Origin of the sequence: Terriglobus sp. RCC_193, from assembly GCF_041355105.1 — a bacterium.
Lineage (GTDB): Bacteria > Acidobacteriota > Terriglobia > Terriglobales > Acidobacteriaceae > Terriglobus.
This window is the reverse complement of sequence record NZ_JBFUPK010000002.1, coordinates 459,582-574,924: the sequence shown is the minus strand read 5'-3', so window position 1 is coordinate 574,924 and position 115,343 is coordinate 459,582. Positions and strand designations below refer to the sequence as shown.

The following is a 115,343-nucleotide window of genomic DNA, read 5'->3' as shown; positions in this document are numbered from 1 at the left end:
TGTCCCACGTAAACGATCATGAACGACACGTCCATGCCGCCTTCGATCATCTTGGGAATGTTCACCTGCGTGGTCAGGCGCATGGTGTAGTTGCAGTCTGCCGTGAAGTTTGAGGGCTCAATATCGTTGTGCGTGTCGAGCGTGATCACGCGGTCATGAATCTTGTGCGCTTTGGCAATCAGGGCAGCGTCGTTGGACTGCGCAAGGCTGGCCTGCGGTGTGATCAGCAGGGCCGCACTCAGGGAAAGAGCTATCAGGTGTTTCAAAGCGAACTCCCAGCAAACGTGGATGAAACAACAAACAGACTGAAGCGGAATTCCCCAAATACGGGGAAAGCCGGTGGAAAACTGTGCGAGGTAGCGCTCATTGTAACCCGGCATTTACGGGCTTAGAACGCCAAACGCTGGCAAATTTGTAGATAAAGAAGAAGACGTAACAACAGGTTCGTAAGACGCGCGTGTTCTCGTTCGGAAACGCTTGCGGGAACCTTGTTACACTCCTCCTGCCTTGTGCCACAGGCATTCCGTCGTTACGAATCTCATTTTTCTGGGAGCAATTCCTGATGCGTCGTCTGCTGCTTTCCGCTTCGCTTGTACTGTGCAGCCTTCCCGTGGCTGCTGAAGTTCGCCTGCCACATGTATTCAGTGATCACGCCGTCATTCAGCGTGACCGTCCGGTGCGGGTGTGGGGATGGGCGCGGGCCGGGGAGAACGTTTCCGTCAGCTTTCATCAGCAGAAGTTGAGCGTTACAGCGAACGCCCGGGGCCAGTGGGAGACGTGGCTTACGCCGGAGTCTGCAGGTGGCCCGTACACACTGAACGTCAGTGGCGATGCCACCGCCGCGCCCATCACGCGCAGCGACATTCTTGTAGGTGACGTCTGGATTGCCAGCGGCCAGTCGAATATGGAGATGCCGCTGAAGGGCTTCAACCCGGACACGCAGATCAAGGACCATGAGAAGGAAATTGCGGCGGCTAATCATCCGAAGATTCGCCTGCTGCTGCAGCACAGACGCCCCGCTGCAGTGCCCTTGTCCGATACCGACGACACATGGACCGTCTGCACTCCTGACACCGCGACGAACTTCTCTGCTGTGGCCTACTTCTTTGGCCGCGACGTTCAGGAGCATGAGAAGGGCGTGCCGATCGGACTCATTGATACCAGTTGGGGTGGTACGCCGGCTATGGCATGGATGAGTGCGGAGGGTGCGGGTTTCCTGGGTCAGAGCAGCTTGTTCACCAATGGTGCGAGCATGATCACCGACCAGGGCGTAACTGAAGAGATCAAGGCAAACTTTGCGGCGCAGGACGAGGCAGATAAAGCAGCCGGAAGAACGCCGGTGCCGCACGCGAAGCTTAACGACCGCAACAGTTCATGGACCCCCGCCGCGCTGTACAACGGCATGTTGGCGCCGTACACAAAGTACGCCATCCGCGGCGCCATCTGGTATCAGGGCGAAGCGGATCAGGGAGCGACGTACGCGCCGTATTACGGTCGCATCTTTGGCGGCATGATTCAGGATTGGCGTCGGCAGTGGGCGCAGGGCGACTTCCCCTTCCTGTTTGTGCAGCTCTCCAGCTGGGGCAGCAACACGCCGGACGGATGGAGCACGGTGCGGGATGCGCAGCGCAAGACGCTGTCGCTGGTGAACACAGGCATGGCCGTCACGCTGGACGTGGGACATCCCACCAACATTCATCCCGGCGATAAGCAGACCGTGGGCGCGCGACTGGCTGCGATTGCGTTCGACATCAGCTACGGGGCCAAGGCAGAAGGCTTCTCGCCCTTGTTTGAGCAGGCCACCACGGAACCCAACGGCATGCGCGCCTGGTTCACCCATGCGGGAGGGCTTGCGCCAAAGGCGGGTGCGGTCGGCGGATTTGAAATTGCCGGTGCCGACCACAAGTTTGTGCCAGCAGAGGCACGCGTGGAGAAGGTCGGCGATCACGTAACGGTGGTGGCGACCTCGTCCACGGTGAAGGAGCCGAAGTACATCCGCTACGGCTGGGCCGCCGTGGTGACGGATTATGTGTACAACAGCGCAGGTCTGCCGCTGGGCACGTTTACGTCGGAGCCATAGGCCTTCCGGCGTAAACTTGAGAAATGCTCAGGTTTGGTTGCGCGGCGATGTCGGACGGGGATTTTCTGCGTGCCTTTCAGGATCGCGACATCGCCCCCAGCCAGTTTCACCACGGCGACCATCTGCGCATGGCGTGGCTGCTGCTGGAGCGTCTGCCGTTTGACGATGCTCTGGACAGCATTCGCAAGGGGCTGCAGAACTTCGCGCTGCGCACCGGCAATGCCGCGCATTACAACGAGACCGTGACGCAGGGCTGGATGCGTCTGCTGGCCGCGCAGGACGCAAAGACCTTTGCCGAAGCGATGGCGGATTATCCCGAAGAGGAAGGCAATCCGCTGCACGGCTTCTGGCAGCCGGAGACGCTGGCTTCTGAGGCTGCGCGGACGGGCTGGGTGGCGCCGGATGTGGCTCCGCTGCCGCCCGTCAGCGACCGCTGGAAGCTGCGCGCCACGGCTCCGCGCACACGCCGGACCATACCGCTGGCGGTGGATGCACTGTCCGAATCCGCGGCTTCCCAGACGCTTCCCCTGCCCTTTGAAGAGGAGGCGGACCCGGAAAATCCGCGCGAGGCGCTGGCTGCTGCCGTCCGCGACACGTTTCGACTACCCGCGCGCCGCCCCGAACGGGCTACACTGGAAGAGGATACGCACGAAGGCATGAGCTCTCGATTCACCTGGACCAGCGCGTTTGGCAAGGGCAGCGGATGGCTGCTGCAGAAGATCGTCAACGGATTGGCGCTGTCGAAAATTTCGCCGAACACGCTGACCTTCATCGGCCTCATCATCAACATTGTGGCCGCGTTCTTCTTTGGTTACGCGCGCGGCCAAAACGCGCACCGCATGTTCCTGTATGCGGGCCTGATCCTGATTGGCGCCGGTCTGTTCGACATGGTCGATGGCCGTGTGGCACGCCAGACGAACCAGGTCAGCGTCTTCGGCGCATTCTTTGATTCCGTGATTGACCGTTACAGCGATGTGGCCATCTTCTTCGGCCTGCTGGTCTATTACGCGCGCGCCAACCGCTTTGTGTACGTGGTGCTGGTGGCGTTCGTCATGACGGCATCGCTCATGGTCAGTTACACTCGCGCCCGCGCGGAAGCCCTGATCGGCTCGTGCAAGGTGGGCTTCATGGAGCGGCCGGAACGCATCGTTCTGGTCATTCTTGGCGCGCTGTGCGACACATGGGGCGTGATGGCTCCGGCGCTGTGGGTGCTGGCGTTCCTCAGCACGGTCACGGTGATCCATCGCATCCGCTTCACTTATACAGAAACCGAACGCCGCAAGCTGGTGCCTGCGCGATAACCTGCCTTCGCAGTGTTCCGCGCAGAGATTTACCAGTCAGTCAGGGTTCCATCCAGCAGCCGCGCCACGGGCAGATAGGCGCGTTGGTACGGATACTTCGCGGCAAGTTCCTCGTCGATGGTCACGCCCAATCCCGGCGTATCGCCCGGATGCATATAGCCATTCTCAAACTTGTAGGCGTGCGGGAAAACTTCGTCGGTCAGCGCCGTGTGCGGCATGTGTTCCTGGATACCGAAGTTATGAACCGCTAAACCAACGTGCAGGGCTGCAGCCATGGTGACGGGCGATAGATCGGTAGCGCCGTGATAGCCGGTCTTCACCTGATACAGATCGCAGAAATCGGCGGTCTTCTTCGCGGGTGTGATGCCGCCTCCGTGTGACACCGTCATACGCAGATAGTCGATCCATTGGTTGCGCACAAGGTCATGCGCGTCCCACACAGAGTTGAAAACTTCGCCCACAGCCAGCGGCGTGGTGGTGTGCTGGCGGATGATCCTGAAGCCCTCCTGCAATTCTGCGGGCGTGGCATCTTCCATCCAGAACAGGTCGTATGGTTCCAATGATTTTCCAAGACGTGCCGCTTGAATCGGCGTAAGCCGATGATGCACGTCGTGCAGCAGATGAACATCTTCACCAACGGCATTCCGCACTGCGTCGAAAAGCCTCGGCGCAAACCGCAGATACTTTTCCGTGGACCAGAGGCTTTCAGAAGGTAGACCACGCTCCGCGGGTTCATACGGCCTGCCCTTCTTTGGCACACCATAGCTTGAAGCAATCCCAGGAACGCCAGCCTGCGCGCGAACAGCGATGTAGCCTTCCGCAAGATGTTTCTGCACGGAGTCCACGGCCTCGGCAATATCTGCACCGTTGGCGTGCGTGTACACCATGCAACCATTACGGCTTGCACCGCCCAGCAGGTTGTAGACAGGTGTGTTCAGCACCTTGCCCTTGATGTCCCACAGGGCTACGTCGACGGCTGCAATCGCAGACATCGTAACTGGCCCGCGACGCCAGTACGCACCGCGATAAAGATACTGCCAGATGTCCTCTGTCTGAAACGGATCGTGGCCAATGAGGCATGGAATCACATGCTCCGTCAGATAGCTGGCAACGGCAAGTTCGCGGCCGTTCAGTGTGCCATCGCCAAGGCCGTAGATGCCTTCATCCGTATCAATGCGCAGCGTGATGAAGTTGCGGTCCGGCGAAGTGATGATGAGGCGTGCGCCTGTGATCTTCATTTGGGCTCCAGCTTACTGCGGTGTGATGAGGCCCGCGGGGCCAATCACGATATAGTCTACCGGCGCAAATTCACGATAGTCGCGCGCACGGATCTGGCTGTTGGCTTCGGCAGCCGGCATCACGTTCTGTAGCTCGGGGCGCACATCTGGCACGGCGCGCAGTGTGATGACTGCGCCGGGATGCAGAGCCACATCGTATGCGGTGAAACGCGTTGCGGTCTGGCCGTCGGGGTTGGGGTCAAACTGTGCAGGCGGCAGCTTGTCATCGGCTGCAAAGGTCGCAATGGTTTTGTTATCCACCAGCAGCTCGTACTTTGAAACGCCGTTCCACATGTCGTAGTAATTCACGGCAATGTTGTAGCTGCCTGTTGGCTGCTGCGTGGTGGTGGTCAGTGTGCAACCCGCTGCTATGTGGCAGTTCACAGCCTTGCCACCGGATGCTGTTTCCCACGGATTCACATCGATGGTTTCAAAGCCGGTGAGTTGTGAAGCTTCTGCTTCGATGCGGCCTTTGTCATGTCCCACGCGGCCCTGCGCATCGGGAATGCCGGAGATGTGTTGAAACCAGTTGTTCATCGCATCGCGCCACACAATCGCGTGGCCTGCCTGAAACTCAAACAGATGCAGCGTCTGCGCATAGCGTTCTGCGTCAATCTTGTTATTCAATGCACTCCACTGTGGCACATACTCTGCTGCTGCTAACGCGCTGGTGTAATGCGTGTCGTAGATGGATTGCACCAACGTCTTGCCGTTGTGCAGTTTGTAGTCGTACGGCACATGATGGAAGAACAGTAGAAGATCATCGCCCGTGGTGGCGGGGTTCTCATACTTCGCCGCAAGCTCCGGCGCATACTGTTGCGCGTAGCCGGTGCCATGCGATGTGCGGTCCATGCCAATGCCGTCTTTCTCGCCACGGAACCACTGGCCCCATCCATTGCGCTCTGCCGATTCAATGCCCGGGCCAAAGTGATAGCCAAGAATGTTGGTGAGCGTGCCCATGCCGTTAGGGCCGGTGTAGCCTTCGTAAACACGCCAGCTTTTACCCAGCATCGACGTGATGGTGCTGACCACCTGCGCATCGTTGCCCCATGTCATGCGCGTCCAGGTGTCGGTGATTTCGCTCAGCGGTGTATCGGGATTCCACGCGAGTCTGCCAAAGCCATACAGATTGGCAAGCGCCATAGGATGATGCAACCAGTTCGCTTCCACACCGACATTGCTGACAGAGACAAAGCCACTAAGGCGTGGCGTACCATCGGCGTTGGGGAATGTGTGGCCGGTGACGATTTGTTTCACCGGCGTTGCTTTACCGTTCGCGCGTAGATCGGTGTCCAGAACCCACTTCCACATGCTGGGCAGAAAAACCATGTGGCGCTGCTGCCCGGTGTACTCCTGCGCTGTCTGCAATTCAATCGCAACATTGCTTTTCTTCAATGCGCTGAAGAGCGGGCTCACCGCTTCTCGCGCCTGAAAGTCAATCGGACCTTCTTTGATCTGGATGACGACATTTGATTCAAACGTGCCGTCGTTCTTCACAAAGTTGTCCACGCCGGCGCGTGCGCGATCGGCCTTTTTGTCATTCCAATCAAGATGATTGTTATAGACAAAGCCGCGATACAAAACCACGCCACCATGCGGCTTCAATGCACGTGCAAGAACGTTCGCTGCATCGGCTGGCGTGCGACCATACTGCGAAGGCCCTTTGCGTCCTTCACTGTCTGCTTTCACGGTGAAGCCAGCAAAGTCCGGGATGAGTTTATAAATCTCATCCACCTTCTTCTGCCACCAGGCGGCAACGTTTGGATCGAGCGGATCGAACGTATCGAGTCCGCCAACAACCTGCGGACTGGTTAGGTCAACGCTCAACGCCAGCTTCACACCCCAAGGGCGAAAGGCCTCTGCCACCCGCGCAAAGTCACGCAGGTTCTGTTCCGACAACGTCTGCAAATTTGCATTGACGTTGTTCACGTTGCATCCGTTGATACCGACAGAGGCAAGCAGGCGCGCGTATTCCCCAGCGCGTGTCAGGTCCTGTTTGACGTGGCCATTCTCAAAGAAGATGGACGGACCCGCATAACCACGTTCCACGGTGCCATCCATGTTGTCCCACTCATCGCTCCATCGAATCTGTGCAGCGGGCGATTGCGTTTCGCTGACTATGGGCTTTTGTGAGGCAACACGTTCGAGGAAATGAAAGACGCCGTAGAGTTCTGCCGCAGTTGACGAACCCTCGATATGGAATCCGTCCATGCCTCGTCGGATACGGTAAGTCTCCCGTGGCAGATGGGCGTTGGAACTGAGCACAATGATTGCGCCTGTTCCAGTGTTCGACACTACGAAGGTGCGGCCAAGCATGGATGCCAGCCCACGCCTGAGTTCTTCCGCAGCAGCACGCCCGCCGGGGGAACTGTCCACGGACACGATCCGCGTCGGCAATGACTCGTACTGTTTTGTATTTGTGATGGGCGCATAGCGCAGCCACGCTGCCGAGCCATCTTCCGCAGTGAGGTTTCCAGCGCAACCGAGCAACATCGCGGAGATCACGATCACGCGTTGTGCGTTGCGACAAAAGCATTCCCATAAAGGAGAAGGATGCAGGTCCTTTGACTTCGCACTGCGTGCTTCGCTCAGGATGACGGGCTGTGTAGATTGCGACTTCTTCATGGTTGTACCGGCAGTGGTCCCGCGGCGCGCCATTTGTCGGCCCACTCAATGAAGTACGGAACGTTTGGCAGGTCTGTGTGGCCGCCATCGTGCTGTCGCCATGCAAGCTGACCATCCAGCAATCCTTGCAGCACCGGCGGCATCTGCACCTTGTCTGCGTGATAGTCGTTGGGTACTCCGAGAGTCTTCGCGCCCAGCAGTTGATACACAGGCTGCGCGGCCACTGTGGCCATGAAACTGCCCTTCTGATCCAGCCACTTTGCATCACCCTTTTCCGGCACACCGTAACTGATGAAAAGCAGACGCGGTGCGGCGAGAGCGATAAGGTCGTGTGCATCGACAGGGATGTCGCCCGGCGTCTTGCGGCCGAATTTGCCGTCCTCTGCGCCGTACTTCATGAAGTTGCCGGCCATCCAGTAATACTCGCCACCGGTGAGGCTTTCGACGGCTTCGCCGAAGTTGCGACGGCTGAGCTTTGCGCCGCCTTCGCCGCTTGATCCAATCAATCCCATCGCAAAACGTGGCTCAAAGGCCATCGTCACCAGTGCTGCCTTGCCATAGCGCGAGACACCTTCAATGCCCACCTGCTTTGTATTCACCGCAGGATCAGTCTCAAGATAGTCCAGCACGCGAGCCGCACCCCACGCCCATGCACGCAGCGCGCCCCACTGTTCCGGCGTGCGTGGCTGACCGTGATTGATAAGCCCGATGATGCCGCGTGTAATGCCCTGGCCGTTGTCCGCCTGGATGCTTGTCGTGTTCAGCGCAACATAGCCCCATCCTGCGGCAACCAGCTCATTCGTCGCAGGAAGCGTATCTGCCGTGTACGCAGGCAAACCGGGGACGCGGCCCGTGAAGGGATTTACAGCCTGCGAAGCAATCGGGTTGTAAGCCGGGTATTTGTCGAAGATTTCTTTGAGCGATGGATCCTGTTGCGCCAACAATTTACGCAACGCTTCATTCACACGTTCCAGTTCAGGAGATGTCGGTTGCGCAGGCGATGGCAGAACACTTTGCCCAAACATCACCAGTACCGGCACAGGCCCCTTCACGTTTATGGGAATCACTTCGGTCGCTTCAATGTCGACACTGATTGCGGGATACGCAGAGTTATCCACGTGACCCACAAGCCGTCTGGCAATTACAGGTGTGCGCCCAACCATCTCTTTATCAGTGAGCACCACGCGCCACGTCACACCGGGAATGTTCTTTGGCAGTCGGCCATACATCTCGCGTTCCACATCTTCCACAATCTGCGGGCGGCGTTCCGTCCACCACTGCTGCGGTGTGGTGACCTTCTTCCCATTGTTCAGCGTCAGCGGATCGGGAAGATCAGGATATGGATTCGCCTTCGACTCGTCGTAGTTCGCGTGGTTCGGTGCTTTCTCGTCACCGCTTGGACCGGGCCGCAGTGTCTTGATGCCTAGCTGGTCCATCATGTTCTGGTGATCCTGCTCAGCAGTAAAAGTTACAGGGGCCTGTGCACGCACAGCCGCGCAGGTGACCAACAGTGCAAGTGCGGCCAGACAACGAATCGTCTTCACGAATTTTCTCCTAGGCGTGTTGCGGCATGAATGCGTATTTGGCGCGCTGCGGACGCGAGAGCCACTTGTTGGCTGCGTCGTTGTTCAGGAAGCGCTCGTTCACAGGATCCCAGTGCAGATGCTCGTTGGGCATATGCATCGCAATCTGGTGCACCAAGCAGGTGGAACACGCGCGATGCCCCATCTCAACCGGCGAGATATTCAACTGCCGTGTATGAATGCAGTCCAGCCAGTTGCCGTGCTGGTCTTCACTCACATAGAGATGAATCTCATCCGGCCCAATGACTGATTTCAAAATCTCCGGATCGCTTGCTTCAAGCCCGGTCGCCTTCACGTCTGCCGCTTTGCCCATGTCGGTTGGTGTCAACTGTTCCGTCCGCGTAACAAAGACCCATCCTTTGGTGCCGATGAACTTGATGCCATTGCGGAAGTCGCCGGAGATGTCCATCGTCACGCCATTGGCATAGCGCGCATGTGTCAGGAATTTGCCATGCACATTCCACAGCCCGCTCTTGGGAAACTCCGCCGTGCCCCACACTTCCACAGGCCCTGTGTATTCCGTGTTCATGCCCCAGTGTGCGGAATCAATGTGGTGCGCGCCCCAGCCCGTGATCATGCCCGCGCCAAACTGTTCGCAGCGCAGCCATCCCGGGCGGTCAAAACCCTTCTGCGGATGCACACGCATCTCTGTGTAATACACCTCGGGCGTGGTGCCCAGCCATGCGTCGTAATTGAAGCCGTCGGGCACGGGCATGTGCGGGGCCTCCGGGCCTGCAGGGTCACCCGGTAAGCCCACTTCCACATGTTGCAGATCGCCAATGCGACCATTGCGCACCAGCTCTGCTGCGTAACGAAACTGCTTCCACGAACGCTGCTGGCTGCCCACCTGCACAATGCGCCCGGATGCATTGGCAACATCGGAAAGATAACGCCCCTCCGCAATCGTCAGCGACGCGGGCTTCTGCATGTAGACATCTTTGCCCGCACGCACGGCAGCCACGGCGCAGGCTGCATGCTGGTGATCCGGCGTGCTGATCACAACTGCGTCAATATCCTTGTTCGCCAGCAGCTCATGGAAGTCGCTGTAGCCCGCCACGCCGTTGTAAGGTGCGCCGCCACGCTTCTTGGAATACACGCCATTAATTAGCTGCTTGCCCTCTTCCACACGGTGCGCATCCAGATCGCAGACAGCCATGATGTTGGCCTTGTCGTATTGCCAGATGCCCGGCAGATCATGCCCGCGCGAGATGCGGCCAACGCCAATCGCACCCACGTTGATGCGCTTGGATGGAGCGTATTGTCCAAAGACCGAAGATGGAACAATCGTGGGGAAGCCGACGGCAGCACTTGTGGCTGCGGCACTCTTGAGGAAGCTGCGACGGGAGACCTGCATGGGCACAACACCTTATCCGTCAGTTTGCGGCATGGTGCGTCCTTTTAAAGGCCGCTCTGACAAGGAATAATCCAGCCCACGAACTATATCCGTGCATTTCTGCTCCTGTCCAGATGCGGATGCCGCCATTTCAAGGCTTCTTTATACGGCGTTGCGCCTTGCGACGTTTTTTGTGTTTCCGGGCGTGACGTGGAAACGGCTCAAACGCCACCGCCTCCATCGCTTGAATCAGTCCGGGCAGCGCCGGATCGGGATGCGGGTCCATCAGAAACCACTTCGCGCGTACCAGCTTTGCCTTGCGGTCATCCAACCCGTTTTCGCCACCGTTTACACGATGTGTAATAGCGCGAATGTCATCCGCATCCGCCAAAGGATTGAGATCGTGCTTCGTCCAGAACCACGTCGCCACATCCACTGCAAGACGCGGATTGTTTGCGACCAGTTCCGGATGCTTCAGCAGATCCTGCCCAGCGAATTTCCCAAACGCCGCATAGTTGCTGCGACCGGTCAACTGCATCAGCCCGCGGCCTTTGAAGCGAACACCGTCACCCGGCTGTGTGTTGCCAAGATCCTTGCGGCCCTCATACGCAGCACCGCTGGCAATCTCTTCCGTGTAATGCAGTTCTGCACTTTCATGTCCTGCTTGCGCCAGAAAGTGTGCCTGCCGCAGCGCCGTGTCGATGGATGCAGACTGCATCGCAGCCAGCATCGGCGCGAAGAAACGCGCAGTATCGGCGGCTGCGGCATGAATCAGTATGCCTTCCAGCTTTTCCTCTATAAATCCCGGCGGCATACTGCTGCGCAAGGCACGCAGCGTAGAGCCATGTGTAGCGGTGCTGCTGTCCGGCGTAACAAGGCCCACCGTGTCGTTGCCGCCAATCACGCCCTGCTGAAACTGCTCGATCAACGCAATGGTCGCCGCACCGCAGACGCCATCGGCCACCAGCGGTCCGGTCACCTGAGCATGATGCATGTTCAACAGCAGTTGCACGGTGCGAACGTCGTCGCGAAGATTCCTTCCGCCTCTGCCAACACTCGCCGCGATGCACATCAAGGCACGTTAGCACATCGGCCAAACTTCCTCCGCACAGGCTGCGCGAAAACGATACATTCAACATCACACACATCCACCAACACGGAGTTGAACCAACCAGAAACATGGCACGATCGCACGCGCGCAAACTGAAGCTGATCCCGCTGCTGGCGGCGACGTATTTCATGGTGTCTGGCGGTCCATACGGACTGGAAGACATCATCGGCTTCGCCGGTTATGGGCGCGCACTTCTGCTGCTGTTCTTTCTGCCCTTTATGTGGAGCTTGCCCACAGCCTTGATGCTGGGCGAACTCTCTGCCGCCATGCCGGAAGAGGGTGGCTTTTACGTTTGGGTGCGGCGTGCCATGGGGCCGTTCTGGGGATTTCAGGAAGCATGGCTGTCGCTGGCCGCCTCCATTTTTGACATGGCCATCTACCCGACGATCTTCGTCGACTACCTTGGTCGCGTAGCACCAGCTATGACCAGCGGACATCGCGGCCTGGCGCTTGAGATTGGCGTGGTGCTTCTCTCGGCACTGTGGAATCTGCGTGGCGCCAAGTCGGTGGGTGACGGGTCGGTCTTCATCTGGCTGCTGGCGCTCAGTCCGTTCGTCGCGCTGGTTGTTCTTGCGGTCTATACCGGATCGCACACACCGCACGCGGCGATGAGCGCGCCTTCGCACATCGATCTCCCCGCTGCCATCCTTGTGGCCATGTGGAATTACATGGGGTGGGACAACGCAACCACCATCGCCAGCGAAGTGGAAGAGCCGCAGAGAACGTATCCGCGCGTGATGCTGCTGGCCGCAGGCATGGTCATGCTCACGTACCTCATTCCGATTGCGGCAGTGGCATGGGCAGGCATTCCCGCGGATCGCTTCTCCACCGGCGCATGGGCCGATGCAGCGCATCTTCTCGGCGGTACAGCATTGGCAGTGGGTGTGGTGCTGGCAGGATCGCTCGACAGCATGGGTACATTTAACGCACTCACACTCAGTTACACTCGCCTGCCTTACGCGATGGCATGTGACGGCCTGCTACCGCGCGCATTGGCAAAACGCAATCGCAACGCTGTGCCATGGGTTTCGCTGATCGTATGCGCCACATGCTGGGCGCTGGCGCTGAAGCTTACTTTTGAACGCCTCATCACTATCGACGTGCTGCTATGGGGGCTATCGCTGATCCTGGAGTTTGCCGCACTGATCATCCTGCGGCGACGTCAGCCGCAGATGCCGCGCCCTTTCCGCGTACCCGGCCCCACGTGGTTCGCAGTGGTGCTGGGGTGCGGCCCTGTCGGTCTGGTCTTCTTTGCGCTCTGGGCCGCGCGGGGTGAACATGTGGGCAGCATCCCCGCGGTGCTATTCGCGCTGATCATCGCAGCCTGCGGTATTCCCTTGTACCTGCTCGCGTCGCGGAGTATGCTGCGTTCGCGTCACCGCAAAGCTTCGTAAAAAAATCTGCACCTTTGCTCCATGCACCAGAATCCGATAGATGTAGTTTATTTTGATATCGAATTATTTCACGCAGGGGATTTCGCAATGAAAATCGCAGCAACTATCGCCCGTTATCTGCTGGGACTGATCTTTACGGTCTTCGGCCTGAATGGATTCCTTAACTTCATCAAACAGCCGCCACCCGTGGACCCGAACGCCATCCACTTCTTTACTGGCGTGGCCATGTCGCACTATTCGTACATGTTTTTTGCCTTCCAGCTTGTGGCAGGTCTCCTGTTGCTCAGCGGATATTTCGTTCCCCTGGCACTGGTCATCTTGGCGGCGGAACTGGTGAATATCCTCACCTTCCACGCCACCATGAACCCGGAAGGCATTGCGCCTGGATTGCTGGCGACCGTACTTTGGATCATCGTCTTCCTGCAATACCGCGCCAGCTTTGCACCTCTGTTCGCTGCGAAGCCGCCCGTAGAGTAAGCATCACCGCGTTCTACAAAAAGAAACTGTGGATAGCGCATACGTTTTCCGCGTATAGAGAGACGTATGCGCTTCCGTTCGTTGTTCTCCGCCAGCTGCGTCGCTCTTTGTTTTCTTCCGCTGTCTGCTCTGCCACAAACGGCGCAGCAGTCCTCGCGCATGCAGCAGGTCGTGCAGGGTTATGTTCATGAAAACCACTTCATGGGCGTGGTACTGGTGGCAGAGGGAGACCGCATTCTTCTGCAGCAGGCCTATGGCGAAGCTGACCTGGAGTGGCATACGCCACACACGCTTGATGGCCGCTTTCGCATCGGCTCGCTGACCAAGCAGTTCACCGCAGCCAGCATTCTTCTTCTGGTGCAACAGGGCAAGGTGCATCTGGATGACCCCATCCGCACTTACTATCCCGATGCTCCCGCAGCATGGGACCAGGTCACCATCCGCCGGCTGCTGAACCATACAGCAGGCATGCCGAACTTCACCAGCCTGCCCGACTATGCCAGCACACAGCGCCTTCCCGTAACCCCGCAGCAGTTGATCGTGCGCTTTCGCGACAAACCTCTGGACTTCGCACCCGGCACGAAGATGAAGTACAGCAACTCCGGCTACGCGCTGCTGGGATGGGTGATTGAAAAAGCAGGCGGCATGCCGTATCGCGAGTTCCTGCAGAAGAACATCTTCGCGCCGCTGAACATGACGGAAACCGGATATGACGATGCTGCCACCATCGTTCCCAAGCGCGTTCATGGCTACGCTCTGCAGGATGGAAAATTTCGCAACGCTGACTTCATCGACATGAGCATTCCTTACGCCGCAGGTGGCTTCTATTCCACGGCGGACGATCTGCTCAAGTGGGAACGTGGTCTCTACGGCGGTAAGGTGCTTTTACAGGAATCGCTGCACATCATGCTGACGCCCGAGGCAAAGCAAACCTACGCTTTCGGCATTTCCGAACACACCGTTGCTGGGCACAAGCGTTATGACCACGATGGCGGCATCGACGGATTCAACGCCGACATGATCCATTACCCCGAGAAACAACTCAGCGTGATTGTGCTGTCGAACGTCGAAGGCATCATCGCAGATCGTATTGCCGATGCGCTGGGTCGTTTCGCTATGGGCGAAAACGTAATCCTGCCGTTCGAGCGCAAAGAAGCATCCATTGCACCATCGCTGTTGAACGAGTACGCCGGAGCCTACACCGAAGCCGATGGAACACAGGATGTCATCACGGTGGAAGATGGCCATTTAGTGCTGACATCCGGCACGCGGAAACGGCCTCCGCTCTTTGCAGAATCGGAGACACGCTTCTTCTCGCGCACAATGGACTTACAGGCAGAGTTTCATCGTGATGCGGGCAAAGTTTCTTCCCTCACCATCACGCTCGGCGGCAATCCGACAATCGCCATACGACACTAAGCACTACGTCGTGATGCGCAGCACATAAGCGTAGGGATTCGGCTTGTCCGCAGGCATCGTAACTTCCAACGCATCCGCCGTCTGCGTCCACTTCAGCGGCGCAGCGTGCGGCAATATCTCCACGCGATGAATCGAAGTTGGCGTATGTTCGCCGCCACGCCGCATCGACTTGATACGTACCTTGCCATCCGTCGGCCACGCCAGCACAAACGCGTACACAAAATTGCCTTTCGCGGTGAAGCGAATGTCTTGCGCCGTGTGTGGCCGTGTCTTCTCGCTGAAGTTTTTTTCAATCGGCTCCGGTGGCCCTTCACCAAAGACCTTCCACGGACGCGTGCCATAGATGGCTTCGCCGTGCACGGGCACCCATGAAGCGAGCTGCTGCAGAAATGCGTGCTCATCTTCGTCAAGGCTGCCATCGCCACGCACCGGAACGCTCAGCAGCAGGTTGCCATTTTTGCTGATCACATCAATCAACAGCGCAATGACCGTATCGGCGGATTTATATTTGTGCTGCTCAAAGATTGAGCGTTTGTAATGCCAGTCGCCAATGCATGTGTCCGTCTGCCACGGCTCCGCAAGGATTTCCGTAGAGCGTGAGCGTTCGATGTCCAGCGTGAATCCGCCCATGTGGTTCGGGCCGGGCTTCTTCGCAAACACGACAGCCTGCTGCGATCCATGCCGCGCAACGCTGGTGTTGTACAGATGCGCCGTCACGCTTAAACCCTTATCGCCAAAGGGCAGTTCCTCATCGTCAAAGTAGACAAGGTCAGGGCTGTACTTATCGAAGAGTTCCTTGCAACGTAGAAACCATAGTTCAGAAAAATGCGGATTCTGCGGCGGATCTTCTTCATGCCACTTGCCGTCATGATCTTTATGCCACGCGTTCTGCGCGGCAATGGTACTCACGCCATCCGGCATGGCAAGATCGGTGCGCCCCGCATACAGAACCTGCGGGTCATATCCCTCCCACCACTTGCCTCTGCCATCGGCCTTGGTCAGCGTGGCCGCATCGTAACGCTGATTCGCAAGCGGGCCAACGGCGTCATATCCATACGCCACCTGGAACCAGTGCCACGCATGCGAACTGTGGTTCGACACACCGAACTTCATCCCATGTGCACGCGCAACCTTTTCCCACGTGCCAATGATGTCGCGCTTCGGCCCAATCCGCGTGGAGTTCCACGGATGATATGTCGACGCGTAGTTATCAAAGTTGTCGTGATGATTGGCAAGAGCGAAAAAGTATTTCGCACCCGCAGCCTGATAAAGCTGCATCATCTGTTCCGGCTGCCACTTCTCCGCCTTCCACAGGTTGTCAATCTCCATGAAACCAAACTTCGTGGGATGGCCATAGTTCTTGATGTGCCACTCATAGATGGGATCGCCCTGCATATACATCCTGCGGGCATACCAATCGCCCTGCTCAGGCACGCACTGCGCGCTCCAGTGCGCCCAGATGCCAAACTTCGCGTCGCGAAACCAGTCCGGCGTTTTGTAATGCGCCTTCAGCGAATCCCACGTCGGTTGAAACGGGCCGGAAGCAATGCGCATGGCGCTCTGTGGCCACATGGAAGCAGCACGTGCAGCAGCCACCGTAGCGGCGCTGCCCTGAAGAAAACGACGGCGGGATAGATGCGAGAGCATGGCCAACATCCTCTCACATCGCCTTGCACTCACGCATTGGGACAGGTGAAGAACGAACGCCGCGTCTGCTGCGGTCCGCTGCGACGCTGCGTTCGCTCTTAGCTTTGTAGACCGAAACACATCCGACACTCTGGTCGCGTTGTGGCAATGAAAAAGGCCCAACAAAAGCCGGGCCCTTTCAACGTTATGAAGAAAACCAATAATTACGAGACGGTAACGATCTTCGTCTTCTTACCCAGCTTCACCAGCAGTTCAACACTTCCAGCAGTAAGCGCAAGTCGCGCATCTTCTACTGTGGCGTTGTCCACCTTCACAGCCTTCTCGGCACGTTTGCGACGCGCCTCGCCCATGCTGGCGCAGAAGCCAGCGGCCACCATCAGCCTGTCTGTGCCGATGGTGTTCGTCGCTTCTTCAAACGCAAGGTCAACCTTCGCCAAAGACACGCGTTCGGTGTCTTCGCTGGTGCCGCCCTTCTGAAACTGCGTGGCCCAGTTCTCTTCCGCGCGCAGCGCATGTTCCGGTGATGAGAAGCCTGCGGTGATGGTGCGCGCCATGGCCTTCTTTACCTCCATGGGATGCAAAGAACCATCGGCTATCTTCTGCTTCATCGTGTCAATTTCGCTGGCCGGAACGTCGGTGAGCAGCGTCCAGTAGCGCCACATCAGATCGTCGCCCACCGTCATCAGCTTGCCGAACATCTCAAACGGCGGCTCATTCACACCAATGGCATTGCCCAGCGACTTGCTCATCTTCTGCACGCCATCCAGGCCTTCAATGATGGGCATCATCAGCACAATCTGCGGCTGCTGTCCGAAGTGCCGTTGCAGATCGCGTCCACGCATCAGGTTGAACTTCTGGTCCGTGCCGCCCAGCTCCACATCGCTTTCCAGCGCAACAGAGTCATACCCCTGCGCAATGGGGTACATCAGCTCATGCAGCGCAATGGGTTCTTCGCTGTTGAAGCGTTTGTGAAAGTCCTCGCGCTCCAGCATCTGCGAAACGGTGAACTGTGCCAGCAGTTTTACAAAGTCGCCATAATCCAGCTTGTCCAGCCACTCGGAGTTGTACCGGACCTCGGTCTTGTCCTTGTCCAGAATGCGGAAGACCTGTTCCTGGTACGTCTTTGCGTTCTCTTCAATCTGTTCGCGGGTCAGCGGCTTGCGCGTCTGCGACTTCCCGGTGGGGTCGCCGATCAGCGCCGTCGAATCGCCAATGAGGAAGATGACCGTGTGGCCAAGCTGCTGAAAGTGGCGCAGCTTACGCATCAGCACCGTGTGGCCCAGGTGCAGGTCCGGCGCGGTGGGGTCAAACCCCGCTTTGATGCGCATGGGTTTGCCGCTGGCAAGGGAAGCCTCAATGCGCTTCGTCAGGTCGTCCAACGGAATGATTTCGGCAGCGCCCTTGGTAATCAGGTCAAGCTGCTCGCTGAGTGGCGGGAAATTAGCCATAACCTTCTAAGTGTAAGTCAGCGGAAGGTTATGGCAGAAGAGAACCAGACAGGGGAGAAGAGGAGCGGGGGAAATAGAAAATTACAAAGTGGAAAAGAGCGTAGCGGGCAAATGCCTCGTGTCGCTGCGAAGTTCTATCGGAACAGTGTTTTCGTTTGCCAGGGGCAACCAGGAGAAGAAGGGCAAAGGCAACAAAGGAGCGCGATTGCGCTATCTCCCGTGTGCCGGTCCAGTTACGCTTCGGTCTTGCCGGCAGTGCTGGCAACGAGGCAGGGAGCGAGCATCATAACGAGGAAAACGGCGCCAACAATCAGATCGTGCATTTCAGAGTCTCGTTTCTGTGGGAGGGAGTGAACTTCCCTCTCGACAGGTTGAGAATCTCGCTTTTTGACGGAGCGGAACATCCATCGAAAGCTGCTTTTGAAAATCCTTGGTGGAAGACGGTAGTCACCCGGCGCAACCTGCGGATAACACCCCCGGGGCATTACTGTGGTCCGATCACCCAAGACCCCAATGCAGCAAAAACCGTGTTCAGGCAAACATCGCATGTTCTTTGCGCAACGCATTCGCCAGCGCATCGCTATCGGCAAAGGTGCTGTACAGCCCCGGTGTCACGCGGATGACCGGCCCCTTCGCCACACCCTTTCGCCATACCGTATGCACGCGATACTTCTCAAACAAGACCTGTTGCAGATGCTGCGCCTGCTCGTTCGTGTGCATCCCCTTCAACCGGAAACTGGTGATGGCGCAGTAACGCGCAGCATCATCCGGCACGCAAATCTCCACGTTTGATAGATCTGCCACCGCATGCACCCACCGATCACGCAGGCTGCGCAGATGTTTCTCTTTCGCAGCACCACCCACAGCAAAATGAAAATCCGCAGCGGTTGGAATCGACAGCAACGCGGCAAAGTTTACTGTTCCTGCAGGCACGCGGGCTGAGATGTCATGCGGCGGAATCTCATGGTTGTCATACGAAATGTCAATGTCGTCAATGCGCGATTTGCGAATGTACATTGCGCCTGTGCCCAGCGGCGCAGAAGTCCACTTATGCACGCTCCAACCGGCAAAGTCACAGCCCAGATCGGCAATCTGAAAATCAAGGCACGCTACGCCATGCGCAATATCGCAGATGGTGTCCACGCCACGCGTACGCGCCATCGCCACAATCTCCTTCACCGGCGTAACAAGCCCGGTGCGATTGGAGACCTGCGTCACCAGCAGCAGCTTCGCATTCGGCGTGCGCTTCAATACATCCTCATAAGCGGCAAGAATGTTTGCCGTCGTCGCAGGTTCCGGCATGTCGAACTTCACCACCTGCGCGCCGCGATGATCGCCCAGCCAGTCCATGCTGGCAATCATCGCGTCGTAATCCAGATCGCAGTAGATCACCGCATCGCCCGGCTTGATTGCCTTGTAGTTGCAAATGAGCGATTGCAGCGCATCGGAACCGCTACGTGTAATTGCTACTTCTTGATGCGCCACGCCCACCATCTTCGCAATGGCCTCACGCGCTTCACGTCCACCTGCGGCAAGACAAGCACCACCGGGCAACACATTGCGCGCCCAGATGGAGTTGTTGCGATTCACATACGCCGATTGCTCCGCATACACCTGCGCCACCGCGCGCGGCATCACGCCCCAGTAGCCGTTCTCCAGGTTGTGAATGCCCGTTTCCACGTCATAGTGTTTCGGCAGATCGGCCACGGGAATGGAGTTGGGCGTCAACTTCACGGCAATAGTCGCTGCGGCCTGTGCATCAGCACTTGCAGAAGTCATCATGGCAACAGGTGCGCAGGCAGCAGCCGATTTCAGAAAGGTACGGCGATCCGGTCTCATGAAGCGTTGAACCTCAAAATGCGTAGCGGTGGCGTTATGCTATCGCACTTCGAGGCCGCACCGTATCAACCTATGCCTTCTTTGCCGCAGCATAGATGCGCGTAATCGCTTCGATGTCGCGCAGACCTTCTTCGCCATTCGGGCCGGGTTCCTTGTTATCCAGAACACAGCGCGAGAAGTAATCGCTTTCCACCACGAACTGATGCGGGTCTTTGTTTGTGTCCGGCTGCGGCTGTTCCACCTGCTGCCTCGACCGCACACTCATGTGGATGCCGTCGTATCCATAGCCGAAAATCTCCAGCACACCCTTGCTGCCGTGCAGTCGGGTAAAGCCTTCCTGATTTGCGCCATACGTCGTATTGCAGGTGGCAATGGCGCCGGAAGGAAACTTCATCACCCAACCGATGGTCTCTTCCACACCCTTAAAGCGTGGGTCGGCAGGGTCAACATAGCTATGCGCGCTGATGTCCTGCGGTTCTTCCTGCAGCAGCCATCGACATGCGTTCAGCGAATAGATACCCACATCCATCAGCGGGCCGCCGCCCGCATACTTCGCATCGCTGCGCCACTCATTTGGGCCAATGTTGAAGCCGTTTGCCGCTTCAATGGCCCATACCTTTCCAATCACACCGTCCTGAATCATCTTGCGCGCCTGCAGGAACGTGGGCTCCAACTGGCACCGATACGCGATCATCAGTTTGCGGTTTGCCTTGCGGCACGCGTCGATCATCGCTTTGCAATCGGCGGGTGTGTTGGCCATGGGCTTCTCACACAACACATGCTTGCCTGCCTTCGCCGCGCGGATGGTGTACTCCGCATGCATGTTGTTCGGCAGGCCAATGTACACGGCATCAATCTCGGGATTGTTCTTCATCTGGTCGTACGTTTCGTACGTATAGATGTTTTTCTCCGGCACGCCATATTCCGCGGCAAACTTCGCAGCTTTATCCGGATGGCCGCTGACCAGTCCGGTGATCTGGCCAAACTGTCCCAGGCGCGTACCCGGCATAAAGTGCTGGCATGAGATTCGGCCAAGGCCCACCGCGGCATAGCGAATCTTTTTCGGTGCCTGCGGCAGCATGGTTGCAGGAAGCGATGTGGCTGCAGAAGCAGCGGCAGCAAGACGAACGAAGTCACGACGATTCAGCACAACGGCACCTCTCAGCAAAAAACCATAGCAGGGTTCGATGGCTGAGAGGACCTAAGTGATTTCCTGACAGCAAGAAAACTTAAGCGGCACGCCGTCTTCTGCCACTCATGAAGTTGGAGCCGATGGGCAGTCGTTAATAGTGCGGCGGCGGCTCGGGGTCGCGGATGGGTTCCGGATCATCCTTCACCGCATGCGCATCCTGGCTGACGTTGTAGATCAGACCAAAGGGATCGCGCAGATACAGTCGTGGAATCGAAGGATCGTCAGCAATCACCGTGCATCCGCGATCCAGCAAATCTCTGCGTGCATCGGCAACGTCATCCACCAGGAACTCCAGCACCGGGCCAAGCGCTCCCGCGCGATCCAGATACAGCGAGAACGCGCCTGCATCCAGGCCCACCATGTCTGGTGTGTTCAAAAATACGCGCAGACCCAGCACATCCCGATAGAAGGCCGTGGCCTCTTCAAGATGCGGGGTCTGCAACAGAACGTCTTTTGTGGCGCGTGCTTGCATCCTGCTTCCTAGTTTCCCGCAGGAGCAGCGGAAGTGGAAGTGGGCGCCGCCGGCGTTGCAGGTGCAGCGGTCGGCGTGGGGGCAACAATCTTCAGCGCCAGCCGAGGGAAAGTGAATGTTCCGGCAGTGTCATCTACCACATTCACCTGGCAGATATACGTGCCCGGCTTCAGCGTATCCAGCGGCACATCAAAGCTGAAGCCCACCGCACCGCGCTCCGGCTCATTCAGCGTGTCCGCCGCCACCAGCGGCGTCTCAAACACCTTCGCACCATTCTGCAGAAACTCAATGGATGTCAGCACATGGATGCCGCCGGATGCGGGGCGCGCCTTCATGCCGCTCTGTTTTGCATTCGCTTCGGTAGAGGCCTGTTGTTGCGCCGCAGCGGCAGCTTTCGCCGGATCATACAACTCATACAGCAGATACAGGTGCGCATCCTGACGGAAGACATGCGGCACATTCGGCACAAACTGCTGCCCATCCTGCACCAGCGGATTCACCGGTGCCTGCATCCCCGGAGGCATCGGGCCGGGACGCCGTGGCTGCTGCGCCGCAGGCGTGCGTTGCGAACTCAGCACCACGCTGGACAGCTTGATCGTCTGCTTGCGCTGATCCGGAACCACAAGGTCCGTTTCAAACGAACCCATGTTGCCCGTCTCATTCTCTCGTGCCACAAACTTCACGTGATAATGTCCCGGTGCCAGCGAGAAGCCAGTGCTGTATTGGATATTGCGCCGCGCCGCGCCCAGGTTGCCATCGACGGCTAGCTTGATGGTTTCCCGTGCATTGCCCACCGCGATGCCCTGCGCATTCTTCACCTGGCCAACAATGTCCAGCGTCGCCTTGTCCTGATCCTTCGTGCGCGTGAAGGGAATCTGCGATCCCGGCACAATCAGCGACATCGAAATGTAATACTCATTCGGCGAAACACGGAAGTAGAACGCTTCCAGATACATCGAAATGTCAACGGCAGGAAGATCACTCTTCAACTGTTCATTCAGAGCGTATTCACGGTCTTCCGTCTTCTGATGTTTGAAGTCAGCCGGTGCGTAATAGCCGGGACGATACTCCAGCTTTGCATCCGGATGGTTATTCAACTTAACTGTCAGGTGGCGGAACACGCCATCGCGCCGCTGGTCCGTGGAACGGAAGCCAAGAATGTAATACGCCTCGGTATCGTGCTGAATCTGCGCGAATGCAGGCGCAAAGTCATTCGAGTCCGAGAAGAACTTGCCGCCAGTGTCTGAAGCAAGGGTACCCAGCGTCTCCTGCGAGGAGAAGTTGGAATCCAGCCGCGACTGCATTGCGCGCCCACTATATGCAGAGGTGCCACGCAGCGATCCGGTGCTCGCATCGCCCAATGGCGAAAGCGCCTCCAGCCCGCGTGAATCCACGCTGTAGATAGCCATGTTTGCTTTCACCGCTTCATTCGTGGCGGCACGCATACTGGCCTGGTTCTCAATCCCCTGCCGTGTCAGCCCGCCGCTGAAATACAACATACTCTTGTGCTGTTCCAGCTTCTCCAGGCTCTTCGCAATGGTCTGGATCGCGTACAACTGGCGATCGGTATTCAGGTTGTTGTATTCCGTGTCGTCGGCGGTGAATCCGGTGCCGTCTTCACTGGTTACATCCGTATCGGCAGTAGCACCGTTGGCAAACGCACCGCCTTCATTGGAGCCATTAAATTTGCCCACCGTGCGCAGTAGTTGGTTCTTGTCCGCAGTGAAGTCATGGTCCAGTGAAAGCGATGTGCTCAGGCTGGCCACGGCCACCAGATCGGCGGGTTCCATCTTCTTGTTGATGTAATCCTTCGCCGCATTCACGGCGCGATCAATATCTTCATCCTGCATGCTGGAAAGGTCGAAGAACATCACAATCAAACGATGGTCGCGCAACTGTTTCGTATCCGCGCCCATACTGCGATCCAGAATCTGCGCAATCGTTGGTGCTTTGCCGCTGACCGTGGCCTCGTTCAGCCGTGCTGCCTGGTCCACCGTCTGATAGTCGAATGACGAGATTTTCTGCGCCTTGTTGTTTTCAAGAATGGTGAAGTCCGAAGCCTTCAAATCCTTGATGACCGCGCCGGTCTTCTTATCGCGCACCACCACGTTGGTCAGTACCACGTTGGAATTCACGCGCAGCGTAAAGCTCTGCGAAGTGCTGTCGCCCACCTGCTGCACGCTGGTGCCTGTAGAAGCAGGCTGGCCGGGCAGCGGCGCAGGAGCCTGTTGCACCGGTGTGTTCAACTGCACCGGTGGCTGTTGTTGCTGCTGCGCAAGTGCAACACTGGCGCACAGCGAAAGACATGCGAGCGAACGGAGCGTGTGGGCCATTAGAACCGATACCTCGCATCAAAAGTCAGTTTGCGTGGCGCCGCCACACCCGTGATCTGTCCGAAGGTGGAAGAGTTCAGCACCGAATTCACACCGCTGTATTGCACCGTGTTGAACACGTTCGACGCGGTGATGCGGCCTTCGAAGTTGCGCAGTTCGCCCAGCGGAATGCTCTTCGAAAGCGACATATTCACCGCCACTGTTCCAGGCAGTTCAATGCTGTTGCGCGATGCTGTGCCAAAGACCACGGAAGAAGACGGCGTGGTGAATGCCTTCGGGTTGAACCAGTTGCGCAGTGTTCCAGCACCCGCAATCGGTTGCGAGAAATCACGATCCGGTCGCAGCGTGAAGTTGTTACCCGCAGAGGCCTGCGCCACCGTGTTCTGATACTGCGGCGTGGTGTAAGTGCCGGTGGCAAAAGTAAAGGTGCCACTGAACCCAAAGTTATCCAGAGCCTTGGACAGCTTGCCACCCTTGTTCAGGAACGCGCGATTCGGGCCGAAGGGCAGTTCGTACAAAAAGTTTCCGCTGACCTTATGCCGCACATCAAAACTGCTGTTGCCATACTCCAGGTCAATGCGCTGATCGTTCTGCACGATCGTGTTGTTGCCCACGCCGCCAATCGAACTCGCGTCGTCAATCGAGTGGCCATACTGATATGTGGCCTGTAGCGACACGCCCTTCTGCAACCGCTTGCGCGCATTCACACTCAGTGAATGGAAGCGCGAATCACCAATGGAATCCTCATACACAATCGACTGCGCATTGCCGATGACAGATGTCGCCGTGCGGTTCGGCGAGCGGCGCAGGTCCAGGCTGCTGCCCAGTGATCCGTTGTAACCAACGTTCGTGACAATGCCCATCGGGAACGTGTGCTGAATATCCATGTTGAACACCTGCACACGGCCCAGGCGATAGTTCTTATTCACTGCAAACGTATTCTGCAGAATCGAAGACGAGGTGCAGCTAAACCCATTCGCCAGTGTGAACAGGCTGCCGCTCGCGGAACCCGCGGTCGTAAGGTTGCCGCAACCCTGATCGGTGCTGCCCACCTTTGCGATGTTGTTCTGCGATTGGGCAAAGGGCTGTTGATACGACAGCGAGTTCGCGAAGTTTGCGTACTGGCCCACGTTGAAGTTCAGGCCATAACCCCCGCGCACCACGGTGTTCTTTAAAAACTTCGGACTCCACGCCACACCAATGCGCGGCGACCACAGCGCGCGATCCGGCGTAATCAGCGAGCGCGGAAACGCGCCTGTATACGGTCCGCTGGCTCCCGATACCACACGCGCATATTGCGTGAAGTCCGCGTTGTGGTCCAGGTTCACCAGCCGATTGTTCTGTTCGATATAGGGCGAAAAGTATTCGTAACGCAGGCCATAGTTCAGCGTGATGTCTTTACGTACGCGATAGTCGTCCTGCACGTAGAAGTCATAGATCCACTCACGCAGATAAATTTTGTTGCTGCCTGCCTGAATCGCTGTGGTCTGCGGCGCACCCAGCAGGAAGTCTGCAAAGGCAGAACCGCTGGTGGTGCCTGTGGCGTTCGATCCTGATGGCGACTGCGTGGCATAGCCCGTGAACGAGAACGAACCCAGACCATTGCTGCCTGCAATCATGTCCAGATGCTGACGGCGTCCATCAAATCCAAAACGGAAGTTATGTTTGCCGTGCCGCCAGCTCACCACATCGCTTAGCGAGAACACTTCCTGCAAACGATCTGAGGGCTGCGTGTCAGAAATGCCGGTGAAGTTGGTGAACGAAAGCCCCGGCACACCGTAGTACAGGCTCTGCTGCGCTGTGGTGGGTTTGGGAATGTTGAGGCCGGCCGCGCTTGCGGGGTCCACCGTGCCGCTGCTGAAGTTGTTGGTGGTGATACCGCGGCTGCGGTTCCATCCCAGCGTCAGGCTGTTGCTCAGCCGTCCATAGCTCAGCTGGTATCCCGTACCCAGGTTGTAGCCATTGCTGACGGTCTTGCCATCCAGCGCAGCCATCAACCCGCGTGCATCGCTGGCGCTATGCGAGTACGCAAAATTCGCGCTCAGATTCTGACGCAACACCGCAGGTCCCTGCTGGCGCTGATTGCCACCGCCACCCCGCGCTCCACCTCCGCCGCGAGCGCCGCCACCAAAGCCCTGCCCCGTGCTGGATCCAAGCTGTCGCGTAAATCGCGCTGAAATCTGCGAGGTGTTATTCCCAATCGTCGCAATGCGTTGGTAGTTGTAGTTTTCGTTTGTATTGGTAGTGCCGTTGGTCGTGGTGTTCGGCGTGGGAATGTACTGCAGCAGCGCCTGCGCCTGCGCACTCAGCGGCGTGGTAATGATGTTGCAGCTTGCGTTGGTATACGTGGAGCAATTGCCATACGTTGTGCCGGTGTAGGGGTTGTAAAGAATCACCGGCGTCGCCACGCCACTTACCGTCTGCATCAACCCGTTGAAATCACCATTGCGCTGCAACAGCGTGGGCACCGTGCCATAGATATTGGTCGGTGTAGAGACGCGCTGACCCGTCCAGTTCAGAAACAGGTTCTGTTTTGTACTTGGCTTGAACAAGCCTGGAATATACGGTGATCCGTTCAGCGCCACACCATACCGATTGCTGCTGTATGCGGGCTTCACCGGATTGCCGGTGATGGAAAATTGTGTGGCATCCAGCGCGGCGTTGCCTGCGGTGTAATACACGTTGCCATGAATGGCTGAGGGATTGAAGTTGCGGAAGCTGCCGCGGCCAAATCCGCCGCCACCGCCAAATCCGCCGAACCCACCGCCGCCGGGTCCACCCAAACCGCCACCGCCGCCCGGACCTCCGGGTCCACCACCCGGTCCGCCAAATCCTCCGGGCCCGCCCTGCATCATGCCGCCCACCATACCCACAATGGCATTGGCAATATCGCCCTGCCCGCCGCCATTGCGTTGCGCATTGGCAATGGCATCCTGAATGCGGTTGCGCATGTCGTCTTCATTAAATCCGGCAAGGCCGTTGATCTGCCCGCCCTGTCCGCTTACCGCAACAGAATCGGCGCCGGTCGCATCCGCGCCGCCAATGGAAGTCAGGGTGGGAGCAGCTCCGCCTCCTGTCGATGCATCTTCTGTATCCACTGCACCAGACTGTGCGCCGCGCAGTGATTGCAACCCGCGCGCCAGCGTCTGCGCTGTGACTCCTGCTACTGCTGTGCCGCTCTCCTGCGTCGTGCGTGCGGCCACACGCGATGCCAGCTCCAACTCCAGTGCAGCCTTGCCTTCGTGCTGCGTTGCGTTAAGAACAACCTCTGCGGTGGCCGGTGCAAACGCGGCAAACTCCGCGCGGATCACATAACGCCCATTGCGCGGAATGGTCATGCGGAAGCCGCCGGTGACGTCAGTCGCGGTGGAGTATTTTTTGCCGGTAAGCGTATTCGTGGCGGTGATGGTCACGCCGGGCAACGGTGTTCCCGTGGCCTTCTTACCGCTGCTGTCTGCCGCTGTGGCCGATGTCACGGTGCCAGTAATTGTGCCGCCCTGCACCTCCTGCGGAGCTGTCGCAGCCTGTGGCGACGCGTCTGCAGCAGGTGCCGGTGGAGCTGTTTGCGCCTGCAACATGGCCGCTCCAAGGAACGGGGCGGTCAGAGAAAGACGCTGCCATGAAAGGCGCATAGGCACGAGAAAAACCTCGCAGAAAATCCGCGAACGGATAAGTAAGAATCTGTCTCTAAAGACGCGACCCTGGAAGAAAATGTTTCGCGGGAAATTAGTTAGGACTGTTAACCATATTCGGTCGCGGTTGAATCGTTTCATCATCATGGATCAAACCGGCTCCGTGCATCGGCCCTCGCTTTACACACAGATCACCGTCCTGTGTTGCAATAATCCGCGAAACAAATCGCGGAGGCAACGCGTCGTGAAACAACTTCTTGCAATGCTTCTGCTGGCGGCAACTCCGCTGGCAGTCGTTCGTCCCACATCGGCACAGGAACGCAAGCCAATGGTGGTGGTCATCAGCCTGGACGCATTTGGTGCATCGCTGCTGCACGACCCCTGGCTGCCCACGCCCACGCTGCACAGCCTGATGCAGTCCGGCGCATGGGCCACCAGCATGCAGCCCGTAAACCCCACGGTGACGTGGCCCAACCACACCGCCATGGTAACCGGCGTCACACCGGCAAAGCACGGCCTCATTGCCAACGGACTCATCCACGGCCAGCGCACCGGCGGCCCCATTGGTGTGGAGTTCCACGCAGACAAGTCAAAGCTGGTGCATGTGCCTACTGTCTATGACGAAGCCAAGGCCAGGGGCCTTGTCACGGCAGAGATGGACTGGGTCGCCGTAGAAAATGCAGGCATCGACTACAGCTTCTTTGAGCAGCCCGTGGAATCCAGCAAGCTGATCCAGGAGATGATTGCCTCCGGCGATCTGAAGCCCGAAGAGCTGAAGAACTTCAATCACGGCCCATCGCAACCCTACCGTGACCGCCTCTACACACGCGGTGCGGTCTATGCCATCAAGCACCATCACCCCAGCCTGACGCTGCTGCACCTGCTCACGTTGGACGGTACCGAACACGCTTACGGTTACAAGACACAGGCAGGCGATAACGGCGTGGCCTTTCTTGACGATCAGGTGAAGGAAGTCGTCAACGCCGTGCGTGAGGCGGGCGACCTCGATCGCACCACCTTCCTCATCGTCAGCGACCACGGCCAGTCCAGCGTGCACCACACCGTGGACCCGAACACTGTGTTGAAGAACGCAGGTATTCAACCCAGCGAAGCAGCCGCGCTCGTCGAAGGCGGAGCCACTTATCTCTATGAAACACACGCGAATGCCGCGTTAACAGAGAAGATCAAGGCTGCCTTTGCCGCCAGCCCGGCGACCGATACCATCCCGACCGAGAGTGAGATCATCGCACAGGGATGGCCGCGTCCTGCCAACAACGACACCGCGCCAGACGTCATCGTCTACGCGAAAGAAGACTGGAAGTTCGGCGGCGTCAAGCCGGGCGCACCTGATCCAGAACCGCAGACCGGCGCGCATGGTTACCCCAATACGCGTCCACTGATGCAGGAAATCTTCATTGCCAATGGCGCGGCCATCAAGCCACACGCGGGCGAGCAGCCATCGTTCCCCAACCTCGATGTCGCCGCGACCATCGCGAAGATTCTCGGCCTCTCCTACAGCAACATGGATGGCAAACCGCTCACCAGCATCCTGAAGTAAGCGTGGTGGCGGGCGTCGTGAATCAAACGACGTCCGCCATCCAACAAGACATCAATCCACGCGCAGAATCAGGCACTTCAGATACGCCGTCTCGGGCAGCGTCAGCACCTCTGGATGGTCCGGCGCCGCGCCGCGTGTCTCCAGCAGCCGCACATGGCGTCCCGCATCCGCCGCAGCTTCCGCCACGGTAGCCGTGAACATCTCGCGGCTCACATGGTGCGAGCACGAACACGTCACCAGCACACCACCCGGACGCAGCATCCGCATCGCACGCAGATTCAGCTCTTTGTAACCGCGCATCGCGCCCTCTGCCGCACGCTTCGTCTTCGCAAACGCAGGCGGGTCCAGAACAATCGTGTCGAACTGCCGCTTCTCCGTGTCATAGGCGCGAAGCAGTTCAAAGGCATCCGCTTCGATCCACTCCAACTCGGCGGCAATCGCATCGCGATTCTGTTCCAGGTTGGATTCCGCCGTCTCCAGCGAACTCCGACTCTGATCCACTCCCGTCACCTTTGCCGCCACACGCGCCAGGTGCAGTGCGAATCCACCCTGATACGTGCAGATGTCCAGTGCCTCCCCATTGCCGCTGCCATGCGCTTCGACATGCGCTGCGGCTGCGGCGGCATAGTTCAATCGCTGATCCAGAAACGCGCCCGTCTTCTGCCCGGCATTCGCGTCATAGTGCAGGTGAAGGCCGTTCAGCGTGAACAGGGTCTTCGGAGGCCCGCTGACACCTTCACGTACAAACAGCGGTTCCGTAGAAGGCACGGGAAGCTGCTCGAGTTCGCGAATACGCGGATCGGCCCGCTCCACCACTTGATTCACACCGTCCACGGCAAGTTCGCGTGCCAGCACCGCGCGCACATCGTCCTGCGCCGTGCCCTGTGTCAGCAACTGCACCACCACCAGGTTGCCATAGCGATCCGCCACGATACCCGGAAGGTCATCAGCCTCGGAAAAGATCAACCGCGCCGAATCGGTGTTCCCATCTGCCAGCATCTTCTGCCGCAGCGCCAGCGCCGTGCGAACACGCACAGCCATATCTTCCAGATACTCACCGCGTCCCACACGCGGTTCCGCAGAAACTTTGCGCAGTGCAATCTGCGAAGCCTCCGAATAAAACGCTGACCCCAACGGAATCCGCCGATTATCCAGCAGCGTCACCAACCCGCCCGGAGTTATCGCGGTGGCTCCCAGAGCCGGAATCAGCGACTCCACATCGCTCCGGTAAACCCACAAATGCCCCGCGCGCAGACGATCCGCCGCCCGCCGCGACAGGATCGCCGCGGGCCCTGCCTCGTCCGCTTCCAGCAGTTGCGGTTCGGTGGTTACAGGCCGGCCGCCACCGGAAAACTTCTTGCGTGCGCCGGTATCGCGCCGTTCTTTGCGTTTCACAGTCATCCTTCCCATCCTCGCACGATGGCGATTTCCGCAAAGAAAAGGGCGTCCGCATTTCGGACGCCCATCCATCGCGGAGATGGAATTTACTTTTCCGCCACACGAATCACTGGCCGGGTAAATCCGGGCAACACGCTGAAATACACCAGCTTCGTGGGAGAGAGGATGAAGCCGTTGTAGAAGACGCCATCGGCATTCAGCGTAAAGCGTCCGGTGCTCGCTTCCACGCCCTTGATCAGCGTTGTGGTCACACCGGCGGCAATGTTTCCGTCCGCCGTGGAATCCTCCACCAGCGTCGCCGCCGTTCCCGTGTCTGCGTTGAGGGTGCCAGAGGCAAACGCAATCGGCGCAGGCGTCGGCGTAACGCTGGTGGCATACAGCCCGGAGAGAGAAGAGGTGCTGAAGCTGCTGCCCGTCTGTCCTTCCAGTTGCAGCGTGCCAATGGGGCCTGTGGTGTTTTCCAATTCGGTGCCCACGCCCAGGTTATTGTCATACAGCCAGAACACGGGCATCTGCGCACTCGGTGCGGACTGGTTCACCAGCGCCACCCGTCCGCTGTCTGACACGGAGTAGCTCACCTGCATCGGGTTGTTCGCAAAGGTCTCGGATGTTCCCGCCGTGTTGTCCGCTTTGTAGGCAGACAGCGTGCCCGCGCCCGTCACCCGCAGCACATAGAACGTGGCAGAGAGCACATTTGGAAATGAAGTAGTGCCATTCCCGCCCTGCACCGCCGACTCCGCCGCAATGATCGTTCCCGACAGCGAAGCCGCGCTATACAGCGATTGCTGTTGCTGATACGCCATACCCGCCATCAGCGATGCACCGGCGTGCGGGTCGATAGACAGGATTGCGATCTGCTTCGCGTTGATAACGTAGTAAACGTAGCGAATGGGTGCGCCCGGATAACTGCTTCCCACCGTGCTGATCGTCAACGTGCCGCGCCCGTGACTATCCGGTGCGGTATAGCCTCCCGTCAGTGAAATCTGAGGATACGCCGTGTTGTAGCTGACGGCATCCTGCAATCCGCGCACGATCACACCGCTTCCATTGAACTGGAGATAGCCCGCCGCTGACAGCGCGCCGAACTGTATCGCAGCCTTGGCCGTCTCGCCGCTCAGCCGGAACACATACTTGCCCGTCAGGGCCGCCAGGCTGAAGTCTGATGCCGTCTGGCGCAGCGCCTCGCCTGAACCCTGCACCTGGCTCGCATCAATGGCGTTATCCGCATCCGCTTCAATGAAACGGAACTTGCTTGCCACACCGTTCGCAATGCTTGAAACCACCAGGTCTGCCGTCACCGTCGTGCTGCCGTAGGTAAAGACGATCTGGCCGCGTTGGTCTGCACCCACCGAGTAGCTGCCCGTCACTGCAACCGCCGTCTTTACCCCCGCGTACGCGTTGTTCTGGTCAATCTCGCCCGTCACCAGCGACGCGCCGTCAAACGTCAGCGATCCTGCCATGTCTGTCCCAAAGACGTTGCCGCTGCTGGCCGCACCCGTCGCCAGCGCGCCATTGCCCACACCGTGAAAGACAAACGCGTAAGACCCGTTCAGCATGGCGTTGTTCACACCCGGCGTCAGCGCACTCGCCACCGTCAGCGTCAGCGGCTGGCTCGTCAGCTGCGGCGTACCTTCCGCATCCGTTACCTGTGCCGTGAAGTTGTAAGGCCCCGCGGTTGCTGCACGTCCTGAGATCACACCGGCCTGGCTCAGCACCACGCCTGCAGGCAGCGCGCCTGCAGACACGGTGAACGTATAGGGCGCCACGCCGCCTGTTACCGCAAGTGTCTGCACATACGGCGACCCCGGCACTGCATTCGCCAGCGACGTCGTCGTAATGGTCAACGGTGCCACGGCAATCGTCAGCGCAAAGGTGACGCTTGCCGTCTGCGAAGTCGCCGTCACCGCACCATTGGAATCCAGTGCAGTGATGGTGAAGTTGTAGCTGCCCGGCGCAGTCGGCGTTCCGGCAAGCACGCCCGCGGAAGACAACGTGATCCCCGCAGGCAACACGCTGCCTGCCGCAATCTGATAAACATACGGCGATGTCCCGCCCGTTGCGGCTAACGTGTAGCCCGCAAACACTGTGTTGGCGGTGGTTGTCGGCAACGTTGCGCCGGAGAGTTTCAGCGTGTCCGCGACGGTTATCGTGCTGCTGTAGGTGGCTTTCTGTCCTGCCGCATCCGTCGCTGTAATGGTGAAGTTGTTGCTGCCCGCCGTCGTTGCGGAACCACTGAGAACACCTGCAGCAGAAAGCGTCAGGCCCGCCGGCAGACTGCCTGCGGTAACGGCATACGTCACGGCACCCTGCGCATACGCGCTCGTCAGCGTGGTCGCGGGATACGTCCTTCCCACCACCGTATTCGTCAGCGTAGGCGGCACAATCTGCAGCGCGGAAATGCCCAGCGTGAAACTCGCTGTCGTGGTCACCGGAGTCGCCGCTGCATCTTTCACACTCAGAGAAAAGGTGCTACTGCCGGAAGCCGTCGGCGTTCCCGCGATCACACCCGTCGCCGCATTCAGCGTCAATCCCGCTGGCAGCGCACCGCTTACCAACGCATAGGTACGTGCTCCCGTACCACCCGTTGAGGTCAGCGCGGCGGCGTACGCAACACCCGCATAGCCCTGGGGCAGTTGCCCCGTAGAAGTGAACGCGGGCAGCGCATTTACCGTAATGTTCACCGTTGCGGATTTCGTGGGATCGACCACGCTCGCCACGGTCACGGCGGCGTTCGTCACAGCCGTCGTAGGTGCCGTGTAGGTATTCGTCAGTGCCGTCGTTGCGGTTACGCTGCCCGCACCTGCGGCCACGCTCCACGTCACGCCTTTGTTTGACGAATCGCCGCTCACCGCTGCAGTCAGCGCAACCGTCTGCCCCGCATCAATCGTCGTGGTACTGCTTGCAGACAGCGTCACAGCAATACTCGCTCCCACACCGATAGATCCATTCCCATTGCTGGGAGCAGAAGTTGTCGCGTTGCTGTTTCCACAACCACTCAACAGGAGCGCAAAAAGACTGGCAGAAAAAAACTTCAATGCAATACGCATGTACAGAGACCTTGGGAAAAACAAAGTGATTCAGTCGCCTGATCCGCCGGGGAAGAAGTGAGGGCAAAAAGGCCGCGGCAGCAGGCGTGATGGTGTCAGACTAGTCCAGCGCGGCCTGTTCGCAGCCAATTTCTTTCGTTGTAAGTACAACGGAGTATTCCGTTTCTCCCAAAATGAGGAGATTATTTGGGTTTCTTACGCGACTTTCTGTCTGTAAATGTGGTCTGAACAGGTCACGGGCGTCGGATACTGTCCGCGCAAAGGGCGGTGCGATGAGGCAACGGTTCGTAGCAATGGCGGTCGCATCCATTCTGGCAACGCTCTTCGCCGTTGCGGTGTGGTCACAGGAACCTCAATCCTCGCCATCCCCTAGCGTCGAACCGCAGCGTTCTGCGGATGGCAGTTACACGCTCCACCGCAGCGCCCGCCTCGTCGTTCTGGATGTCGTCGTAACCGATCGCAACGATAAGATCGTCACCGGCCTGCCGAAATCGGCCTTCCATGTCACCGAACTGGACCAGCCGCAGACCCTGCTCAACTTTGAAGAAGCCGGTGCGCACGCTGTTCCTGCGACTGCTTCCATCCACTCCACGGCAGAGCTGGATCGCGTCGCACCGCAGGCACCTGTGAACATCCTCCTTCTCGACGAGTTCAATACGCGTTTTGAGGACATGGCGTTCGCTCGCTACTCGCTGAAAAAGATCCTGCAGAAACAGCCTGACAAACTCGACACACCCACCATGCTGATCGCCGTCAGCCTCAACAACTTCACCGTCCTCCAGGACTACACACAGGACAAGCAGGCGCTCCTCAACGCTCTGAATCATCACTTCGCCGCCTACCCCTGGCAGGTGCATAACGGCGGTTGGGTCGCCGAGCGCTTCGCCACCGCCTTCGCCACACTCACACGTGTAGCCGAAGCCGTCATCGGTCATCCCGGCCACAAGAACATGGTGTGGATCGGTCGCGGCTTTCCCGCTTACAACTTCATCAACGGCCCCGTCGACACGGAGAACCGCGTCAACAACGCCGTGCAGCAGTGCGTGAACGAACTGCGCGATGCGCGCATCACGCTCTATACCGTGGACCCCGCCGGTATCAAGATGGACCCCGGCGCAGGCTACGGCCCCGACGCGGCCTTTAACGATCCCTTCGGCGGCAACTACCAGTTCACCAAACTCGCCGTGGCCACCGGAGGACGCAGCTTCTACGGCCGCAACGATGTGGACACCGTTATCGGCGACGGCATCCGCGATGGTGGCAGCTTCTACTCGCTCGCCTACCGTCCCACCACCACATCAGCCGACCCCAAGAAATTCCGCCGCATCAAGGTCACGCTGGACGACCCCAACCTGAAAGCCATCACCCGCGAAGGCTATTACGTCGAGCTGCCCCCGGCGCGTGTGAATCCCGTCAATCCATCGCGTCGTCTTGCCTTTGAAGTGCTTTCCGCAGACTCCAGCAACATGGTCTACGACGGTGTGCCGATCACCCTCACACCCGACGCGCAAAATCCCGACGCCTTCAACATCTTCATCGACGGCAATGGCCTCATCTGGTCCAACGCCACAGACACCGACCCGCGCCGCGCCGAAGTCGTCGTGATCGCATCCACCTTCGACAAGAAGAACAAGGAACTGAAACGCATCTCACGCATCATCCGTGTGGCCGCGCAGGACGTCCCACCCGTGGGCCAGATCCACCACAACCTTGACCTGCACTTCATCCTCGATCACGATCCCAAAGCAGTGCGCGCCCGCTTCGTCGTCCGCGTCTCCGCCACAGGCCGCATCGGCACCGCCGACGCAAAGCTGAATCAGCCAGCGCAGGCGAAGGTAAAAAGCACCTCGCCCCAATAGTGAAGCAAAGCACTTCGCCTCAATAGTGAAGCAAAGCATCTCGTCCCAACAGTGAAGGCAACCATCGAAGCCGGTCATTCTGAGCGAAGCGAAGAATCCCGACGAACTCTGATTCTGCCAAGCCCTCTGAAAGTTTCCAGCCACAAAACCAAACCAGCTTTGCGAAAGCAAAGCTCATACGGTCGAAGACCGTCATTCTGAGCAACGCGAAGAATCCCCACACACTTCACCGTGCCAACACGTTCAGTTCTTTCAGCCACAAAACCAACCAGCTTCGCAGAGCGAAGCTCGTACGGTCAGAAAGACCGTCATCCTGAACGAAGCGAAGCGTAGCTGAAGGACCTGCATTCTTCTCCTCGCACTACGATGCGCCAGGAACCCATTCTTGTATCTAAGCGAAAGAACAAACTAAGCGAAAGAACAAACAAAAACGCGGCTCGCATCAAACGAGCCGCGTTCTTCTTGCTTTTTTGTTAAATCTCCTGCGAAGGCGGAATCCCCTTCACATCCGCGCCCAGCGCCTCATTCGGCGTCGCACTCATCACAAACGTCAGCGTGCCACCATTCGCAATATCGCTATGCCGGAACCACGCCTTGTCCTGCACCGTTCCATTCAGGCGGAACTCCTTCACATAAGCATCCGAGGCATTCGTGCGTTGCACTTCAATCTTCAGCACACGCCCCTTGCCCATATCCAGCGTTGCGCCCGTCGTCACCGGCGAGCCCAGCACATAGATGCCGCTCACTGGATCAACAGGATAGAAACCAAGCGCACTCAGGAAGTACCACGCTGACATCTGGCCCACATCCTCGTTGCCCTGCATGCCATCCGGCTCTGCTTTGTACATCGTGTCCATCAGGCTGCGTACGCGGCTCTGTGTCTTGTGCGGCGCACCGGCATACACGTAGAGATACGCAACATGGTGCGAAGGCTCATTGCCATGCGCATACTGCCCCACCATACCCGCAATGTCCGGCGGCGCATACGACGGTAACGTGCTCGGCTGATTGAATAGCGCATCCAGCTTCGTTACAAACGGCGCATTGCCGCCAATCATGTCGATCATGCCGCCCGGATCGCACTGCACCGTAAACGTTGTCTGCCACGCGTTGCTCTCGGTGTAGTCCCACCACTTCTCCCAGTGCCGCATCTCAATCGGATCAAACGGCGTGGTCCATTCGCCGGTCGACAGCTTCGGCCTCAGGAAGCCAACACTCGCATCCCAGTTGTTCCGGTATCCCTTTGACATCTTCAGCCGCTCATCGCGTTCCGTCGTCATGCCCAGCCGCGATGCAATGTTCGCCATCGCCCAGTCGTCATAGCAGAACTCCACATGCTTCGAAACCGACTCACCCTCAAGATCAGCCGGGATATAGCCATGCTCCTTGTGCCACGTCATGCCCTGCACATCATCCGCACGGCCCTTCTGCAACATCGCATACGCACGCTTGTAATCCGCGTTGAATCCCTTCTTCTGCGCCTCGGCAATGACTGACGAGCAGTGAAAGCCCGTCATGCACTCCGTCTCACGACCCCACAGCGGCCACACCGGCGCACCCGCAGGACTTTCCTCTCCCATGCGGATCAACGTATTCACAAACTGCGGCACACGCTCCGGCTCAATGATCGTGTAAGCGGGATGCGCCGCGCGGAACGTATCCCACAGCGAAAACGTGGTGTAGTTCCGTTCACCCGCAGGCAGCGATTTCACCGTGTTATCCATCGCACGGTAGCGGCCATCCACATCGTCAAACAGCACCGGCCCCAGGCTCATGTGATACAGCGACGTGTAAAAGATCGTGCGATGCGTATCGTCAATAAACGAAGCGCGCACCTTACCCAACTGCCTGCGCCACGCCGCCGCCGCCGTCATGCGCGTGCCATCAAAATCAAAGCCTTTCACTTCTGCAGCAACGTTCTTCGCAGCACCCGCGGCATCCACCGCGCTGATGCCCGTCTTCACGATGATCGTTTCGTTGGCCTTCGTATGGAAGTAGAGAACCGCTTTCAGGTTCACACCCTCAGCCCTCTTGCCGCTCACCGGCTGATCGTCTGAAAAGATCTCCACCTTCTTAGGCTTCTTTGAGAACTGCATGGAGAAGTAAGCATGACGCCCATTGCCCCATCCATTCGTTACATGCCCACCCTGCAACGTATCCGCGGCGGTCAGCTCCACTTCGCTGCTCACCACCGTGGTGCCATGTTTCGTCAGGTGCGCATGATGCAGGTCCACAATCAGATAAGCCTCATCGCTCTTGGGAAACGTGTACCGATGCACACCCACACGCTCCGTCGCCGTCAGCTCAGCTTTGATCTTGTACGTGTCCAGCATCACGGAGTAGTAGCCCGGCGTCGTCACCTCTGTGCTGTGCGTAAACCGCGAACGATATCCCTCTTCCGGATTTTTCCGGTCACCCGGCTGCAATTTCGCTTTGCCTGTCCCCGCCATCACCAGGAAGTCCAGCAGATCGCCCACACCCGTGCCGCTTAAATGCGTATGGCTGAATCCCATAATGCTGTCATCGGTAATGTGGTAACCGCTGCTCCAGTCCCAGCCATCGTTGTACGTATCCGGCGAAAGCTGCACCGCACCAAACGGCATACTCGCACCCGGATAGCAGTGTCCATGCCCACCCGTTCCAATGCGCGGGTCCACCCACTGCAACACATCATCCTTCGCAACAGCCTTTTGTGAAAGCGCCATCAACGAGCGCGATTCCATATGAGCAAGCGTGGCAGCAACAGCAGCGGATTCCAGAAACCTACGGCGAGTAATCATCAACATCTCCAACTGCCGTCATCCTACCAAGCCATCAAGTGACAAACCACGTACAAAGTCTGCCACCAGCGAAGCTCCTACGCACGAAGCGCCACAACGACGGATGAAATTGCAAGCGAAGCTCCTACAGTCGAAGACCGTCATTCTGACCCTGAGCTTGTCGAAGGGGAAGAATCCCGACAGACTCGAACGTGCCACAACCGCTCGCCTTTTCCGGCCACAGCTCTATGCTAGCTTCGCGAGAGCGAAGCTCATACGAACGAAGTTCGTCATCCTGAGCGAAACGAAGTGAAGTCGAAGGACCTGCTTTCCTCTCAACCTTCTACAACGCATCAGGAAACGAACAGCGTATCGACAGTTCCAAATTGCCACAATATGTCTCATGCAAAAAGGCACAGGCCACGCAGAAGTTGTCTGCGTGGCCTGTTTCCATTCGCAAGGAAAGTTAGAACGAGTACTTTGCGGAAAGCTGCAGCATACGCGGTCCGGAACGCGTGTCGCTGATGCGTCCAAACGTGCCGCTGGAAGCATCCTGCGCCGTGCCATCCGGGTTGCCGTAGCTTGCAATGTTCAGCACGTTCGAGGCATCCACGCGGAAGCTGATCTTCTGGCTCTCCGTGATGTTGAAGTCCTTGAACACTGACGCGTCATACTGCTGGTAGCCAGGCGTACGTTCCGTGCCGGGGCGCTGCGGGCTGATCACACCATCCGCAGGCAAACCGTACGCACACACACCGTTGTCCACGCCGGCCGTAAGGCACGGTGTAGCCGAAGCGTCCGTACCAAACCAGTGCTGCACGCTGCGGTTCACAATCTTCAGCGGACGGTACTTCACCATGCGCTGTTGATTGCTGTTCACGCCAGAGTTGATGTTGTTGCTGGTAATCGTGACCGGAAAGCCCGTGTACACAAAGCCAGAGGCAGCCACACGCCATCCACCAACCACTTCATCTACCAGGCGCGGCATGTTTCCACCAAACTTGCGGCCACGTCCAAACGGCAGTTCATACGTCGCCGTGAAGTTCACGTTGTGGCGCACGTCCGTGCCGTTCGGTCCGTATTCCAGCGAGTTGTTGCGGGGATCCGCAGCATACGCGCTGGCGCCGTTCACCTTCGACACACCATAGAAGCCAATGCTGTTCGTCAGTGCCTTCGCATATGCGTAGTTCGCTGTGAACTGCAGGCCACCACGCAGCCGCTGACGGAACGTCGCCTGCAGCGCGTTGTAGTTCGCCATCGCTTGCGATGCAGTCAACGGCACCGTGCCCGACTGACCCACCACCTGGTAGTACGGAGACTTGTTCACCGCAAAACAGGAAGCAGAGTTATAGGCCACCAGCGATCCGTTCACAAAGCAGGGAGCGGTCAACTGGTTTGCAGCCACAGCCTGGATCAGGTGGTACGCATACTGCCCCACATAACCCACCTGGAATGACGAGTAGTTGTTCAACTGGTACTCCGTCGTCAGGCTGTATTCCGTTACGGTAGAGGGCTTCAGGTTCGGGTCCCACGCACGGAACTTCGCGCTGCACGTTGGATCGGTCGTGTAAGAGCAGGTTGCATTCGAGTTCTGTGTGAATGCAGTCTCAGCCGTGGTGTACGTACCCGCACCCGTCGTCGTTGGAGCACTGCCGGTGTACGAAATCGACGTCTGGAACGGCGGGTTAATCGTCAGGCGAAGGTTCGCGCCCGTGCCTTCCAGGTACGTCGTGGTTCCAAAGCCACCGCGGACCACAAGCTTCTGCTTCGGGTTCCACGAGAAGCCAACACGCGGCATAAAGTTCGTCCACGTTGGGTTGTACAGTGCGCGACTGTTGCCGTTCTGCCCTGCCAGTTCAATCGCACCGGTGGCCAGGTTCAGGTTGGCCTGCTTGTTATTCACTTCGTAGATAGGCTGGTCATACTCCCAACGCAGACCCAGGTTCACGGTCAGTGTGGGCATCAGCTTCCAGTCATCCTGAACAAACCACGCATCGCGCCACTGGCGCTGGCCCGTGTGGCCTGCCAGCGTTCCGCGGCCTGCGGAGCTTGCACGGTCCAGGTAGAAGTCCGCCACACCAAAGCCGCTGGCTCCGGAAACAGCCGTGTTCGCGGTGTAGTTGCCGTTGTAGGTCATCTGGCCCTGTGCGCCGTCATTGCCGGTGTACAGGCTGTTCTGTTGGTAACGGATGAACTGTGCGCCCATTTTGATAACGTGATTGCCCTTCTGGATCGTCAGGTTATCGCCATAGGTAAAGTTGTTCATCACGTTGTCGGAATAAATGCCGGAGTTGCCAAACGCTGCACCGCCAGAACTCGACGCCAGGTTGGTTCCCGTGGATGTGATGTTCTGCGCCGCAAATCCCGGAACGGGGCTGCCGCCAGCAATGCCAACCGTGGCGTTGCCATTCGCGCCAAAGACGCCTGTCGTATCTGTAGGCACACCCTGGTGCCACGCCGTCCGGAAGAAGCCAGCGCGGAACTCGTTCTGGATCGTCGGCGTGAACGTGTGTACGTAATTGATCGCCACACCCTTCGTCGGATAGGTCGAAGCCGTGGGGAACGCCAGCGCAATCGGAGCCGTGTTCGTGTCGCCCGCCGTGCTCTGGCTGTAACGCACAAACATCGTGTCCTTGTCGCGGTAGCGGTAGTCCACCTTCACGTCAAACTGGTCGTTGTAAATGCGCTGCTTCGTCACACCGCGATAGTTACCCGTGGTGATCGTTCCTGCCTGCGCTGCCTGGTTCGGCAGCGGATACAGTTCCGGATGCGCGAACAGGTAACGCGCAACAGGGTTCAGCGCCGTCGTGGGCAATTGGTTGTTCACAAACGCCGGCTTGCCTGCAGCCTGCGCGTCGTACAACTGGAACGGCACTTCACCAAAGTCGCCTGCACGCATACGGGCTGTCGCCACGTTCACATCGCTGTAGCCGCCCTTGTGGTACCGGTTGCCGGAATAATCCGCAAAGAAGAACAGCTTGTCCTTCAGCATCGGCCCGCCAATCGTTCCACCAAAGATGTTGCTCGTCTCGCTCGTCTTCGGAACTGGCGTCGCGCTCAGGCCGTTCACCCACGTGTTCGCGTTAAAGCTGTCGTCCGTCACGTAATAGAACGCGCTGCCGTGAAACTTGTTGGTGCCGCTCTTCAGCAGCGCAATCACATCGCCGCCGTTCACGTTGCCGTACTCGGCCTGCGCGTTGCTGCTCACGGTGCGCACCTGGTCCAGGGCATCCGGGCTTGGGTTATAGCCAATCGTGTTGTTGATCGTCTCGTTGATCTCAATGCCGTCCAGCAGATAGTTGTTCGCCTGCTGTCGGTTCCCGTTCACTGACACCTGCGCGCCGCCATCCTTGCTGCGCTCAATGGCATTCTGACCCGTGAAAACCGTGGGATCGGTCGCCACCGCACCCGGCGTAAAGATCGTCAGCGATGAGAAGTTACGGCCCTGCAGCGGAATGCTGTCAATGGCATGCGTGTCCAGCGTGGTGCCCAGTTCGCCGCTTTCAGTATTCAGCAGCGGCACCAGGGACGCCTGCACGTTCACCGTCTGGGTACCACCTTCGGCGCCCAGCTTCGCGTCAAACTTCGCGTCCTGGCCTGCTTCAAGAGCGAACGGTCCCAGTGTCTGTGGCGCAAATCCCTGCGCCTCAATGGTTACTTTGTACTGGCCCACCTGCAGAAAGCGGATGTTGTAGACACCCGTACTCGTGCTCTGGGTGGAACTGCTTACGTTGGTCTGCACATTGGTGACAGTCACCTTGGCATTCGGCAAAACGGCACCAGACGCGTCCGTCACGGTGCCGTTCACACTGCCGGTAATGGTCTGGGCGTAGCTACAGGTTGAAACCGCCACAAGGGCGACGGGAAGCATTCGAAACATCGACTTCAAATTGGCACTCCTTACAGCGTTGGGGGAGGGTGATCGGGATGAAACGGGCTCGCCAGACAAGGTTTGTCTGACAGCTCACGCTCACGGCAAACGGCTTTTAGCCGTAACTTGCACCCTAATCAAAGAAGCGATGTGATTCGATACGGAAATATTTTCCGTCCTGTAACAATTCACGCCATCTCAAAAGCCATCTACGGATGTGTCTTCCTGCATGGCGATTCGAATATCGCCCATATTGGCCCGATATCGGACAACTCGCCATCATCCAGACGCAATCTTCCGCCATCCAGGCCTCAACACAGTCGAAGTAAGGCAACACTTCATCAAAACTGGAAAAATATTCCTTTATCGGATCGGCCCCAAATGGCGTATTCACCAAGACACCCCGAGCTTCTTCACCTGACACCAAAGTGGTATGCACTGTGCCGTACCGTGGGATTCGCGTTCCACTCATGTGCAAGGTACCGTAGCAGCTGTTCGATAGGGGCCTAACCCTTTCATCCAACGCACTCAGCCTAAGGTGAACAATCCGGCGGAGTGAAAAATGAAGAACACACCACCTATCACGCCTGTTGTTTTTTGATTGCTGCTTACTCGGTTTCACTCACTGCCTAGGAAAGGGACTTTCCGTACCATGCACATTGCACTGCTTTTCGCTGCTGGCTTGTTCATCGCTATCGTCGCAGGCTTCGCCAAGGTTGACGACAGCGCCTACTAACCCAGGCGCATTCACCAGCACCAAACCTCCCGAGGCGGCCCGCAGCCGCCTCTCGTAGTCTCTGCAAGATCGCATCGAGAAACCGCACGAAGTGCCTGCCCCTGTAGAATCAAGGGTGAGCATGGACCCCAAATTCATTCGTAATTTCGCGATCATCGCGCACATCGACCACGGCAAGTCGACCCTTTCTGATCGCCTCCTCGAACTCACCGGCTCGCTCACGCAGCGAGAGATGCAGGCGCAGGTCCTCGACGCCATGGACCTCGAGCGTGAACGCGGCATCACCATCAAGGCCCACTCCGTGCGCATGATGTACCAGGCCCACGACGGCCAGACCTACCAGCTCAACCTCATCGACACCCCCGGCCACGTCGACTTCTCCTACGAAGTCTCGCGCTCCCTCGCCTCCTGCGAAGGCGCATTATTGGTGGTCGACGCGTCGCAGGGAGTCGAAGCGCAAACCCTCGCCAACGCCTATCTGGCCATCTCCAACGGCCTCGAAATTATCCCTGTTATCAACAAGATCGACCTCCCCTCTGCGGATATCCCGCGCACCAAGGAGATGATCGAGACCACCGTCGGCCTCCCTGCCGATCACGCCATCGCCGTCTCCGCAAAGACCGGCCTCAACGTGGCAGACATTCTCGAGGCGGTCGTCACGCTCATGCCGCCGCCCACCGGCGACGCAGAAAAGCCGCTCCAGGCGCTCATCTTCGACTCATGGTTTGACCCCTACAAGGGCGTCATCGTACTCGCCCGCGTCATCAACGGCCGCCTCCGCAAGGGCCAGCGCATCAAGCTCATGAGCAACAACAAAGTCTTCGACGTGGAATCCATGGGCGTCCTCACCCCCAAGCCCGTTGAAATCGCCGAACTCAGCGCGGGCGAAGTCGGCTTCTTTGTCGCCACCATTAAAGACGTGGCAGACACCAAGGTCGGCGACACCATCACCGACCCCACCAACCCCGCCACCGAAATGCTCCCCGGCTTTGAAGACATCAAGTCCATGGTCTTCGCCGGCCTCTACACGGTAGAGAGCCACGAGCACGGAGCATTACGTGAGGCGCTGGGAAAACTCAAGCTCAACGACGCGTCTTTCTCCTTCGAACCGGAATCGTCGGTAGCCCTCGGCTTCGGCTTCCGCTGCGGCTTCCTCGGCCTCCTCCACATGGAGATCATTCAGGAGCGCCTCGAGCGCGAGTTCAACCTCGACCTCATCACCACCGCCCCCGGCGTCGGCTACAAGGTCCACCTCACCGGCGGCACCACGCTTGAAGTGCAAAACCCGTCGCGCTGGCCCGACCCCACAACCATTGACTCCATCGAAGAGCCCGTCATCATCGCCAAAATCCTCACCAACGAGGAGTACGTCGGCAACATCCTCAAGCTCGTCGAAGAAAAGCGCGGCAAGCAGCAGAACATGGAGTACGTCTCCGCCAACCGCGTCATGATCACCTACGAGCTCCCGCTCAATGAGATCGTGCTCGACTTCTACGACCGCCTCAAGTCCGTCAGCCGCGGCTACGCCTCACTTGACTATCACCTCTCCGGCACCTGGACCAGCCCCATGGTGAAGATGGACATCCTCGTCTCCGGCGAACCCGTCGACGCACTCAGCATCATCGTCCACCGCGACTTCGCCTACGACCGCGGCAAAGCCCTCGTCCACAAGATGAAGGAGCTCATCCCCCGCCAGATGTTTGAGGTAGCCATCCAGGCCGCCATCGGCAGCAAGATCGTAGCGCGCGAGACGGTATCGGCCATCAAGAAAGACGTCCTAGCCAAGTGCTACGGCGGCGACATCAGCCGAAAGCGCAAACTCCTCGACAAGCAAAAAGAGGGCAAAAAGCGCATGAAACGAATCGGCAAAGTAGACATCCCCCAGGAAGCCTTCCTCGCCGTCCTAAAAGTCGGCGAGTAGAACACTCAACCCGTTACAGCTTGTAGCGGGTTGAATATTTTGATCTATCTCGCGAATTTGAACCGGTGACAAACTGTCACTGGTTGAAGCAAAATCCAACGTCAAAAACTGATTCACTGGGTGCCCCAGGTGCGCGAAGCTCACCTGGGCATTCGCGCGCGAGCGCGAACTTCTTTCGGAAGGGCACGGCTTCAGCCGTGCCGTAAACACCCGTCTCGAAAACAAGCGCGGCCCACCGCATTTAGCAGGAGCAAGTATGTCTCGCGCCGCGCCTCCTAGAAGCGCGCGGCTGGCCATCCCGACGATCAGAACCCGCTAGGTGCTACGGAGGCGGCATCAGCCGAAAGCGCAAACTCCTCGACAAGCAAAAAAGAGGGCAAAAAGCGCATGAAGCGAATCGGCAAAGTAGACATCCCTCAGGAAGCCTTCCTAGCCGTCCTAAAAGTGGGCGAGTAGATTATTCTGAAATTCCTATGCGTAATCCCGTTTGGAGAGAAGACGAAATCGTTCTTGCGCTCGACCTGTTCCACGAACTTCCAAGTTCACATATCTCCGCCGCCAATCCGAAAATTCAAGCACTGAGCGACCAGTTGCGCGCTCTTTCCCCAGTAAACGCTTTGAACGCGACATACCGTAATCCGAATGGCGTAGCACTGAAGCTGCATAATCTCGCGAGATTTGATTCCACTAGGACAGCGAGAGGGATGAGTCGTGGAGGAAAGCTTGAAGAGAAGGTCTGGGCAAGATTCAATGGCAAGCGGACTTTTCTACGGGAAGAGGCTGCTCGTATCCGCGAGCATGCAAAACAAGGCTAGTCAATAGCCCTCGAACTGGTTACAAATTGTAACCAGTTGCTTCCTCTCGTTTTCGCACCTGATAGCCATTTCCTTCAACGGAACCTTTGGAAAATCGAGCCGCTTATGAGCCGTTCTACAGCTAAACTTGCATCAATGAAATCTGGCCTCACAACCTTGGAACTCTGCGCAGGCGCAGGGGGAGAAGCACTCGGTCTCGAGCAGGCGGGCATTGAACATGCAGGACTCATTGAAATTGATCCGCATGCCTGCAGAACGTTACGTTTCAACCGACCGAAGTGGAATGTTATACAAGGAGACCTTCGGGAATTTACGGATGTCTCCGCGTTCAAGGGGGTCGACATCGTATCTGGTGGGCTTCCATGCCCACCATTCTCGAAGGCTGGCAAACAGTTAGGTGATCAGGATGAGAGAAACCTTTTCCCTACGGGTATCCACATCATCGACCAACTTCGTCCCAAGGCCGTCTTGATTGAAAACGTCCGTGGAATCCTCGATGCGGTTTTTGCAGATTATCGAAAATATATTGCTGGTGAACTGAAAAAGCTTGGCTACAAGACAGGATGGCACCTGCTGAACTCTTCGGATTTTGGCGTTCCGCAGCTAAGGCCCCGAGTTGTATTTGTGGCATTACAAGAACGCTACTTCGATTCATTTGGATGGCCAATCCCATCAACCATGCCTCCTAAAACTGTAGGAGAGGCGCTGCACGACCTCATGGCAGTGAACGGGTGGAAAGGTATGGATGCCTGGAAAGCCGGAGCGGATGAAATCGCACCCACCTTGGTCGGAGGAAGCAAGAAGCACGGAGGGCCCGATCTGGGACCGACGCGTGCCCGTAGAGCATGGGCAGCCTTAGGCGTAAATGGAAGCACCTTGGCAGAGGAAGCTCCAGAACGAGATTTTGTGGGGATGCCTCGCCTAACCGTTCGCATGGCCGCACGTATTCAAGGATTCCCTGATGAATGGCAATTCGCCGGGGCAAAGACACATGCCTATAGACAAGTCGGCAACGCATTCCCTCCACCTGTAGCCAAGGCAGTTGCAACGCAAGTTGTTTTAGCGCTTACTGCAAGACGGCTTTTCAAGGTGGCAAGTTGAGCGATATCGTGCCGGTCCCTTCCTCCACCGAACTGCAGAAAGCACCCTCGTTTTTTGCAGAAGCAAGACGCACATTTCATGCAGCGTTGATGGAACGTGTGCTCTTTACAGACGAAAAGGGAATTCCTGCTAATGCCGATAGCTCAAACCGTGCCAGCGTTGCTATAGCCATCGGCATTCTCCAGCGGATCGGAACTGAAATTAAGGGAGAACGTCTAGCCGGACAGATGTCCGGTCGCAAGTTTGAAGAGATAGTTGCTAACTACATCAGGGCGACATTTGCTGAACTTGCTCATTTGCGGCCAGGCACTTGGACAATCGAACAGATCACAGCACGCAACCAGGCAGTGTTAGCTCGCTTCGAACAGTACGGTCACCTTGCAGCACTTGCAAGGGCCTCCGCGAAAGACCCTGAACTACGAACAGCCTTGGGAAATGACTACACTATTGCGCCGGATATCGTTGTGGTGCGGGCTCTTGAGGCCGACGCAAACATCAATCTCCCGAAAGAACTGGTTGATGAGGATGTTTGCAGACTCGCGAGTCTGCGGGAAGTCAACGGTGGACTGCCAATCTTGCACGCCAGCATCTCGTGTAAGTGGACTATGCGCAGTGACCGCGCACAAAATGCTCGTTCTGAAGCGTTAAATCTCATCCGAAACCGGAAGGGGCGTCTTCCACATGTTGTTGTAGTGACGGGAGAGCCAACTCCTAGCCGCCTCTCTTCACTCGCACTTGGTACCGGTGACGTGGATTGTGTTTACCATTTCGCACTTCCAGAACTGGTAGCTGCAGTCGAAGAACTTCAGCAGAGTGAAAGTGCTGACCTGCTCCGAATCATGATCGAGGGAAAGCGTCTGAAGGATATTTCTGACCTTCCGATGGACCTTGCCATCTAAACAAGCATGGACAGTCTCGATGCAAGGCGACGCAGCGAGAATATGAGGCGGATTCGTAGCAAGAATAGCAAGCCCGAAATTTTTCTGCGTTCTCTTCTACATAAGGCTGGTTATCGCTTCAGACTTCATCGCACAGATCTTCCAGGAAAGCCAGATGTTGTCTTTCCTGGCCGCCGCAAAGTGATATTTGTCCACGGCTGTTTTTGGCACCAGCATTCCGGTTGCCGGGAAGGTCGGCTACCTGGAACGCGTCCGGAATACTGGGTTCCCAAGTTACAAAGGAATGTAGCCCGTGATCTTGCAAATAGTGTCAGCCTCGAAAAACTCGGTTGGCGGATGCTGATCATTTGGGAATGTGAAATTGAATCCTCGCCGGGCTTACTTTCTAAGGTCGAAGATTTTCTCGGAAGATAACATTAAAAGACACCGCTTCGTCAAACCAAAATTGTTGTCAATAGCCGCTGCGGATTATCCATAACAAACCAAAGGGAAATACAGTTGGCATGGTATTTCCTCTGGATAGCTACAATAGAAGTAGAAGCTCTTAACGGCACTAGCCACGCAGCCGTAAGTCCCATAGAAAGAGGATTTTGCCTCTAACCCCCATGGGCAGGCGATCTTACAGGCACCAGCGCTGTAAGTCCTTTCGCAAGACGATTTTGCAAAAACAGGGGGGAGGGGGTACCCTCCCCAATCCCATTGCGGAAGGTTCCGCGCAAGAGCAAATGGCCGCTCCGGAAGGAGCGGCCATTCGTTGTGGTGATTGTGTTGCGGATGGTTTAGTGCGCGGGTGCGTCGCCTTCCGCGTGAGTGGTCTTCGGCACAATCCACACCAGCGGAACCATAATGGCCGTGAACACCGCCAGCACCGCGATGATGTCCAGATAAGCCAGCATCGACGCCTGGTTGTGCAGCATGTTGTAGATGTTGCCCTGCGCTGCGGAGATCGCATCGGCATGGTTGCCACCTCCGGGACCGCGACTGCCCTGCAGGAATCCGGCAACGCTGTTCACCCGGTCGTTGAAGGCCTGGCTGGTTGGTGTCAGGTTGCGGATCATGTACCCCTGATGCGCCTGCGAGCGGCGTGACAACATCGTCGCCACGAACGCCGTACCCACGGACCCACCCACATTACGCGCAAGATTCGAAAGTCCGCTGACATCGTTGTTCTGCGAACGCGGAATGTTGTTGTACGCGATGGTGTTGATGGGAATGAACAGGAACGCCAGCGAAGCCGCCTGCACAATGCGCAGCCACATAATATCCGCGAACGACGACCCAAGATTCATGTGCGAGTGCATCAGGTACAGCGAATACGTCAGCAGCGCAAAGCCAAACGAGATCATCACACGCGGATCAAGACGCGTAATCAAGATGCCAACAACCGGCATCATCAGCATGATCGTGACGCCGCCCGGTGAGATGACAAGCCCCGCAAGCTCCGCCGTGTAACCCAGCAACGTCTGCACATACTGCGGAATCAGCACGGTCGACGCATACAGCGAGAAGCCCAGCACAAACAGCAGCGTGAACGACACGGCAAAGCTACGCTGCTTGAACAGTGTCAGGTTCAGGATGGGTTTATCGCCCTTCTTCAACCGCCACAGCGACCACACGATCAGGCTGATCAACGACACCGCGCACACAATGGCGAAGATCGTAATCATCTGCGAACCGAACCAGTCGTCTTCCTGGCCCTTATCCAGCACAAACTCCAGCGACCCGAAGCCAAGTGCCAGCAGACCGAACCCAATGTAATCCAGGTTCAGACCCTTGAGCTTGTTCGCAGCCACTTCCTTGGTAATGTGCGGAGGATCTTCCACCATGCGAGTCGTCAAGACCAGCGACAGGATCGCCACCGGCACATTGATGAAGAAGATCCATCGCCAGTCATAGTTGTCGGTGATCCATCCACCCAGCGTTGGTCCAATCGCCGGAGCCGCAACCACGGCCAGACCGTACAGCGCGAATGCCTGCCCTCGCTGCTTCGGCTCGAAGGTATCGGCAAGAATGGCCTGCTCGCTGGGCCCAAGTCCGCCGCCGCCAGCACCCTGGATCAGCCGGAACAGGATCAGGATAGGCAGGGTAGGCGCCAGTCCGCACATGGCTGACGAGATGCCAAAGATGACCACGCAGATCATGTAGAACTTCTTGCGCCCGATGAACGTGGTCAGATACGCAGAAGCCGGAAGGATGATGGCGTTCGCCACCAGGTAACTGGTGATGACCCACGTGGCTTCGTCCTGCGACGCGCCGAGTCCTCCTGCGATATGTGGCAGCGCCACATTGGCGATGGAGGTATCCAGCACCTCCATGAAGGTAGCCAGGGTTACTGTGAGGGCAATCAGCCAGGGGTTATGCTTCGGTCGCCACGGCTGTTCTGCCGCGTGCATCACCTCGGCTGACTCGCCGAACTCTTCCATTGTGGTTGCAGCCATACCCGATTTCAGATGGCGGATTCCGGCAGCGGATGCAGAGAGTTTGCATATGCACCGTTTTCAGTGCAATGCGGCATTTCATTTTCTCCGTTGCGTCATGCTACGGTCGAAGAATGGCCAGAATTTGTGTGGACATGGACGAAGTCATGGCGGACACCGTCGCGGAACACATCCGCCGCTATAACGCAGACTTCCGCTGCGAGCTTTCGATAGATGACATGGACGGCAAATGGCTGTGGCAGTGCGTGCCGGATGCGCACCATACGGCGTTGGAAGGTTATCTGAGCGAGCCGGAGTTCTTTCGCCATCTGGAACTGATGCCGGATGCGCAGCGCGTGCTTGAGCGGCTGAACCGTGACCACGAGATTTTCATTGCTTCTGCTGCGATGGAAGTGCCGATGAGTTTTGCAGCGAAATTCGCATGGATGGAGCAGCATTTTCCCTTTATTCGGCCTTCGCACATCGTCTTCTGTGGCGACAAGGGCATTCTGTCTGCCGATTACCTGATCGACGACAACCCACGGCAACTGCGTTCCTTTCAGGGCAAGGGGCTGCTCTTCTCCGCACCCCATAATAAGTTTGCGAAGGAATGGACACGCGTCGAGGACTGGAACGCAGTGGAGAAGTTCTTTTATTCGAAGCCCTGATCCGGATTGAAGCCCTGATCCGGATTAATGTGTGGTGGTGCCTTCGTTTGACCCGGTTTCTTTACGTTGCCACCTGGCAGTGCGCCGCCACTCTGTGAAGTGCTCGCATTGCTCTGCAGCGTGACGATGAGTGCCTTGGCGGGGGCCTGTCCGGCATTGGCATAGCTGTGCGGCGTATTCGCATCGAAGTAGACGGCGTCGCCCGGCTCCAACCGGTGCGTGGCCTCTCCATGCGTGATGTCCATTTCGCCTTCCAGAACGTACAGGAACTCGGAGCCGGGATGTTGATGCGCGCGCCGCGGCGTTACGTTCGGCAGGAACTCTGCGAAGTACGGGTCAAGCTGGCGATCCGGAATTAGGTAGCCTAACGATTCAAAGTAGTAAGCCGGATCATCTGTGCCACTCTGCGGAAGGCGAATGCGGTCCTTGCCACGCTGCACGCGGAAGAGCGTCTTCGGTTCCGGTTCGAAAAAGTAGCTCAGGTCCTTGGAAAACACCAGCGAGATGCGGGCCAGGTTACGCAATGTCGGCACCACGCGGCCCGTTTCGAGCTGCGACAGAAAGCTGGCACTGAGGCCCGTGTGACGGCCAAGTTCAACGAGGCCCATGCCTTTCTTCAGACGAAGCTGCTTAATGCGTTCGCCGAGCTTCTTTTCCGCGATGAAGCTCTCTGCGGCTTCTCCAGCTACCGGATCACCAGTTTTTGTGGGAGGAGGCGGACCGTCTGTAATGATTGCGTCCTTTGCTTCTCCGGATGTTGCCATCAGCCGATCTCCCTTGTTTCGACACTTTACGTAGCCAAAAGATGTTGAATTTGGACGGAAAGATGTCCGCATGGCAGCGAAGTAAAAAAATCGTGTTTCTTTGCAAAAGGTTGCCAGTGGACTTTAGGCTCGTGAATGTGATCCAGGCCGTGTTCCGTAACAGACAATCCATTGCACCCATTGCGGTGCTGCTACCGTTGCTCATCGGCTGCGCCAGTCAGGGGCCGGTGCGTCCGCCATCGTTGCACTTACCTGCTGCGGTACATGGTCTGGCTGCAACGCGCGTGGGAAATGTGGTCGATCTGGCGTGGACAAATCCGACGCGTACTACCGATGGTGTTTCGCTGACGGGGAAGCACAGCGCCGGGGCGATGCAGGCTGAAGTTTGCCGTGCGGAGGCGTTCACCAGCGCCAGCTGCACGCCCATTACGCATCTCGCGGCAACGGCCGGTGCGCCCGGTGGTTATCACGATGTGCTGCCCGCGACATTGGCAGAGGGGAACGCACGTACGCTGGTGTATCGCGTGCGGCTGGTGAACTCCGCTGGGAACGGTGCGGGATGGACTGAGGTGAAGACGGCGGCTGGAGCCGCTCCTGCAGTCATCAGTGGTTTGCGCGCGGAACCTGTGGCCCAGGGCATTCTGGTGCGGTGGCAACCGGGTGAAGACGGCGTAATGCTGCGCGTGTCGCGTGGAAAAGACACCGCCCGCTCCACCCTGCTTTCTGCGTCGGATGTGGCCACAGGAAAGCAAACACATGAAATTTCTGACGGAACACTGGATACGGGCGGCCATGTTGGTGAAGAACAGCGCTACACCGTCTTCCGTCGTCGTACGGTGTTGCTGGGTGGGGAATCGTTCCTGATGGACAGCGACTCGGCCAGTGTGACCGTCGCTGCCTCGGCAAAGCTGCCGCTGCCGTTGCCGCCGACAAGTCTGGAGGCGCTGGCCAACACGCTCTCCACGCCGGAAGTTGACCTGGTGTGGCAACCGCCGAATGATGCAGGGGTTACGGGGTATCGTGTCTACCGCGAGGAGTCCGGAAACACCACGTTGCTCACGCAGGAACCGCTGCGCGGATTTACCTATGCAGACAAATCAGTAGTCAGCGGACATCGCTATCGGTATTGGATCGCCTCGGTGAATGGCACCGGCGAACAGCGCAGCACGAGCGTCAGCGTCGCGCTTCCTTAAGCCGGCAGCTAAACGCCGTTATCCTGGGCAAATCCCATAGTGCGCAGCCGAAGGAAACTGTTTCATCACTTGTGTCTGTAAACTCCTTCGCCTTCGCTACGCTCCAGGATGACGGATGGGCCGGAAGCTGCGCAGAATGACAGTCTGTAAAGTCATCCACCCCGGGGCCGAGACAGTGTGATCCTCCAGTGCACGGCATCCAAATAAGAGTCAGGAACAGGCGTAAAATAGAGAGTGAAACGAATTTTTTGCTCAGGGACATTCGAAGGAGAACGCAAATGGCGACGCTTTTGGACCAACTCAAGCAGTACACCACCGTGGTGGCCGACACTGGCGACATGAAGTCGATGGAGAAGTTCAAGCCGACCGACGCGACCACCAACCCGTCGCTGATCACCGCTGCGGCAAACATGCCGGAATACAGCCACATTGTGGACGACGTGCTGAAGGCCGCAAAGCAGAAGGCCGGCGCAAACTCTGACGATAAGGCCGTTGCCGCCGAAGCCTTCAAGACGCTGGCCGTGGCCTTTGGCCGCGAGATCCTGAAGATCGTTCCGGGGCGCGTCTCTACGGAAGTCGACGCCCGCCTCTCCTACGACAAGGAGAAGACGATCGCAATGGCAAAGGACATCATTGCGCAGTATGAGGCTGCTGGTGTCAGCAAGGACCGCATCCTCATCAAGATCGCTTCCACGTGGGAAGGCATTAAGGCCGCCGAGGAGCTGGAAAAGGAAGGCATTCACTGCAACCTGACGCTGCTCTTCGGCTTGCACCAGGCCATTGCGTGTGCTGAGGCGAAGGTTACGCTCATTTCGCCGTTCGTTGGTCGCATCCTTGACTGGTACAAGAAGGACACGGGCAAGGATTACACCGGTGCGGAAGACCCCGGCGTCATCTCTGTGACGACCATCTTCAACTATTACAAGAAGTTCGGCTACAAGACCCAGGTGATGGGCGCTTCGTTCCGCAACATCAGTGAGATTGAAGAGCTGGCCGGTTCTGACCTGCTGACCATTGCGCCGAAGCTGCTGGATGAGTTGAACAGCAAGGAAGGCCTGCTCGTAAAGAAGCTGGACGCCGAAAAGGCGAAGTCGCTGGACATCCAGAAGATCACGATCGACAAGGCTACCTTCGAGAAGATGCACGCGGAAGACCGCATGGCGCACGACAAGCTGAAGGAAGGCATCGAAGGCTTCTCCAAGGCTTTGGAAGAGCTGGAAACCCTGCTGGAAAAGCGTCTGAAGGAAGTTGCGGAGCCGGTGGGCGCGTAACCCTACTGCTTTCGAACGCAATGCAAGAGGGAGCCTTCGGGCTCCCTCTTCTGTTCATCCAGTCCTAAAGGAAAGCGGTGGATTCCCATAGGAAATCCACCGCTTTGTTCTGTCTCTACTTTTGTCGCGTTTACTGTGGCAGCGCAAAGGTATAGAGCGTATCCGCTACGCCGAAGACCACGTACTGCCGTCCGTTGCGTTCGAAGGTCATGGGGCCGTTGGTCAGGTTTCCGCCGGGACGCGCATGCCATAACGATTTACCCGTTGCTGGGTCAAGCGCGTAGAGGTTGCCATACGCATCGCCGCCGAAGAGCAGATGCCCTGCCGTAGTCAACAGGCCGCTGTAATTGCGGGTGTTGCGGCCGGTGTCTCTGCGCCAGACTTCCTTGCCCGTCTTCGGATCCAGCGCCAGCAGGAAGCTGTTTTCCTCCAGCGAAATGCCCGAGCCTCCCTGGTGATCCTCCGGCTTGCCGCTGGCATCCAGAGCGGAGTACCAGTACGACCATCCTTCTTCCGCATTTACGTAAAACAGGCCGGTCTGCAGGCTGAATGCGGGCGGAGGCCAGTTGGCGCTGCCGTTAGCCACACCGCGGATAAGGACGCCGCCGGGCGTCTCTTCCTTGGCAGGATCGGGGATCGGCTCACCCTTGGCATTGACGCCTTTGGCCCAATTCAGCGGGACAAACGGCGTGGAAACAAGGGACTCGCCCGTTACGCGATCCAGCAGGAAGTAATAACCATTACGGCTGGCGTGCGAGAGCAGTTTGCGCGGCTTGCCGTTGATGGTGGCATCGAACAGGATGTTGGTTTCCACCGCGTCCCAGTCGCGCGTGTCATGCGGGCTGGGCTGGAAGTACCACTTGATCTTGCCAGTATCGGGGTCAACGGCCAGGATGGTGCAGGTGTACAGGTTCGCGCCTTCGCGGACGTTGCCTGCCAGCACAGGATGCGGATTGCCCGTGCCCCAGTACATCAGGTTCAGTTCCGGGTCATAGGTTCCCGTAACCCACAACGGTCCGCCGCCATGTTTCCGCGCCTCTTCGCTGGGCCATGTGTCCGCACCGGGTTCGCCCGCGGAGGGAATGGTGTTCAGTTTCCACAACTGTTTGCCGTTGGCAGGATCCAGGGCGTAGAGCGCGTGTGGCACGTCGGATACATCGCCGCTGGTGCCCACAATCAGCTTGTCCTTCACCACGAGCGGCGCAACGGCGATGTAATAGCCAAAGGTGACATCGCCCACTTCTTTGTCCCACACCACCTTGCCGGTCTTCGCGTCCAGCGCGATGACGTGGGCGTCCGGTGTGCCGAAGTAGACCTTGCCATCCAGATACGCGACGCCGCGGTTGGCAATCATGTTGCCGGGCGACTTGCGTTCGTAGTTCCACAGCTTCAGGCCGGTGACAGCATCCACGGCCCACACATGGTTGGGCGAGGTGACGTACAGCACGCCGTCCACAACGACGGGCGTACCCTTGACCGCCAGGCCCTTCGTTGGCAGCGTCCACGCCAGCGTCAGGTTCTTCACGTTGGTGCTGTTTATCTGCGACAGCGTGGAGTAACGGCGGCCAGAGTTATCGCCGTTGTACTGCGACCAGTCCGCACCGACGCTGGGCAGGCTTTGCACTGCGGCCACCGAGGCTGTCGCAGGTTTCTTCTGCGCACCTGCGGTCAGGCACGCCAACGAGAAAAGAACGGCGCTACTTGAGCGTTTCCAGGTACGAGAAAACATCATGAATTTCCTTATCGGTGTAAGTGGGCAACAGCGCCTTATGGCCCTTCAGTGGGTCGGGGACGTTCACAGTCACGTGATCGGTTTCCCACGTATGCGAAACGCCATCAGCGGTTTGCAGCGTCACGGTAAAGCCGTCGCGATGCAGGAAGCGGCCTTCGTACTTCTTTCCTGCGGCTGTCACGGAACCCGTCTCCGGCTTCGCCTTGGGCAGCAGGATTGCCTGTTCCAGCTCTGCGGGATCGCGTTTGGTGGCAATGCCCTTCAGGTCGCCCGTAACGGAGTGGCAGGTGGCGCATTTCGCGGCAAAGACAGCCTTGCCCGCGTTGGCATCACCAACATTCAGAGAACCAGCAAATGCACTGGCACCCAAAGCAGAGGCGCGCGTAAAGGCGTCAATGCGTGCGTGAAGAAACGCGGCAATGTCGGAAACCTGCTCCTCAGTGATCTGTGGGAAGGCGGGCATACCTTTATCCATGCGGCCTTCATGGATCACCGTGCCAATGTCTTTGCCGCCAACATCGTGGCGCACCAGCGCGGACATGGTCAGGTTTGGGCCCATCCCACCGGTGGCGTTCGCCCCGTGACACGCAGCGCAGTTCTGGCCAAAGAGCTTCTGGCCGCGGATGACGTTGTCCTGCTTGAGCACGTTCTGCTTGGAGATAGGAATCTCTTGCGCAGGAAGCGTTTTCGAGCAACTGGCAAGCAGCGCGCCGAGGACCAGAGAGGCGGATAGGAAGGGAAGACGTTTCATCTGACCCCACCTTTGTAACAAAAAGAGGTCAGACCATGCACTGCGGTTTTATCGCGATGTTTTTTTGCTGGCCAGCGGCGGCGGGTAAGCGCTCTTGTGTTTGCGCGGAGCGGGCGCAGGCGGTGGCACCACTTCAATGCCTTTGCGATGCTCTTCCACGGCTGCTCCCAGAGCGAATTTCAGCGCCTCAATGCCCTCGCCGGTAACGGCGGAGATGGCATAGAAAGGCAGTTTGCGGCGTTTCGCGTAAGTCTGCAGTTTCTTCAGCTTGTCCGGGTTGGCGGCGTCGATTTTGGCGGCAACGACGATGACAGGTTTGTCTTCCAGGTTGTGGCCAAACTCTTCCAGTTCGCCCGCTATCACCTTGAAGTCCTCCACCGGGTCTGGGCGGCCGCTGCCATCGGAAACGTCGACCAGGTGGGCTAGAACGCTGGTGCGCTCAATATGGCGCAGGAACTGGATACCCAGACCCGCGCCCTGGCTGGCGCCTTCGATCAGTCCGGGCATATCCGCGATAACGAACGACTGTTCATGCGGGAAATCGCCCACCTTGACCACGCCCAGGTTGGGCTCCAGCGTGGTGAAGGCGTAGTTCGCAATCTTGGGACGAGCTGCGGAAAGGCGCGAAATCAGGGTCGATTTGCCCACATTCGGATAACCAACCAGGCCCACATCGGCCAGCAGCTTCAGCTCCAGCCGCAGATGCTTTTCTTCGCCGGGACGACCCAGTTCATGCTCGCGCGGAGCCTGATGGGTGCTGGTGGCAAAGTGCTGGTTACCGCGTCCTCCGCGACCACCGCGCGCCACCACAATCTGTTCGTCGGGATAGCGGAAATCATGAATCAGGTCGCCAGTATCTTCGTCGAAGACCTGCGTTCCCACCGGCACGGCCAGAATGGTGTGCTCGCCACTGCGGCCGCTCATGTTGGAGCCTTCGCCGTGCGTACCGCGATCTGCCTTGTGTTCCGGGTTGAAGCGGAAGTGCACCAGCGTGTTGTGTTTTTCGCTGGAACGCATCAGGATGTCGCCGCCGTGGCCGCCATCGCCGCCGGACGGACCGCCCCGCGGAACGAACTTTTCCCGGCGGAAGGCCATGCAGCCATTGCCGCCGTCTCCCGCCTTCACCCGAATTCTTGTTTCGTCAATAAACATCAGTGCCTTTATCAGTTTAGTGGATACGCGCTTCCCGTGCCGAAATGGAACGCGTTTCCCACATGCTGCACAAGCGAAATAGCTTTTTTTGCGCGCGTTAATGGGAGAAGATGGAGCCACCGGACAACATACGGTATCCCCCGCGCATTCACGTGCTGTTGACAGTGATCTGCCAGACTCAGAGGGGACTTTTCGCAGAGGGCCTTCAGAGTTTCACTTACGCCCCGCAAAAAAATATCCGAACGACCCTGTCGGCAATCGCTTCGGCAGGCATATGGAACGCGAAAAAACTTCAGGAGACTTTTCGATGCAAATGAAACCCTTACGCAGCCTTGCGCTTGCGGCAGTACTAATGTCCGGGGCGGCGATGGGCGCATTCGCGCAGTCGGCCGTGGACGGTGCCGTAGGCGGCATCATTCATGATCCCAGTGGCGCAGTCGTACCCGGCGCACAGATCACCGTCACCAACAATGGCACCTCGGCTTCGCAGACCGTCAAGGCCGACGATCAGGGCTATTTCCGCGCCATCCATCTTCAGCCCGGTTCCTACACCGTTGAAGTTACCTCTGCTGGCTTTGGCACGTACAAGTCCACCGCTGTCGTGGTGCAGGTCGGTCTGTTGACCAACGTGGACGCAAACCTTGCCGCAGCGGGAACCAGCACAGAGGTCACGGTCTCCTCAGAAGTTCCAGCCATCAATACCACCTCGCCGGACTTCAACAGTGTGATTGAACAGCACGTGCTGCAGAACCTGCCGGTGAACAACTATCGCTGGTCCAGCTATGCGGCCCTCACGCCCGGTGTTGTGTCCAACTCGGACGGCTTTGGCCTGCTGAGCTTCCGCGGCCAGAGCGTTCTGCAGAACAACATCACCATTGACGGTGCGGACGATAACCAGGCCTTCTTCGCGGAAGAGCGCGGACGTACGCGCGCCGGTTATTCCACTGCGCAGAGCTCCATTCAGGAGTTCCAGGTCAACACCTCCAACTACACCGTGGAATACGGCCGCGCTGTTGGCGGTGTTGTGAACTCCGTCACCAAGAGCGGTACCAACCAGTTCCACGGCGACCTTTACTTCCGTGACCGTGACGCTGGCTGGGGTTCCAAGTCGCCGACGACGCAGCTCACCACCGTCACCTCCTCCGGCCCGGTCACGAACGTGATCAAGCCTAAGGATTGGCGCAAGCAGTTTGGCGGCGCAGTCAGTGGCCCCATCATCAAGGACAAGCTCTTCTTCCTGCTTGCCATTGACAAGTTCAAGCGCAACTTCCCCGGAACGGGCGTTGCCAGCAGCCCGGCCACGTTCTTTGCGGCTCCTGACGCCGCGCTGCCTACGGGCAAGACCTGCGGAGCATCCTCCACCATTCCGAATCCGTCCGGCCCTGGCACAATTACCAACCCTGCCCTGCCGTCCACGGTAGACCAGAGCAACTGCACCCTCGCGCAGCTCTATCTGGGGAATTACAACCAGTACGCTAATGCCGTACCTTTGTACAACGCTGGCCTCACGGCGCTGAACACCATGCTCGGTGCTGTTCCGCGTACCGGCGACCAGAATATCTTCTTCCCCAAGATTGACTGGCAGATCAATGGTCGCAACCACGCCACCTTTGAAGTCAACCGCCTCAACTGGGCATCGCCCGCAGGCATCCAGACGCAGGCCACCAACACCTATGGCACGCGTTCTTTCGGTGATGACTTTGTGAAGCTCACTTTTGGCGTAGCCAAGCTGGACACCACCATCACCAGCAACCTCGTCAATGAAGTGCGTTACCAGTACGGTCGCGATTTTGAGTACGAGTTTGCTCAGACCCCGGCCACTGCGTACGAGCAGAACTATATTCAGCGAGCCCGTGGCGGCACATACACCAACCCGCTCGGCCTGCCGCCGAACGTGGGCATTACGAACGGCTTCAACTTCGGCACGCAGACCTTCCTGCAGCGCCAGCGCTATCCCGATGAACGCCGCTGGCAGGTGGCTGACACCGCTAACTGGACGCGCGGCTCGCACAACGTGAAGTTCGGTATGGACTACCTGCACACCTACGACCTGAGCCAGAACCTGCGCAGCCAGTTTGGCAGCTTCAGCTATTCCACCGTAGGCCAATACCTGAGCGACTGGTATCTCGGCCAAAGCACCGATCCAAACGTCTACAACAAGGCAAAGAACTACTCGTCCTTCCAGCAGGCCTTCGGCCCCACAGCGTTCCAATTCGTCACGCACGACATTGGCATCTTCGCGCAGGACGAGTGGAAGGCCACTCCGAACCTCAGCATCACCTATGGCCTGCGTTATGAGCTGCAACTCTTTCCCAGCCCCTATGCAGGCCTGCCGGTCACGGGAGGAAACTTCGGCACCAATGCGATTGCCCAGACCGGTGTGATGCCGTCGGATAAAAACAACATTGCTCCGCGCGTGGGCTTTGCGTGGGATCCTTTCGGCACCGGCAAGACCAGCATCCGTGGTGGATTCGGTCTCTTTTATGGCCGCACCATCAACTCCACCATCTACAGCGCGCTGACCTCCACCGGCAACGCAACGCAGGTGAACGGTGTGCCGGTCTCCCAGCTCACCTTCAACTACACGTCGTCGCAGTCCGGTGCACCGGCCTTTCCGGCGGTTATTGCCAGCGTGGGTTCCGCCGGTGCGGCTCCTGCTTCCACCTACTTCGCTCCGGGCTTCCAGAACCCTTATTCGGAGCAGTTTGATCTCTCCATCCAGCGCTCCATCGGCTGGAAGACCACGGTAGGCGTCAGCTACATCGGCGCACTTGGCCGCGAAATGCCGAACTTCGTGGACGCCAACCTGCCCACGCCGACCACCTCCGTCACCTACACGGTTTCGGATTCCACCGGCAAGGGCCCTCTGGCCAATGGCAGCAAGCTGACCACGCGCTTTTACGCCAAGGGTGCCACGGGCACCGTTGCCGCAGGCGTGAACGGACCCAACGCCTACGCCAGCAGCCAGCGTCCCAACCCGGTCTTCGGTGCGGTCACGGCTATCGTCAGCAATGCCAGCTCCAGCTACCACGGTGTGGTTCTGGAAGCGAAACACCAGGTCACCAACGGCCTGTCCTTCGACGTGAACTATACCTACTCACACGCTCTGGATAACGGTGTTAACAGCACCACCTTCACCAGCACCAATGCCTACACGGATCCGCTGAACACCGCGGCTGACTACGGCAACTCGGACAATAACGTGCCCCAGCGCCTGGTGATGTACGCCGTCTACCAGACGCCGAAGTTTGTGCACGGACCGCTGGGCTACCTCACCAACTCGTGGGAAGTCTCGCCCAGCTTCGCTGCGCAGACTGGCCTGCCGTACTCGCTGGCCTCCACCGGTACACCCACCACGGCTCTCGGCGATAACGGCTCCACGCTGTCCGCCATCGGCGGTGGCATCAACGGCTCCAACGGTGCATTCCGCATCGCCAACATCGGACGCAATACGTACAAGCTGCCCCGCACCATGGTCGCTGACCTGCGTATCTCCAAGCGCTTCGATATCCGCGAGGGCATGAACCTGGAGCTGCTGGCCGAGAGCTTCAACATTGCGAACCACTACAACACCACCGGCGTGACAACCACGGGCTACTCCATCGGAACTAGCGCCACAGCCAACACACTCACCTACAGCTCCGCATTCGGAACGCGTACCTCCGTCAACAGCAATCTGGCATACAGCCCCCGCCAGGTGCAGTTGGGAGCACGCTTCCACTTCTAACGAACCTGCCAACCAAACCAGGAGAGGGCGACGGAAACTCCGTCGCCCTCTCTCTTGGTTTGCAGGCTTTGCCTTTTCCCGTTAAAAACGCTACGCTGCGAACACTCGAATCCTTACGAATAAGAAGTCCTCCGGATTACACAGGTGGACTTCAGCAGCAGCATCTTTTGTTCTCGCAGTGGTGTGTTCCGAAGAAGCCAGCCGCGCGCTTCAGTGTGCGGTTGCGGAGTGCTGTTTCACTTGCTCAGGTTGTTTCGCATCAGAGTTTTTCTCCACTCCCGCAGAACGTTCGCTGCGTTGCTGCTGAGTCTCGCAGCCATGCCTGCTGCACTGGCGCAGGATGCGTCTACAGGCGCACTGAATGGCGTGGTGCGCGATCCCAATGGGGCCGCGATCCCCGCGGTTAGTCTGACGCTGCGCGATGTACACACGGGCCAGCAACGTACGCTGCAGTCAGATCGTCTGGGCGAGTTTTTCTTTCCATCGCTCGCGCCAGGAAGTTACGTGCTTTCCGCTGCGGCAGCAGGGTTCAACTCATTACAGGTCGATGCGGTGGATGTCGCCGTTGGCAAGACGATGCGGCTTCTGCCGCGCATGCAGATGGGTGGAGTGCGTCAGACGGTGGAGGTCAGCGCATCTCCCGCTGTGGAGTTTGATTCTCCGTTGAATGCAAATCTGTCACCGCAGCAGTTGCAGATGCTGCCGTTGGATGGTCGCAGATTCCAATCGCTGGCAGTGCTCACACCGCTGGTTGCAGCGGAAGACGCGGATGTGGTGCTGAATCCTGCCGAAGAAAGTGCACCGGAGGCTGTGGGAGATACCGATAATGCCCGACTGTCTGTGCGTGCGCAGGACCCGGCTCTGAACCGCTTCACACTGAACGGCGCGGACCACACGCGGCAGTTTGACATGCAGCCGCGCGGCGGCAGTGCTCTGCCCTTCGCCATCACGCAGGAGGCGGTGCAGGAATTCGGTGTGCGCGCCGTGGCGGATGCGGATGCCTTGCAACCGCATGGCGCGGGCGGCAGCTTGCGGACCGTCACATGTCGCGGTGGCGAGGATATTCACGGCGCAGCGTTCTTCCTGATCCGCAACAGCGCGGGGAACGCGGCGAATCCTTTCAGCATAACGACTCGTTACAACAATGGATCGCCCACAACGACGCTGGTGAAGCCGCGCGATCAACGCGAACAATTCGGCGGTTCTCTTGGTGGCAGGTTGGGGCTGCGCGGAGCCTATGGCTTTGTTGCCGTGGATGGTCAACGCAGAAGCTTTCCTGCTATGTCCAGCCCGTCAGACAGCGCGTTTTATTCGCTGACTTCGGTGCAGCGCGCGCTGCTGGCAAATCGCGGTGTCAGTGCCGCCGCCATTGCGAAGGGCCTGGCCTATATCGACAGCCTCAGTGGCACGCTGGATCGCCATGCAAACGAGACGTCGCTGTTCCCGCGACTGGATTGGGATACCGCACGCAGCAACACATCTGTGCAATGGAACCGTGTGCGCTTCGATTCTGCAGCGGGGCAGAATGCTCTGCCTGTGGTGGCGCGTGGACGCGGCAGCATCGGCAGCATTCGTACGGAAGGTGACGACGTGCTCTTGCACACGACCACCATGCTGCATCCGCGATGGAGTGTCGATGCGCGCGTTGGCTACAATCGCGATGTTACCTATGCGGAATCGCCGACGCCGTTGCCGCAGGAACCGCATACGGGGCCTGGTGGCAGCGCACCGCAGGTAGACCTGTCGAATGCTTTTTCGTTCGGTAGCGCTCCTGTTACCGGGCTGCGTAGATTGCCGGATGAACGCAATGCAGAGGCCGCGATCACGTTGCGTTTCCATGGACGCGCGCATCAGGTGAGTATGGGCACATCGTTGATCGCAACGGACGAACGCATTGCCGGAAGCGAAGCGAACAATGGCCGCTATCTTTATGCGAACTCCACTGCAGCGGGACATGCAGGTGCGCTGGTGGACTTCCTCACGGACTACACCTACAACGCCTCCAGCTATCCGAATGGCGGATGTCCGTCGATTTACTCGCAGCCACATTACTTCTGCTTTTCCAACTTCACGCAGACGTTCGGCAGCGTTCCAGAAACGCGTTTTCATACAGCGGAGTGGAGCGCGTTTGTGTCGGATCGCTGGCGTGTGACGCCGCGACTGCACATCAACGCAGGTGTGCGTTACGAGTGGGATCGGCTACCTCCACCGCAGCATCCGAACGCCAGTATTGACGCGGTCTTCGGAAGTTTTGTGGCGACGCAGACAATGCCGTCCGACACGAATAACCTCGCACCGTTCGCGGGCATCTCCTATGCGCCAACAAGCAGCACGGTGGTGCGTGTGGGCTATGGGTTTCAATTCTCCAGCATCCCCGGCACCACGATCCAGCGTGCGCTTGCCAACACCGCGCAGACTGCAAGCCAAACGCAGCTTCGCATTACACCGCGTACCATCATCGATCCTGCGTGTGCCTCGTATGGAACAAACTTTGGCTATCCCGCGACGTACACCTGCGCGCCGTTTGGACCGTTGGCTAGCACGGGCGCAGCTTGGGCTTTTTCGCGTTCATTTCAGATGCCAGCGGTGCAGACCGCAGAACTCTCTGTCTCGCAGCAGGTGGCCGCGCGAACCCATGTTTCAGGAAGCTACGTTCTTGCGCTGAGTCGTGAGCTGACAGACACCGTCGATCTCAACATCGCACCATCCACTGCAAACATCGCATTCCGCATTGTGCGCAATGGTGGTGAAGAGGGCGCCCGCGGCGGCGAACTGTTTCATGTGCCGCTGTACACCGCGCGCAAGACGTCCGCGTTCGGCCCTGTGACGGCGATCCTTTCCGATGGCAATGGAACGTATCACGCAATGGCGTTGACCTTGCAGCATCAGACGCCGCGCACACTCACCCTGCGTGCTTCGTGGACATACAGCAAGTCGCTGGATACCGTGCGGACTGGCCCCACGGCACGCAATGAGAACGCGCACTTCGATCCGTATAGTCCGCTGTATGACCGCGCGCCATCGAACTTCGATCATCGACATCGCGTGACCATGCTTGCGGTGTGGCAGCCGCATCTGGATAGCACCCATGCAGCGTTGCGGCATGTTGTGAATGGCTGGTCGCTCTCGCCGGTTCTGCTGTTTCAAAGCGGACGTCCTTACAGCTATAACCTCTCGGGTGGTTCGTCCTTGCCGGGAGGTCGCGAGAGCCTGAACAACTCCGGTGGCGCGAACTATCTCCCCAGCCTGGGTCGCAATACGCTGCGCCTGCCCTGGACGGAGAATGTCGATCTGAGCCTGTCGCGCGCCTTTGCCCTGGTGCATGATCGTGCGCATCTGCGCCTGATGATGCAGGCGTATAACCTGCTGAATCACGTCAACGTAACCACGGTGGAGCAGCGTGCATTTCTTGTGGGTTCTGCGGGCACGGATGGGGTGGTGCCGTTTATGTTTCAGGATGCAACAACCATTGCCGCGGAAGGACTAACGGGAAAGCCCTTTGGCATGGCCAGCCAGTCGGCAAACTCTCCCACACGCGAACGGCGTTTGCAGGCGGGTTTGCGGCTGGAGTGGTAACTGCATTCAAGCATCCGTCATTCTGAGGAGCGAAGTGATGAAGAATCCCGACAATGTTTCTGTAACCACTGAGGGAGAGGGTTTTCTTCCGAAAACTTTAAACTGCCTCGGCAATTGCAACATCATCGGGATCCTTCGCTTCGTTCAGGATGACGGTGTTTAGTGAGCCAACCCAGGGTTTACTTCGAAAAACGCAGCAGCAGCATCTGGTGGCGCTTCAGTGAATACTTGTAGTCGTCCTTGATCGCGCCCAGATCCTTTGCATTCCAGATATCGTGCGCCTTCATGCCCGGCTTTACACCCGCTTCTTTCAGGTGCAGCGAGATGCCACGCACAAAGTTTTCATCTTCGCCAAAGTTGATGACGGCAAGCGCCACACCGCCATCTGCCAGCGGGCGCGACCAGATTTCGATGGGTCCTTCCTGGTAGACACGCTCGGCCTGCTTGCCCAGCTTGTCCTGATTGATCGCGATGACTTCGCGATTCGTCAGAATGCCGGTGACTTCCGGTGAAAGCTGCGTCAGGTTGTTGCCCGCGAGCAGCGGCGCGGCCAGCATAGACCACATGCCCATGTGTGCGCGGTTTTCATCCGGCGTAAGTTTGCCGTTGCCCACTTCCAGCATGTCCGGGTCGTTCCAGTGGCCGGGGCCAGCGTACTTGCCAAGTCCGATCTGCGTCTTCGCAATGAGCGCGATGGAGGCCCAGTTGGCTTGTACGTCGCCCGTAGTGCGCCACAGGTTCGCGCCCACAGACGGTCCCCACTGCCACACGGAATCGAAGCCGTACTGGCACAGGCTGTAGATGATGGGACGGCCCGTCTTCACCAGTGCCTGATGCATTTTCTCGTAAGCATCGTGCATCATCTGGTTCTGCTTCAGCTTGTCATCCGGCGCCTTGCCATTCATCTCCTTGCGGAATCCGCAGAGATCGTACTTGAGGTAGTCGATACCCCACGAGGCATACAGATCGGCGTCCTGCTGCTCATGGCCCAGGCTACCCTCGTACTTCGCGCAGGTCTGGTCGCCGGGGCTGGAGTAGATGCCCAGCTTCAGGCCCTTGCTGTGCACATAGTCAGCCAGCGCCTTCATGTCCGGGAACTTCTCGTTGGTGTGCAGCACGCCGTTCGCGTCGCGCTTGCCTTCCCAGGTATCGTCAATATTCACGTAGACATAGCCCGCATCGCGCATACCGCTGGAGACGATGAGGTCCGCTGCGGCCTTTACGTCGTCCTGCGTCACCTTTCCGGCGAACCAGTTCCACGAGTTCCATCCCATAGGCGGTGTGGCTGCCAGCGTGGTTTGTGCTGCGGGTTTGGTCTGCGCCACGGCAGACAAGGAAAGTGCGGAAGCAAGCAAGGCAAAGACAATACGTCGCATAGAATTTTTTTGAGACCTCATAAATCAGGTGGTCGAGCTGCGCAGAAAGCATACATGGGTTTCCATTACAGAATCGCCACGCTATGCTGCCGAGAGGGGTTGAACGCTTGACATCCGCAATTTTTACAAACGCACCGGGTCGTGTGAACCTGCTGGGTGAACACACCGATTACACCGGTGGGTTGGTTCTGCCCATGGCAATTCCTTTCGCAACGAAGGCCAGCGTGACGGCTGCCGCGGAAGGTTATGTGTTCACCTCAACAGCATTTCCCGGAGAGCACGCCAGTTCGCGCGACGAGAAGGCCATCGGCGCATGGAGCGACTATCCCGCAGGCGTGCTGCATGAGTTGTGGGCGCTGGGTATGGATGTGCCACCCTTCCGCATGGAACTGGACGGCAATGTGCCGCTGGGTGCGGGATTAAGTTCATCGGCCTCCATTGAAGTGGCCACTGCCGTTGCGTTGCTGCGCCATGCGGGAACAATGCTTGAGACGAAGGAGATTGCGCTGCTGTGCCAGCGTGCAGAGAATCGGTTCGTCGGTTCACCCTGCGGCATCATGGACCAGTTCGTTGTGACTGCGGCAACCGCAGGACACGCGCTGCTGCTGAATACGCGCACGCTTACATACGAGCTGCTGCCGATGAACACCGGCAACCTGGCGCAGTGCAGCATTGTGATTGCCAACAGCATGGTTCGGCACTCCGTGGCCACGGGCGATTACGGTGTGCGACGTCGCGAATTGGAAGAGGGACAAGCCATCATTCGCACGCGCTTTCCTGAAGCGGAAGACCTTGGGCGTGCGACGACAGAACAGTTGGAAGCGGTACGCGCCAGCCTGAGCAACAACGTGTACAAGCGGTGCAAACATGTCATTACAGAGAATGCGCGTGTGCGTGAAGCAGAGGTTGCCATGAAGGCAGGCGATGCTGTGAAGCTGGGCGAGCTGATGAATGGATCGCATGCCAGCCAGCGCGACGACTTTGAAGACAGCGTTGCAGAAATTGATTTCCTCGCAGCCACGGCGATCACGCTGCCCGGTTGCTATGGTGCACGACTGACCGGCGGTGGCTTTGGCGGCTGCACCGTGAGCCTTGTTGCATCGGACGCTGTGCCGCAATTCACCGCACAGCTTGCCGCGGCTTACAAAGACCACTTCAACATCGAAGCTGAGATTTACGTCTGCACACCGGCAGATGGCGCTCTGGCGCAACTGGAGCGTGCGCAATGAACCCGTTACTTCTGACAACGCCGCATCGCCGCTGGAATCCGCTTCGTGGAGAGTGGGTGCTGGTATCGCCGCATCGCACGCAGCGTCCGTGGCAGGGACAGACGGAAGACGCCGCTGTGCCGCAGTCGCCGCAGTATGATCCGTCGTGCTATCTGTGCCCCGGCAATCCGCGCGCAGGTGGCGAGCACACGCCGCATTACACCGGCACCTACGTTTTCACCAATGATTACGCGGCCCTGAAGCCAGACGCAGAAATCATCACGGAAGAGGATGGCCTGTTGCATGCCGAGACGGAGCGCGGCATCTGTCGTGTGTTGTGCTTCAGCCCGCGGCACGACCTGACACTGGCAACGATGGATGTGCCTTCGATTCGCGGCGTGGTGGATGTGTGGGCCGCGCAGGAAGAAGAACTGGCTGCGAACCCCGACATTCGCTATGTGCAGATATTTGAAAATCGCGGCGCAATGATGGGTGCCAGCAATCCGCATCCGCACGGCCAGATCTGGGCCACCGAACACATCCCCAACGAGCCCGCAACGGAGCTGCGCACGCAGAAGAAATACTTCGTGAAGCACGGCGAAACCATGTTGCATGCCTATCTGCAGAAGGAACTGGAAAAGGGCGAACGCGTGGTTGCACAGAACGACACGTGGGTTGTGGTGATCCCGTTCTGGGCCGTGTGGCCGTTTGAAACACTGGTGCTGCCACGCGACCCTGTCGCTTCCATGCGCACGCTTACTGAAGCACAGCGCAATGGGCTGGCGGATATTCTGAAGACGCTCACCGCTGGTTACAACCGCGTCTTCGATGCGCCGTTCCCGTATTCGATGGGCTTTCATCCCGCGCCGTGCGATGGCGAAGAACATCCGGAGTGGCAGCTGCATGCGCATTTCTATCCGCCGCTGCTGCGGTCGGCCACGGTGCGCAAATTCATGGTGGGATTTGAACTGTTGGGATCGCCGCAGCGCGACATCACACCGGAAAGCGCCGCAGCCACGCTGCGCAATGTGATGCGCTAAACAGCCGCAATGGAGGACAATGGGAGTGCGATGAGCACTCTCAATCCATTTCGTCTGCATCCGTCCTTTTCCGAACGCACATGGGGTCGACGCGACCTGAAGCCCTGGTATCCCGACTCTGCCGAGCGCGATGCGCAACACAAAGAGCCGATTGGCGAGGCGTGGCTGACCGGGCCGCAGTCCCTTGTAAACGACGGCGATTATGCAGGTGAAACGCTCGCATCACTGGCAGGAAAAGAACCGGACGCATTGCTGGGAAAGCTGGCAAACGAAAAAGAATTTCCGCTGCTGATGAAGCTGCTGTTTCCGGATGACAAGCTGTCCGTGCAGGTGCATCCGAACGACGAAGAAGCCGCTGCACTGAACATTGGTCGTGGCAAGACAGAGTGCTGGTACATTCTTGAGGCTGAACCGGGAGCCACCGTGGCCTGCGGGCTGAAGCATGGCACCACGCTGGAGTCACTGCGTGATGCCATTGGCAATGGCACAGCCGAAAATCTTCTGGAACATATCCCTGTCGTCGCGGGCGATATGGTGTTTGTGGATGCGGGAACGGTTCACGCCATTGGGCCGGGCGTGACCATTCTGGAGACGCAGCAAACTTCTGACACAACGTATCGCCTGTACGACTACGGTCGTCCGCGCGAACTGCACGTCGACAAAGGACTCGCTGTGAGCAAAGTCGTAACGCGCGCAGGAAAAGTCGAACCGAAACGCATCACCGTGGATGGACGTGAAGGCAGGCGGCTGATCCAGGAACAGTACTTCACCGTGGACAGCTTCTTGCTGAAGATTGGCGACACCATCCAGTTTGAGAATCCCGGCAACAAGCCCTATTGCCTGACTGCTGTTCGCGGCGATGCGCAGGTGATGGTGGCCGGTGAGTCCATGACAGAGCTTCCGGCGAGCAGCTCTGTGATTGTGCCTGCGGATGTGGATTGTGTGACGGTGCGAGCTGACAGTGCGCTGGAACTGGTGCGCGCCACGCCGTAAAAACCTGTGTTCAGGAGGCCGTGTTTGCAGATGCTGTAGAGCGGCCACTGAAACGCAACGTAAGAGCGAACAGCGTGGCCAGCACAAGAAGGCCCGCGCTGCTCATCAGCACCAGATGCGCTGTCAGCAGCAGGCACCCCGCGGACCACAGTGCGATGGCCCAGCCAAACGTGCGGAAGATCGACGAGTGAAACACGCCGGCCAGCGGCAGCAGATGCAGCCCCAGAATGATGCCGAATGCAGCCGGAAAATACGGCAGCAGATGCAGCACCGCCAGGATGCAGAATGCCGTGGCTGCTGCCACGCCTCCGATGATGTACACGGCGGCAAGCATCTTGCGGCGGCGCAGGCCGTGGAGGTCGGGTGTTGGCTCGTCAATCATCGGGTTCAAGCTCACACTATCATTCCGTTCGCATGAAGCTTCAGTTCCAGCGTGGATCGCGTGTGATTTCCAGGAAATCCAGCGTGCCGGTGCTGTGAATTTCAATGCGGTCGCCCGGTTTCAGGCGGACGCCGTTGCGGGCAAATCGTTCCGCAGAGACACCGCCGGGCTGGGCACCGCGTACTGCGGACGTCCACGTATCCACCACCGCCCCATTAATGCGAAGCACAAACCGCTGCGATGTCTGCGGTGCGTCGAAGTAGCCCACCTCAACGCGATAGACATTCTCTTCGCCGCGGAACTCTGTGCTGGCGGAGCAGTCGGACAGCGAACAGGCAATGTAAGCGCCGCCGGAGGAGCCTTCTTTATCTTCGGTAAAGACCGTGTGGTAGCCCTTCAGCGTCATGGTTTCCGCTTCGATACGGCCTGCATGCTTGCCTGCAAAGCCCAGCGTGTCGGGTTGGCCGGTCACACGTAGCAGCCAATCGGTCACTGCCTCACGCCATATCTCTGCGCGGCGTGTGTTGTCCTGCAGCAGGAGATGTGTCGGCATCCACCGTTCCGGTTCCAGAAGGTCTCGGGTTTCATCCCAGTCGTCGTCGGCGTTGGCTGCGGCGGATGCGCCGGTGAAAGCAGCGTCATACACTGCCTGCGTTACGGTCTGGCCGTCGCGGATACGGAAGCTAAGCGGTACGCGATGAAGCAGCAGCAGCCATTCCGGCGGTGTGGAGGAAGGGTTTGCATACTCCTGCTGAAATTCCGGCGAGAACCCGGCGGATTGCAGGCGTGCTGCGCCAATGCCCTCGCGGTCTGCCAGCGGATGTGTTGTGTCTGATGACGTCGGATCGGGGCCATGCTCCGTGCCCAGGCGCGGCAGCCCCAGCGGCGATGTGATGCCGGCATAGCTGGCTTCGCTGTCGAGTACGATCTTCTTCGCCACGCCAAAGATGCGGGCGTCGTCACCCCACGTCTGGCGAGCCCATTGGTCCACGATGCTGTCGCGCGACTCTTCCGGGTTCCACGCGAACCGACCGAAGGCATACAGGCTGGCCTGGAGCAATGGCTGTTCCAGCAGCGGCAGTACGGCCTCCTGCGAAAGAGTGCCGACTGCGCCACTGAGATGGGCTGCAACCGGAGTGCGCAAAGTCATCTGCCACGCATGTAGCGGCGTGACGGGCTGGCGAAGGCCACCGGGAAGCAGGAGGAATTGCGCCGCACGGCGTTCCTTCCCGCCGCTCTCGGGCGCAAGGCCGCTCATGGGAGCGTCGGCAAAGCTGCTGTCCTGAAGACGAAGGTTTCGCTCGGCCTCCAGATCCGCAGCGCTGGACCAGACGCGAATGCCATACGGACGGAACAGGCGCGCAGCCTCAGCCTTCTGTTGCGCATTGCAGTTCAGAACGACACCGTTAATGCCAACCGAGGCGAGCAGCCGTCCGTACTGACGAAGTACGCCGTCCTCCGGGGTTGGGCCTTCCATCTGGATCGCTCGAAGCGGGAAGCGGGGCGATTCCGCAAGCTCGTCCGGCAATTGACGGTCTTCCGTGACCAGTGCGGCGAAGCGGAAGGCGGCGTACAGCTCCGCGCGGGGCGATCCACCCTCCAGCACCCACCACTGCCGTATGCCGTTGCGCAGATGGACAATGCGGAAGCCTTCTTCCGGTACGGGCTTGTCCACCCATCCAGGTGCAATGCGGCTCAGGCCAGCGCGGCGCAGAGACTCTGGCGTGCCAAGGATGATGGCGTCGTTGCGCGGGTCAATGCGGCGCAGCAGGATGTCCGTCCCGGCAACCATGTGGCCCAGGCCACGATCCAGCTCTTCAGCAGCAGTCTCTTCCTCTGGTGCGGCATGGCCGTTGGCATCGCCCAGGAGCGCCACGGCATGAGGCATGTCGTGGTAACGGGGCGGGTCTGGCGGAATGACATAACGCAGCCAGCCGACTGCGGAGGGAGCGGGTGTCTGGCCAAAGGCAGCGACGGCAAAAGACAGGCTCGCAAACGTTCCCAGTGCCAGTCTTTGCAGCGTTCGCAACATTCCCCCATTGGACTCCACCCGGACCATTTTGGTGTAGGTCCAAGGGCGCCGTCCGAAGCACAGTTGATGATATCGAGTCTGGGCGGATTTGTGGTCGCGCGTCTCTGAAGCGAAGGCGGATCCTGCGGAATCGTAGTGCCGGATGCAGAATGCAGGTCCCTCGGCTTCACTTCATTTCGTTCAGGATGATGCACTTTGTGTGTTGCAGGCGTTGGACGGCTGAGGGACGAGGACACCCGCATCAATGCGGATCACGCGCATCCCAGCAGCTTCCGCCGCCTCCACGCCTTCGCGCGAATCTTCGAAGACAAGGCAGTCCTGCGGCGCCACCTGCATGCGCCGCGCGGCTTCCAGAAAGAGATCCGGTGCGGGTTTGCCTCGCGGAACATCCTCGCCTGAAACGATCCATCCAAAGACACCGTCAAGGCCCACGGCGCGGAGCGTGGCTTCAATGTTGGCGCGCTGGTTGTTCGACGCCACGACCATGGGAACTTTGCCCTGAAACTGCCGCGCCACATCGCAGACGGGAACAATACGTTCCAGCAGATGCAGACTCTCGGCGTAATTTGTCACCCAGTGCTTCAGAATCTCAGCATGTGGCACGGGAATGGGTCCGTAGGTCTTCTCAATGGCCAGCAACACCTGCGGCGGTGTGGTGCCATACAGTCCGCGGGCCCACTCTGCTGTGGGCAAAATGCCCATAGGGCCCAGCGTGGTCCGCAAAGCGGCAATGTGGGCGGGCAGCGTCTCCACCAGCGTTCCGTCACAATCGAAGATAAGGGCGCGGAAGCTGGCGGGGTCAAGGTGGAATTCCATGCAGGCCATGCTATCAACCCTGCGTGACATGGAAGAGGGCCGTAATGATCGGGAATCGAACCGTGCACAGACGGCAGAACCCGGTTGACATGGTTACGTCGCGGGGCTTACGCTCTCGGAACTGAGACGTCTCATATCCGCCGCAACGCCGCAGACGAACGCCGACTTGCGCACAGGCTGTACCTACAGAACACTTTTTCCTCGAGGATCGACCATGGCAGTGGAACGCAGCATAGTCCAGCAGGCAGTGGAAGCTGGCAAAGGTATTTTGAAGCTTGCCCCTTCGTGGGTTCCCCGCTCGTTCATGATTCCCGGACGACGGCTGAAGCTCCATCCGGATGACATTTACGCGTACGGCGGCCATCGCGGCGGCATTAATGAGCGCTGGTTCTCTTCCACCACCAAGGCCGCGAACGGCCCGGACACCACGGAGTTTGAAGGACTTTCTTTTGTAGTGGCGAAGAACGGCGGCAGGTTCCTGCTGAAGGACGCCGTGGAAGTCGAAGGCGGCCTGCTGCTGGGCGAAGACGTTTTCAAGCGCGAAGGCGGATGGAACCTGCTCTGCAAATTCTTTGACAATGAAGGCCCCATTCCCCACCACATGCATCAGAACGAGGAGCATGCCAGCGCCGTTGGTTTCAAAGGCAAGCCGGAGGCCTATTACTTCCCGCCGCAGTACAACCAGACCTTCAACAATTTCCCCTTTACCTTCATGGGGTTGGAGCCGGGAACAACAAAGGACCAGATTCGTGACTGCCTGAAAAAGTGGCAGCAGGGCGACAACGGCATCACGTTCCTGTCGCGCGCCTATCGTCTGGAGCCGGGTGCGGGTTGGCAGATTGATCCGGGCATTCTGCACGCTCCGGGATCGCTCTGCACCTATGAGCCGCAGGTGAATTCCGACGTCTTTGGCATGTTCCAGAGCGAAGTGGAAGGCCGCATTGTGCCGTGGGACCTGCTGGTAAAGGATGTGCCGGAAGACAAGAAGCAGGACATCGAATACATCATCAGCATGTTGGACTGGGACGCGAACACGGACCCGAACTTCGGCGCGAACAAGAAAGTCTTCCCCAGGGTGCAGCGCGAGGAAGCGGGCAAGTTCGTGGAGAAGTGGGTGGTATACGGAACGAAGTTTTACTCGGCGAAAGAACTTACCATCCTGCCGGGAGCGACCGTGACGATCACCGATCCAGAGGCGTATGGTCTGATCGTGACGCAGGGTTACGGCGACTTTGGCGGTACGCCGGTCAGCACGCCGTCGCAGATCCGCTTTGGTGATCTGACGGAAGACGAGCTCTTCGTCACAGCACCGGCCGCGCGTAAGGGCGTGACCATTACGAATGCAAGTGGCACCGATCCGCTGGTGATCCTGAAGCACTTCGGACCGGGCAATCCCGATGCAGCGGAACTGATCCGCGACTTCGGGCCGTCAAGCTGGAAGAAGTAAGTACATTTCGCGTAGAGTGGGCCGGCTAAATCAAGCGGCCCATCTTTACGCCGCAAAACACCGTTACGAGGGAACTGTCATGTCAGCAACACACAGCAAGCCGCGTCTGCACAACGCAATGTGGCCCGGAATCGTTGGTAAAGGGCCGGATTCCACGGAGCCGTTTATTGATCTGGACACCATGCTGGACCTGACCGCGCAGGCAGAAGTGGACGGCCAGAAATTCGATGGTGTGGACCTGTTTATGTCCTCACCCCACACCTCGATCGACTCCACCGATGATGATCTGAAGGTACTCGCTGAAAAGCTGCAATCGCGCGGGCTCGTCTGCGGATCGTTTGTTGCTCCCGTGTGGGCTCCCACGGGCGGTGGCTCAGCGATGGGCAACGAGATGGAAGTCCGCAGGTTTCTGGAACAGGTGCGCAAGGCATGCGTGATCGGTCGTAAGATGACCGCGCTCGGCGTGCGCCCCAGTGGCGTCATCCGTATTGATTCCGCCACGGGAACCGGAGACTGGTACAAGGACCCGAAGGGCAGCACAGACAAAATTGCAAAGACCTTCACCGAGGCCGCGAACATTGCGGAAGCGGAAGGACAGCGGTTGGCCGCGGAAGGCGAAATCTGCTGGGCCGGTATGCATGGTTGGGATCACATGCTGCGTCTGCTGGAAAAGGTGAATCGACCGAAGACGGTGGGCTTCCAGGCAGACATGGCGCACACCATGCTGTACACGCTGGGCTATAACTCGCCGGAGAGCCGCATTGTGGCCGAGGGATGCAGCACTCCCGAAGAGATCACGGCTGCGCTGAAGAAGGTGACCAAGGCTCTGCGTCCGTGGACGATTGACTTCCACGTGGCCCAGAACGACGGCACCGTGAAGGGCCAGGGCTCGCACGACAAAACCGGCCGCCACTGCGCTCCGGATGATCCGAATGGATTGATGGACATTGTGAAGGTGGCCGGCATGTGGATGCGCGATGACAACGGTGTCCCCACACGCGCGTTTGAGCACATCTGCTGGGATGGCTGCATGTTCCCGAACGATGTCATGACTGATCCGCAGACGTGGAACAAGGTGTTGAAGGTGATGATCGACGTGCGCAATGCGCATGGTTGGAACTGATTCAGAAAGGAACTATGAGCGACTTATCAATTCCTACATACGGATCAGCCGATTCTGGGAGTGTCAGCCCTATTGATTTCGAACCGCTCGCTGGATCTGTGATCGTTCTCGCATACGACAACGTAGGAGAGGTTGGCGGTGTCTCAATCGAAGCGCGTGAATTGCGCAATGACAGAGGCGGTGTCTCACGCGGTGCGCTAGCTGGAGTCAAACAAGATGAGTACCGAAGCAACAACTCCTTCATCAAGGCTGAAGAATTACCAGAGCTACTAAAGGCTTTTTCAGCTTTGCTTGCTGTGAATAGCAATCCGACAAAGTTCTCTAATTTCGAAGTCAAGTACAAGACACACGAAGATTTCGAAATCATTGCCTTCAATTCTCGCAATGGAATTTCCTACGTCGTCAGGTCGGGGACGGCTCAAGTCTTCCTCCAAAGACAACATCTCCTACGGATCGTAGAAATGCTGAATGTTGTTTGGAAGAAAATCGAATCGCTTCAATAAGGTGACAAGTTCGCATGAGCAAGAAGACACTCAACGTTGGCCTGGTGGGCTATGGCTTCATGGGCCGCACGCACTCCAACGCATTTCGCCAGGCGCCAAAGTTTTTTGATCTGCCCTATGAGCCGGTACTGAAGGCGGTTTCCGCACGCAATGCCGATCGCGCGAAGAAGTTTGCGGACAACTGGGGATGGCAATCCGTTGAAAGCGACTGGAAGAAGCTCATTGAACGCGACGACATCGACCTGATCGATATTGCCAGCCCGAACGATACGCATGCGGAGATCGCCATTGCAGCTGCGAAGGCGGGCAAGATCGTCATGTGCGAGAAGCCGCTGGGCCGCACAGCAGAAGAAGCCAAGACCATGGTGAAAGCCGTGGAAGATGCAGGCGTGGCCAACATGGTTTGGTACAACTATCGCCGCGTGCCCGCTGTGGTGATGTTGAAGGACCTGCTCGATGAAGGCCGCTTTGGCCGCATCTTCCATTACCGCACACAGTTCCTGCAGGATTGGACCATCTCACAGGATTTGCCGATGGGTGGCGAAGGCCTGTGGCGTCTGGATGCTTCTGTTTCTGGCAGCGGTGTCACCGGCGACTTACTTGCACACAATATCGACATGGCCATGTGGCTGAACGGCCCCATTAAAGAAGTGAGTGCCGCGACGGAGACCTTCATCAAGGAGCGCAAGAACACGCTCACAGGCGAAGTGGTTCCAGTGAAGATTGATGATGCTTCCGCTTTTATCGCGCGTTTTGAAAACGGCTCGCTCGCATTGTTCGAAGCGACCCGTTATGCACGCGGACACAAGGCGCTGTTCACGCTTGAGATCAACGGCGAAAAAGCCTCTGCATCGTGGGACCTGCATGATCTTCACCATCTGCAGTACTTCGATTACAAGAATGATGGCAAGCTGCGCGGATGGACGGACATTCACGTCACGGATGGCGACCACCCCTACATGAAGAACTGGTGGGTGCCGGGCTTGCAGATCGGTTATGAACACACCTTCACGCACCAGGTAGCGGACTTTGTGGCTTCGCTGGATAGCGGCAAGCCGGCAGGCCCAACCTTCCGCGATGGCTTAATGACGGAATATGTGACGGACGCGGTATTGAAGTCCGCACAGACAAAGAAGTGGGAGACGGTGGAGACGGAGTAAGTCGAACTAACTTCGTATCCACTGTCACATTGATATTTCTTCATGCCGCAGGTTGCGGCTAAGTAGGTCCAGAGAATTTCTGTAACTGAATTACCGGAGGCTGTATCCGATGAAGTATCGCAACTTAATTGCCGTCGCGGGAGCACTTACTCTTTCCGCGACACTCATGGCGCAGGCCCCTGCGGGCGCGCCGCCCGCCAACCCGTTGCGAGCGGGGTTCCAGCGCATTATGCAGCCGCCGCCGATGGTGGACTTCAACGACAATACCGGCTTCACCTCGCTCTTTGATGGAACGCTGAAGGGTTGGAGCTACGACTCGAACCTGTGGGACATCAAGGATGGTTCGATTCATATCTCCGCAACCTGCGAGAAGCCCTCGGGCACGGTCTATGCCGTTTCCACCGCCGGTGAGTTCGGTGACTTCGTGCTGAAGTACGAGATGAAGGGCACCGGCAACATCAACGGCGGTATGCAGTTCCGCAGCTACATCACCGGCGATCCTTCTTCCACCGGCACAAAGTTCCCGCCGGTGGTACGCCCCACGCCGCCGCCGCGTCCGGCAGGTACGAACGCCGCACCGCGTCCTCCACGTCCGGCAGCATGCGCCAACCCCGGCACGCCTCCAACGCGTGAGTACGAGTCCAAGTGGGATCTCGCCGGTCCGCAGGCTGACTTTGACGAAGGCAATAAGTACAGCGGCATGTTCTATGAACAGAGCGGACGCGCCGTCATTGCCACGCCGGGTTACTCCATGTATGGCGATGCCAGCGGCAGCTATGCCCTGGCAAAGATCGTGGAGAAGGCACAGCATGACGAATGGTTTCACAAGGATGACTGGAATCAGTTCATCGTCGTCGCGATTGGTCATGCCACGTCGATTTACATGAACGGCCACCTGATCACGCAGTTTGTCGACACCGATCCCACTTACTTCCGCCCCAGCGGCAAGATTGGTGTGGAGTCGGAATCCACCGGCGATCTTTGGGTGCGTAACATCTCGATCAAGAAGCTGTAACAACAGATAGAAACAAATGCAGCGGTCGCCGCGTACATGCAGCGATCGCTGCACCCGTTTCAGGAGAGAATAACGGCATGCCAAAGACGAGTTATCTGGGACGTCGTACAGTTTCGATTGAAAACGAATTCCTTCGCCTCACCGTGACGGAAGAAGGTGGTCACATTGCCGAGGTGTATAGCAAACGGGCCGATGTAAATCCGCTATGGACACCAACGTGGCAGACGATGGAGCCAAGCGCGTTGAAGCCGGAACAGGAAGCGCTCTACGGCGGCAACTCGGAAGCCAGGCTGCTGTCGGGTATTCTGGGGCACAACCTCTGCCTGGACATCTTTGGTGGACCAAGCGAAGCAGAAGCTGCTTTGGGGCTGACCGTGCATGGCGAAAGTTCGCTGCTGCCTTACACGATTGAGGAATCGGATAATACGCTCACCTGCAGCGCGCACTTTCCATTGGCACAGATTGATTTTGTGCGCACGCTCACGCTTGAGGGTGAAGGCGTTCGCATTGAAGAGCAAGTAACGAACAAAGCCGGATTTGATCGTCCCATTGCCTGGACACAGCATGTAACGCTGTCGCCGCCGTTCCTTGATCCGGCGACAACGGAATTTCGCATGAGCGCGGAAGGCCCGGCAATGACGCACCCGGAGAGCCTGGGCGAAGCTTCCTATCTGAAGTCAGGCGAACCCTTTGGATGGCCGAACGCACCGGCACTCAACGGCAGTGGTGTGGTGAATGTCACGGACATGAAGCCTATCGCACCGGCCAGCAGTTATGTCGCTGTCCTGATGAAGCCGCAGGCGTACTGGAGCGCGTGGTCGCCGAAGTATCGCTTTGCCATTGCCTATGTCTGGGACGGCGGCGACTTCCCCTGGCTCGGCATATGGGAAGAGAACCGCAGCCGCAGCCATGCGCCCTGGCATTACAAGGCCGTGACACGCGGCATGGAGTTCGGCGTGAGCCCGTTCCCTGAATCGCGGCAGTCGATGGTGGAACGCGGATACTCACTGAATACGCCCGGATTCAAGTGGCTGCCTGCAAACGGGACGTTAAGCGCGACTTACTTCATTCGGACGTTTGTGACGAACGAGCCGCCGGTGGATGTGACGGCTTAGCCGTCTTCGCACGATCTTCCGATGTGATGGTCCGAAGCACGCGGCATGGATTGCCAACGGCCAGCACATCGGAAGGAATATCGCGCGTCACTACACTGCCCGCGCCGATGACCGTTCGGTCCCCGATCGTGACACCGGGAAGAATCAGCGCGCCTGCACCGATCCACACGTCGTTGCCAATGGTGACCGGCGCGCCGTATTCCTGCTGACGACGCAGGGATGCGTCCAGCGGATGCAGCGGCGTCAGGATCTGCACACCACTGCCGATCTGCGTGTAATCGCCAATGGTCACGCGGCAAACGTCCAGCACGATGCAGTTGAAGTTGAAGAACACGCGTTCACCCAACTCAATGTTCGCGCCATAGTCGCAGAAAAAGGGCGGCTGCATCCACACGGTGTCACCGCCTTTGCCAAAAAGCAGACGCATCACCGAACGGCGTTCATCCGCATCGCGGTCACGCGTGTTGTTCAGCTGATGGCAAAGGTCGCGAGCGCGTTCCCTGCCTTCCATCAGGTCATGATCAAAGGGATCGTAAAGCTCGCCTGCGAGCATCTTCTCGCGTTCGGTGCGGTTCGTCATCTTTGGTTGGATTGGGTTGGTGCAGTGTGCGTTGTTTGTGTGTGGATCACCTTCCTGTGCAAAAGAAATTTCCCGTTGCCATCCTGAAGCAATGCAGCAGGGTGACAACGGGAAATCAAAAGTAGAGGAATGGTTCGTTCAGAAGCTCAATTTCAGACTGAGTTGCAATTGCCGAGATGTTGCGGCGGCTGTAATGACACCTGCCGTGGGGCTGGCGACGACCGCTGCCGTCTGGTTCGCCGTGGTGCCCTGCGATGGGCCTGAGGAATAGATCACCGCGTTTGGGCCAAGCAGATTGGTATGGTTCAGCAGGTTGAAACTCTCCACACGGAACTGCGCCAGAACGCGTTCGCCAATCGTTGTGGTCTTCTGCAACGAGAGGTCCCAATCCGCATAGCCAGGCGCGTTCAGCGTGTCGCGCCCCAGGTTGCCCACCGTGCCATACGCAGGTGCGCTGAACGCAGCAGGATTGAAGTACTGCGCCACACGCTGCGCGGTAGTGCCCTTGTTGATGAGCTTGCCATTGAAGCCGGGGTTTACATTCGGGCGAACCGGGTTGCGTGTATCACCAGAGCCGGTGGGGTTATAGCCAAGCTGCGGCGAGAATGGCAGGCCACTCTGCAGCGTAAGGATCGTGCTGACGGTCCATCCGCTGACCAGTTGATTGGTCAACGCACCGCTGTTCGAAGCGAACGCATGACCATGACCAAAGGGCAGGTTATATGTTCCATTGAACGCCGCGAGATGACGAACGTCCGTGGCAGCAGGACCGTAATCCAGCGCCGGGTTCTTCGGATACGAAACGAACGCAGGTGTATTTGCAGAGACGCTGGTATTCCACGCGGATCCGTTGTCCAGATTCTTGCTGAACGTGTACACGCCGCGGAACTGCAGACCACTGCCGAAGCTGCGCTTCAGGTCCAGCACCAGGCCGTTGTAATTGCTGTTGCCCTGTGACACCCACGATGTGGTGTTCGCAACCGCGGGATTTACCTTGATGGCTGTCGGATAGTACAGCGTGCCATTGGGAATGCCTACGGGGCAGTTGTTGTTGCAGGTTATGGACAAAGGCTCATTCTGGTTTTCGCTCAGGATCTGGTGATAACCGTGCGATCCGATGTAACCCGCGGTCAACGAAAGATTCGGAGCAAGCTGGCGTTCGATGCGCAGCGTATAGGACGCTACGGTCGGCGTCGCAATATCCGTCTGCACATTCGAAGGCGAGATCAAACCTGCCGCACCAGATGTTGGGTTCGCCACCGTCGTACCGCTGTACGAGAGCGTGGTGTTAAACGGCGCCGCCTGATCGAAGCGGTAGTCCAGGTTATCCAGCAGCGAATGATGCAGACCAAAACTCGCACGCACGGCGGTCTTGCCATCGCCGGAAACGTTCCATGCAAGCCCAACACGCGGCTGCGGCAGGAACTTCGCGCGGTTGTTCAACAGCCCATTGCTGCCAACGGTTGGATTGGTGCTGATCACGCCGTTGGTCAACGTGTACACACCAGCGCGGCCCCGCGCTTCGTTGAAGCCGTTGCTGCTCTCAAAACGCAGACCGTAGCTTAATTCAAGATTGCGGTGCGCCTTCCACGTGTCTTCCACATAGGCCGCACCAAACCAGCTTCGCCATGCCAGCTCCGTCGGCGATGGCACCACGGTAAAGGTCTTGATGTTGCCTGCAAGGAACGTGGACAACGATGCAAAGCTGGCCTGACCGTATTGGTTCTGCGCCAGATTGTCATTCGATTGCAGACGCTGCAACCAGCCGCCTGCTTCCAGCGTGTGATTGCCCAGCGTGATGTAGACATGGTCATCGAACGTAAACAGGTTGCGTGTGATCGCATTGTTCGATCCCACGTTCGCACCTGCGCCGGTGATCTGCGAAGAGCCATTGGAGGCAGTCGATCCCGCAATCACGATCGCGCCCACAGGCTTGCCGGGAACGAACGTGCCGGAGACCGCTGCAATATCCGGAGGCACCGAACCCAGGAAGTAAAAGCTGGCGCGCGAGAAGCCGAAGCGCGCCGTATTCAGCACGCGCGGCGAAAACACATGCTGTTCCTGCACGCTGAACACCTGTTCGCGCAACGCTTCATCAATCAGTGAAAGCGGATTTTGTGTGGGTGTGTGCGCCGTGGAATCGTCCACGGTGTACACGCCAAACAGCAGGTCATTCGCCGTGAGATTCGCATCGGCGCGCGCCGTGCCAAAGTCTTCGCGGATATGCTGCGTCGGCGTGGAATAAGCAATGGCGATACCCGAACCAAGGTCCGGTCCGTTCGCAATGGGCCACAGATTCAGCAGCGGCTTTACTGATGCCACCGCGGCTGCGCGCGATGCCGCATTGGGTACCAGCGTAACGTCGCTCAAGCCAAGGTTCTGGCGATAGCCTTCGTAGTTGCCGAAGAGGAAGACCTTGTCAGTGCGGATGGGGCCGCCCAGCGCCGCACCGAAGTTATTGCGCTGAAAATTCGGCTTCTTTGCCTGATCAAAGTAGTTGCGCGCATCCAACGCGGAGTTGCGCAGAAACTCATACGCCGAGCCATGCACGCGATTCGTGCCGGACGCCGTAACAATGCTGATCTGCGCGCCCTGCCGCTTGCCATAGCTGGCTCCGTAAGTATCAGAGACCACGTTGAATTCGCGCACCGCTTCCACGCCAAGCAACTGGCCGCTGGTACCGCCGGGCGTCACATTGATGAGCGAAGCGCCGGTGTATTCCACGCCGTTCAGCAGGTAGAGATTGTCCTGCGGACGGCGACCAGACACGGAAAACATATTGCCCACAGACGAGTTCGACGTACCCACGGAACCCGATCGTTGCGAGGTGTAATTCACCGTCGCAGGATTCAGCGTGATCAGTTGGTCATAGCTGCGGCCGTTCAGTGGCAGGTCCTTCACCTGGCGCTCGTCCACCAGACCCGAAACCTGCTCGTTGGATAGATTGACGGTCGGTGCGGCATCGGTCACGCTCACCTGCTGCGTGTCCGATGCGACGTGCAGATGCAGATCAAACGCAACCGCCTGCCCCACGGTCAGGTTGATGCCGCTATGTTTTTCCGTCGTAAATCCGGCTGCCTGCACGGAGATACTGTAGGTGCCAACCGCCACGGACGGCGCGGCGTAGCGTCCGGCGGCATCTGAAATCAGGCGACGTTCTGTCCCCGTATCTTCATTGCGCACGATGACGGTAGCGCCGGATACAGCGGCTCCGGACGAATCCGTGACAACGCCATGAATGGTGCTGCCCACCACCTGTGCCACCAGCGACGGTGGAGCAGAGGTTGCGATGAGAGCGAGTGCAAAAGATGCAAGACGATAGCGACGCGAAAGCATGGCGCGGGGAAATCCTTTTGTATGTCGATTCTGTGGAGTGAGAAATACGCGGCGATCTGCCGCAACAGCGAGCGGGGTTTCAGCGACAACAACAACAGGGATTCGCGGAACCAGGATGCACGGGGACCAAGCTCGCTGCCTGAAGGGGATCAGGCCGGAAGAAACGAAAGAGTAGGGGAAAACACGGAGGGGCGAACGCTCAAAAACTTAGCGGCAACAACAGGTACAGGCTGCGAAGGAGCGAATCACCATAGTGCGATTATCGCCTCAATCCCCTGAAATTGCAAAGCAATACATGCCTGCTTCCGCATAAATTTCACGTGTTTCCTGTCAACGCAGGTATAGAGTGGTCGCGTTATGATTCGCTCCTCTCTGCTTGCGCTCAGTCTCATTTCCCTCCCCGTTTCCGCCTTTGCCGCGCAGGATTGCGCATCACTGAAACGGGTTGCGGTGCCGGATGCCACCATCCTTTCTGCCACCGAAGTTCCCTCGCAGCCGTTTGCCGCGCCCATATCCACACCGGGGCTCATGTTGCCGCCGCTGTGCGTGGTGAAAGGCATCCTGCATCCCTCGGCGGATTCCAAAATCCGCTTTGAAGTATGGCTGCCACAGACCGGATGGAACGGCAGGATTGTGGACGTGGGCAATGGCGGCTTCGCCGGCTCCATTGCCTATCAGCAGATGGGCGCAAACGTGTTGGCGGGTTACGCCACAGCCGACTCCGACGCAGGACATCAGGCAGATTCTGAGGATGCAAGCTGGGCCTTCCAACATCCGGAGAAGATCAAGGACTTTGGCTGGCGCGCAGTTCATCTGACGGCAGGCGTGTCGAAGATCATGGTGAAGTCCTACTACGGCAAGCCGCAGGAGAAGGCGTACTTCGATTCATGCAGCGACGGCGGCCGCGAAGCGTTGATGGAGGCGCAGCGCTTCCCGCAGGATTACGACGGCATTCTGGCTGGCGCTCCCGCGAACAACTGGACGCACATGCTGGCCAACGGTCTCGCGATGATGAAGGCTATGGGCGATGACCCAACGACGTTCTTCTCCAGCATGAAGCTGCCTGCAATTCATGCGGCTTCGCTGACCGCATGCGATGCGCAGGACGGCGTGAAAGACGGCATCCTTAGCGATCCGGAACACTGCCGCTTTGACCCGGCTGTACTGACCTGCAAAGGTGCGGAAGACATCAGTTGCCTGACGCCGAAACAGGCACAGACCGCGCGAACGCTGTATCGCGGCAGCACAGACACAAAGGGACAGGTGATCTTTCCCGGCTACGTTCCGGGCGATGAAGCTGCGGGGTGGAAGAACTGGATTCTGGGTACCGCGCCCACCACGGGCAGTGGCGGCGCTTACGTCACCAACTACTTCCGTTACATGGTCTACAACGATCCGAAGTGGAACCCACTCGCTGCCAACACAGACGATGCTCTGCGTCGCGGCATGGAAGGTGCGGCAAAGGACGTCGACGCCACGAACTCTGATCTCTCCGCATTCGCAGCGCACGGCGGCAAGCTGATTCTGTATCACGGCTGGAATGATCCCGGCATCTCGCCGTGGAACACGGTGAACTACTTCAACGCCGTGAAGAAAACGATGGGCGAAGCGAAAGTAGCGCAAACGGTGCGGCTATTCATGGCGCCCGGCGTAGAACACTGTCTCGGAGGTCCGGGGCCAAGTCTCTTTGGTCAACTTGGATTTCCCGCAGCGAACGGCAAAGGCAGCGGTGTGCTGGATCTGCTGCAGGTATGGGTAGAGAGAGGCACTGCACCGGAGCTGATTCTGGCCACCACTCTGAAAGATCCGCGAGCACCGCAGACGGTGCGTCCATTGTGCGCCTATCCAAAACGCGCTGTGTACAACGGCAAAGGCGATCCGAATCAACCGGGCAGCTTCACCTGCAAAGCAGATTAAGCACCCTTCGCGTATTAGCTACAGAGGCCGATCCAACCGGTAGTACGGATGCATGCGCTGCTGCGGACCCCAGGGTTCGCGGTGCGTGTACACGAACCCCAGGCGCTCAATCAGAGCCTGAGAATTTGCATTGTCCGGGCCGTGTCCTGCAACAAGTGATGATGCAGGCGTGTGAGCCCACGCATGCGCCATCACAGCACGTGCGGCTTCTTCACCGTAGCGTCCGCTCCAAAAGGGACGTGCAATATGCACGCCTATTTCCAACATACTGAGAGACGCATGGAAGGGACGAAGCCCCGCGCATCCGGCGTGTTCCTTTGTCTCCAGCGAAAACACCGGCCAGTATTGAAAACCGTACTTCTGCTGGTTGGCACATTCCTCTTGAAAACGTTCCGCAGCCTGCGCCACGGAACGAGCGCCGCCCATGTGATGCATGACATCTTCATCCGTCCAGAGCGCAATGGCCAACGGGAGATCCTCGTCTTGCCAAGTGCGAAAGTGAAGACGCGCGCTATCGGTCGGGAGCATCGGATGCCTCAGCCAAGGGCACAGCAGCGAGTGCCGATTTCGCTCTTCTGCGCAGAACAACATCCGGCAGCGCGGAACGCGTCAACAGCAGCACGACGACCACCACGACGAGCCACGCTCCCGTGCCTGTCGCCAGCCGCAAAAGCGCCGTGGCAAACGTAACTCCCTGCGGCAGATAACGCAGCGAAAATGCTGCGGCACATCCACCCAGGATGGCCGCCAGCAAAGACTTTCCAAGCTCGGGCCATTCCAGGTCTGCAACGCGCACCATCCCCTTGCGATCCAGCAGCACCACCAGCGCAATCATGTGCGCGGCAATGCCAATGTCTGACGCAATGACCAGTCCTGGAAGCCCATGCGTGCGGAACAGCAGCGCATACAGGGGCAGCGCAAGCACCGTAACGGTGGTGCCGGAGATCATGGGCGTAAGCGTGTCGCCTGCGGCGTAAAAGGCACGCGAATACAGATTTTGCGAGGCCCAGAAGGCCAGCGAAAAGCAGAACAGAACGAATAAATACGCCGTGGCAGAGGCATCGCTGCTGTGGAACTTTCCGCCACGCAACGCTACGTCGATGATGGGATGCGCCAGCGCAATCATCACGGAGGTCAGCAGAAGACTGACCGCCAGGAGTCGAGAGACGGAACGATTTACCGAGGAATTAAACGCGGATTTATCTTTCACCCAAAGCGACGCGAAAAACGGCAGGGAAGCCGCGCCTGCTGCAGGCCCGATGATTTGCATGGGGGCGTTAAACAACTGCCGCGAATAGCTCATCAACGAGATCGCACCGGGCGTATGGCCCGCGAAATGGTTTCGTATCCACAGATCCAGCGTCACCAGCGATTGTCCCAGCATCAGCGGCAGACTCAGCTTCAGCCACTCTCGCAACGCCGGATCGCGCAGATTCAGCACGGGGGACCAGCGCATTCCAATGGAACGCGCGCCGATGTAGTTGATCAGAAAGAACCCGAAGAACGCGCCGGCAACTGCACCAATGGCCAGCGAATGAACCCCCAGACGCGCGTGCAGCAAAAGCGCGCCTGCGATAATGCCGCCGTTATATAACAGCGGCTGCAACGCTTGGTAGATAAAGATTTTCCGCACCAGCAGTCGCGATCCGAAGATGCCTCCGGCAAACAGCAGCAACTGGTTCACCAGCAGAATGCGTGTGAGTTGTACGCAGAGACGTGTGGTCTCAGGATCGCGGAGCTCCAGCACATGTCGCACATACCACGGCGCAAAGACCCCGGCGATGGCAAGCGCCCCGCTCAACACAATTGTCATCACATTGAGCACGTTGGAAAGTGCGCGGTCACCATCGGCCTGTCGTCCTTCGCTTTCGTACTGCGTCAGTAATTTCACGAAGGTCGTAGACGCGATGCCACCGATCAACAGGTACGAGACGGTATCCGGCAGCTGGAATGCACCGTTATATGCATCCACCGCAGGGCCAACGCCGAAGAAGTACGCAATGATTTTGCTGCGCACCAACCCCAGCACACCGCTGAGCAGTGCAGAGGCCATGAGCAGCAGCGACGCGGAGAACGCAGACGAAGCGCGCCGGCGCGTGTTCTGAGATGAGGTCGTGTCCGCCAAGCAATCTCTATTTTAGGTGCTTCCGCGATTTCTCTGGACTTTGTATCTGCGTGCAGGTTGCGCATCCTGATGCTTCCATGGCTCACTGAAAGAGATAAGTCGTGGACGTGGAGGAAGTATGCGGCATTGGATTGCGGCTCTGTTGTTGGCAGGCGGAATGTTTGTGGGGCAAGCTCCTGCGCAGAAGAAAGAGGTGTCCGTTCCCTTCCACAATCCCATTCTCTTCGCCGACTACTCCGATCCGGACGTGATTGCTGACGGCGGCAAGTATTACCTTGTTGCATCTACATTTCATTACGTGCCGGGCATTCCTATCCTTGAGTCGACCGACCTGGTGCATTGGACGATTCTCGGGCACGCTGTCGATCGCGTCACGTTGGCGCCGCAATATGACCTTGTCGATGGCAATCGTTATGGCGCAGGCATCTGGGCGCCCGCCATTCGCAAACACAACGGCACCTACTTCATCTACTTCCCTACGCCGGATGAAGGCATATTCGTAACCACTGCGAAGTCGATTCGTGGTCCGTGGTCAAAGCCCGTCGCCGTGATTGCGCAGGCGAAGCTGGAAGACCCATGCCCCTTCTGGGACGACGACGGCAACGCCTATCTTATCCACTCGCGCAAAGGCGCAGGGCCACTGATTCTGCATCGCATGTCGCCGGATGGATTACATGTGCTGGATGAAGGCAAGGTCATCGTGGACGATCCCAAGAATCTGCACACGCTGGAAGGCCCGAAGATGTACAAGCGCAATGGCTGGTACTACATCTTTGCCCCATACGGCGGTGTGGGCACGGGAGCGCAGGCGGTGATGCGATCAAAGAACGTATGGGGGCCATACGACTATCGCACCGTACTGGCGCAGGGCAATACTGAAATCAATGGACCACACCAGGGCGGCTACATTGAAACACCCGACGGCAAAGGCTGGTTCATCCATTTCCAGAAACGCGACTCGCACGGGCGCATTCTGCATTTGCAGCCTGTGCGTTGGGAGGATGATTGGCCCATCATGGGCGATGCCCTCGCAGGCGCAACACAGGGAACCCCTGTCGCTTCTGGCGAAGTGACTGTTCCTCGTGCATCAGTTGGCAAAGGATCGCCACAAACATCTGATGAATTCACCGCGAAGACTCTAGGCCCGCAATGGGAGTGGAACCACAATCCTGACAATGCCATATGGTCGCTGACCAAACGCCGTGGCTATCTGAGCCTGACACCATCGGTTGCAATGGACCTATTCACCGCGCACAACACGCTGACGCAACAGATGCAGGACAACAATCTGGAAGCAACCGTGCGACTGGATGTAACAAAGCTTCCGTCCAGCGGCCATGCGGGTTTCAGCATGTTTGAGAAAGCTGCAGGAGGCGTAGAGATTACTGCCAACGCACAAGGCAAACGTCAGTTGTTCTTCTTCCACGGAACCGATCGCGTCGCCGGTCCTGAATTAACACGCGGCGTAATCGATCTTCGCGTGACTGTGCATGGCGATATGGCTGCGTATGCCTACAGCACAGATAACGGCACGAACTTTCAGCCACTTGGCACAGAAACAAAGATGACGTTCTCGTGGTGGAAGGGTACGCGTCCGGCCATCTTCGCCTATCGCACTTCAGCCAATGGCGATGCAGGCTGCGTGGACGTGGACTGGTTCCACTACAGGGCGCTAAATCAATAGCGATCTATTGATTGACACCGCTGGCAAGAAAGCCTCCATCCACCGCGATGATTTGTCCTGTGGTGAAGCTGGTGGCATCGCTCGCCAGATAGATTGCGGTGCTGACGAGTTCCTCCGTCGCGCCAAAGCGATCCATGGGCGTACGCATTTTCAGCTCCTGACCACGTGGGCTATCAATGATCTTGCTGTTCAACGCGGTGGGGAAAATGCCCGGCGCAATCGCGTTTACCAGCACGCCATGCCGCGACCATTCCACCGCAAGCGAACGCGTAAGCGACGCCACCGCCGCTTTGCTGGCGCAGTACGCTGTCACTTCCATGAACGCAACAAAGCTGGAGAGCGACGCAATGTTGATGATGCGCCCACGCTTCTGCTGAATCATGTGACGACCAAAAACCTGGCAACTGCGCAGCGTGCCTGTAAGGTTCACATCCAGAATGTTGTTCCACGTGTCATCCAGAACATCCAGCGTTGGCTCGCGCTTGGTAATGCCCGCGGCATTCACCAGGATGTCCACGGAAGGGAAGTCCGCCAACACGCGGATGCAAAGGCCTTCCAGCGAAACGCGCGACTGCACATCGGACGTTGCTTCAAGAGTCCTGCGGCCATGCGCGCGAATCTCTTTCGCAGTCTCTGCCACACCCTCTGCGGAACGCGAAGACGCCACCACATCCGCACCTGCCTTTGCGAATCCAAGCGCAATAGCTTTGCCGATACCGGATGTTCCGCCAATCACAACCGCTGTGCGTCCGTTCAGGTCCATTCTGTTTCCCTCATCTCAAGTTGCATTTCACGTCGCGGGACAATCCAGCCCAAGATACATGGGAAGCCGGCAGCTTCGTTGACAACGCAGCCGCGGCATTCGTATAGTTCGCGTCACAAACTATATATGAAAACCCTTCGTTTCCTGCCTCTCCTCTTCGGTATCTGTCTGTCTCTCCCCGCGCAGACATGGGTCGGCAGTTGGGCTGCGTCGCAACAGATTCCCACCGGAACCAATGCGCTGGCGGTGAATGAGTTGCAGTCCGCGACGCTGCGCCAGATCGTGCATCTTTCGCTCTGCGGCGAACAGCTTCGTATTCGTATCGCCAATACGTTTGGCACAACACCGCTGCACCTCGCCGCCGTGCATATCGCCAAACCGAAATCCGTTTCCGACGCTGCGATTGATCCTTCCACCGATCACGCATTGCAATTTGATGGCAAGCCGGATGTGGTGATTCCGGCAGGTGCGGAATACCTCTCCGATCCGATTGCATTTCATGCACCAGCAGCGTCGGACCTGGCCATTACGATCCGCTACACCGACGCGCCGGAGGTGCAGACCAGCCATCCCGGCTCGCGCGCAACGTCCTATCTTTCGCACACAGCAACGGTCGACGCCGCAGCGATGCCGGATGCGAAGAAGTTTGAACACTGGTTCCAGATAAGCGGCGTGGATGTTCCCGCGACGAAAGACTACGCCACAGTCGTCACCCTGGGCGACTCCATTACGGATGGCCACGGCGCCACAGATAACGGCAATGATCGCTGGCCCGACGATCTGGCAGCGCGTTTGCTGGCCGATGCAAAAACGCACTCGCGCGGCGTGTTGAATCATGGTCTCGGCGGCAATCGTGTGCTGTTGGACGGACAGGGGCCAAACGCATTGGCGCGCTTCAGCCGCGATGTTCTGGCGCAGCCCGGCGTGAAGTACGTGATCGTCTTTGAAGGCGTGAACGATCTCGGCATGTCCACCAAGGACGCGGAGATTTCTCCGGAAGAACACGCCGCGCTGGTGGCGCACATCCTCGGTGCGTATCAACAGATGATCGATCGCGCACACACCGCAGGCTTGAAAATCTACGGGGCAACTATCACGCCGTATCAGGGATTCACCTTCTACCACCCCACCGCAGCGAATGAAGCGGACCGCCAGAGGATCAACGCCTGGATACGCACAGCAGGCCACTTCGACGCAGTTCTGGATTTCGACAAGATCGTTGCCGATCCTGTGAATCCCGCGCGGTTATTGCCGAAATTCGATTCCGGCGATCACATCCATCCGAATCAGGCGGCATACCACGCCATCGCGGAAAGCATCCCGCTGTCGTTGTTTGCAAAATAAAGTGAGTTAACGAACCGACGCATCTGTAGTGGATGCACTGACCCTCTTCAACATCACGGGCAGATCCAACTCATCGCGTGTCATATTGCCCTGCAGTTGCTGCGCATGAGGAAAGTCCTTCACTCCGCTCCCCGCAGCGTCCTGCAGATGCAGATGAAAGATGTTGCCATCTTCATCGGCCAGCACCACAGTTGTGCCCATCAGATGTGCCTGCGAGAACGTTGTGGTGACGGTCTCGCGGTCGTAGCGATAGCTGGCGTCAGTCACATTCTCGCCAGTCACATCCAGCGTGATCATGGCGGTGCGCTGACCGATGGTGCCGCGATAGCGCAACGTCTCCGCCCCGGCAACAAGAGTTGCCACCAGAAGTATTCCAAAGACGAAGACAAGAGAACGCAGCTTCACGCACGCAAGCCTATCAAAGCGCACATACAGTGCGCTGCCGAAGCTTTCAGGCGGCCAGCAGAGCTTCGGAGCGATGCCGCTGCGCGATCACATTCTGCAGGTAGGCCGCCTTCGCAAAGACCGCCTGCAGTTGCGCCCACTCGCTGGGAGGCACGTTGAAATACCGCGTGGTGCCGCCCCAGTTGCGGAAATCCACCGTCAGCACCTGGCCCACTTCGTCATAGCGCATTGCCCGGATTGAAACCATATGCGTGTTCCCTCCCTGCACTGTAGTGTTCGTGCGCTGTGTGATGGGAGTGTGAACTCTTTACTTCCGTTGCACGGTTTTTGCAACATATTTGTTTCCATCCGCTGTTGCCATGTGCGGTACATGCGCAAGGAGCAAAGAGAATCCGTCCCGGCAATAGGGCATCCCTAAACGAAAGCTCATGCCGTAGGGCTTCCGCGGAAACTCATCAATACAAAACTGCTGCAAAAGTGGTTCATACTGCCGGTCTGGATTTGGAGGACAGGAGTCAGCCCCTACAGATTTTCTGCGCAGTTAAAAACCTGCCCATGAAAACGGGTGTATGCTGAAGCCCCTGCATGCGCGGTACCTGATAGAGAGCCCCCACGCACAGGAATGTTAATAAGGAGACCTCATGGGACTGTTGGACGAAGTGGAAAAAATCGCCGGTGCAGTGGTTGCTGTCGAAGGACTGGAAAAGGTGGACTCCGACCCCTCTTTCCTCGCGAAAGCTGCGGCTGCCGTTGCCGGCTTTGAAGGAACCGGAGCTCTGAAAGATTTCATCAATAAAGAAGAAGGCGAAGGCGAGCAAAAGGAAAGTTAACTTCCTTAACCACTCATCTGCTGTAAAGCCCTCTCATGAACCGCGGGAGGGCTTTGCTGCGTTACTTTCCAATGCAGAAGCTGGAGAAGATACGGTTCAGCACATCGTCTGCCGTGGTCTGTCCGGTCAATGCATCCAGCGCGCGCAGGCCGTCGTACACATCCAGCAGCACCATCTCATGCGGCGTATGGGTTGCGGCGGCATAGATAGCGCGTTCCAGCGCATCCAGCGCACCCATCACGGCATCGCGCTGGCGCAGATTGGTCAGCGTCGCGCCTGCGGAGGGTTGCTTTCCGGCCATGAGCAGAATCGCTTCACGAAGTTGCGTCATGCCTTCTCCCGTTACAGCAGAAGTCAGCAACACATCTTCTGAAGCTGGCAGCTTCGATGGGGCGCAAAGATCGGCCTTGTTCCACACCACCAGCAAAGCGCGTCCCTCTAAGGCATCCGCAGTGGCTTCGTCCAGAACGCCTCGCAGCGGATCGCCTTCCGTCAGCGAGTCTTCCGTCGCATCCACCACCAGTAACACTGCGTCGGCATCGGCAATCGCACGACGCGAGCGCTCCACGCCCATGCGCTCCGCTTCATCTGCTGTTTCGCGAATCCCCGCAGTATCCAGCAGCTCCACCGGAATGCCGTTCAGGTTCACGCGCTCCGCAATCACATCGCGCGTGGTGCCCGGCGTGGCGGTCACAATCGCGCGGTCCTGCTCCACCAGCCGGTTGAAAAGCGAACTCTTGCCCGCGTTCGGTTTTCCCACAATGGCAAGCTGAAGCCCTTCCCGCATCAGACGGCCGTGCGTAAAGCTGGCCACCAACATCTGCAATGGCTGCTGCACCGTGCGAATGCTCGCAATGATTTCATCCGCCGCCATCGTCGGCGTGTCGTCTTCAGCAAAATCGATGCCTGCCTCAAGCGTTGCGATCAGAACAAGCAGCGCATCTTTCGCGGGACGAATCTCCGCGGCAATGCTGCCGCTCATCTGCTCCGCCGCCAGCTTTGCCTGCTCCAGCGTCTGTGCATCAATCAGGTCGCGCACGGCTTCTGCTTCCGTCAAATCAAGACGTCCACGCAGAAACGCGCGTTCTGTAAACTCACCCGCGCGTGCCGGCATTGCGCCCAGCGCAACGCATCGTCGCAGCAGCCAATCCAGCACCACAGGCGATCCATGAGCGGCAATCTCAACAACATCTTCGCCCGTATAACTGTGCGGCGCCTTGTAATACGTGGCAATAGCGTCATCGATGCGTGTGCCATCCACATCGCGCAGAATGCCGTAGTGCGCATGACGCGGCCCAGACTCCGAAATCTTTGGGAGTAGCTGCTGAGCAATCGACAGCGCGTTGTTGCCGGACAGACGAACCACTCCAATGCCGCCCCGCCCCACGGGCGTTGCAACAGCAACAATGGTCGTTTCGTCCAGAAAATCGTGCGCAACACTCATGCACTTATCTTAGTGAACTTGTGAAAAGAAAAGAGCGTCCACGAAGGACGCAAAGTAATTCGCAATATACGCAAAAAATCCTACTGCGCACTTTGCGGAAACCCTGCGGCCTTTGCGGACGCTCTCTTTCGCTTTTCTCTTACTTCTTCGCCTGCTCGTCAATCCACTTCGACACACGCGCATCCAGCACGGTCAACGGCAACGCGCCGCCGTTCAGCACCTCGTCATGAAACGCCTTGATGTCGAACTTCGCGCCCAGCTTCGCCTTTGCTTTCTCGCGCAGCTTGCGAATCTCAAGCTGTCCCATCTTGTAACTCAGAGCCTGTCCCGGCCATGCAATGTAGCGGTCGGTCTCGGTCTGCGCCAGCGCATCGTTTACATCGTTGGCGTGCATGTAATCAATCACCTGCTGCCGTGTCCATCCCTTGTCATGAATGCCGGTGTCCACAACGAGACGCACCGCGCGGAACAGTTCGCTGTTCAAACGTCCGTAGTCGCTGACAGGGTTCTGGTAGAAACCAACTTCCTTGCCCAGCTCTTCCGCATACAGCGCCCAGCCTTCACTGAAAGCCGAATAGCCACCGCGCAGACGGAACTTCGGCAATCCCTTCAACTGCTGCGCCACGCTGATCTGCATGTGATGGCCCGGCACTCCCTCGTGATACGCAACGGCCTCATCCAGCACCAGCGTGCGTGTCATCGGATTCGCAACCGCAACCACCACACGCCCCGGACGTTTTCCATCCGGCGTGCCTGCGTTGTAATGCGTGGCTTCCGCAGCGGCAAAATCAGGAATGGGCTCCACTGTGACAGGCGACTTTGGCAACAGACCGAACAGCTCCGGCAACTTCGGCTCCATCTGCGCAATGTACTTGCGGAAGTCTTCCACAATCTGTTCTTCGCTCTGCGGCTTCCATTTCGGATCGCTGTTGATCGCCGCGCGCCACGTTGCCAGATCCTTGTATCCAGCCTTCTTCGCCAGCACGGTCATCTCAGCCGTGATGCGCTTCACCTCATCCAGACCAAGCTGATGAACCGCTGCAGGCGTAATGTCCAGCGTCGTCATCTGCTTCACGGCTTCAGCATAGCGGCGCTTGCCATCCGGCAGCGATTCAATCGAGAGCGCCTCGCGTCCCTTTGGCGCATAATCACTGCGCAGGAACGCGGAGAACCTGGCATACGCGGGAAGAACATCGCCGTTCACTGCATCATGGATCTCCTGCGTCAGTCGCGTCTTATCCGCATCGCTGAAACTGGCAGGAAACTTCTTCGTGGGCAATAGAAACGGGTTCGCCTTCACCACACCATCGCACTGTCCTGCCAGCTTTTCCGTAATGATCTTCGGCGGCATCAGGCCGTCTTGCAGGCCAATGCGCATCACGTCCGTGGTCTCGCTCAGCACGCGCGGAATCTGCTTCAAACGCGCAATGTAGTCCTCGTAATGCTTCACCGAATCGAACGGCATGCTCAGCGGCAGATCAGCCATTCCGGTGTGCACGCCGTTCTGCTGATTGATGGGCATCTCATAGTTCTTCAGCGCATAGCCCACATCGCCGCGCTCCAGCCGATCCTGCAACAGCGCATGCGATGTTGTATCGGTATCGCTCATGCCGTCTGTGGAGATGGCCTTCAGCCGCTTCAGGAAATCATCGTTCTCGGCGTGGTCACGCTGGATGGAGGCAAGCGAATAGTCGCCCAGCTTATCGTTGTAGCGGTAGTCGCCGAACGACGTTGCGCCAGTAGGGTTGCGCTTCAGGCCGTTCTGGAAATACTCCTCAAACAGCGCATTCTGCGCCGTCACACGGTCCGCAACGGAAGTCTGGGCAGGCAGTGAAACGCACACAGAAACGGCTGTGCAGGCAAGCAACAGGGCAGGCGTAATTCGCATGCAGATGAGCCTAGCAGAAGGTAAAAGCGAAAAACAGAACGCAATATACCGAAACGACTACACTACGTCTCCAGTAACCCACTGCATCCCGCTTGCAGGACCGAAGTACTCCTGCGGACGGGGTAGTCAATAATTGACAATCGATCGACAGCGCGAGAGAATTTGCCCATGCCGCAGCGCAACGTGAACTTAACGGAACATTTCGACCAGTTCATTGATGCCGCCATTGAGTCCGGTCGCTTCAGCAATGCCAGTGAGATTGTGCGGGAAGGGCTTCGACTGCTGGAACAACGCGAACGTGAAGATCAGGCCAGGATCGAATGGCTGCGTTCGGCTGCGAAAGAGGGCTTTGATGCCATCGAGCGCGGCGACTCTATCTCTCTGGGGTCTGATGCGGAGATCGCTTCGTTCCTGAAAGGCGCACGTAAAAAGGCCTTGGCTCGCGCCAGCTAACACATGGCAACTCCGAAGAAACATCTCCCCATATTGCGTGTCAGTGGCCCTGCGCAGCGGGATGTGGCGGACATCCTTGCGTGGAATTCCCGGAACTTCGGAGCAGCAGCGGCTCTGCTTTACGAGGCCTTGTTTGCACAGGCGCTCAAAGACATCCGCAACGATCCATTTCGACTCGGGACCAAAGAACGCCCGGAACTAAAAGTGAAAGGCGTCAGAACGTATCATCTCTTTTTCAGCCGCGATCATGTCTTGGGAGAGCGCGTAAAGGAACCACGTCACTTCCTGCTCTATCGCATTGGGAAAGACGGCGCGATTGAAATTGGCCGTATCCTGCATGACAGTCGTGACCTGAAACGTCACCTGCCAGCGGAATACGGCCGTGAAATCGAAACATAGAAATTGCAATAAGCGTTTTATCGACGACGGAAGCGTTCACGAATCTTCGCGGCGCGGTCATCACGTTCGCGTACCTGCCAGCCTTCCGGGTACAGCACCACGAACCGGCTCGGCCCCTCACCGCTGGACTCCGTACGCAGCCCCTCGGCACGCTTCAGCGCCAGGTGCAGCATGCGGCGTTCGCGGCTGCTCATGGGCTCAAAGCGATAGGGCTTACGGCTGTTCTTCACGGCCTCAATGCCCTCTTCGGCCAGGTCCAGGATCTCGCGATTACGGGCCGCCTTATAGCCGCAGGCATCGAAGCTGATGCGGTCGTGTTCTTCCGGCTCCAGGCGCAGAATCTTCGCGCACACATGCTCCAGCGAGCGCAGCAACTCACCGTCGCGCTGCAACAGCATCTGCTCATCCGGGCCGCTCAACTCCACATAGATCAGGCGGTCCTCAAGCCCATCCGGATCAGCGGCGCCCGCACCGGCCACAATGCGGAAGCGGAGTTTGAACCCACCGGTGGAGGTCAGCATTCTCAGAAAGTCTTGTGTCTGCTGGGCTGCGGTCTTCAGATCCTGCATGCGGGCGCTGTCTTCTTTCCTCAGGATCGTCGCCGCCAGGGGCGGTGGCCGTCCTGCATAGCAAAAGGTTATCGGTTTTACTTCTAAAAATACGCAGGAAAGGCCGTGATGGTTGCACCTTCCCGCGTATTTTCAGCAGTTTATCGTTTGCCTTGGATGGTGCGCGGCTGGCCTGCCTTGCGGCGTGCGCGCTTTGCTGCCAGTTCGCGCATCTCGCGGCCTTCCTTGGTTTGATTCATGGCAAACTGCGCCAGGATCATGATGATGTTACCCACGCACCAGTACAGTGCCAGACCCGACGAGTAGTTCCACGTAATGAAGCCGGAGAACAGCGGCATGGTGAATGCCATCATCTTCTGCTGCTGCGGGTCCATGCCCGGTGCAGGCATGTAGAACTGCGTCAGGAACTGCGTCAGCACCATCACAATGGGCAGGATGTGGTACGGGTCGGCAACCGTCAGGTCATGCAGCCAGAACCAGTGTGCCTCACGCAGCTCCACCACCTTGGGCAACATGCCCAGCATGGCAAACAGCAGCGGGAACGTCAGCAGCGTGGGAACGCAGCCGCCAAACATGTTCACGCCGTTTTCCTTCTGCAGCGCCATGATTTCGCTGTTCATGTCGGCGCGCTTCGGATCGGTCACCTTGTACTTGGCATACTTCGCCTTGATGGCGTCCATCTGCGGCTGGATACGCTGCATCTTCAGGCCGCTCTTCATGGTCTGGTAGCGGAAGGGCAGGATCACAACGTTCACCACGATGGTGAGCACCACAATCGCCCATCCCCAGTTGCTGGCAACGTGATCGTGAATCCAGTTCAGCAGCAGGAACAGGGCCTTTGCGAACGGTCCCCAGAAGCCGAAGTCGACGAGCGGTTCCAGAGTCGCACTCGATCCCGAGACCGTAATGCCCTTCAGAACGTCCACGGATTTCGGTCCAACGAACACACGCATGCTGCTGGTGTTGTCCGTGTTGCCCACGGCAATTCCCACCACCGGAACATCCAGGGCCTTCTCTGAGACTGTTCCATCGCGGTGCAGTTTGTTCACGTCAATCGTGTTGTGCAGCGTGACTGCGGTTGCGGAACCGGCGTCGTCGGGCAGAAAAGCCGCGGCAAAATAACCGTCCGACGTGCCCGCATACTGCAGCGGAGCATTCAGCGTTTCGCCGCCGGAAACCTTCTTGAATTCGATGTGTTCGGCCTTGCCGTCCTTCATCGTTTCAATGCGCGATCCGTTGTAGTCCAGCACCTGCTCCTGGTCGCCAAAGCCCGCGGGCCAAGCCAGCAGGGCGCGTACCGGCGATCCATTCACCGTCGCGCTGACCGTTGCCTTCAGCACGTACGTGCTGTCAAAGCTGAACGTCTTGGTCACATCCACGTTGCCCTGCGTGTAGTGATACGTCAGGGTCTGCGGAGCGGTCAGGTTGCCTGTCGCGCTGGGCACAAACAGCGCCTGCTTCAGCCCGGCGGTGGTGCCTGCGTCATATGTGTGCAGCGACATGGGGAAGCCAAACTGCTGGCTCGCCTTCGCATTCACCAGGTCCAGCGGAGCGCCATAGCGGCTCTTGAACTTCTTCAACACCCACGAGCGCACTTCGGCGCCGCGATTGGTAAAGGTGATCTTGTACAGCTCGTTTTCAATCGTCGTGGTCTGCTCTGCCGCAGCAGAAACCGTGTTGCTGGCACCGCTGGCCGCGGGGGCCTGCACCGCCTTCGCGTTGAACTCGGCCTTGCTGCCGGTAGGCGCGCTGACCGGGGCATTCGCGGTTTGCGTCTGCGCCGTAGGCGGCTGCAGTGGCTGCTTCTGCTTCGACTTATAGAACTGAAGCCCGGCAAACACGCCGAACATGACGACCAACATTACGAGGAAGGTGGTATTGCTCTGTGAGCCGCCACCTCCCTGATTAGGGTTCTTGATCTCTGCCACGTTTTCCTGTCTGGTTGGCGCGCCGGGTTCCGCGCCAAAGTATCTATTTCCCATTCTAAATCGGGAATAATCCCAACGCTTTTTTCGTCCAAAGGATTACGGCGCGCTATGACGTGCTATGAAAAGAGGCAGCATGAGCGTGATCCTTGTCGTTGGAAGCATCAATCTGGACCTGGTCAGCACCGTGGACCGCATCCCCACGCCTGGTGAAACGCTGCTGGGGAGCAGTTTTGCTACCATCCCCGGCGGCAAGGGCGCCAATCAGGCCGTCGCGGCCGCGCGCCTGGGAGCCGCCGTCCACATGATCGGACGCGTCGGCGCAGACAGCTTTGGTGAACTTCTGCGCAATGCGCTGATTGTGGAGAAAATTGACACCTCCACGGTGGTCACTGTGGAAGGCCCAAGCGGCGTAGCCGCCATCACGGTAGCCGCAGATGGCAACAACAGCATCGTCGTCACACCCGCAGCCAACGCCACCCTGCAACCCGCGGATATCGTCGCCGCACGCGCGGAGATTCGCAAAGCCTCAATCGTCCTGGCGCAGTTGGAGACGCCGCTGGAAACCGTTGCAGCGCTGGCAAAGGAATGCGGCGACGCCAAAATCCCATTCATCCTCGACCCTGCTCCGGCACAGCCATTGCCGCTGGACCTGCTGCGCTGCGTTACCTGGCTCACGCCAAACGAATCGGAAACACGCACACTGCTGGGCCGCACCACTGCCATGACAGAAGCCAAAGCGGCAGAACGCCTGCTGGCTTTGGGCACACGCAACGTCATCCTGAAGCTGGGGCCGCGCGGCGCTTACCTGGCCGGTGCGGACGTGCCAACGCCTGTGCTGGTCCCCACACCCGACCTCCGCCCCGTAGATACCACCGCCGCCGGCGACTGCTTTAACGGAGCATTCGCCGTTGCGCTCACAGAAGGCCGCACTCCCGTCGAAGCAGCACGTTTCGCATGCGCCGCCGCCGCACTTTCCATCACACGTTCCGGCGCGCAGACAGGCATGCCCTATCGAGCAGACGTGGACGCGCTGTTGAAATCACAGAGCAACTCGTAAGCCCATAGTCCGTGCATCCAGCGATACAAACAAAGTCCGTCATCCAGCACTGCTCATACAAATAAAGCCCCTCACCCAGCGAAGCTCATGCGGCCAAAAACGTCATTCTGAGCGAAGCGAAGAATCCCGACGAACTCACATCCTGCCAAGGTCACAGGAAGCTTTCAGCCACCAACCCAAACCAGCTTCGCGAAAGCGAAGCTCAAACGGCCAAAGCCGTCATCCTGAGCGGAGTCGAAGGACCTGCTTTGTTTCTCAACCCTCTACAACGCTTCAGGAAAAGCTAAAAAAGCATCCATAACCCAAGAACCGGGTGCCCCAGGTTCGCGAAGCTAACCTGGGCAGCGTGCAAAGCACGCTCATACGACCGTAAGGTCGTCATCCTGAGCAGAGTCGAAGGACCTGCATTCCTCTCCACTCCCTGCAATGTTTCTGGAAAGCCGTACGACTCCGTAGTACATGTTTTCGATGAAACCCTAATCGTCGATCTTCATACCACCCGGAGCAGCCAGCGTGGCATAACTCAACGCACCCAGCAGCGTAACCGCAGAACATACCGCAAACGCCAGCGTAAAACTATGTGTGCGATCCACGATCATACCCGTGACCACCGGTGCAACCGACGCGATCAGGAAGCTTGCAAAATTCTGCAACGCACCCAACGCAGAAACCAGATGTGGCGGACTGACCGCCTGCACATAACCCCATCCGCTGGTGCCGCCAAACTGGATAAACCCAAACGCAACGCTGATGCTGATGACCGCGGCAGGCAACGAATACGCATGCGACGCAAAGAACGACGCAGCCGCACTCATCACCATACCCAGGATGATCTGCGTGCGATGAATCGAAGTCAGCTTATACCCACGTGCAGCAAACGCATCTGCAAGAAAACCGCTGGCCAACATGCCGAACGCACCCGCCAGAAACGGAATCGCCGCAAGCCATCCACTCTGCGACAGCGAGAGATGACGTTCCGTTTGCAGATATCCCGGCAACCACGCGATGTATAACCACGCCGTGTAATTCACGCCACCAAAGCCCAGCATCATGCCCCACACCGTGCGCTGCGTCAGCAATTCACGATAGACGCTGCCTGTTGGGATAACCGTGAGTGTCTCATCACTATGCATCGTCGCCGAACGTGGGCGATGCAGCACAAGCCACAACAACGCAACGACAAGTCCTGCGGCACCCAAAACCTCAAACATGCCGCGCCAACCAATGCGCAGCATTAACAGTGTGAGCAACGGCGGCGCAGCAGCAAGCCCAAACGTCTGCGACGAACTCATCAGCGCCGTGGCGCGTCCGCGTGTGCCACGGCTGAACCATTCGCGAACGCTTCGAATGCCGCTGGGATAAAACGGCGCTTCACCCGCTCCCAACAAAATGCGCAGAATGATGAACACGGGGAACGACGTAACGAATCCAGTGAGCAGTTGCGCCAGGCTCCACACCGCCAGCCCAATGCCCAGCATTACTCGCGTGCCTAATCGATCCAGCCACGCGACCAACCCAAGCTGCGCAAAGCCATAAGACAACGAGAAAGAGGAGAGCAGCCAGCCCATCTGCGCGTTGTTCAGATGCAGCTCACCGCGTACGACAGTATTTGCAACGGACAAAGACGAACGATCAAAGAAGTTCACAATGCCTGCCGCGAACAGCAGGACAAGCGTGATGCCCTGGTGGGCACGCAGGCTGCGTTCCTGTTTTCCTGAGTTCAAAACATCAGCCTCGTATGCCGTTGGAATAAATCCACTTTAGAGCAATTCTTCTGACATAGGAAAGGCCATCAATACCTTGTATTCCAACGAAACCTTGTATTCCAGCGAAGCTCCTACGGTCAAAGACCGTCCCCAGCAAAGCTCGTATGGTCGCAGACCTTCCCTGTGAGCGCTACAAAGCTCCTGCGGTCAAAGACCATCCCCAGCGAAGCTCGTACGGTCGAAGACCGTCATCCTGAACGAAGCGAAGCGTAGCTGAAGGACCTGCATTCCTCCACACCCTCTACAACGTGTCAGGAAAGCAAAAACGACCTGCAGCCAAGAACCGGGTGCCCCAGGTTCGCGAAGCTAACCTGGGCAGCGTGCAAAGCACGCTCATACGACCGTAAGGTCGTCATCCTGAGCGAAACGAAGTGAAGTCGAAGCATGCCCTCGAGCGAAGCGAAGGGGAGATGCTTTCTTCTGTGCGCTCTGCAATGCTGCTGAAAATCCAGCAGCATTGCTACGAAGAAAGACCACCTCTGCCGACACCACGCTACGTTTTGCCCAGGACGACGGAGTCGGTGAAGAAAGGTCAGCGCCCGGTGCGGTTTGCGTACAATGTAGCCACGTAACCGGCGCCGAAGCCGTTGTCGATATTGGTGACGGTGATATTGGGCGAACAACTGTTCAACATACCCAGCAGCGCCGCCACGCCGCCAAAGGCTGCACCATAACCAACGCTCGTTGGCACGGCGATCACCGGCACGGCAACAAGCCCACCAACAACCGAAGGCAAAGCACCTTCCATGCCAGCACAACAAATCACCGCATCCGCTTCACGAATTGCATTCAGATGCGCAAGCAGCCGATGCAGTCCCGCAACACCCACATCCGTGAATCGCGAAACCGTTGCACCAAAGAAATCCGCGGTGATGGCGGCTTCTTCCGCAACATTCAGATCGCTCGTGCCCGCACAGATCACGGCAACACGACCACCGCTCTTCTTCGCGCCATCGCCACAAGTAATGCAGCGTGCGCGTGCATGGTACTTCGCATCGGGAATCAGCTTCTGCGTCGCTTCAAACGCAGCAGCGTCCGCGCGAGTAGCCAATGCGGGCGTGCCGTTCGCATGAATGCGCGCAAGAATAGCGGCCGTTTCTTCCGAAGTTTTTCCCGCAGCAAACACCACTTCCGGTAGACCACTACGCAGGGAACGATGATGATCGACCTTGGCAAACTCAAGGTCTTCGAAAGGTAACGAAGCTAACTTGTCCGCGGTCTGCTCTGCGGTAATGTAGCCCGCTTCCAGTTGCCGCAGAAGTTGCAGAAGGGTGTCACGCTGCATAGTCGGATTTCTTTCGACCAGGCGTGCGTGAGAGATGCTGTTTCGAAAAGGCTTGGCCTGCCGATACAACAAGCGCCAACGGCGCGCCGCAATTGTAGCCTGGGCTGCAGGCCCAGGTAGCGGATTCTAAAAACGCGAGTGCGGGCCAACGGTCCGTTTTATCCGGACGGCCACTTCCGATTGTTTGTGACTGATCACGCTGCATGATTGCCAGCCTGCAAAAGCGAAGCCACCGGCAACAGCGCATTCATGCTGCCGCTGCGATAGCCTTCCGTGTCCAGTGTGACGTACGTGAATCCCGCAGCCTTCACCGCTGCGGTGATCTGCGAAAGCATATCGAGCGATAACGCCTTCACCAATTCACTGCGCTCAATCTCCACGCGTGCCAGCTCACCATGATGGCGCACACGAAGCTGTCGGAACCCAAGCACGAGCAAAGCCTCTTCCGCCTCTTCCACCTGCCGCAGCGCTTCTGCCGTCACAGGCCGCCCATACTCCAGCCGCGAAGACAGACACGCGGATGCAGGGCGATCCCACACTTCCAATCCAAAATGCTGTGCCAGCGCGCGAATCTCCTGCTTCCCCAGCAAAGCATCGGCAAGCGGCGCCACCGCATGATGATTCGCAGCCGCACGCTGACCCGGGCGAAAATCTCCACTGTCATCGCGATTGCGCCCATAGGCAATCGTCGCAATGCCGGTCTCGCTCAACATGCGTTCCATCGTAAGAAAGAGCTCGTCCTTGCAATGAAAGCAACGCGCCCCATCATTGCGCACATACTCCGCACGATCCATCTCGCTGGTCTGCACCACGCGCAAAGGAATCTTATTGTCTTCTGCAAACTTCATTGCAAAAGCAAGATGCGTACGCGGCAGCGAAGGCGAATCGGCAATCACGGCAACCATGCGGTCGCCAAGCACCTGAAACGCCTCCCATGCAAGATAGGCGGAGTCCACGCCGCCGCTATATGCCACGGCAAGCGCGTCGTACTTGCGAAGCTCCTCATGGAGGACATTGCGGTGCTCTTCCAATGTCTGCATATGCCCTCCTTTCAAGAGCTAATAGCTAAAGGCCCTTCGACAGGTCCTTGCGCGATGGGTTGTCCAGTTTTTCCTTCGTGGCCCACAAACCAGCCGAAGGCGTACTGATGTAGAACACTTCCTCGCCATCCGGCATCGTGTTCCAGCCTTCCTTCATCACGGCAGGGTCATAACGCTTCTGCATCTCTTCGCAGTCCGCGTAACCATAGCCAACCTGCTCAATCTCTTCCTTCGTGAGATGACCCGGTGCATACGTGATGTGGAAACGCCCTTCGCTGCTGCCGTGGATCAGATGCGCCACGCCATGCGGAATCTCCTGCATGTCGGCCTCGGTCTTGTACAGCGCCAGCGTACGCGGTGTGCCCTTGTAACCATACTTGCGGATCAGCGCGTCCACTTCCGGCTGTTCGCCAAAGCGCTCCACACCGGGAGCAATGATCAGCAGTTCGCCACCATCGGCAATCGCCATACGCGTACGGTAGACAGCCTTGTTCGCCACCCACGTTGCGCGGAACTCATCCGCCTGCATCACTGCGACAACCTTCTTGATGGGCTTATCGAACAGCGTAATGTTCTGTTCGCGGCTCTGCTTTGCCGCTTGCAGATACGTGTCCAGATCGTCGCCCACAAAGATGCCGCTGGTCACCAGCTTATTGTTCGCATCGCGCTGCATCACAATCTGCAGATACACATCGGGAAGGTTCTGCAGGTGCTCGTTCTCGCTCCAGTTGTAGCAGGCGCGCAACGGCGTAATCAGGCAGCCAAGATTGTTCTCAATGCCATACACCGCCGCCGCAATGTGCGACGCGCAGATGGTGTCCTTGCCGCCCAGGCCGATGTAGTAGTTCTTGTTATGGTTCGCGAAGCCAAGCACTTCATGCGGCACCACGTGGCCCACGTTGATGATCAGGTCCCATTGCTCGTCGATGAGCTTGCTGTTCAGATCAACAGGAATATCCCAATCCGCCGCGCCATCGGTAGTGTCCTTCACCATCGCAGCAGGAATGTTTGCAACCTTGGTCACGCCGTTGCGCCAGTCATGCGGAAAGATACGGTCATTCGGAATTGATCCGAACATCCATTTGTTCTCCGCTTCGGTGTGCGGTACATGCTGGCCCAGCGTCGGGATCACTTCCACATGCGCATCGGGTAGCGCGTTGTAGAGGTATTCCGTGATCCAGCCAGCGCCGGAGTGCGCGCGGGTCAGATCGGGTGGCAGCAGCAGGACGCGCTTCAGGTCCTTGTTGATGCGTGTGCGCGCTTCACTCAGAAGGCGGTCGCAGGCTTCCTTGATCTGTGTGTCCGAGACGTGCGGTGCTTGTACGGTAAACCAGGCCACGATGTTCTTCCTTCAGCGGCGAATGCCGCCCTTCCAAACTGATTGAGAAGGCCCGGTAAAGCCGAGCCACTGCAAAAACGAATCTTTCTTCAGCAATACGAAATGCCGAAGAAGGAGGTTCCCTCTACCCCAGGAACAGATGCTTGATGTGACGGTCGAAAAGGTTCGTGGTCACATTACGAGCCACAACTTCCTCGTTTGTCTCCAGCGCATCAATGTAGCGATTGCCCATTTTCGCTGCCACTTTGAAGCCAACATGCAGAAGCTGGCGAAAATTCGGATCGTACTGCGGGTCCTTCTCGTCATGCCGCAGTGCGCGTACATACTGCTCGCTCGTCCACGCGTTCACGGCATCCGGCTTCGGCAGCTTCGGCATATCAATGTCGATCACAGTGGCATACGGAGCGCAGAGTTCTTCCGCATGCGCAAATGCTTCTGCGTACACTTCTTTTGCAAGAGCCAGAGCATCGCCGCCTGCTTCCGCAAGCCCGATCAATTCTTCCAGCCATGTGGTGCCGGCAGTCTTCACGTGAACGCCCGCGCCGGTATCCTTCAGTGCCTTGCGAATCGGTTCGTAGATGCTGAATTTGTCTGAGCCGGAGTGAACGCTCAGCTTCAGGTTCGCAGGCAGGCCATAGGCCTTCACCGCATACGCAATGGTGGCAATGTCTTCGCGGAATTCCTTTTCAAACTGCGCCACATTGCCCACGTAATCCACGCCCTTGTTGAAGCGGCCCGTGAACTTCGGTGCAATCGTCTGAATCGGCAGCTTCTCATCCGCAATCGCGGCCAGGATAATCAACAACTCCGGCGGCGTCTGTGGATTGTCCGTTTCATCCATCGAGATTTCCGCGACGAAATCCTCAGAGCCCTTCTCCGCTACGACTGCCTTGTAGATAGCAGCAGCTTCCTGCACAGCAGCAAGAAAGGTCTTCGCAGTCTTCTCAACGAATCCCTTATCCAGCGAGAACGGCTTCTCAATGCCCGGAATGGTGATCTCGCCAATCAGTTCCGGATGGCGCTCCACAAACTGCGCAATCTCGTTCTCATCGCTCTTCTGGCCAATGTTGTCTGCCACATCCAGCGTGAAGAAATCGCACGGCGCAACGAAACGCTCATAGGTCTTCAGGTTGATATGGTCCGCATCCGCGAAGTAGGGCTTCGTCCATCCCAGTTCCTTCACGGCAACGTCAATTGCAGCGCGCGTCTGGCTGGGTTCCGAACCAATGATCAGGTGCTCGCGGTTCGACTTGTTCCACACGGGCGTAATGTCTGCACCGGCCTCAGCAGCCATGATGCATGCCTGCAACTGTGCCTTTGCCTGATGCGCGAAGCGGTCGCCCATACCGAGCGAAAATTTAGGGAGCTGCATTGGGATACCTCCTTGGCTACTCAGCTTTCCAAGCTGTCAGCTCTTGTTGTCGGCGCGTATGCTGTCTGCGCTTTGTTCCGAAAAAGGTGCACGTGTCATGACGAAAGGCCAATGGCCAATCGTTAAGTTTGTTACTGATTCACACCACTGGCCAGGAATCCACCATCCACCACAATCGTGTGTCCATTGGTGAAGCTGGCAGAGTCGCTTGCCAGATAAATCGCCGCACCCACAAGCTCTTCCGTCTTGCCAAAGCGATCCATCGGGCAACGCATACGCAGTTCCTGTCCGCGCGGTGAACCGTCCAGCAACGCTGCGTTCAGTTCCGTGCGGAAGACGCCCGGTGCAATACCGTTGATCGTCAGGCCATGCTTTGACCACTCCACCGCCAGCGAGCGTGTCAGCGAAAGCACCGCGGCCTTGCTGGCGGCATAGCCCGCCACTTCGTTCAGAGCCACAAAGCTGTTCAGCGAAGCAATGTTGATAATGCGGCCATACTTCTGCTCGATCATCTGCTTGCCAAACACCTGGCAACTACGCAGCATCCCGGTCAGGTTGGTGTCCATAATCTGCTGCCACTCGGCTTCCGGATACGTCAGCGTGGGTTGCCGCTTGATGATGCCAGCGGAGTTAATCAGGATGTCGACCTTGCCAAACTCCTTCAGCACAGCAGCCAGCAGAGCTTCAATCTGTGCGCGGTCGGTCTGATCGCACGTCTGTCGCACAGTCTTGCGGCCCAGCGCTTCAATCTCTGCGGCAACCTCATTCACCTGCTCTGCGCGGCGACCGGTGCTCACCACATCCGCACCAGCCTGTGCCAGACCAATTGCCATGGCGCGGCCAATGCCGCTCGTTCCACCAATTACGACCGCCACGCGGCCCTCAAGACTCAAAGGATGTTTCATGCTTCCAACCTCTCGTGTGTAACGGGAACATCCGCTCGGCGCAGGCCGGGCGCAAAAATCTGCAGGCACACAAACGCAACCATGTAGATGGAGCCCGCAAGGATAAACAGTGTGTTGTAGCTGCCGGTCAGCTGCAAAATGCGGCCCGCGGAGACGGACAGCAGCGTTCCAAGCACCGAACCCACCATCCCTGCCAAACCAACCACGGAACCAACAACGCTGTTCGGGAAAACGTCAGAGGCACAGGTGTACACATTCGCGCTCCAACCCTGGTGACCAGCAGTTGCCAGGCTCAACAGCGCCACGGCCGTCCACATGTCATTCACATGATGGATGTACAGCATCGGCAACGAGAACAGGGCGCAGAAGAACATCGTGCCGTAGCGTGCCTTCGCGCCATGCAGTCCAAAGCGTTCAAACAGCGCTGGCAGCCACCCACCCAGGATGCCGCCCACAGTCGATGTCAGGTACACCACCATGATGGGCAAACCAAGGTTCTTCAGGTCCACGTGAAAGCGGCTATCCAGATAGCCCGGAATCCAGAACAGATAAAACCACCAGATGGGGTCCGTCAGGCCCTTGCCCAGCACAATGCCCCATGTCTGGCGATAGGTCAGCAGCTTCAGCCACGGAATGTTCGCCGCATCCATCTGCGCGGCGTTTTCTTCGTAAATGTGGCGCAGCTCTTCACCCGTCAGCGTCGGGTGATCTTTGGGCTTGCGATAGTAGACGGACCACCAGATGATCCACGGCAAACCAACCAATCCCGTGAAGAGAAATGCGGCATGCCAGCCGTAATGAATGGTGATCCACGGAATCGTCAGCGGGCAGATGATCGCGCCCGCCGTCGCACCTGCATTGAAGATGCCGGTGGCCAGCGAACGTTCGCTGCGCGGAAACCAATCGGCAACCGTCTTGATCGCAGCAGGGAAATTACCAGACTCTCCCAGGCCAAGCGCCACACGCGCAATGCCGAAGCCCGTAACCGTGCTGACAAAAGCATGCGCCAGCGCGGCCAGGCTCCACACTGCCATCACAATGCTGTAGCCCAGTCGCGTTCCCACCTTGTCAATCAGGCGTCCCACACCCAGCAGCCCAATGGCATACGCCACCTGGAACATGGCGATCACGTTGCCATACCCCTCTTCGCTCAGTCCAATACTGTGCTGGAGCGTGGGTTTAAGAATGCTGAGGACCTGCCGGTCCATATAGTTGATGGTGGTTGCCACAAACAGCATGGCGCAGATTGTCCAGCGGACATTCCCCACGTGCGTCCGGCGTTGGCCGGGCGACAGGTCTGCAGTCGGTTCCAAGGGGCTCACTCGCGCTCCGAAAAAGGGCGTTCAGGTATGCCGGACAAGCTTACAGCCAATGGCGTACCGTTGGCACGCCCTTCATAAAAACGCTTCGATAAAGATAGCAGGCCGTAAGTGGTCTGACCACTCTGTATGTGTACGCCTGCCAAAGAGCGGCTGTCAAACGTTTTGAACACATTCGGCTTCCCAATGCTCCGTTCTGTGTGCAGAATGGGGTCTGACCATGTCAAACGCCGTTTCCCGTCCCCCAGCCGCCGACCGCCAGATCGCCATGCGAGTGGTGGAACGCATCCGCGAGGCGCTGCAGGACGGCACCTGGAAACCCGGCGACAAGCTGCCACCCGAACGCGAGTTTGCCACTACCCTCGGCATCAGCCGTTCCAGCCTCCGCTCCGGCCTGGGCTATCTCGCGGCAATGGGGCTGCTGCAGGTGCGGCATGGCGTAGGCGCGTTCATCTCAGAGTCGCCAACGCAGTTCGGCGCAGCCTCGCTGCCATTTCTCGATGCCCTGCACGGATACGACATGCACCAGCTCTTTGAAGCACGACGCATCCTTGAGGGACACATCGCCTCTCTGGCCGCGGAACGCACCACCGAACGCCACCTGCAACAGATGGCAGAAGAGCTGGAAGAGATGGAAGCCTCCATCGACCAGCCGCAGGAGTACCTCATCCATGATGTGCGTTTTCATCGCATCGTGGCCCAGGCCGCAGGCAATTCCATTCTGGCGGCCATCATGGAAAGCCTCACCGGGGCGCTGTACGAGGTGCGTCATTCCGCCACCGAGCAGATTGCGGATCTGGCCGTCACCACAAAATTCCATCGTGACATTTATCGAGCCATTCGCAGCGGCAACCCACGGACTTCGCGTGCTGCCATGGAAAAGCATCTGACCAGCGCAGAAGCCGACGACGAAAAACCTCCCAGGTCAAGGAATCGCCACCCGGCAAAATCCAAAACAGGCACCGCAGCTTCACGCAGCTAACCTGCGCATCGCGCAACACGCGATCCTACGATCAAAGATCGTCCCAGCGAAGCTCCTCCCCTAAAGATCGTCATCCTGAGCGGAGCGCAGCGAAGTCGAAGGACCTGCATTCTTCCCACGCCGCTACGCTTCTGACGGAGAGCACCGCTTCCGAATCCAGCTCCTTACTGTAAACCCCTAAAGATCGTCATCCTGAGCGAAGCGCAGCGAAGTCGAAGGACCTGCATTCTTCTCGCCGCTCTACAATGTTTCGGGAAGCCATGTCCAAAAAAGCCTACATATACATCATGGCCAGCCGAAGTCGCACTTTGTACATCGGCATGACCACAGAACTGGATGGCCGCATCTCTGAACATAAGCTGGGTTTATTTGCAGGCTTCAGCAGGGACTATCGTTGCACCCGCTTGGTGTATTACGAAATCTACGATGGTCCGATGGCTGCCATTACGCGGGAAAAACAACTCAAGGGATGGCGGCGCGAGAAGAAACTCGCTCTTATTGAATCGTTGAATCCAACGTGGCTCGATCTCGCGGAAAACCTGGGAAAACCGGTGCAGCCTTATAAATGGAAGCGTGAAGAGTTGATTGCACTCCATGAGGCATTGCAGAGGGCACAACAGAATGCAGGTCCTTCGACTTCGCTGCGCTACGCTCAGGATGACGATAGATAGAAAGCAGATAAAAGGGCCCGGATTAACCGGGCCCTGCAACAGCAACAAAACCCTACAGCCGGTAAGCCTTCTTCACCAGGTTCACTGTCAGGTCCTGCGCCAGCTCAAACGCTTCATCTTCTTCAATCCGATGTTCCGCCACCAGCCGCGCCAGGAACGCGCAGTCAATGCGGCGAGCCACATCGTGCCGCGCCGGAATACTCAGGAACGCGCGCGTGTCGTCGTTGAAACCCACCGTGTTGTAGAAGCCTGCGGTTTCCGTGGCCGTTTCGCGGAAACGCATCATGCCTTCGGGGCTATCGTGGAACCACCACGGCGGTCCCAGTCTTAGCGCGGGATAGTGCCCGGCCAGCGGCGCCAGCTCGCGGCTGAAGGCTGTCTCATCCAGCGTGAACAGAATCACCGTCAGGTTCGGCTCATTGCCGAAGAGGTCCAGCATCGGCTGCAATGCATGCACGTAGTCGGTGGCGGTGGGAATGTCCGCGCCCATGTCACGGCCAAACTTCTCGAAGACTACCTGGTTGTGGTTGCGCATACTGCCGGGATGGATCTGCATCACCAGGCCATCTTCCACACTCATGCGCGCCATCTCCGTCAGCATCTGCGCACGGAAAACTTCTTCATCATCCTCATCCGCTTCGCCGCTCAGAATCACATCGAAAAGCTGCGCGCACTCTTCCGGCTCAAGGTCGGCAGTCCGTGCCGTCGGATGCCCATGATCCGTAGCCGTTGCCCCCAGCGACTGGAAGAACGCACGGCGATTGCGCAGCGCATTCAGATAACCTTCCCACGTCTCCGTGTTCTCGCCGGTAATCTCGCCCAGCCTGGCAATGTTCTCGCGGAAGCCAGCAAACTCCGGATCGACAACCGAATCCGGACGGAACGTGGGAACAATACGCCCCTTCCAGTCGCCCTTGCGCAGCGCTTGAATATCGGTCAGCGGATCAATCGCAGAATCGGTTGTAGCCAGCACATCAATCTTGAAGCTCTCAAACAACGCACGCGGACGGAACTCCGGTGTCTGCAGCTTCTCTGCAATCGTGTCGTAATACAGGTCCGCAGTCTTCGGCGACAGGCGTTCCGTCATGCCAAAGTGTTCCTGAAACGCATAGTCCAGCCACAGACGCGAAGGCGTTCCGCGAAACAGGTAGTAGTGGTCCGCGAAGATCTTCCACACCTTGCGCGGATTCTCAATGACCGCCTTGCCAATCTCCAGGTCTTCCAGCTTCACGCCCTGGCTGTACAGCATCCGATGGACATAATGATCCGGCTGGATGAACAGCTTCGCTGGGTCAGGGAAGGCCTCGTTCGTGGCAAACCATCCGGCCTGCGTATGTCCGTGCGGACTTACGATCGGCAGGTTGCGCACAGTCGCAAACAGGCGTTGCGCAATGGAGCGAGTGGTCGGGTCGGCCGGAAAAAGGCGGTCATCGTGCAGCAGGGACATCGTAGAGGTCCTCCTGGAATTTTCGCGGCGGCAGGCACGCCATCCCGCGGGCCATACCATCATCCTCCCAAAAACGTTTCGATACAAACTCCCAGCCTTTTCCGCGAAACGATAGTGGATCATGGAGTCATGCCTGCCCATCAGGAAGCCGTCGTCCGCCAGCAACTTCGCACCCTGTTTGACACTGCTGTAGCGGCCGCCAACCCTCACATCGTCGTCGCGCGTTCCCTCCCCGAACCACCCAAAGGCCGCTGTATCGTCGTAGGAGCAGGCAAAGCCTCGGCTGCGATGGCCGCAGCCGTCGAGGAGGCATGGCCCACCGTCCCCATGCAAGGCGTCGTGGTCACGCGCTACGGCCACGCAGTTCCCACGCGCCACATCCGCATCGTGGAAGCGTCGCACCCCGTACCGGACGCAGCCGGGATGCGCGCCGCAGAAGACATCCTCGCCGCCGTCCAGAATCTCTCGCCCGACGACCTCGTTCTGGCGCTCATCTCCGGTGGCGGATCGGCCTTGCTGACGCTGCCCGTCGACGGCATTTCCCTCGCAGACAAGCAGGCGGTCAACGCGGCGCTGCTGGCATCCGGCGCTCCCATCCACGCCATGAACACCGTGCGCAAGGCGCTCTCGCGCATCAAGGGCGGCAAACTGGCCCAGGCCGCGGCACCTGCCCGCGTGGTCACGCTCGTCATCAGCGACGTCCCCGGCGACGACCCGGCCATCATTGCCTCCGGCCCCACCGTCCCCTCCGCCACCACCGCTGCCGACGCGCTGCGCATCCTCCGCGAATACAACATGGAAGTCCCGGCCAGCGTCCTGCGCGTACTGGAATCGCAGAGCGAAGAAGCCCCCGCAAAGTTTGAAGCAGACGTCCGCATGATCGCCTCCCCGCTTCAAGCCTTGGAGGCTGCCGCTGCCAAAGCGCGGGAATTTGGCTGGAATCCATTGATCCTGGGCGACGCCCTTGAAGGCGAGAGTGCGCAACTCGGCACGGTAATGGCAGGCATCGCCACGTCCGTACGCCACTACGGGCATCCCATCGCCAAACCCGCGGTGCTGCTCTCCGGCGGCGAAACCACGGTGACGCTGGGCCGCGAAAAGCCCGGCCGCGGCGGCAGAAACACTGAGTTCCTGCTCTCGCTGGCCATCGCCCTGAAAGGCGCACCCGGCACCTACGCTATCGCAGGCGACACGGACGGCATCGACGGATCAGACGATGCCGCAGGCGCCATCGTGACCCCCGCCACGCTCACCCGCGCGAAGGAGGCATCGACCACGGCGGCGGATTTTCTACGCCGTCATGACAGCTATTCCTTCTTCGCCACCCTCCACGATCTGGTCATCACCGGCCCCACCCTGACCAACGTGAACGATGTCCGCGCGGTGCTTATCCTCTGAAACTGGCTGGTCTGACCTCCTGAACCATTTGATTCGATTCAGAGGTTTTGTCGACAAAACAACCACATTTCTCCGGTGCTTCTGCCAGGAGAGGTTTCGCATGGAAGAACCTCGCTAAAAAACGTGAAAAAAGCATGTTTCTTTTCTTCATTTCGGTGTGATATAAGTCCCGCCGTCGAAGAGAGCACCGTTTATTTGCACTGAAAGCCTCCTGCGCTGCCGTGGGAGAGGTGCATCGGGCGGCGTTCCAGCGGCGAAAAAATATCGCGGATTTTGAATCGTCTCAGGGCGTAACCCAACCATCCGCGCAAACGTTGTCATAGTGCTGCAAACGGAGAGGCCAACATCACCATGCATGGACCACACAAAAACATAGGACCCCGCGTCCCCGCACCGGACTCCGGCACGACGGAAGAGTCCACCTTGAATCTCATCTCCCACAAAGCCATTCTGCGTACCTTCCGTCGCAGCGCATTCGCCTTTATGCTGGCGGCGGCACCCGTTGCCGTGCTTTCCGTGGGCGCACCCTCCGCATGGGGCCAGGCATCTGCATCCACAGACGCTGCCGGTACCGTTTCGGACGCGACCGGTGCAAAAATTCCCGGAGCCACCATCCATCTCATCAACAACGGCACCAAGGCCGAAAGAACCACCAAGTCGAACAGCGCCGGCGACTGGTCCATTCCCAACATTCCGCCGTCGAACTACAGCATCCGCGTGGAGAAAGACGGCTTCAAGACTTCCGTCATCCCGTCGCTGGACATCCAGATCGGCCAGACGGCCAATGGTTCTGTAACGCTGGCGATTGGCGGCACCAGCGAAACGGTTGAGGTCACCACGCTTCCGCCGCAGCTCCAGACGCAGGAAGCCACCGTCGGCCAGGTTATCGATCAGAAGCAGATCAACGACCTTCCGCTGAACGGCCGTAACGTGTTGCAGCTCGCCACACTGGCCCCGGGTGTTTCGCCCGCGCAGACCGGCCAGACCGGCGCACCCGCCCAGACGGGTTCGCGTTCGCTGTACATCACGGTCGACGGCGGTCGTGGCAACTCGACAAACTACGTGCTCGACGGCACATATGTCCGTTCCGTGCGATTCAACAACATGTCGCTGCAGCCCAACACGGACACCCTGCAGGAGTTCAACCTGCTGCGTTCCACCTTCTCCACGGAGTACGGACAGGGCCAGGCGGTCGTCTCCATGGTGACCAAGTCCGGTACCAACAAGATTCATGGCTCGGCTTATGAGTTTGCTCGTAACGCCGTGTTTGATGCGCGCGCATACTTCGCGCCGGCTTACACCACGGTCAACGGCGCACAGCAGTTCAACCCCAAGCCGGACTTCTACCGTCATCAGTTCGGCGGCACAATCGGCTTCCCCGTCATCAAGGACAAACTCTTCATCTTTGGTGGATACGAAGGCCAGCGGTCACAGCGCCAGACAGTGAACACGGCACTCTTTCCCACGCAGAGTGAACTCGCCGGTAACTGGACCAGCGTTAGCACGGCCCTGCCAGGCTCCACTGGACCCACCGGCGGCTACAGTGGCGTCGTGGGGGGCAAGGTTGGATACTCCGCCAGCAATCCCACGGGATTCGCCGTAACCAACAGGGTCGCCCAGGTACTGAACCCCACCTATCCCGTCCTGAACAGCGATGCTTTGACGGTCAATGGCAATTCCAATTACTCGCTTGTGCTGCCATTCCAGGACAACTACGACCAGTACACTGTCCGCGGCGACGTGACGTGGAGTCAGAAGCATTCCATGTTCGGCCGTTACGTTAACTTCGATTCCAACCAGCTCAGCCCCACGGCAACGGGAAGCTCCACCTCGAACCCGCTGCTTGGTCGCAACGCGGTTCTCGGCGATACGTATCTCATCACCTCCAAACTCGTGAATGAAGTCCGTATCGGCTGGAACGAGTTTTACAACATCACGCTGGGTGTTCTGCAAAGCGCAGGCCCCAACGGCAACTGGGCTTCTGCTGAAGGCCTCACAAATGTGACCGCGCTTTCCTCCCCCCGCCAGAATGGTCGCGCAGCCTTTGCCATCAATGGATATGCGTCCGTGGGTGACGGTTCGGGCGATCAGGGTGGTCACGAAAACGTCATCAGTGTGGGCGATACACTCTCTGACGTTCTCGGCAAGCACACGCTGAAGATCGGCTTCCAGTTCCAGAACCGCCGTCTCTGGCAGATCGCCGATAACCAGTCACGTGGCGCAGCCACCTTCGACAACTGCACACCGGCAACCTATGCTGCGGGGTACCAGCCAACCGGACCGGATGATCCCAATAACGTGACTTCTGTCGGCAATTGCTCCCTTGGCAGCAAGAGCTACACGCTGAATGGAACCACGTACTTCTACAATAAGTTCCAGAACTACGCGCGTGGCATGTGCACCTCGGGTTGCAACGGCAATGCCGGTACCACCCTCGGACATTACCGCGATAACACCTACGGTGCCTTCGTCAGCGATACCTGGACCCTCACGCGTAAGCTGACGGCTA

82 protein-coding genes and 1 pseudogene (2 of these 83 cut by a window edge) are annotated in these 115,343 nt (G+C 58.2%); 38 read left to right on the top strand and 45 right to left on the bottom strand.

Annotated elements, in window-relative coordinates:
* Window positions 1-266: the 5' portion of a dipeptidase gene (locus AB6729_RS11150; RefSeq protein ID WP_371081693.1), read on the bottom strand. It extends 1,096 nt beyond the left edge of the window; the window shows 266 of its 1,362 coding nt (coding positions 1-266); the start codon lies at window positions 264-266; its stop codon lies beyond the left edge, outside the window.
* 296 nt (window positions 267-562) lie between these two features.
* Between AB6729_RS11150 and AB6729_RS11145 the strand changes: the two genes are divergently transcribed.
* The gene (locus tag AB6729_RS11145; RefSeq protein ID WP_371081692.1) at window positions 563-2,080 is read left to right on the top strand and encodes a sialate O-acetylesterase; all 1,518 of its coding nucleotides are present in this window, start codon (window positions 563-565) and stop codon (window positions 2,078-2,080) included.
* Window positions 2,081-2,337: 257 nt separating this feature from the next.
* Window positions 2,338-3,381: a CDP-alcohol phosphatidyltransferase family protein gene (locus AB6729_RS11140; protein ID WP_371082614.1), complete on the top strand. Its 1,044-nt coding sequence runs from the start codon at window positions 2,338-2,340 to the stop codon at window positions 3,379-3,381.
* 29 nt (window positions 3,382-3,410) lie between these two features.
* On the opposite strand, the gene manD is transcribed toward AB6729_RS11140, so the two are convergent.
* The 5 genes from manD to AB6729_RS11115 form a co-directional block, all read right to left on the bottom strand.
* Window positions 3,411-4,619: a D-mannonate dehydratase ManD gene (gene manD, locus AB6729_RS11135; RefSeq protein WP_371081691.1), complete on the bottom strand. Its 1,209-nt coding sequence runs from the start codon at window positions 4,617-4,619 to the stop codon at window positions 3,411-3,413.
* A gap of 12 nt (window positions 4,620-4,631) precedes the next feature.
* Entirely contained in the window at window positions 4,632-7,316 is a 2,685-nt protein-coding gene (locus AB6729_RS11130; RefSeq protein WP_371081690.1) for an alpha-glucuronidase family glycosyl hydrolase, read from the bottom strand.
* On the bottom strand, window positions 7,280-8,827 hold the full coding sequence (locus AB6729_RS11125; protein WP_371081689.1) for an acetylxylan esterase: 1,548 nt from the start codon (window positions 8,825-8,827) through the stop codon (window positions 7,280-7,282). The genes AB6729_RS11130 and AB6729_RS11125 overlap by 37 nt, the downstream gene beginning before the upstream one ends.
* Before the next feature lie 10 nt (window positions 8,828-8,837).
* The gene (locus AB6729_RS11120; RefSeq protein WP_371081688.1) at window positions 8,838-10,220 is read right to left on the bottom strand and encodes a Gfo/Idh/MocA family oxidoreductase; all 1,383 of its coding nucleotides are present in this window, start codon (window positions 10,218-10,220) and stop codon (window positions 8,838-8,840) included.
* 130 nt (window positions 10,221-10,350) lie between these two features.
* Window positions 10,351-11,193: a glycoside hydrolase family 19 protein gene (locus tag AB6729_RS11115; protein ID WP_371081687.1), complete on the bottom strand. Its 843-nt coding sequence runs from the start codon at window positions 11,191-11,193 to the stop codon at window positions 10,351-10,353.
* Between the two features lie 185 nt (window positions 11,194-11,378).
* On the opposite strand from AB6729_RS11115, the gene AB6729_RS11110 reads away from it, so the two are divergent.
* The 3 genes from AB6729_RS11110 to AB6729_RS11100 all read left to right on the top strand — a co-directional run bounded on the left by AB6729_RS11110 (window position 11,379) and on the right by AB6729_RS11100 (window position 14,600).
* Window positions 11,379-12,704: an APC family permease gene (locus AB6729_RS11110; RefSeq protein ID WP_371081686.1), complete on the top strand. Its 1,326-nt coding sequence runs from the start codon at window positions 11,379-11,381 to the stop codon at window positions 12,702-12,704.
* An 87-nt stretch (window positions 12,705-12,791) separates the two neighbouring features.
* Window positions 12,792-13,181, top strand: a complete 390-nt coding sequence (locus AB6729_RS11105) for a hypothetical protein (protein WP_371081685.1) — start codon at window positions 12,792-12,794, stop codon at window positions 13,179-13,181.
* A gap of 159 nt (window positions 13,182-13,340) precedes the next feature.
* On the top strand, window positions 13,341-14,600 hold the full coding sequence (locus tag AB6729_RS11100; protein WP_371081684.1) for a serine hydrolase: 1,260 nt from the start codon (window positions 13,341-13,343) through the stop codon (window positions 14,598-14,600).
* A gap of 3 nt (window positions 14,601-14,603) precedes the next feature.
* Here AB6729_RS11100 and AB6729_RS11095 read toward each other — a convergent pair whose 3' ends face one another.
* From AB6729_RS11095 to AB6729_RS11065, 7 genes are all read right to left on the bottom strand, one after another.
* Window positions 14,604-16,247 (bottom strand): alpha-L-fucosidase, encoded by a 1,644-nt coding sequence (locus tag AB6729_RS11095; RefSeq protein ID WP_371081683.1) that lies wholly within the window; start codon window positions 16,245-16,247, stop codon window positions 14,604-14,606.
* 203 nt (window positions 16,248-16,450) lie between these two features.
* Window positions 16,451-17,695, bottom strand: coding sequence for a tyrosine--tRNA ligase (tyrS, locus tag AB6729_RS11090; RefSeq protein ID WP_371081682.1), 1,245 nt, complete (start codon window positions 17,693-17,695; stop codon window positions 16,451-16,453).
* A 531-nt stretch (window positions 17,696-18,226) separates the two neighbouring features.
* Window positions 18,227-19,534 (bottom strand): aminotransferase class V-fold PLP-dependent enzyme, encoded by a 1,308-nt coding sequence (locus tag AB6729_RS11085; protein WP_371081681.1) that lies wholly within the window; start codon window positions 19,532-19,534, stop codon window positions 18,227-18,229.
* Window positions 19,535-19,604: 70 nt separating this feature from the next.
* Entirely contained in the window at window positions 19,605-20,684 is a 1,080-nt protein-coding gene (locus AB6729_RS11080) for a Gfo/Idh/MocA family protein (protein WP_371081680.1), read from the bottom strand.
* 133 nt (window positions 20,685-20,817) lie between these two features.
* Window positions 20,818-21,198, bottom strand: coding sequence for a VOC family protein (locus tag AB6729_RS11075; RefSeq protein WP_371081679.1), 381 nt, complete (start codon window positions 21,196-21,198; stop codon window positions 20,818-20,820).
* Window positions 21,199-21,206: 8 nt separating this feature from the next.
* Window positions 21,207-23,531 (bottom strand): VWA domain-containing protein, encoded by a 2,325-nt coding sequence (locus tag AB6729_RS11070; RefSeq protein WP_371081678.1) that lies wholly within the window; start codon window positions 23,529-23,531, stop codon window positions 21,207-21,209.
* Window positions 23,531-27,109, bottom strand: coding sequence for a TonB-dependent receptor (locus tag AB6729_RS11065; protein ID WP_371081676.1), 3,579 nt, complete (start codon window positions 27,107-27,109; stop codon window positions 23,531-23,533). Before AB6729_RS11065 ends, AB6729_RS11070 begins: the two co-directional genes overlap by 1 nt.
* 298 nt (window positions 27,110-27,407) lie before the next feature.
* Between AB6729_RS11065 and AB6729_RS11060 the strand changes: the two genes are divergently transcribed.
* Entirely contained in the window at window positions 27,408-28,721 is a 1,314-nt protein-coding gene (locus tag AB6729_RS11060) for an alkaline phosphatase family protein (protein WP_371081675.1), read from the top strand.
* A gap of 51 nt (window positions 28,722-28,772) precedes the next feature.
* Here the strand turns inward: AB6729_RS11060 and AB6729_RS11055 are convergent, their stop codons facing one another.
* Window positions 28,773-30,122: a class I SAM-dependent rRNA methyltransferase gene (locus AB6729_RS11055; protein WP_371081674.1), complete on the bottom strand. Its 1,350-nt coding sequence runs from the start codon at window positions 30,120-30,122 to the stop codon at window positions 28,773-28,775.
* An 83-nt stretch (window positions 30,123-30,205) separates the two neighbouring features.
* Window positions 30,206-33,166: a beta strand repeat-containing protein gene (locus tag AB6729_RS11050; protein WP_371081673.1), complete on the bottom strand. Its 2,961-nt coding sequence runs from the start codon at window positions 33,164-33,166 to the stop codon at window positions 30,206-30,208.
* A 293-nt stretch (window positions 33,167-33,459) separates the two neighbouring features.
* Between AB6729_RS11050 and AB6729_RS11045 the strand changes: the two genes are divergently transcribed.
* Window positions 33,460-35,025, top strand: coding sequence for a VWA domain-containing protein (locus AB6729_RS11045; protein WP_371081672.1), 1,566 nt, complete (start codon window positions 33,460-33,462; stop codon window positions 35,023-35,025).
* Between the two features lie 473 nt (window positions 35,026-35,498).
* Here AB6729_RS11045 and AB6729_RS11040 read toward each other — a convergent pair whose 3' ends face one another.
* Window positions 35,499-37,805 carry a GH92 family glycosyl hydrolase gene (locus tag AB6729_RS11040; RefSeq protein WP_371081671.1) on the bottom strand — a complete coding sequence of 769 codons (2,307 nt, stop codon included), beginning with the start codon at window positions 37,803-37,805 and terminating at the stop codon, window positions 35,499-35,501.
* Window positions 37,806-38,250: 445 nt separating this feature from the next.
* A complete protein-coding gene (locus AB6729_RS11035) occupies window positions 38,251-41,664 on the bottom strand; it encodes a carboxypeptidase regulatory-like domain-containing protein (RefSeq protein WP_371081670.1) in 3,414 nt (1,137 codons plus the stop codon).
* 848 nt (window positions 41,665-42,512) lie between these two features.
* Here AB6729_RS11035 and lepA point away from each other — a divergent pair.
* From lepA to AB6729_RS11005, 6 genes and pseudogenes are all read left to right on the top strand, one after another.
* On the top strand, window positions 42,513-44,312 hold the full coding sequence (gene lepA, locus AB6729_RS11030; RefSeq protein WP_371081669.1) for a translation elongation factor 4: 1,800 nt from the start codon (window positions 42,513-42,515) through the stop codon (window positions 44,310-44,312).
* A 314-nt stretch (window positions 44,313-44,626) separates the two neighbouring features.
* Window positions 44,627-44,768 (top strand): annotated as a pseudogene (locus AB6729_RS11025) (hypothetical protein); the annotation flags it as partial.
* Window positions 44,769-44,785: 17 nt separating this feature from the next.
* Window positions 44,786-45,127 (top strand): hypothetical protein, encoded by a 342-nt coding sequence (locus AB6729_RS11020; protein WP_371081668.1) that lies wholly within the window; start codon window positions 44,786-44,788, stop codon window positions 45,125-45,127.
* A gap of 105 nt (window positions 45,128-45,232) precedes the next feature.
* A complete protein-coding gene (locus tag AB6729_RS11015) occupies window positions 45,233-46,228 on the top strand; it encodes a DNA cytosine methyltransferase (protein ID WP_371081667.1) in 996 nt (331 codons plus the stop codon).
* Window positions 46,225-47,127, top strand: coding sequence for an NgoMIV family type II restriction endonuclease (locus AB6729_RS11010; protein ID WP_371081666.1), 903 nt, complete (start codon window positions 46,225-46,227; stop codon window positions 47,125-47,127). Before AB6729_RS11015 ends, AB6729_RS11010 begins: the two co-directional genes overlap by 4 nt.
* Before the next feature lie 6 nt (window positions 47,128-47,133).
* Window positions 47,134-47,541, top strand: a complete 408-nt coding sequence (locus AB6729_RS11005) for a very short patch repair endonuclease (protein WP_371081665.1) — start codon at window positions 47,134-47,136, stop codon at window positions 47,539-47,541.
* Window positions 47,542-47,906: 365 nt separating this feature from the next.
* On the opposite strand, the gene AB6729_RS11000 is transcribed toward AB6729_RS11005, so the two are convergent.
* Window positions 47,907-49,565: a DHA2 family efflux MFS transporter permease subunit gene (locus AB6729_RS11000; RefSeq protein WP_371081664.1), complete on the bottom strand. Its 1,659-nt coding sequence runs from the start codon at window positions 49,563-49,565 to the stop codon at window positions 47,907-47,909.
* Between the two features lie 134 nt (window positions 49,566-49,699).
* On the opposite strand from AB6729_RS11000, the gene AB6729_RS10995 reads away from it, so the two are divergent.
* A complete protein-coding gene (locus AB6729_RS10995) occupies window positions 49,700-50,212 on the top strand; it encodes a 5'-3'-deoxyribonucleotidase (protein WP_371081663.1) in 513 nt (170 codons plus the stop codon).
* Here AB6729_RS10995 and AB6729_RS10990 read toward each other — a convergent pair.
* Window positions 50,197-50,976, bottom strand: a complete 780-nt coding sequence (locus tag AB6729_RS10990) for a helix-turn-helix domain-containing protein (protein WP_371081662.1) — start codon at window positions 50,974-50,976, stop codon at window positions 50,197-50,199. The two genes, AB6729_RS10995 and AB6729_RS10990, sit on opposite strands and share 16 nt — an antisense overlap.
* Window positions 50,977-51,125: 149 nt before the next feature.
* Between AB6729_RS10990 and AB6729_RS10985 the strand changes: the two genes are divergently transcribed.
* On the top strand, window positions 51,126-52,169 hold the full coding sequence (locus AB6729_RS10985) for a hypothetical protein (RefSeq protein ID WP_371081661.1): 1,044 nt from the start codon (window positions 51,126-51,128) through the stop codon (window positions 52,167-52,169).
* 278 nt (window positions 52,170-52,447) lie between these two features.
* Entirely contained in the window at window positions 52,448-53,440 is a 993-nt protein-coding gene (locus AB6729_RS10980) for a transaldolase (protein WP_371081660.1), read from the top strand.
* Window positions 53,441-53,570: 130 nt separating this feature from the next.
* Here the strand turns inward: AB6729_RS10980 and AB6729_RS10975 are convergent, their stop codons facing one another.
* The 3 genes from AB6729_RS10975 to obgE are packed head-to-tail and all read right to left on the bottom strand — an operon-like array spanning window position 53,571 to window position 57,075.
* On the bottom strand, window positions 53,571-55,172 hold the full coding sequence (locus AB6729_RS10975; protein WP_371081659.1) for an acido-empty-quinoprotein group A: 1,602 nt from the start codon (window positions 55,170-55,172) through the stop codon (window positions 53,571-53,573).
* Window positions 55,138-55,923 carry a c-type cytochrome gene (locus AB6729_RS10970; protein ID WP_371081658.1) on the bottom strand — a complete coding sequence of 262 codons (786 nt, stop codon included), beginning with the start codon at window positions 55,921-55,923 and terminating at the stop codon, window positions 55,138-55,140. The genes AB6729_RS10975 and AB6729_RS10970 overlap by 35 nt, the downstream gene beginning before the upstream one ends.
* A gap of 48 nt (window positions 55,924-55,971) precedes the next feature.
* A complete protein-coding gene (obgE, locus tag AB6729_RS10965; RefSeq protein WP_371081657.1) occupies window positions 55,972-57,075 on the bottom strand; it encodes a GTPase ObgE in 1,104 nt (367 codons plus the stop codon).
* 313 nt (window positions 57,076-57,388) lie between these two features.
* On the opposite strand from obgE, the gene AB6729_RS10960 reads away from it, so the two are divergent.
* Together AB6729_RS10960 and AB6729_RS10955 are read left to right on the top strand one after the other, a co-directional pair.
* Entirely contained in the window at window positions 57,389-60,802 is a 3,414-nt protein-coding gene (locus tag AB6729_RS10960; RefSeq protein ID WP_371081656.1) for a carboxypeptidase regulatory-like domain-containing protein, read from the top strand.
* A gap of 318 nt (window positions 60,803-61,120) precedes the next feature.
* Window positions 61,121-64,378, top strand: a complete 3,258-nt coding sequence (locus AB6729_RS10955) for a TonB-dependent receptor domain-containing protein (protein ID WP_371081655.1) — start codon at window positions 61,121-61,123, stop codon at window positions 64,376-64,378.
* A 179-nt stretch (window positions 64,379-64,557) separates the two neighbouring features.
* On the opposite strand, the gene AB6729_RS10950 is transcribed toward AB6729_RS10955, so the two are convergent.
* Complete coding sequence (locus AB6729_RS10950) at window positions 64,558-65,754, bottom strand: glycoside hydrolase family 27 protein (protein WP_371081654.1); 1,197 nt, start codon at window positions 65,752-65,754, stop codon at window positions 64,558-64,560.
* A gap of 107 nt (window positions 65,755-65,861) precedes the next feature.
* Here AB6729_RS10950 and galK point away from each other — a divergent pair, with 107 nt between their 5' ends.
* From galK to AB6729_RS10935, 3 genes are read left to right on the top strand one after another with little or no spacing between them, the layout of a single operon-like run.
* Window positions 65,862-66,983, top strand: a complete 1,122-nt coding sequence (gene galK / locus AB6729_RS10945; protein WP_371081653.1) for a galactokinase — start codon at window positions 65,862-65,864, stop codon at window positions 66,981-66,983.
* The gene (locus AB6729_RS10940) at window positions 66,980-68,002 is read left to right on the top strand and encodes a UDP-glucose--hexose-1-phosphate uridylyltransferase (protein WP_371081652.1); all 1,023 of its coding nucleotides are present in this window, start codon (window positions 66,980-66,982) and stop codon (window positions 68,000-68,002) included. The genes galK and AB6729_RS10940 overlap by 4 nt, the downstream gene beginning before the upstream one ends.
* 30 nt (window positions 68,003-68,032) lie before the next feature.
* Window positions 68,033-68,995 (top strand): type I phosphomannose isomerase catalytic subunit, encoded by a 963-nt coding sequence (locus AB6729_RS10935; RefSeq protein ID WP_371081651.1) that lies wholly within the window; start codon window positions 68,033-68,035, stop codon window positions 68,993-68,995.
* A 10-nt stretch (window positions 68,996-69,005) separates the two neighbouring features.
* Here the strand turns inward: AB6729_RS10935 and AB6729_RS10930 are convergent, their stop codons facing one another.
* The 3 genes from AB6729_RS10930 to AB6729_RS10920 all read right to left on the bottom strand — a co-directional run bounded on the left by AB6729_RS10930 (window position 69,006) and on the right by AB6729_RS10920 (window position 72,225).
* A complete protein-coding gene (locus tag AB6729_RS10930) occupies window positions 69,006-69,392 on the bottom strand; it encodes a hypothetical protein (protein ID WP_371081650.1) in 387 nt (128 codons plus the stop codon).
* 25 nt (window positions 69,393-69,417) lie between these two features.
* Window positions 69,418-71,409: an alpha-glucuronidase family glycosyl hydrolase gene (locus tag AB6729_RS10925; protein ID WP_371081649.1), complete on the bottom strand. Its 1,992-nt coding sequence runs from the start codon at window positions 71,407-71,409 to the stop codon at window positions 69,418-69,420.
* Window positions 71,410-71,589: 180 nt separating this feature from the next.
* Entirely contained in the window at window positions 71,590-72,225 is a 636-nt protein-coding gene (locus AB6729_RS10920) for an HAD family hydrolase (protein ID WP_371081648.1), read from the bottom strand.
* Between the two features lie 214 nt (window positions 72,226-72,439).
* Here AB6729_RS10920 and AB6729_RS10915 point away from each other — a divergent pair, with 214 nt between their 5' ends.
* From AB6729_RS10915 to AB6729_RS10890, 6 genes are all read left to right on the top strand, one after another.
* The gene (locus tag AB6729_RS10915; RefSeq protein WP_371081647.1) at window positions 72,440-73,672 is read left to right on the top strand and encodes a hypothetical protein; all 1,233 of its coding nucleotides are present in this window, start codon (window positions 72,440-72,442) and stop codon (window positions 73,670-73,672) included.
* A 79-nt stretch (window positions 73,673-73,751) separates the two neighbouring features.
* Window positions 73,752-74,795, top strand: coding sequence for a TIM barrel protein (locus AB6729_RS10910; RefSeq protein WP_371081646.1), 1,044 nt, complete (start codon window positions 73,752-73,754; stop codon window positions 74,793-74,795).
* Window positions 74,796-74,809: 14 nt separating this feature from the next.
* Window positions 74,810-75,298 carry a hypothetical protein gene (locus tag AB6729_RS10905; RefSeq protein ID WP_371081645.1) on the top strand — a complete coding sequence of 163 codons (489 nt, stop codon included), beginning with the start codon at window positions 74,810-74,812 and terminating at the stop codon, window positions 75,296-75,298.
* Window positions 75,299-75,312: 14 nt separating this feature from the next.
* Window positions 75,313-76,458 (top strand): Gfo/Idh/MocA family protein, encoded by a 1,146-nt coding sequence (locus AB6729_RS10900; RefSeq protein WP_371081644.1) that lies wholly within the window; start codon window positions 75,313-75,315, stop codon window positions 76,456-76,458.
* Window positions 76,459-76,567: 109 nt separating this feature from the next.
* A complete protein-coding gene (locus AB6729_RS10895) occupies window positions 76,568-77,473 on the top strand; it encodes a DUF1080 domain-containing protein (RefSeq protein WP_371081643.1) in 906 nt (301 codons plus the stop codon).
* Between the two features lie 77 nt (window positions 77,474-77,550).
* The gene (locus AB6729_RS10890; protein ID WP_371081642.1) at window positions 77,551-78,588 is read left to right on the top strand and encodes a hypothetical protein; all 1,038 of its coding nucleotides are present in this window, start codon (window positions 77,551-77,553) and stop codon (window positions 78,586-78,588) included.
* On the opposite strand, the gene AB6729_RS10885 is transcribed toward AB6729_RS10890, so the two are convergent.
* Together AB6729_RS10885 and AB6729_RS10880 are read right to left on the bottom strand one after the other, a co-directional pair.
* Window positions 78,539-79,168, bottom strand: coding sequence for a sugar O-acetyltransferase (locus AB6729_RS10885; protein ID WP_371081641.1), 630 nt, complete (start codon window positions 79,166-79,168; stop codon window positions 78,539-78,541). The genes AB6729_RS10890 and AB6729_RS10885 overlap by 50 nt on opposite strands.
* A 138-nt stretch (window positions 79,169-79,306) precedes the next feature.
* Window positions 79,307-82,504: a carboxypeptidase regulatory-like domain-containing protein gene (locus tag AB6729_RS10880; protein ID WP_371081640.1), complete on the bottom strand. Its 3,198-nt coding sequence runs from the start codon at window positions 82,502-82,504 to the stop codon at window positions 79,307-79,309.
* Window positions 82,505-82,861: 357 nt separating this feature from the next.
* On the opposite strand from AB6729_RS10880, the gene AB6729_RS10875 reads away from it, so the two are divergent.
* Entirely contained in the window at window positions 82,862-84,421 is a 1,560-nt protein-coding gene (locus tag AB6729_RS10875; protein ID WP_371081639.1) for a tannase/feruloyl esterase family alpha/beta hydrolase, read from the top strand.
* A gap of 18 nt (window positions 84,422-84,439) precedes the next feature.
* Here the strand turns inward: AB6729_RS10875 and AB6729_RS10870 are convergent, their stop codons facing one another.
* Together AB6729_RS10870 and murJ are read right to left on the bottom strand one after the other, a co-directional pair.
* A complete protein-coding gene (locus AB6729_RS10870) occupies window positions 84,440-84,949 on the bottom strand; it encodes a GNAT family N-acetyltransferase (RefSeq protein WP_371081638.1) in 510 nt (169 codons plus the stop codon).
* Window positions 84,933-86,546, bottom strand: a complete 1,614-nt coding sequence (gene murJ / locus AB6729_RS10865) for a murein biosynthesis integral membrane protein MurJ (RefSeq protein WP_371081637.1) — start codon at window positions 86,544-86,546, stop codon at window positions 84,933-84,935. The genes AB6729_RS10870 and murJ overlap by 17 nt, the downstream gene beginning before the upstream one ends.
* 118 nt (window positions 86,547-86,664) lie before the next feature.
* Between murJ and AB6729_RS10860 the strand changes: the two genes are divergently transcribed.
* Complete coding sequence (locus AB6729_RS10860) at window positions 86,665-88,230, top strand: glycoside hydrolase 43 family protein (RefSeq protein ID WP_371081636.1); 1,566 nt, start codon at window positions 86,665-86,667, stop codon at window positions 88,228-88,230.
* A 4-nt stretch (window positions 88,231-88,234) separates the two neighbouring features.
* On the opposite strand, the gene AB6729_RS10855 is transcribed toward AB6729_RS10860, so the two are convergent.
* A complete protein-coding gene (locus tag AB6729_RS10855; RefSeq protein WP_371081635.1) occupies window positions 88,235-88,993 on the bottom strand; it encodes an SDR family NAD(P)-dependent oxidoreductase in 759 nt (252 codons plus the stop codon).
* A 126-nt stretch (window positions 88,994-89,119) separates the two neighbouring features.
* Here AB6729_RS10855 and AB6729_RS10850 point away from each other — a divergent pair, with 126 nt between their 5' ends.
* Window positions 89,120-90,337 carry an SGNH/GDSL hydrolase family protein gene (locus AB6729_RS10850; RefSeq protein ID WP_371081634.1) on the top strand — a complete coding sequence of 406 codons (1,218 nt, stop codon included), beginning with the start codon at window positions 89,120-89,122 and terminating at the stop codon, window positions 90,335-90,337.
* Window positions 90,338-90,343: 6 nt separating this feature from the next.
* Here the strand turns inward: AB6729_RS10850 and AB6729_RS10845 are convergent, their stop codons facing one another.
* Both AB6729_RS10845 and AB6729_RS10840 read right to left on the bottom strand, forming a co-directional pair.
* A complete protein-coding gene (locus AB6729_RS10845) occupies window positions 90,344-90,700 on the bottom strand; it encodes a hypothetical protein (protein ID WP_371081633.1) in 357 nt (118 codons plus the stop codon).
* Window positions 90,701-90,788: 88 nt separating this feature from the next.
* Window positions 90,789-90,989 (bottom strand): KTSC domain-containing protein, encoded by a 201-nt coding sequence (locus AB6729_RS10840; RefSeq protein WP_371081632.1) that lies wholly within the window; start codon window positions 90,987-90,989, stop codon window positions 90,789-90,791.
* Window positions 90,990-91,383: 394 nt separating this feature from the next.
* On the opposite strand from AB6729_RS10840, the gene AB6729_RS10835 reads away from it, so the two are divergent.
* The gene (locus AB6729_RS10835; RefSeq protein ID WP_371081631.1) at window positions 91,384-91,572 is read left to right on the top strand and encodes a hypothetical protein; all 189 of its coding nucleotides are present in this window, start codon (window positions 91,384-91,386) and stop codon (window positions 91,570-91,572) included.
* A 61-nt stretch (window positions 91,573-91,633) separates the two neighbouring features.
* Here the strand turns inward: AB6729_RS10835 and mnmE are convergent, their stop codons facing one another.
* Window positions 91,634-93,016: a tRNA uridine-5-carboxymethylaminomethyl(34) synthesis GTPase MnmE gene (mnmE, locus tag AB6729_RS10830; RefSeq protein WP_371081630.1), complete on the bottom strand. Its 1,383-nt coding sequence runs from the start codon at window positions 93,014-93,016 to the stop codon at window positions 91,634-91,636.
* 139 nt (window positions 93,017-93,155) lie between these two features.
* On the bottom strand, window positions 93,156-94,904 hold the full coding sequence (locus AB6729_RS10825; protein ID WP_371081629.1) for a DUF885 family protein: 1,749 nt from the start codon (window positions 94,902-94,904) through the stop codon (window positions 93,156-93,158).
* Window positions 94,905-95,072: 168 nt separating this feature from the next.
* Here AB6729_RS10825 and AB6729_RS10820 point away from each other — a divergent pair, with 168 nt between their 5' ends.
* Entirely contained in the window at window positions 95,073-95,357 is a 285-nt protein-coding gene (locus AB6729_RS10820) for a type II toxin-antitoxin system ParD family antitoxin (protein ID WP_371081628.1), read from the top strand.
* 3 nt (window positions 95,358-95,360) lie between these two features.
* Window positions 95,361-95,756, top strand: a complete 396-nt coding sequence (locus AB6729_RS10815) for a type II toxin-antitoxin system RelE/ParE family toxin (RefSeq protein ID WP_371081627.1) — start codon at window positions 95,361-95,363, stop codon at window positions 95,754-95,756.
* Window positions 95,757-95,773: 17 nt separating this feature from the next.
* Here AB6729_RS10815 and AB6729_RS10810 read toward each other — a convergent pair whose 3' ends face one another.
* Window positions 95,774-96,325, bottom strand: a complete 552-nt coding sequence (locus tag AB6729_RS10810; protein ID WP_371081626.1) for a protein jag — start codon at window positions 96,323-96,325, stop codon at window positions 95,774-95,776.
* A gap of 140 nt (window positions 96,326-96,465) precedes the next feature.
* Window positions 96,466-98,253 (bottom strand): membrane protein insertase YidC, encoded by a 1,788-nt coding sequence (gene yidC / locus AB6729_RS10805; RefSeq protein WP_371081625.1) that lies wholly within the window; start codon window positions 98,251-98,253, stop codon window positions 96,466-96,468.
* A 133-nt stretch (window positions 98,254-98,386) separates the two neighbouring features.
* Here yidC and rbsK point away from each other — a divergent pair, with 133 nt between their 5' ends.
* Complete coding sequence (gene rbsK / locus AB6729_RS10800; RefSeq protein WP_371081624.1) at window positions 98,387-99,310, top strand: ribokinase; 924 nt, start codon at window positions 98,387-98,389, stop codon at window positions 99,308-99,310.
* A gap of 476 nt (window positions 99,311-99,786) precedes the next feature.
* On the opposite strand, the gene AB6729_RS10795 is transcribed toward rbsK, so the two are convergent.
* The 7 genes from AB6729_RS10795 to AB6729_RS10765 all read right to left on the bottom strand — a co-directional run bounded on the left by AB6729_RS10795 (window position 99,787) and on the right by AB6729_RS10765 (window position 108,339).
* On the bottom strand, window positions 99,787-101,034 hold the full coding sequence (locus AB6729_RS10795) for an MFS transporter (protein WP_371081623.1): 1,248 nt from the start codon (window positions 101,032-101,034) through the stop codon (window positions 99,787-99,789).
* Between the two features lie 574 nt (window positions 101,035-101,608).
* The gene (gene larB / locus AB6729_RS10790) at window positions 101,609-102,361 is read right to left on the bottom strand and encodes a nickel pincer cofactor biosynthesis protein LarB (protein ID WP_371081622.1); all 753 of its coding nucleotides are present in this window, start codon (window positions 102,359-102,361) and stop codon (window positions 101,609-101,611) included.
* Window positions 102,362-102,555: 194 nt separating this feature from the next.
* Window positions 102,556-103,401 carry an ATP-dependent sacrificial sulfur transferase LarE gene (gene larE, locus AB6729_RS10785; RefSeq protein WP_371081621.1) on the bottom strand — a complete coding sequence of 282 codons (846 nt, stop codon included), beginning with the start codon at window positions 103,399-103,401 and terminating at the stop codon, window positions 102,556-102,558.
* Between the two features lie 25 nt (window positions 103,402-103,426).
* Window positions 103,427-104,740: a lactate racemase domain-containing protein gene (locus tag AB6729_RS10780; protein ID WP_371081620.1), complete on the bottom strand. Its 1,314-nt coding sequence runs from the start codon at window positions 104,738-104,740 to the stop codon at window positions 103,427-103,429.
* Window positions 104,741-104,864: 124 nt separating this feature from the next.
* Window positions 104,865-106,112: a tagaturonate epimerase family protein gene (locus AB6729_RS10775; RefSeq protein ID WP_371081619.1), complete on the bottom strand. Its 1,248-nt coding sequence runs from the start codon at window positions 106,110-106,112 to the stop codon at window positions 104,865-104,867.
* A 131-nt stretch (window positions 106,113-106,243) separates the two neighbouring features.
* Window positions 106,244-107,017: an SDR family NAD(P)-dependent oxidoreductase gene (locus AB6729_RS10770; RefSeq protein ID WP_371081618.1), complete on the bottom strand. Its 774-nt coding sequence runs from the start codon at window positions 107,015-107,017 to the stop codon at window positions 106,244-106,246.
* Entirely contained in the window at window positions 107,014-108,339 is a 1,326-nt protein-coding gene (locus AB6729_RS10765) for an MFS transporter (protein WP_371081617.1), read from the bottom strand. The genes AB6729_RS10770 and AB6729_RS10765 overlap by 4 nt, the downstream gene beginning before the upstream one ends.
* Before the next feature lie 217 nt (window positions 108,340-108,556).
* Between AB6729_RS10765 and AB6729_RS10760 the strand changes: the two genes are divergently transcribed.
* Complete coding sequence (locus tag AB6729_RS10760; protein WP_371081616.1) at window positions 108,557-109,318, top strand: FadR/GntR family transcriptional regulator; 762 nt, start codon at window positions 108,557-108,559, stop codon at window positions 109,316-109,318.
* Window positions 109,319-109,563: 245 nt separating this feature from the next.
* Window positions 109,564-109,989 (top strand): GIY-YIG nuclease family protein, encoded by a 426-nt coding sequence (locus tag AB6729_RS10755; RefSeq protein WP_371081615.1) that lies wholly within the window; start codon window positions 109,564-109,566, stop codon window positions 109,987-109,989.
* 52 nt (window positions 109,990-110,041) lie between these two features.
* Here the strand turns inward: AB6729_RS10755 and uxaC are convergent, their stop codons facing one another.
* A complete protein-coding gene (gene uxaC / locus AB6729_RS10750; RefSeq protein ID WP_371081614.1) occupies window positions 110,042-111,436 on the bottom strand; it encodes a glucuronate isomerase in 1,395 nt (464 codons plus the stop codon).
* Between the two features lie 129 nt (window positions 111,437-111,565).
* Here uxaC and AB6729_RS10745 point away from each other — a divergent pair, with 129 nt between their 5' ends.
* Window positions 111,566-112,834, top strand: coding sequence for a glycerate kinase (locus AB6729_RS10745; protein WP_371081613.1), 1,269 nt, complete (start codon window positions 111,566-111,568; stop codon window positions 112,832-112,834).
* A gap of 423 nt (window positions 112,835-113,257) precedes the next feature.
* Window positions 113,258-115,343, top strand: partial view of a TonB-dependent receptor domain-containing protein gene (locus AB6729_RS10740; RefSeq protein WP_371081612.1) — the 5' portion only. Its footprint extends 1,418 nt past the window's final position; only the first 2,086 of its 3,504 coding nucleotides appear in the window; its start codon is at window positions 113,258-113,260; the stop codon falls past the right edge of the window.

Excerpts from the sequence above, each read along its gene's own strand:
- AB6729_RS10820 (WP_371081628.1), top strand. The coding sequence starts at position 95,073 with ATGCCGCAGCGCAACGTGAACTTAACGGAACATTTCGACCAGTTCATT.
- AB6729_RS10960 (WP_371081656.1), top strand. The coding sequence starts at position 57,389 with ATGAAACCCTTACGCAGCCTTGCGCTTGCGGCAGTACTAATGTCCGGG.
- tyrS (WP_371081682.1), bottom strand. The coding sequence starts at position 17,695 with ATGGCTAATTTCCCGCCACTCAGCGAGCAGCTTGACCTGATTACCAAG.
- AB6729_RS11015 (WP_371081667.1), top strand. The coding sequence starts at position 45,233 with ATGAGCCGTTCTACAGCTAAACTTGCATCAATGAAATCTGGCCTCACA.
- AB6729_RS10990 (WP_371081662.1), bottom strand. The coding sequence starts at position 50,976 with ATGGCAACATCCGGAGAAGCAAAGGACGCAATCATTACAGACGGTCCG.
- AB6729_RS10915 (WP_371081647.1), top strand. The coding sequence starts at position 72,440 with ATGGCAGTGGAACGCAGCATAGTCCAGCAGGCAGTGGAAGCTGGCAAA.
- AB6729_RS10745 (WP_371081613.1), top strand. The coding sequence starts at position 111,566 with ATGCCTGCCCATCAGGAAGCCGTCGTCCGCCAGCAACTTCGCACCCTG.
- AB6729_RS10755 (WP_371081615.1), top strand. The coding sequence starts at position 109,564 with ATGTTTCGGGAAGCCATGTCCAAAAAAGCCTACATATACATCATGGCC.
- AB6729_RS11050 (WP_371081673.1), bottom strand. The coding sequence starts at position 33,166 with ATGCGTATTGCATTGAAGTTTTTTTCTGCCAGTCTTTTTGCGCTCCTG.
- rbsK (WP_371081624.1), top strand. The coding sequence starts at position 98,387 with ATGAGCGTGATCCTTGTCGTTGGAAGCATCAATCTGGACCTGGTCAGC.
- AB6729_RS10810 (WP_371081626.1), bottom strand. The coding sequence starts at position 96,325 with ATGCAGGATCTGAAGACCGCAGCCCAGCAGACACAAGACTTTCTGAGA.
- AB6729_RS10970 (WP_371081658.1), bottom strand. The coding sequence starts at position 55,923 with ATGAAACGTCTTCCCTTCCTATCCGCCTCTCTGGTCCTCGGCGCGCTG.
- AB6729_RS10880 (WP_371081640.1), bottom strand. The coding sequence starts at position 82,504 with ATGCTTTCGCGTCGCTATCGTCTTGCATCTTTTGCACTCGCTCTCATC.
- AB6729_RS11120 (WP_371081688.1), bottom strand. The coding sequence starts at position 10,220 with ATGCAGGTCTCCCGTCGCAGCTTCCTCAAGAGTGCCGCAGCCACAAGT.
- mnmE (WP_371081630.1), bottom strand. The coding sequence starts at position 93,016 with ATGAGTGTTGCGCACGATTTTCTGGACGAAACGACCATTGTTGCTGTT.
- AB6729_RS10920 (WP_371081648.1), bottom strand. The coding sequence starts at position 72,225 with ATGGAATTCCACCTTGACCCCGCCAGCTTCCGCGCCCTTATCTTCGAT.
- AB6729_RS10905 (WP_371081645.1), top strand. The coding sequence starts at position 74,810 with ATGAGCGACTTATCAATTCCTACATACGGATCAGCCGATTCTGGGAGT.
- AB6729_RS10770 (WP_371081618.1), bottom strand. The coding sequence starts at position 107,017 with ATGAAACATCCTTTGAGTCTTGAGGGCCGCGTGGCGGTCGTAATTGGT.
- manD (WP_371081691.1), bottom strand. The coding sequence starts at position 4,619 with ATGAAGATCACAGGCGCACGCCTCATCATCACTTCGCCGGACCGCAAC.
- AB6729_RS10775 (WP_371081619.1), bottom strand. The coding sequence starts at position 106,112 with ATGCAGCTCCCTAAATTTTCGCTCGGTATGGGCGACCGCTTCGCGCAT.
- AB6729_RS10910 (WP_371081646.1), top strand. The coding sequence starts at position 73,752 with ATGTCAGCAACACACAGCAAGCCGCGTCTGCACAACGCAATGTGGCCC.
- AB6729_RS11100 (WP_371081684.1), top strand. The coding sequence starts at position 13,341 with ATGCAGCAGGTCGTGCAGGGTTATGTTCATGAAAACCACTTCATGGGC.
- AB6729_RS11035 (WP_371081670.1), bottom strand. The coding sequence starts at position 41,664 with ATGTTTCGAATGCTTCCCGTCGCCCTTGTGGCGGTTTCAACCTGTAGC.
- AB6729_RS10825 (WP_371081629.1), bottom strand. The coding sequence starts at position 94,904 with ATGCGAATTACGCCTGCCCTGTTGCTTGCCTGCACAGCCGTTTCTGTG.
- AB6729_RS10760 (WP_371081616.1), top strand. The coding sequence starts at position 108,557 with ATGTCAAACGCCGTTTCCCGTCCCCCAGCCGCCGACCGCCAGATCGCC.
- obgE (WP_371081657.1), bottom strand. The coding sequence starts at position 57,075 with ATGTTTATTGACGAAACAAGAATTCGGGTGAAGGCGGGAGACGGCGGC.
- AB6729_RS10840 (WP_371081632.1), bottom strand. The coding sequence starts at position 90,989 with ATGGTTTCAATCCGGGCAATGCGCTATGACGAAGTGGGCCAGGTGCTG.
- AB6729_RS11130 (WP_371081690.1), bottom strand. The coding sequence starts at position 7,316 with ATGGCGCGCCGCGGGACCACTGCCGGTACAACCATGAAGAAGTCGCAA.
- AB6729_RS10890 (WP_371081642.1), top strand. The coding sequence starts at position 77,551 with ATGCCAAAGACGAGTTATCTGGGACGTCGTACAGTTTCGATTGAAAAC.
- AB6729_RS11005 (WP_371081665.1), top strand. The coding sequence starts at position 47,134 with ATGGACAGTCTCGATGCAAGGCGACGCAGCGAGAATATGAGGCGGATT.
- AB6729_RS11145 (WP_371081692.1), top strand. The coding sequence starts at position 563 with ATGCGTCGTCTGCTGCTTTCCGCTTCGCTTGTACTGTGCAGCCTTCCC.
- AB6729_RS11075 (WP_371081679.1), bottom strand. The coding sequence starts at position 21,198 with ATGCAAGCACGCGCCACAAAAGACGTTCTGTTGCAGACCCCGCATCTT.
- uxaC (WP_371081614.1), bottom strand. The coding sequence starts at position 111,436 with ATGTCCCTGCTGCACGATGACCGCCTTTTTCCGGCCGACCCGACCACT.
- AB6729_RS10835 (WP_371081631.1), top strand. The coding sequence starts at position 91,384 with ATGGGACTGTTGGACGAAGTGGAAAAAATCGCCGGTGCAGTGGTTGCT.
- AB6729_RS11000 (WP_371081664.1), bottom strand. The coding sequence starts at position 49,565 with ATGGCTGCAACCACAATGGAAGAGTTCGGCGAGTCAGCCGAGGTGATG.
- AB6729_RS11105 (WP_371081685.1), top strand. The coding sequence starts at position 12,792 with ATGAAAATCGCAGCAACTATCGCCCGTTATCTGCTGGGACTGATCTTT.
- AB6729_RS10955 (WP_371081655.1), top strand. The coding sequence starts at position 61,121 with ATGCCTGCTGCACTGGCGCAGGATGCGTCTACAGGCGCACTGAATGGC.
- AB6729_RS10975 (WP_371081659.1), bottom strand. The coding sequence starts at position 55,172 with ATGATGTTTTCTCGTACCTGGAAACGCTCAAGTAGCGCCGTTCTTTTC.
- AB6729_RS10870 (WP_371081638.1), bottom strand. The coding sequence starts at position 84,949 with ATGCTCCCGACCGATAGCGCGCGTCTTCACTTTCGCACTTGGCAAGAC.
- AB6729_RS10935 (WP_371081651.1), top strand. The coding sequence starts at position 68,033 with ATGAGCACTCTCAATCCATTTCGTCTGCATCCGTCCTTTTCCGAACGC.
- AB6729_RS11095 (WP_371081683.1), bottom strand. The coding sequence starts at position 16,247 with ATGCTCTCGCATCTATCCCGCCGTCGTTTTCTTCAGGGCAGCGCCGCT.
- larB (WP_371081622.1), bottom strand. The coding sequence starts at position 102,361 with ATGCAGCGTGACACCCTTCTGCAACTTCTGCGGCAACTGGAAGCGGGC.
- AB6729_RS10900 (WP_371081644.1), top strand. The coding sequence starts at position 75,313 with ATGAGCAAGAAGACACTCAACGTTGGCCTGGTGGGCTATGGCTTCATG.
- AB6729_RS11020 (WP_371081668.1), top strand. The coding sequence starts at position 44,786 with ATGCGTAATCCCGTTTGGAGAGAAGACGAAATCGTTCTTGCGCTCGAC.
- lepA (WP_371081669.1), top strand. The coding sequence starts at position 42,513 with ATGGACCCCAAATTCATTCGTAATTTCGCGATCATCGCGCACATCGAC.
- AB6729_RS11110 (WP_371081686.1), top strand. The coding sequence starts at position 11,379 with ATGGCACGATCGCACGCGCGCAAACTGAAGCTGATCCCGCTGCTGGCG.
- AB6729_RS10995 (WP_371081663.1), top strand. The coding sequence starts at position 49,700 with ATGGACGAAGTCATGGCGGACACCGTCGCGGAACACATCCGCCGCTAT.
- AB6729_RS10950 (WP_371081654.1), bottom strand. The coding sequence starts at position 65,754 with ATGCGACGTATTGTCTTTGCCTTGCTTGCTTCCGCACTTTCCTTGTCT.
- AB6729_RS10860 (WP_371081636.1), top strand. The coding sequence starts at position 86,665 with ATGCGGCATTGGATTGCGGCTCTGTTGTTGGCAGGCGGAATGTTTGTG.
- AB6729_RS11070 (WP_371081678.1), bottom strand. The coding sequence starts at position 23,531 with ATGGCCCACACGCTCCGTTCGCTCGCATGTCTTTCGCTGTGCGCCAGT.
- AB6729_RS11140 (WP_371082614.1), top strand. The coding sequence starts at position 2,338 with ATGCGTCTGCTGGCCGCGCAGGACGCAAAGACCTTTGCCGAAGCGATG.
- AB6729_RS11115 (WP_371081687.1), bottom strand. The coding sequence starts at position 11,193 with ATGCATCATGCTCAGGTGACCGGACCGCTGGTGGCCGATGGCGTCTGC.
- AB6729_RS10925 (WP_371081649.1), bottom strand. The coding sequence starts at position 71,409 with ATGTTGCGAACGCTGCAAAGACTGGCACTGGGAACGTTTGCGAGCCTG.
- AB6729_RS11055 (WP_371081674.1), bottom strand. The coding sequence starts at position 30,122 with ATGACTGTGAAACGCAAAGAACGGCGCGATACCGGCGCACGCAAGAAG.
- AB6729_RS10980 (WP_371081660.1), top strand. The coding sequence starts at position 52,448 with ATGGCGACGCTTTTGGACCAACTCAAGCAGTACACCACCGTGGTGGCC.
- AB6729_RS11085 (WP_371081681.1), bottom strand. The coding sequence starts at position 19,534 with ATGAGACCGGATCGCCGTACCTTTCTGAAATCGGCTGCTGCCTGCGCA.
- AB6729_RS11065 (WP_371081676.1), bottom strand. The coding sequence starts at position 27,109 with ATGTTGCAGGCGCAAACAGCTCCACCGGCACCTGCTGCAGACGCGTCG.
- AB6729_RS10940 (WP_371081652.1), top strand. The coding sequence starts at position 66,980 with ATGAACCCGTTACTTCTGACAACGCCGCATCGCCGCTGGAATCCGCTT.
- AB6729_RS10895 (WP_371081643.1), top strand. The coding sequence starts at position 76,568 with ATGAAGTATCGCAACTTAATTGCCGTCGCGGGAGCACTTACTCTTTCC.
- AB6729_RS10875 (WP_371081639.1), top strand. The coding sequence starts at position 82,862 with ATGATTCGCTCCTCTCTGCTTGCGCTCAGTCTCATTTCCCTCCCCGTT.
- AB6729_RS10850 (WP_371081634.1), top strand. The coding sequence starts at position 89,120 with ATGAAAACCCTTCGTTTCCTGCCTCTCCTCTTCGGTATCTGTCTGTCT.
- AB6729_RS11045 (WP_371081672.1), top strand. The coding sequence starts at position 33,460 with ATGGCGGTCGCATCCATTCTGGCAACGCTCTTCGCCGTTGCGGTGTGG.
- larE (WP_371081621.1), bottom strand. The coding sequence starts at position 103,401 with ATGCAGACATTGGAAGAGCACCGCAATGTCCTCCATGAGGAGCTTCGC.
- AB6729_RS11040 (WP_371081671.1), bottom strand. The coding sequence starts at position 37,805 with ATGATTACTCGCCGTAGGTTTCTGGAATCCGCTGCTGTTGCTGCCACG.
- AB6729_RS10885 (WP_371081641.1), bottom strand. The coding sequence starts at position 79,168 with ATGACGAACCGCACCGAACGCGAGAAGATGCTCGCAGGCGAGCTTTAC.
- AB6729_RS10815 (WP_371081627.1), top strand. The coding sequence starts at position 95,361 with ATGGCAACTCCGAAGAAACATCTCCCCATATTGCGTGTCAGTGGCCCT.
- AB6729_RS10855 (WP_371081635.1), bottom strand. The coding sequence starts at position 88,993 with ATGGACCTGAACGGACGCACAGCGGTTGTGATTGGCGGAACATCCGGT.